The organism is Polynucleobacter sp. MWH-Adler-W8, from assembly GCF_001889925.1.
Lineage (GTDB): Bacteria > Pseudomonadota > Gammaproteobacteria > Burkholderiales > Burkholderiaceae > Polynucleobacter.
The window spans coordinates 1-115343 of record NZ_LZFI01000002.1; the positions used below are offsets into that span (position 1 = coordinate 1).

98 protein-coding genes, 1 tRNA gene, 1 other RNA gene and 2 pseudogenes (1 of these 102 running past the window's edge) are annotated in these 115343 nt (G+C 46.3%); 74 read left to right on the forward strand and 28 right to left on the reverse strand.

Annotation, left to right across the window (positions count from 1 at the left end; translation table 11 throughout):
- Window positions 1-54 precede the first annotated feature (54 nt).
- On the reverse strand, window positions 55-942 hold the full coding sequence (locus tag AOC28_RS00870; RefSeq protein ID WP_072582128.1) for a fumarylacetoacetate hydrolase family protein: 888 nt from the start codon (window positions 940-942) through the stop codon (window positions 55-57).
- 113 nt (window positions 943-1055) lie between these two features.
- On the opposite strand from AOC28_RS00870, the gene AOC28_RS00875 reads away from it, so the two are divergent.
- Genes AOC28_RS00875 through AOC28_RS00885 form a run of 3 tightly spaced genes read left to right on the forward strand, consistent with a single transcriptional unit; the run spans window position 1056 to window position 3658 of the window.
- Window positions 1056-2042 (forward strand): tripartite tricarboxylate transporter substrate binding protein, encoded by a 987-nt coding sequence (locus AOC28_RS00875; RefSeq protein ID WP_072582129.1) that lies wholly within the window; start codon window positions 1056-1058, stop codon window positions 2040-2042.
- A complete protein-coding gene (locus AOC28_RS00880) occupies window positions 2042-2839 on the forward strand; it encodes a class II aldolase/adducin family protein (protein WP_083564194.1) in 798 nt (265 codons plus the stop codon). Before AOC28_RS00875 ends, AOC28_RS00880 begins: the two co-directional genes overlap by 1 nt.
- A gap of 21 nt (window positions 2840-2860) precedes the next feature.
- Window positions 2861-3658: a transporter gene (locus AOC28_RS00885; protein ID WP_072582538.1), complete on the forward strand. Its 798-nt coding sequence runs from the start codon at window positions 2861-2863 to the stop codon at window positions 3656-3658.
- Between the two features lie 11 nt (window positions 3659-3669).
- On the opposite strand, the gene AOC28_RS00890 is transcribed toward AOC28_RS00885, so the two are convergent.
- Window positions 3670-4671 carry a tripartite tricarboxylate transporter substrate binding protein gene (locus AOC28_RS00890; protein ID WP_072582130.1) on the reverse strand — a complete coding sequence of 334 codons (1002 nt, stop codon included), beginning with the start codon at window positions 4669-4671 and terminating at the stop codon, window positions 3670-3672.
- A gap of 106 nt (window positions 4672-4777) precedes the next feature.
- Here AOC28_RS00890 and AOC28_RS00895 point away from each other — a divergent pair, with 106 nt between their 5' ends.
- Genes AOC28_RS00895 through AOC28_RS00905 form a run of 3 tightly spaced genes read left to right on the forward strand, consistent with a single transcriptional unit; the run spans window position 4778 to window position 6858 of the window.
- The gene (locus AOC28_RS00895; protein ID WP_072582131.1) at window positions 4778-5059 is read left to right on the forward strand and encodes a SemiSWEET transporter; all 282 of its coding nucleotides are present in this window, start codon (window positions 4778-4780) and stop codon (window positions 5057-5059) included.
- A 35-nt stretch (window positions 5060-5094) separates the two neighbouring features.
- A complete protein-coding gene (locus AOC28_RS00900) occupies window positions 5095-5787 on the forward strand; it encodes a fumarylacetoacetate hydrolase family protein (RefSeq protein WP_072582132.1) in 693 nt (230 codons plus the stop codon).
- A gap of 21 nt (window positions 5788-5808) precedes the next feature.
- Window positions 5809-6858 carry an alpha/beta hydrolase gene (locus AOC28_RS00905; protein WP_072582133.1) on the forward strand — a complete coding sequence of 350 codons (1050 nt, stop codon included), beginning with the start codon at window positions 5809-5811 and terminating at the stop codon, window positions 6856-6858.
- Window positions 6859-6872: 14 nt separating this feature from the next.
- Here the strand turns inward: AOC28_RS00905 and AOC28_RS00910 are convergent, their stop codons facing one another.
- A complete protein-coding gene (locus tag AOC28_RS00910) occupies window positions 6873-7652 on the reverse strand; it encodes an enoyl-CoA hydratase/isomerase family protein (protein WP_072582134.1) in 780 nt (259 codons plus the stop codon).
- A gap of 87 nt (window positions 7653-7739) precedes the next feature.
- Between AOC28_RS00910 and AOC28_RS11365 the strand changes: the two genes are divergently transcribed.
- The 7 genes from AOC28_RS11365 to AOC28_RS00940 all read left to right on the forward strand — a co-directional run bounded on the left by AOC28_RS11365 (window position 7740) and on the right by AOC28_RS00940 (window position 13492).
- Window positions 7740-7898: a DUF5993 family protein gene (locus AOC28_RS11365; RefSeq protein ID WP_158009030.1), complete on the forward strand. Its 159-nt coding sequence runs from the start codon at window positions 7740-7742 to the stop codon at window positions 7896-7898.
- A 6-nt stretch (window positions 7899-7904) separates the two neighbouring features.
- Window positions 7905-8468, forward strand: a complete 564-nt coding sequence (locus AOC28_RS00915; protein WP_072582539.1) for a disulfide bond formation protein B — start codon at window positions 7905-7907, stop codon at window positions 8466-8468.
- Between the two features lie 34 nt (window positions 8469-8502).
- Window positions 8503-9501: a tripartite tricarboxylate transporter substrate binding protein gene (locus AOC28_RS00920; protein WP_072582135.1), complete on the forward strand. Its 999-nt coding sequence runs from the start codon at window positions 8503-8505 to the stop codon at window positions 9499-9501.
- A gap of 92 nt (window positions 9502-9593) precedes the next feature.
- The gene (locus AOC28_RS00925) at window positions 9594-11414 is read left to right on the forward strand and encodes a hypothetical protein (RefSeq protein WP_237767703.1); all 1821 of its coding nucleotides are present in this window, start codon (window positions 9594-9596) and stop codon (window positions 11412-11414) included.
- Between the two features lie 11 nt (window positions 11415-11425).
- Window positions 11426-11782: a YcfL family protein gene (locus tag AOC28_RS00930; protein ID WP_072582136.1), complete on the forward strand. Its 357-nt coding sequence runs from the start codon at window positions 11426-11428 to the stop codon at window positions 11780-11782.
- 46 nt (window positions 11783-11828) lie between these two features.
- Window positions 11829-12419, forward strand: a complete 591-nt coding sequence (gene lpoB, locus AOC28_RS00935; RefSeq protein ID WP_072582137.1) for a penicillin-binding protein activator LpoB — start codon at window positions 11829-11831, stop codon at window positions 12417-12419.
- A gap of 35 nt (window positions 12420-12454) precedes the next feature.
- Entirely contained in the window at window positions 12455-13492 is a 1038-nt protein-coding gene (locus AOC28_RS00940; protein ID WP_072582138.1) for a hypothetical protein, read from the forward strand.
- A 20-nt stretch (window positions 13493-13512) separates the two neighbouring features.
- Here the strand turns inward: AOC28_RS00940 and AOC28_RS00945 are convergent, their stop codons facing one another.
- The 5 genes from AOC28_RS00945 to trxA form a co-directional block, all read right to left on the reverse strand.
- Window positions 13513-14904, reverse strand: a complete 1392-nt coding sequence (locus tag AOC28_RS00945; RefSeq protein ID WP_072582139.1) for an MATE family efflux transporter — start codon at window positions 14902-14904, stop codon at window positions 13513-13515.
- Window positions 14905-14907: 3 nt separating this feature from the next.
- Complete coding sequence (locus AOC28_RS00950) at window positions 14908-16626, reverse strand: hypothetical protein (RefSeq protein WP_072582140.1); 1719 nt, start codon at window positions 16624-16626, stop codon at window positions 14908-14910.
- Between the two features lie 89 nt (window positions 16627-16715).
- Window positions 16716-17063: a type B 50S ribosomal protein L31 gene (locus AOC28_RS00955; protein ID WP_072582141.1), complete on the reverse strand. Its 348-nt coding sequence runs from the start codon at window positions 17061-17063 to the stop codon at window positions 16716-16718.
- 156 nt (window positions 17064-17219) lie between these two features.
- Entirely contained in the window at window positions 17220-18482 is a 1263-nt protein-coding gene (rho, locus tag AOC28_RS00960) for a transcription termination factor Rho (protein WP_011903147.1), read from the reverse strand.
- Between the two features lie 248 nt (window positions 18483-18730).
- Window positions 18731-19057 carry a thioredoxin TrxA gene (trxA, locus tag AOC28_RS00965; RefSeq protein ID WP_062309025.1) on the reverse strand — a complete coding sequence of 109 codons (327 nt, stop codon included), beginning with the start codon at window positions 19055-19057 and terminating at the stop codon, window positions 18731-18733.
- Window positions 19058-19167: 110 nt separating this feature from the next.
- Between trxA and AOC28_RS00970 the strand changes: the two genes are divergently transcribed.
- Window positions 19168-22134 carry a PD-(D/E)XK nuclease family protein gene (locus AOC28_RS00970; protein ID WP_072582142.1) on the forward strand — a complete coding sequence of 989 codons (2967 nt, stop codon included), beginning with the start codon at window positions 19168-19170 and terminating at the stop codon, window positions 22132-22134.
- Window positions 22131-25667 (forward strand): UvrD-helicase domain-containing protein, encoded by a 3537-nt coding sequence (locus AOC28_RS00975; RefSeq protein WP_237767704.1) that lies wholly within the window; start codon window positions 22131-22133, stop codon window positions 25665-25667. The genes AOC28_RS00970 and AOC28_RS00975 overlap by 4 nt, the downstream gene beginning before the upstream one ends.
- A 4-nt stretch (window positions 25668-25671) precedes the next feature.
- On the opposite strand, the gene AOC28_RS00980 is transcribed toward AOC28_RS00975, so the two are convergent.
- Window positions 25672-26019: a BrnA antitoxin family protein gene (locus tag AOC28_RS00980; protein ID WP_072582144.1), complete on the reverse strand. Its 348-nt coding sequence runs from the start codon at window positions 26017-26019 to the stop codon at window positions 25672-25674.
- The gene (locus tag AOC28_RS00985) at window positions 26000-26272 is read right to left on the reverse strand and encodes a BrnT family toxin (protein WP_072582145.1); all 273 of its coding nucleotides are present in this window, start codon (window positions 26270-26272) and stop codon (window positions 26000-26002) included. Before AOC28_RS00985 ends, AOC28_RS00980 begins: the two co-directional genes overlap by 20 nt.
- 225 nt (window positions 26273-26497) lie before the next feature.
- Between AOC28_RS00985 and AOC28_RS00990 the strand changes: the two genes are divergently transcribed.
- Complete coding sequence (locus AOC28_RS00990; RefSeq protein WP_237767705.1) at window positions 26498-27310, forward strand: tetratricopeptide repeat protein; 813 nt, start codon at window positions 26498-26500, stop codon at window positions 27308-27310.
- A gap of 28 nt (window positions 27311-27338) precedes the next feature.
- Window positions 27339-27842 (forward strand): DUF1993 domain-containing protein, encoded by a 504-nt coding sequence (locus AOC28_RS00995; protein WP_072582147.1) that lies wholly within the window; start codon window positions 27339-27341, stop codon window positions 27840-27842.
- A gap of 207 nt (window positions 27843-28049) precedes the next feature.
- On the opposite strand, the gene AOC28_RS01000 is transcribed toward AOC28_RS00995, so the two are convergent.
- Both AOC28_RS01000 and AOC28_RS01005 read right to left on the reverse strand, forming a co-directional pair.
- Window positions 28050-29012 (reverse strand): tripartite tricarboxylate transporter substrate binding protein, encoded by a 963-nt coding sequence (locus AOC28_RS01000; RefSeq protein ID WP_072582148.1) that lies wholly within the window; start codon window positions 29010-29012, stop codon window positions 28050-28052.
- A complete protein-coding gene (locus tag AOC28_RS01005; RefSeq protein WP_072582149.1) occupies window positions 29009-30076 on the reverse strand; it encodes a tartrate dehydrogenase in 1068 nt (355 codons plus the stop codon). The genes AOC28_RS01000 and AOC28_RS01005 overlap by 4 nt, the downstream gene beginning before the upstream one ends.
- Before the next feature lie 227 nt (window positions 30077-30303).
- On the opposite strand from AOC28_RS01005, the gene umuD reads away from it, so the two are divergent.
- The 3 genes from umuD (at window position 30304) to AOC28_RS11570 (ending at window position 32312) form a co-directional block, all read left to right on the forward strand.
- Window positions 30304-30804, forward strand: coding sequence for a translesion error-prone DNA polymerase V autoproteolytic subunit (gene umuD / locus AOC28_RS01010; protein ID WP_072582150.1), 501 nt, complete (start codon window positions 30304-30306; stop codon window positions 30802-30804).
- Between the two features lies 1 nt (window position 30805).
- Window positions 30806-32116 carry a Y-family DNA polymerase gene (locus AOC28_RS01015; protein WP_072582151.1) on the forward strand — a complete coding sequence of 437 codons (1311 nt, stop codon included), beginning with the start codon at window positions 30806-30808 and terminating at the stop codon, window positions 32114-32116.
- A 64-nt stretch (window positions 32117-32180) separates the two neighbouring features.
- On the forward strand, window positions 32181-32312 hold the full coding sequence (locus tag AOC28_RS11570; RefSeq protein WP_255407106.1) for a hypothetical protein: 132 nt from the start codon (window positions 32181-32183) through the stop codon (window positions 32310-32312).
- Window positions 32313-32376: 64 nt separating this feature from the next.
- On the opposite strand, the gene AOC28_RS01020 is transcribed toward AOC28_RS11570, so the two are convergent.
- From AOC28_RS01020 to AOC28_RS01030, 3 genes are all read right to left on the reverse strand, one after another.
- Complete coding sequence (locus AOC28_RS01020) at window positions 32377-32664, reverse strand: XRE family transcriptional regulator (RefSeq protein ID WP_072582152.1); 288 nt, start codon at window positions 32662-32664, stop codon at window positions 32377-32379.
- Window positions 32661-32840, reverse strand: a complete 180-nt coding sequence (locus tag AOC28_RS11635; RefSeq protein WP_348534713.1) for a type II toxin-antitoxin system RelE/ParE family toxin — start codon at window positions 32838-32840, stop codon at window positions 32661-32663. Before AOC28_RS11635 ends, AOC28_RS01020 begins: the two co-directional genes overlap by 4 nt.
- Before the next feature lie 291 nt (window positions 32841-33131).
- Entirely contained in the window at window positions 33132-33791 is a 660-nt protein-coding gene (locus tag AOC28_RS01030; RefSeq protein WP_072582153.1) for a 3'-5' exonuclease, read from the reverse strand.
- A 185-nt stretch (window positions 33792-33976) separates the two neighbouring features.
- On the opposite strand from AOC28_RS01030, the gene AOC28_RS01035 reads away from it, so the two are divergent.
- Window positions 33977-34966, forward strand: coding sequence for a sulfurtransferase (locus AOC28_RS01035; RefSeq protein WP_143143852.1), 990 nt, complete (start codon window positions 33977-33979; stop codon window positions 34964-34966).
- 287 nt (window positions 34967-35253) lie between these two features.
- Here AOC28_RS01035 and ffs read toward each other — a convergent pair.
- Window positions 35254-35352, reverse strand: an RNA gene (gene ffs / locus AOC28_RS01040) — signal recognition particle sRNA small type.
- 32 nt (window positions 35353-35384) lie between these two features.
- Between ffs and dnaX the strand changes: the two genes are divergently transcribed.
- From dnaX to AOC28_RS01105, 13 genes and pseudogenes are all read left to right on the forward strand, one after another.
- Complete coding sequence (dnaX, locus tag AOC28_RS01045; protein ID WP_072582155.1) at window positions 35385-37055, forward strand: DNA polymerase III subunit gamma/tau; 1671 nt, start codon at window positions 35385-35387, stop codon at window positions 37053-37055.
- Between the two features lie 52 nt (window positions 37056-37107).
- Complete coding sequence (locus AOC28_RS01050; RefSeq protein ID WP_072582156.1) at window positions 37108-37431, forward strand: YbaB/EbfC family nucleoid-associated protein; 324 nt, start codon at window positions 37108-37110, stop codon at window positions 37429-37431.
- 33 nt (window positions 37432-37464) lie between these two features.
- The gene (gene recR / locus AOC28_RS01055; RefSeq protein ID WP_072582157.1) at window positions 37465-38079 is read left to right on the forward strand and encodes a recombination mediator RecR; all 615 of its coding nucleotides are present in this window, start codon (window positions 37465-37467) and stop codon (window positions 38077-38079) included.
- Window positions 38080-38322: 243 nt separating this feature from the next.
- Window positions 38323-39738, forward strand: coding sequence for a carbohydrate porin (locus AOC28_RS01060; RefSeq protein ID WP_072582158.1), 1416 nt, complete (start codon window positions 38323-38325; stop codon window positions 39736-39738).
- A gap of 185 nt (window positions 39739-39923) precedes the next feature.
- Window positions 39924-41441: a TolC family protein gene (locus AOC28_RS01065; RefSeq protein ID WP_072582159.1), complete on the forward strand. Its 1518-nt coding sequence runs from the start codon at window positions 39924-39926 to the stop codon at window positions 41439-41441.
- Window positions 41442-41450: 9 nt separating this feature from the next.
- Window positions 41451-42710 carry an efflux RND transporter periplasmic adaptor subunit gene (locus AOC28_RS01070; RefSeq protein ID WP_083564197.1) on the forward strand — a complete coding sequence of 420 codons (1260 nt, stop codon included), beginning with the start codon at window positions 41451-41453 and terminating at the stop codon, window positions 42708-42710.
- On the forward strand, window positions 42711-45788 hold the full coding sequence (locus AOC28_RS01075) for a CusA/CzcA family heavy metal efflux RND transporter (RefSeq protein ID WP_072582160.1): 3078 nt from the start codon (window positions 42711-42713) through the stop codon (window positions 45786-45788).
- 2 nt (window positions 45789-45790) lie between these two features.
- A complete protein-coding gene (gene surE, locus AOC28_RS01080; protein ID WP_072582161.1) occupies window positions 45791-46576 on the forward strand; it encodes a 5'/3'-nucleotidase SurE in 786 nt (261 codons plus the stop codon).
- Between the two features lie 29 nt (window positions 46577-46605).
- Window positions 46606-47229, forward strand: a pseudogene (locus AOC28_RS01085) (protein-L-isoaspartate(D-aspartate) O-methyltransferase); the annotation flags it as partial.
- 76 nt (window positions 47230-47305) lie between these two features.
- Window positions 47306-48028, forward strand: a complete 723-nt coding sequence (locus AOC28_RS01090) for a peptidoglycan DD-metalloendopeptidase family protein (RefSeq protein ID WP_237767706.1) — start codon at window positions 47306-47308, stop codon at window positions 48026-48028.
- 24 nt (window positions 48029-48052) lie between these two features.
- A complete protein-coding gene (locus AOC28_RS01095) occupies window positions 48053-48874 on the forward strand; it encodes a 3'-5' exonuclease (protein WP_072582164.1) in 822 nt (273 codons plus the stop codon).
- Entirely contained in the window at window positions 48867-50294 is a 1428-nt protein-coding gene (rlmD, locus tag AOC28_RS01100) for a 23S rRNA (uracil(1939)-C(5))-methyltransferase RlmD (RefSeq protein ID WP_072582165.1), read from the forward strand. Before AOC28_RS01095 ends, rlmD begins: the two co-directional genes overlap by 8 nt.
- A 55-nt stretch (window positions 50295-50349) precedes the next feature.
- On the forward strand, window positions 50350-50904 hold the full coding sequence (locus tag AOC28_RS01105; protein ID WP_072582166.1) for an outer membrane beta-barrel protein: 555 nt from the start codon (window positions 50350-50352) through the stop codon (window positions 50902-50904).
- A gap of 356 nt (window positions 50905-51260) precedes the next feature.
- Here AOC28_RS01105 and AOC28_RS01110 read toward each other — a convergent pair whose 3' ends face one another.
- Window positions 51261-51962 carry a Bax inhibitor-1 family protein gene (locus tag AOC28_RS01110; protein ID WP_072582541.1) on the reverse strand — a complete coding sequence of 234 codons (702 nt, stop codon included), beginning with the start codon at window positions 51960-51962 and terminating at the stop codon, window positions 51261-51263.
- 260 nt (window positions 51963-52222) lie between these two features.
- On the opposite strand from AOC28_RS01110, the gene ndk reads away from it, so the two are divergent.
- The 15 genes from ndk to AOC28_RS01185 all read left to right on the forward strand — a co-directional run bounded on the left by ndk (window position 52223) and on the right by AOC28_RS01185 (window position 69292).
- Complete coding sequence (gene ndk / locus AOC28_RS01115) at window positions 52223-52648, forward strand: nucleoside-diphosphate kinase (protein WP_071465494.1); 426 nt, start codon at window positions 52223-52225, stop codon at window positions 52646-52648.
- A gap of 46 nt (window positions 52649-52694) precedes the next feature.
- On the forward strand, window positions 52695-53927 hold the full coding sequence (rlmN, locus tag AOC28_RS01120; protein ID WP_072582167.1) for a 23S rRNA (adenine(2503)-C(2))-methyltransferase RlmN: 1233 nt from the start codon (window positions 52695-52697) through the stop codon (window positions 53925-53927).
- Between the two features lie 28 nt (window positions 53928-53955).
- Window positions 53956-55224 (forward strand): flavodoxin-dependent (E)-4-hydroxy-3-methylbut-2-enyl-diphosphate synthase, encoded by a 1269-nt coding sequence (gene ispG, locus AOC28_RS01125; RefSeq protein ID WP_072582168.1) that lies wholly within the window; start codon window positions 53956-53958, stop codon window positions 55222-55224.
- A gap of 38 nt (window positions 55225-55262) precedes the next feature.
- Complete coding sequence (hisS, locus tag AOC28_RS01130) at window positions 55263-56603, forward strand: histidine--tRNA ligase (protein WP_072582169.1); 1341 nt, start codon at window positions 55263-55265, stop codon at window positions 56601-56603.
- 48 nt (window positions 56604-56651) lie between these two features.
- Window positions 56652-57311, forward strand: coding sequence for a tetratricopeptide repeat protein (locus tag AOC28_RS01135; protein ID WP_072582170.1), 660 nt, complete (start codon window positions 56652-56654; stop codon window positions 57309-57311).
- Entirely contained in the window at window positions 57311-58468 is a 1158-nt protein-coding gene (bamB, locus tag AOC28_RS01140; protein WP_072582171.1) for an outer membrane protein assembly factor BamB, read from the forward strand. The genes AOC28_RS01135 and bamB overlap by 1 nt, the downstream gene beginning before the upstream one ends.
- Window positions 58465-59829 (forward strand): ribosome biogenesis GTPase Der, encoded by a 1365-nt coding sequence (gene der, locus AOC28_RS01145; protein WP_072582172.1) that lies wholly within the window; start codon window positions 58465-58467, stop codon window positions 59827-59829. The genes bamB and der overlap by 4 nt, the downstream gene beginning before the upstream one ends.
- Window positions 59830-60015: 186 nt before the next feature.
- Window positions 60016-60267, forward strand: coding sequence for an RNA chaperone Hfq (hfq, locus tag AOC28_RS01150; RefSeq protein WP_072582173.1), 252 nt, complete (start codon window positions 60016-60018; stop codon window positions 60265-60267).
- Between the two features lie 28 nt (window positions 60268-60295).
- Window positions 60296-61501 (forward strand): GTPase HflX, encoded by a 1206-nt coding sequence (gene hflX, locus AOC28_RS01155; protein WP_083564198.1) that lies wholly within the window; start codon window positions 60296-60298, stop codon window positions 61499-61501.
- Window positions 61491-63002, forward strand: a complete 1512-nt coding sequence (gene hflK, locus AOC28_RS01160) for an FtsH protease activity modulator HflK (protein WP_072582175.1) — start codon at window positions 61491-61493, stop codon at window positions 63000-63002. Before hflX ends, hflK begins: the two co-directional genes overlap by 11 nt.
- Window positions 63002-63871 (forward strand): protease modulator HflC, encoded by an 870-nt coding sequence (hflC, locus tag AOC28_RS01165; protein ID WP_072582176.1) that lies wholly within the window; start codon window positions 63002-63004, stop codon window positions 63869-63871. The genes hflK and hflC overlap by 1 nt, the downstream gene beginning before the upstream one ends.
- 20 nt (window positions 63872-63891) lie before the next feature.
- On the forward strand, window positions 63892-65055 hold the full coding sequence (locus AOC28_RS01170) for an ATP phosphoribosyltransferase regulatory subunit (RefSeq protein ID WP_072582177.1): 1164 nt from the start codon (window positions 63892-63894) through the stop codon (window positions 65053-65055).
- Window positions 65056-65115: 60 nt separating this feature from the next.
- Window positions 65116-66456, forward strand: coding sequence for an adenylosuccinate synthase (locus tag AOC28_RS01175; protein ID WP_072582178.1), 1341 nt, complete (start codon window positions 65116-65118; stop codon window positions 66454-66456).
- A gap of 60 nt (window positions 66457-66516) precedes the next feature.
- Window positions 66517-68733, forward strand: a complete 2217-nt coding sequence (locus AOC28_RS01180) for a malate synthase G (protein ID WP_072582179.1) — start codon at window positions 66517-66519, stop codon at window positions 68731-68733.
- A 70-nt stretch (window positions 68734-68803) separates the two neighbouring features.
- Entirely contained in the window at window positions 68804-69292 is a 489-nt protein-coding gene (locus AOC28_RS01185) for a hypothetical protein (protein WP_072582180.1), read from the forward strand.
- A 93-nt stretch (window positions 69293-69385) separates the two neighbouring features.
- Here the strand turns inward: AOC28_RS01185 and AOC28_RS01190 are convergent, their stop codons facing one another.
- Window positions 69386-69883: a hypothetical protein gene (locus AOC28_RS01190; protein ID WP_237767708.1), complete on the reverse strand. Its 498-nt coding sequence runs from the start codon at window positions 69881-69883 to the stop codon at window positions 69386-69388.
- A gap of 119 nt (window positions 69884-70002) precedes the next feature.
- On the opposite strand from AOC28_RS01190, the gene AOC28_RS01195 reads away from it, so the two are divergent.
- From AOC28_RS01195 to AOC28_RS01210, 4 genes are read left to right on the forward strand one after another with little or no spacing between them, the layout of a single operon-like run.
- Complete coding sequence (locus AOC28_RS01195; RefSeq protein ID WP_072582181.1) at window positions 70003-71223, forward strand: MFS transporter; 1221 nt, start codon at window positions 70003-70005, stop codon at window positions 71221-71223.
- 25 nt (window positions 71224-71248) lie between these two features.
- Window positions 71249-71935, forward strand: coding sequence for a dienelactone hydrolase family protein (locus tag AOC28_RS01200; RefSeq protein ID WP_072582182.1), 687 nt, complete (start codon window positions 71249-71251; stop codon window positions 71933-71935).
- A gap of 5 nt (window positions 71936-71940) precedes the next feature.
- Window positions 71941-72750: a DUF4239 domain-containing protein gene (locus tag AOC28_RS01205; RefSeq protein WP_072582183.1), complete on the forward strand. Its 810-nt coding sequence runs from the start codon at window positions 71941-71943 to the stop codon at window positions 72748-72750.
- 17 nt (window positions 72751-72767) lie between these two features.
- Window positions 72768-73268 carry a hypothetical protein gene (locus tag AOC28_RS01210; protein WP_072582184.1) on the forward strand — a complete coding sequence of 167 codons (501 nt, stop codon included), beginning with the start codon at window positions 72768-72770 and terminating at the stop codon, window positions 73266-73268.
- Here the strand turns inward: AOC28_RS01210 and AOC28_RS01215 are convergent.
- Window positions 73254-74576, reverse strand: a complete 1323-nt coding sequence (locus tag AOC28_RS01215; RefSeq protein ID WP_143143853.1) for an APC family permease — start codon at window positions 74574-74576, stop codon at window positions 73254-73256. The two genes, AOC28_RS01210 and AOC28_RS01215, sit on opposite strands and share 15 nt — an antisense overlap.
- 178 nt (window positions 74577-74754) lie before the next feature.
- On the opposite strand from AOC28_RS01215, the gene AOC28_RS01220 reads away from it, so the two are divergent.
- Complete coding sequence (locus AOC28_RS01220; RefSeq protein WP_072582186.1) at window positions 74755-76455, forward strand: amidohydrolase; 1701 nt, start codon at window positions 74755-74757, stop codon at window positions 76453-76455.
- 116 nt (window positions 76456-76571) lie between these two features.
- On the opposite strand, the gene AOC28_RS01225 is transcribed toward AOC28_RS01220, so the two are convergent.
- Window positions 76572-76658: transfer RNA gene (locus AOC28_RS01225), tRNA-Leu, on the reverse strand.
- A gap of 155 nt (window positions 76659-76813) precedes the next feature.
- Here AOC28_RS01225 and rnr point away from each other — a divergent pair.
- The 5 genes from rnr (at window position 76814) to AOC28_RS01250 (ending at window position 82128) form a co-directional block, all read left to right on the forward strand.
- Window positions 76814-79195 carry a ribonuclease R gene (gene rnr / locus AOC28_RS01230; RefSeq protein WP_072582187.1) on the forward strand — a complete coding sequence of 794 codons (2382 nt, stop codon included), beginning with the start codon at window positions 76814-76816 and terminating at the stop codon, window positions 79193-79195.
- Window positions 79196-79210: 15 nt separating this feature from the next.
- Window positions 79211-79966: a 23S rRNA (guanosine(2251)-2'-O)-methyltransferase RlmB gene (gene rlmB, locus AOC28_RS01235; protein ID WP_072582188.1), complete on the forward strand. Its 756-nt coding sequence runs from the start codon at window positions 79211-79213 to the stop codon at window positions 79964-79966.
- Between the two features lie 15 nt (window positions 79967-79981).
- Window positions 79982-80167, forward strand: coding sequence for a DUF2892 domain-containing protein (locus AOC28_RS01240; protein WP_072582189.1), 186 nt, complete (start codon window positions 79982-79984; stop codon window positions 80165-80167).
- Window positions 80168-80627: 460 nt separating this feature from the next.
- Entirely contained in the window at window positions 80628-81365 is a 738-nt protein-coding gene (locus AOC28_RS01245) for a hypothetical protein (RefSeq protein WP_072582190.1), read from the forward strand.
- 10 nt (window positions 81366-81375) lie between these two features.
- A complete protein-coding gene (locus AOC28_RS01250; RefSeq protein ID WP_072582191.1) occupies window positions 81376-82128 on the forward strand; it encodes a hypothetical protein in 753 nt (250 codons plus the stop codon).
- Window positions 82129-82349: 221 nt separating this feature from the next.
- Here the strand turns inward: AOC28_RS01250 and AOC28_RS01255 are convergent.
- Window positions 82350-83780 (reverse strand): annotated as a pseudogene (locus tag AOC28_RS01255) (IS1182 family transposase).
- A 206-nt stretch (window positions 83781-83986) separates the two neighbouring features.
- Entirely contained in the window at window positions 83987-84964 is a 978-nt protein-coding gene (gene tal / locus AOC28_RS01260; protein ID WP_072582192.1) for a transaldolase, read from the reverse strand.
- A 101-nt stretch (window positions 84965-85065) separates the two neighbouring features.
- Here tal and rpiA point away from each other — a divergent pair, with 101 nt between their 5' ends.
- Window positions 85066-85776 carry a ribose-5-phosphate isomerase RpiA gene (gene rpiA / locus AOC28_RS01265; RefSeq protein ID WP_072582193.1) on the forward strand — a complete coding sequence of 237 codons (711 nt, stop codon included), beginning with the start codon at window positions 85066-85068 and terminating at the stop codon, window positions 85774-85776.
- Window positions 85777-86046: 270 nt separating this feature from the next.
- Here the strand turns inward: rpiA and AOC28_RS01270 are convergent, their stop codons facing one another.
- The gene (locus AOC28_RS01270; protein WP_072582194.1) at window positions 86047-86319 is read right to left on the reverse strand and encodes an oxidative damage protection protein; all 273 of its coding nucleotides are present in this window, start codon (window positions 86317-86319) and stop codon (window positions 86047-86049) included.
- 41 nt (window positions 86320-86360) lie between these two features.
- Window positions 86361-87725: an amino-acid N-acetyltransferase gene (gene argA / locus AOC28_RS01275; RefSeq protein ID WP_072582195.1), complete on the reverse strand. Its 1365-nt coding sequence runs from the start codon at window positions 87723-87725 to the stop codon at window positions 86361-86363.
- 53 nt (window positions 87726-87778) lie between these two features.
- On the opposite strand from argA, the gene hrpA reads away from it, so the two are divergent.
- The 14 genes from hrpA to AOC28_RS01345 all read left to right on the forward strand — a co-directional run bounded on the left by hrpA (window position 87779) and on the right by AOC28_RS01345 (window position 109069).
- Window positions 87779-91801: an ATP-dependent RNA helicase HrpA gene (gene hrpA, locus AOC28_RS01280; protein ID WP_237767709.1), complete on the forward strand. Its 4023-nt coding sequence runs from the start codon at window positions 87779-87781 to the stop codon at window positions 91799-91801.
- A gap of 69 nt (window positions 91802-91870) precedes the next feature.
- Entirely contained in the window at window positions 91871-92908 is a 1038-nt protein-coding gene (locus AOC28_RS01285; protein ID WP_072582196.1) for a cytochrome D1 domain-containing protein, read from the forward strand.
- On the forward strand, window positions 92899-93705 hold the full coding sequence (locus tag AOC28_RS01290; protein ID WP_237767710.1) for a polysaccharide deacetylase family protein: 807 nt from the start codon (window positions 92899-92901) through the stop codon (window positions 93703-93705). Before AOC28_RS01285 ends, AOC28_RS01290 begins: the two co-directional genes overlap by 10 nt.
- A gap of 3 nt (window positions 93706-93708) precedes the next feature.
- Complete coding sequence (locus AOC28_RS01295; RefSeq protein WP_072582197.1) at window positions 93709-94680, forward strand: sterol desaturase family protein; 972 nt, start codon at window positions 93709-93711, stop codon at window positions 94678-94680.
- A gap of 29 nt (window positions 94681-94709) precedes the next feature.
- Window positions 94710-95579, forward strand: a complete 870-nt coding sequence (locus AOC28_RS01300) for an EI24 domain-containing protein (RefSeq protein WP_072582198.1) — start codon at window positions 94710-94712, stop codon at window positions 95577-95579.
- Window positions 95572-96432 carry a molybdopterin-binding protein gene (locus AOC28_RS01305; protein ID WP_072582199.1) on the forward strand — a complete coding sequence of 287 codons (861 nt, stop codon included), beginning with the start codon at window positions 95572-95574 and terminating at the stop codon, window positions 96430-96432. The genes AOC28_RS01300 and AOC28_RS01305 overlap by 8 nt, the downstream gene beginning before the upstream one ends.
- Before the next feature lie 199 nt (window positions 96433-96631).
- Complete coding sequence (gene glnA / locus AOC28_RS01310) at window positions 96632-98047, forward strand: type I glutamate--ammonia ligase (protein WP_072582200.1); 1416 nt, start codon at window positions 96632-96634, stop codon at window positions 98045-98047.
- Between the two features lie 80 nt (window positions 98048-98127).
- A complete protein-coding gene (gene glnL, locus AOC28_RS01315) occupies window positions 98128-99195 on the forward strand; it encodes a nitrogen regulation protein NR(II) (RefSeq protein ID WP_255407110.1) in 1068 nt (355 codons plus the stop codon).
- Window positions 99192-100643 (forward strand): nitrogen regulation protein NR(I), encoded by a 1452-nt coding sequence (gene ntrC / locus AOC28_RS01320; RefSeq protein ID WP_072582202.1) that lies wholly within the window; start codon window positions 99192-99194, stop codon window positions 100641-100643. Before glnL ends, ntrC begins: the two co-directional genes overlap by 4 nt.
- Complete coding sequence (gene xth, locus AOC28_RS01325) at window positions 100636-101484, forward strand: exodeoxyribonuclease III (RefSeq protein WP_072582203.1); 849 nt, start codon at window positions 100636-100638, stop codon at window positions 101482-101484. The genes ntrC and xth overlap by 8 nt, the downstream gene beginning before the upstream one ends.
- 117 nt (window positions 101485-101601) lie before the next feature.
- A complete protein-coding gene (locus AOC28_RS01330) occupies window positions 101602-103281 on the forward strand; it encodes an efflux transporter outer membrane subunit (RefSeq protein ID WP_072582204.1) in 1680 nt (559 codons plus the stop codon).
- Window positions 103278-104531, forward strand: coding sequence for an efflux RND transporter periplasmic adaptor subunit (locus AOC28_RS01335; RefSeq protein ID WP_072582205.1), 1254 nt, complete (start codon window positions 103278-103280; stop codon window positions 104529-104531). The genes AOC28_RS01330 and AOC28_RS01335 overlap by 4 nt, the downstream gene beginning before the upstream one ends.
- Window positions 104532-104533: 2 nt before the next feature.
- Window positions 104534-107662, forward strand: a complete 3129-nt coding sequence (locus tag AOC28_RS01340) for an efflux RND transporter permease subunit (RefSeq protein WP_072582206.1) — start codon at window positions 104534-104536, stop codon at window positions 107660-107662.
- Between the two features lie 87 nt (window positions 107663-107749).
- Entirely contained in the window at window positions 107750-109069 is a 1320-nt protein-coding gene (locus AOC28_RS01345) for a lipase family protein (RefSeq protein WP_072582207.1), read from the forward strand.
- A 70-nt stretch (window positions 109070-109139) separates the two neighbouring features.
- Here the strand turns inward: AOC28_RS01345 and AOC28_RS01350 are convergent, their stop codons facing one another.
- The 4 genes in view from AOC28_RS01350 to AOC28_RS01365 are tightly spaced (at most 52 nt apart) and all read right to left on the reverse strand, a layout consistent with a single transcriptional unit that may run on beyond the window.
- Window positions 109140-111278, reverse strand: coding sequence for a M3 family metallopeptidase (locus AOC28_RS01350; RefSeq protein ID WP_072582208.1), 2139 nt, complete (start codon window positions 111276-111278; stop codon window positions 109140-109142).
- Between the two features lie 52 nt (window positions 111279-111330).
- Window positions 111331-112185 (reverse strand): bifunctional methylenetetrahydrofolate dehydrogenase/methenyltetrahydrofolate cyclohydrolase FolD, encoded by an 855-nt coding sequence (folD, locus tag AOC28_RS01355; protein ID WP_072582209.1) that lies wholly within the window; start codon window positions 112183-112185, stop codon window positions 111331-111333.
- Window positions 112186-112200: 15 nt separating this feature from the next.
- Window positions 112201-112848 (reverse strand): response regulator transcription factor, encoded by a 648-nt coding sequence (locus tag AOC28_RS01360; RefSeq protein WP_072582210.1) that lies wholly within the window; start codon window positions 112846-112848, stop codon window positions 112201-112203.
- 35 nt (window positions 112849-112883) lie between these two features.
- Window positions 112884-115343: the 3' portion of a PAS domain-containing sensor histidine kinase gene (locus tag AOC28_RS01365; protein ID WP_072582211.1), read on the reverse strand. It continues 63 nt past the right edge of the window; the window shows 2460 of its 2523 coding nt (coding positions 64-2523); its start codon lies beyond the right edge, outside the window — the gene reads right to left on this strand; it ends in the stop codon at window positions 112884-112886.

The window sequence follows — 115343 nt, forward strand, 5'->3', positions numbered from 1 at the left end:
TAGGGTGGCTTTTCTTATCAGTGGCTAGAAAGTTTCTTAAACACTTAATCTGCTTTACTCGGCAATAAAAGTATTCTCAAGCTTTCCAATACCACCCATCTCAACGACTACAACATCGCCGTTCACTAAGTACTTAGGAGGTTTAAAGCCGATGCCAACGCCGACTGGAGTTCCGGTAGCGATCAAGTCTCCTGGGTAGAGGGTGATGCCTGCAGAGACCGTAGCGATCATATTGGGGATGTCAAAAATCAGATCTTTAGTATTGGAGTTTTGGCGTAATTCACCATTGACCCAGCACTTGACTGGGATGTTTTCGGCATCGACTTCATCTGCTGTAACGACCCAAGGACCCATAGGGCAGAAGGTATCAAAGCTTTTTCCTAAAAACCATTGCTTATGTCTTTGCTGCCAATCACGCGCAGTCACATCATTGATAGCGGTATAACCCCAGACGTGCTTCATAGCATCTGCTTCGCTAATGCCTTTGCCGCCTTTGCCTATAACAATAGTGAGCTCCGCTTCGTAATCAATGCAGGTGGATACGGCAGTGGGGATGATGACGTTAGTATTGGGTCCGGTTACACACTCGGGCGGCTTCGTGAAAAAGATTGCGTGGCTTGGAATATCCTCACCTGGTTTAGCGCTGCCATCAAATCCGCTGTTGGAAAATTCTTTAGCGTGCTCATGATAATTTTTACCTACGCAGAAAATATTGCGACGCGGTCTAGGTACTGGAGCGAGTAGGCGGATGTCGCTAAACGCATGCGTGGAAGTAGGTTCTGGGAGCTTGCCTGCGAGGTCAGATTTGAGAATGGCAACAATGCCATCTTCACTAACGTCAACGCCTAAATCGAGCTCTTGAACTGTCGTGCCATCAGCAGACACAATTCCAACGCGAGTTTTGGTAGGCTCTTTGGCTAAAACAAATGCGGCATATCTCATGATTACTGTCTCCGGCTGGGGTTTTGTCTACGTTAACCCCTGTTTATTGTGATGAATCTTGTAGTAGGATAAAGAGCATAAATAATAACTAATTTACGTATTTGAGACAAAAAATGAGACAAAAATATTCATTTGCTACTGCCTTAGCCTTTTTATGTGCTTGCTTGGCCTCTCAGGGGGTCATTGCTCAAGCACCAGAAGCCTGGCCTACAAAGCCCATCAGTATGGTTGTGCCATTTCCGCCGGGTGGCGTTGCTGATACTGTCGGTAGACCGGTTGCAGAGGCACTTTCTCGTAGCTTGGGTCAACCGGTGATTGTAGAAAATAAAGCTGGGGCTGGTGGTGGCATTGGCATGGCAGCAGTAGCCAGAGCAAAGCCTGATGGCTACACGATTTTGATGGCCTTATCGTCCATTTCAATTATTCCAGAGGCAGATAAAGTGGTGGGAAGAGAGCAATCTTTTCAACTCAATCAACTTAAGCCGATCGCACGCTTTACAGCGGACCCAACGGTTTTGGTAGTGAGGGCGGACAGCCCATGGAAAGATTACAAATCTTTTGTGGCAGCAATGCGAGCCAATCCCGGTAAATATAATTTTGGATCGTCGGGTAATTACGGCACGATGCATGTACCAATGGAGATGCTCAAGTCTTCAGAAAAGTTCTACATGGTTCATATTCCGTATACAGGTGCAGGACCAGCGATTGTGGGTTTATTGGGCGGCCAAGTAGATGCGATCGCTACTGGACCTTCTTCCATTGTTCAGCAAATTAAGGCGGGCAAAGTACGTGCATTGGCCCATTGGGGTGATGGCAGATTAGCTAGCATGCCCGAGGTACCTAGCTTTAAAGAGATGGGCGTTAAGGTTGAGTTCTCTCAGTGGGCTGGTTTATTTGTGCCCAGCGCAACCCCTGAATACATCACCAATAAGCTCCGTGAGGCTGCTAAACAAGCTGCGAATGATGAGCGGGTACGCACAGTGATCAATGGAGCTGGAAGTCCAATTCAATATATGGATGCGCCTGAATTTAAGACCTACTGGGATAAGGAATCTACTCAGATGGGCGAGGTTGTGAGAAAAATTGGCAAAGTTGAATAATGAAAAAACAATTCCTTTCTTCTTTTCTGATTCTGCTTTTTTCCCAAGCGCATGCCGCAACTGTTCAGGAGCAGAGGGATCAAAATCCAGCAGTGAAAACAGCGATTGAAGAGCTTGTTCTTGCGAATCATATTTTGTATGACCAAAATGCTGTAGATGGCTATGGTCACATTAGTGTTCGTAACCCTGCCAATCCTAATACCTTCTTTCTCGCAAGAAGTGTTGCGCCATCCGTTGTCAAAGTTGAAGACATCATGGAATTTGATATGAATGGCAAAGCTTTAAACGGCGATACACGAGTGGCTTATGGTGAACGCTTTATTCATAGCGGCATTCTGAAAAATCGCCCCGATATTAATTCGGTTATTCACGGTCATGCTGCACCTATCCTGCCATACGGCTTAACAGGCACAACACTCAAGCCCGTCTATCACATGAGTGCCTTTTTGGGTGAGGGTGCACCGGTTTTCGAAATCCGAAATTTTGCTAAGCCGAATCCCGATACGGACATGTTTGTTAGCAATGGAGACTTGGGTGATGCTTTATCCAAAACTATGGGTTTGCAATATTTTGTTTTGATGCGCGGCCACGGATATGCTGCGGGAGCGGACTCCATTAAGAAAGCAGTCTTTAGGACGATATACGCCATTCAGAACGCAAGCATTCAGTCTGAAGCAATCAAGATGGGGCAGGTGCAGTACCTTAGTCCTGGTGAGGCCATCGCTTCGCAGGAAACGATTGAGAAAACCATTGAACGCCCATGGCAGCTATGGAGTGAGCGCGTCAAAAAACCCTAATTCTTGTTAAACTCACGCATCATGCAGATGCTAGCCCGCCCCTTCAAGACAGCACTTATCCAGGGGCTGCTGTTAACTGTATTAACCCTCTCGCCGTCTGTCAGTATGGCGGTCCTGCAGGATGAAATTCAGGTCTACGATGACGAAATTAATGCCAAGGGTGAAGCTAGTCTAGAGGTGCATTTAAACAGTACTCCCCGAGGCATTCAAAATCCCTCCTATCCAGGAGAGGTGATGAATAACAATGGTGTGCGGGTTACTCCAGAGTTTGCTTATGGCTTAGGCCACGATCTAGAGGCTGGCCTATACATCTCTTACGTGAACTATGACAACAAGTTTCAATATGCGGCGACTAAGGTCCGCATGAAATGGCTACCAATACGCGAAGACAAAGGAGATTCTTTCTTTGCAGGTGCAAACCTAGAGTTAGCTAACGTACAACCGCAGTTTGAGGAATCTCGATACAACAGTGAAATGCGTTTCATTGTCGGCAAGCATTTTGATGAGTGGCTTTTCTCATTTAATCCGGTTGTAGATATGCCGCTCTCGCAACCCTACGTAAATCAGTCGCCTTATTTTTCCACGGCAACTCGTTTATCTAGAGAGGTGACACCTGAGTTAGCGCTTGGGGTAGAGTATTACTCCAACCTGAATCAACTTGGTCAGCCCATCAACTACCAAAATACCCAACAATTGGGATTCTTGATGATGTACTACGAAGGCAAACCACTTTCTTTTCAGGCTGGGGTAGGTAAGGGCTTCTCTAACAGCACGGATTCGTTAACGCTTAAAGCGATTTTTTCCATTCCATTAAATTAACGCGATTAGCCTTAATCAGGCTTAATGTTGGCGTCCTTAATAACTTTGCTCCACATAGTCATTTCCCGTGTAATGCGCTTGCTGGAATCTGCTGGGGAAAGATAGTTCACATACACACCTGCTGCCAGCATGCGTTCTTGCACTTCGGGGCGCTGCAAAATAACCTTGATATCTGCGCTGAGTTTATCGATGATTGGCTTAGGAGTTCCTGCAGGAGCCAAAATACCAAACATACTTACAACATCAAAGTTAGGCAGACCTGTAGCTTCGGTGACGGTAGGTACATCCGGCAACTGACTAATGCGTTTAGCGGTTGTCACGGCTAGAGGTCTTAATTGACCTGCTTGAATAAATTGTAGGGCTGCTGGAACTGTTTCAGACATCGTGAGTACTTGACCGCCCACTAGATCAGTCATTGCAGGGCCGCTGCCTTTGTAAGGCACATGCAATAAATCTAAACCAAGTTGATAGCGAAACATTTCCATTGCAAGGCGTTGTGGCGCACCAGCTCCAGATGATGCGAACGTGAGCTTGCCTGGGTTGGCTTTTGCGTAGGCAATGAACTCTTTCATATTCTTTACGGGGACTGAAGGGTTCACTACAAACACCAGAGGTACCACTCCCACCACGTCAACTGGTGTGAAATCTTTTTCGAGGTTGTATCGAATCCTATCTTTATCAAGATTTGCGTTGATAGAGTGTGAAGTGAGAGCCCCCATTAAGAGCGTATAGCCATCAGCAGGGGACTTGGCAACCATATCCGCACCAATATTGCCGCTATCGCCTGCGCGATTATCGGGAACTACCTGCTGGTTTAGTGACTTGGAGAGCTCTTGCGCTATGATGCGACCAATCACATCAGTAGCACCACCTGGTGGGTATGGAATGACTAGCCTAATAGGTTTGTCGGGATAGTTTTTAATAGCAGAGCTATTGGTTTGCGCCAATAGTGGAGTGGTGATCAGGCTACTGCAAAGGAGTAGGCCAAAGCCTCTAATTAGATGTTGTCTCATTTTGTATTTTTAATGGCGGGTTGAGTCACGATTTTCTATTATCTACAGATTAAAAATTCATGCGCTGCGTCAATGAACTGCAAATTTCCCTTATTACAATGAAGAAATGAACCTTGAGTCCCATCAAATCGAGATTATTGGATATTGCGCCGCATTCTTGACTACTATTGCCTTTTTGCCGCAGGCGATACAGTCTTGGCGCACCAAAGACCTATCGGGTATCTCCCTCGGGATGTACTCCTTATTTACTGCGGGGGTGGGTTTGTGGCTGGTTTATGGCCTCATTATTGAAAAGTGGCCCCTCATTTTGGCCAATGCTCTCACCTTTGCCTTGGCGCTCAGCATCTTATTGTTGAAATTGCGTCATACTTCTAAATATCGGAAATAAAGCACTCATTCATTAAAATTCTTCGAAAGGTTTTTATGTCTTCAGCATTTGTGATTGATCCACCTCCAGTGATTTCATTGCCTGTGACTGGCGATACTCGTCGCTTCGCCGTGAATCGTATTTACTGCGTTGGTAGAAACTACGCCGATCATGCACGAGAGATGGGCCATGATCCTGATCGAGAGCCACCATTCTTCTTTATGAAGCCTGCTAATTCAATTGTGACTGATGGCAAAGATATTGCTTACCCAAATTTATCAAAGGATGTTCACCACGAAATTGAAATGGTGGTCGCTATTGGTAAAGGCGGCGCAAATATCACTGCAGAAAAAGCCTTGGAGCATGTCTATGGTTACGGAGTTGGTCTGGATATGACTCGGCGCGATCTTCAAGGTGAGGCAAAGAAGATGGGCCGCCCTTGGGATACCGGCAAAGCATTTGATCAATCTGCCCCTTGCGGTGAGATCACACCAGCCAGTCAGTGCGGTCATCCTGCCAAAGGCGCCGTTAAGCTCTTAGTGAATGGTGAAGTTCGTCAAGAGGGCGATCTCAATCAGTTGATTTGGAATGTGCCTGACACGATTGCTTATTTATCTACCTTATTTACCTTGGAACCAGGTGACTTAATTTTCTCCGGTACGCCAGCAGGTGTTGGCCCAGTTAAAAAAGGGGATGTACTTGAAGGTAGTGTTGCCGGTTTACCAAACTTAAAAACAAAAATTCTTTAAATCAAAAAGAAAGTCGGATTGATGACAAGTTTTCTCAAGAAAGTATTGCTGATTAGTGCAACGTTAGTTGCATCGGTTTTTTTGGTTTCATGTGCTAATACTGAGAAGACCTCATCAACTCCACCTGCCAGTCTTTATGCTGATGCAGCTCCTTTAGATTTGCGAATCAGCAAATGGCCTTACCCGTACCCACTCAAAGAATTTAAAACTTCTTTACAGGGGCAAGCAGCAAGTATGATGTATATGGATGTTGCGGCCTTAGGCAAGCAAAAGGGTGTGGTGGTGTTATTTCATGGCAAGAATTTCTCCAGTGATTATTGGTCCTTCACTATTGCAGGCCTTTCAAAGGCCGGCTATCGTGTGATTGCTCCTGATCAGATTGGCTTCGGAAAGTCTTCTAAGCCAGATGTGGCATACCACTTTGATGATTTAGCTGCCAATACGCAAGACTTACTGAAGTCCCTCAATATTAAGCAGGTTTCAGTCATAGCGAACTCCATGGGCGGCATGGTAGGTATTCGTTTTGCGCGCTTATACCCACAAACTGTCCAAAAGCTAGTATTGGAGAACCCTTTAGGACTTGAGGATTACAGCAAAGACATCCCTCCGCAACAGAATGACGATTTGCTTAAGCTAGAGATGGCTCAGACTGAAGCGAGTTATCGCCGCTTTCTGCAAAGTTATTTTCCAAACTGGCAGCCTGCTTATGAAAAGTTTGTAGAGGTCTATGTGCGCGTGCAAAAAGGTCCAGACTATCCGGCCTATGCAAAGACTTCAGTGCTGACTTACCAAATGATTGCTGAAAAACCAGTGGTCAATGATTTGCCACAATTAAAGATGCCGGTGTTATTGGTGATTGGCCAAAAAGACCGTACAGTATTTGGTCGACGCTTTGCCCCACCAGAGGCAGTGAAGTCCTTGGGCAACTTTCCAGAGTTAGGTAAGAAAGCGCAAGCAGCTATTCCGAATGCAAAGCTAGTGCCAGTTGAAAATGTGGGGCACGTACCTCACGTTGAGGTGCCCGATCAGTTCCTGAAAATCGTGGTGGAGTTTTTAAACTCTAAAAGCTAGTCCAGCAGCCTTACTTATTCCCCATTCCACTGAGGCGAACGACCTTCTAAGAAAGCGTTCACACCCCCTCTAAAGTCCTTGCTGTTATAGGTTTCTCGCATCAGATCTGTGCAGTCTGGAAGATTGCTTTGGAGTAAGCGTGCCAATGTCAGCTTGCTGGCTTTTTGTGTGATGGGAGCAAGGGTCGCTAATTTTTGAGCGAGCGCATTGGTAACAGATTCGATTTCTGCAGGCTCTGCCGTTTGATAGAGGTAGCCTGAAGCTAATAATTCTGGTGCCTTAATAAGTTCCGCAGTCAGAAGCATTTTCTTCACTGTTGGAGTTCCTAGGTGAGCCGCAAGCCAAGATAAATTACTTGGCGATAAGCAATTCCCCAAGGTCTTGGCTACCGGTATACCGAAACGGGCATTCGGCGTCGAGATCCGAAAGTCACAGAAAGTGGCCATCAACAGACCGCTGCCGACTGCTAAACCTTCAATCATGGCAATAGTCGGCATCGGCAGTTGTTGCAGTGAGGAGAAAATATGATCAACAGCAACTTCATATGCTTCATTCTCTTTGAGATCAACAAATTGCTGAATATCACTTCCAGAAACAAATGCTTTATCTCCTGCCCCTCGCAAGATGACCACTCGAATTTCAGGATTATTAGCTAAGGAGTCGCAAATCCTTTTGAGCTCTTCATACATTGGCCAAGTGAGGGCATTACGAGCGGCGGGGTGATTAAAAACAACCCGTGCCATATTCCCATCAATCTGTAGATCTAAGCAGGGAGGGGAGGGGCTGGTAATCATGAGCCCATTCTAAACATAAGCCCTTTCCCAAAGCCCTGAATTTATGGAATTACCCCTACTCTAAGAGTCCTGCGCTAGAATTCCCTTATGTATATGTTTCTACCTTTTCTGACGGCTTTTATCGGACTTGTTTTAGTCTGGTTTGAGAAGCGTCTTGCAGGTTTGACAGTTTTGGCGATTACCGTTGCCATTCTTCTGGTTTGGTTCCGTTTTCATGCAACTGACCATCTCAACATCAGTCTGTAATTGATTGTGAGTAAACATTCTCTACCCTCTCTAGCCGCGCTTGGTAATCAGCTTGCATTGCTAGCCGTTGTAGGCATGCTGTCATATGCCTTTGTAGATCAGCTCTACTTTGGTGAGTTGCCTTGTCCTTTGTGCTTAATGCAGCGCGTTGGATTTGTGATTATTGGTTTTGCTTTGGTGCTCAATATTCGTTGTGGTGCTTATTCATCCCATTACGGATGGGGCATCATTGGCGGCTTGGTTGGTATGATGGTTTCTCTTCGTCAGGTGTTCTTGCATATTCTGCCGGGTGATAAAGGATTTGGAAAAACATTTTTGGAGTTGCATTTTTATACCTGGGCTTATGTTGGCTATATGGGACTATTAATGGGTCTTGCGGTGCTATTAATGCTACCTAACCGTGAAGTTCGCTCTCGCTCATGGTTTGCTAACGCCCTTGTCATTGCATTCGTTCTCTTGGTTTTTGGCAATCTCGTATCTACACTCTTGGAATGCGGTATCGGCCCCTGCGCTGATGACCCAGTGAGGTATGAGGGCTGGTTGTGGCTACGCTCTCGCTTTGGTTTTTAACCTAGACCTTCCGGTCTAGTTCTACATTTTGAGCATGCCATTCTCTAAAGTTCTGAAGAGCTTTCTCTTTATTTCTGTGTTGTGGGTTATTGGCTTTAGTGTTCATGCGCAAAGTACATCCCAGAAAAACAATACCTGGCCAAAACAAGCAATTCGCATCGTTGTAACCTTTACCCCCGGTGGTGCTCCAGATATATTGGCGCGCGTTTTAGCGGAAGATTGGCAGCAAAACTTGGGTGTACCAGTGCTGGTCGAGAATCGCCCAGGCTATGGCGGTAATATTGGCGCTGATCTCGTTGCTAAGAGTGATCCAGATGGCTATACCTTATTAATTGGTACGGTAGGCATTCATGCGATTAATGGTGCGCTGTATGAAAAGATTTCATACGATCCCGCGAAGGATTTCACACCCATTAGCTTTTTAGCAAGCACACCAAATGTATTAATTGTGAATAAGAAATTAGGCGTTAACAATCTTCATGAGTTAATTGAGCTAGCAAAAGCCAAGCCAGACCAATTGACTTTTGGCTCATCAGGCGTTGGCACTTCTTTGCACATGTCAGGTGAATTGTTTAAACAAATAGCAGGTGTTCAAATCCGTCACATTCCTTATAAGGGACGAGCGCAATCTTTACCTGACTTACTCAGTGGTCGCATTTCTATGCTTTTTGACAATCTTTCCTCTTCCTTAGCCTTGATTAAGGCTGGAGAGGTTCAGGCCTTGGGAGTGACTACACTGAAGCGCTCACATGCCGCCCCTGAGATTCCCACTCTAGCTGAGCAAGGTTTGGCCGGTTTTGAGGCTGTATCTTGGTTTTCATTGATGGCACCAGCAAACCTTCCGCCTGATATCCAAAAACGCTTAAATCAAATGGTGCGCCAAACTTTGAGCAATCCCAATGTCAAATCCAAGCTCTTGGCTGGTGGCCTGGACCCCGCTCCAGGTAGCCCAAAAGACCTTTCTAAGTTGATTGCCTCCGAGGCAAGCAAATGGGGCAAGGTAGTACAGCAATCAGGTGCAAAATTAGAGTAATAAACCCCTATTTTCTTGTCAGCCCAAGCCTATTTTTAAGCGTTAAAGGTATGTGGTCTTCATTTTTTCCTCTTTTTCATAAACCCCTCAATTTGCCTAAATTTTCAGCATTAGACATTTCTAAATTCGGCGTGACTTTGACTGTCTGTTTGTTGGTCGGTTGCGCTACGCAGACTCAGCAAATCAAGATGAATGAGTCCAAAGAGCAGTTTAAAAATGGTGATCTGCAAAATACGACGGCGGCCATTCAGGGCGCCTTCAAGGATAAAAATACCCTGTATTACATGGAGCTGGGCGAGGTACAAAGACTGCAAGGTCCCGCTCAGATTCCCAATAGCACCCAAAACCTATTAGCTGCAGATCAATTAGTCAGTCGTTGGGAGGCGACTACCAGCGACAAACTCAGACGCTCTTTTTCAGGAGCAAGTGGTTACGTTTTGTCTGAAGGTTTCAGTAGTGAGTATGACCCTAAACCTTATGAAGTGAGTCTATTAAGCCAAACCATCGCTTTAAACCACATCTCTCAAGGACGCTGGAATGATGCCATGGTGGAAGCCAAAAAGATGGCGCAGCGTGAAAAGGTTATTGAGGAGTTGATACAGAGTAGGGTGGCCGCAGTCTCCAAGGTAGAGCAGGAGCAGCAAAATAATCCCAATACTCAAGGTGCATCTAGTCGTATTGAAAGTATTAGCGGTTACCCAATCAATCTATTGGATGACGAGGAAACCCGTAGCCTTAAGAACTCGTATCAGAATCCTGCAGCGTATTACCTGTCTGGTTTTATTCACGAGTCACAAGGAGAGGCAAGTCTAGCTGCGCCAGGTTATCGCTTGGCAATTGAGTTGCGACCACAAGTCAACTTCTTTAAAACCAGTATTGCTAAGTTGGACTCCAATATTGCCAATCAAGGCAAAAAAGCGTTTGCTGATACCTTGATTATTGTTGATACAGGTTACATGCCCAAAATTATTCCTTATCAAATCAGCCAGTCTTTTAATCTGGGCGGTAACCCAAAGTTGGTTACCTTAACTTTTCCGGTCATCGAAAAATCTACTGAGCGTTTCAGGCCAACCATGGTTCAGTTAGGCGATAAGGTGGCTAATCCAGAGTTGGTTGCCAATATTGATGCTATGGCTCGCAAGAACTTGCGTGATGAGATGCCAGCCTATGTTTTAAGAGCATCCTCTAGAGCCTTAGTCTCTCTAGCCGCGCAATATGCAGCGGATCGAGCCGCCCAGCAAGCGGCTAACAAGCGAAGCCAGAATAATCAGAACAATCAGAACAATGGTAGCGCTGCTCTAATTGGCGCGATTGCAGGAATGATTACGGGATATAGCTTACAAGCAATCAATGTGACTGATGTGCGTCATTGGTCAACTTTGCCCGCGCAAACATACATGGCCAGAATGGGTTTGCCGATTGGACCAACTGTTCTGAAATACACTTTGCCATCTGGCGTAACCGCATCTCAAACGGTTAATTTAGTAGGCGGGTACAACGTGGTTTATATCCGCATGTTTAGAAATAGGGCAGCTGTACTGACCTCGAATGATCCTACTGCGCTTCCTCCCAAAGATCCGGTTGTTAGCACTCCAATAGTCGCATCTCCAGCCGTCATCTCGCCAGTAAGCTCACACCCCGCTCTCCTTGAACCTAAACCATCTGAGGGTGCATTTGCAGGCTTTAAGAAACTATGGGGAGGCTTTCAGGATCCGCAGCCCGAAGAGCCTGCTTCAGCAGCGGTAATAACCACCCCAGTAGCGACACAGGCAACCCCCGTACCTGCGGCGCCTATCTCAAACCCGACCCCCAATTCCACCCCCAACACTATCCCCGCTAGCGGTAATATGGAAGGGGTGAAGCCTTACGAGCCACCCAATCTGTTGAATAGCTTTCAGCAGCTTTTTAATTAGGAAAGACCCAGATGAAAAAATACCTCGCAATCCTGATGACGGCACTTGCTCTTGCCGCATGTAGCTCAACGCCATCCATGAAGGACATGACGGTACGCACGGGTGATACGGATGGCATTCAAATTGCTGATATGCGTAGTTTGATGCGCAATGGCGTATTGACAGCGCAGGTAACCATACAGAATGACAGCAAATCCAATCTCGTGTCTTATCGATTTAAGTGGATTGGTAAAAACGGCATGGCGGTAACAGATGAGGAGCCGTGGAAGCCTGTAACAGTAGGTAAGGGGCAGTCGACCGTTATCATGGGAATCGCCCCAACGCCAGATGCTACTGACTTTCGTTTTGAATTAAATCAATACAAATAAAAATCAATTAACTATTTAATATTTAAAAGATTTAGGCTTATTAAGGATGATCATGAACACTAAAACTATTCGCTTATCTGCTATTGCATTATCAGTAGCAGCGCTTGCTGCATGCTCAGGACCGCAGGTTCGTTACGGCGATGCGAAGGCGGTAGAGACCGTTAATGCAAACTATGGATCAACTGATCTACAGATGATTGCCGAGGCAATGACAAGATCACTGCTCCAGTCTAAGGCTATCTCTGGAAGTAAAGATGCGCCTATTGTGACGCTTGCAGATGTGAAGAATAAGACTTCTGAATATATCGATACGCGTGTAATTACCGATAAGATCCGCACGCAGTTAATGAAGAGCGGTCAAGTGCGATTCGCAGTGAGTGTTTCTGAAATGCAAAATCAGACTGAAGAGCTCAAGCGTCAAAATCAGTCAGGTTTATATAAGAACAGCACGATTGCCAAGACGGGCAATATGCAGGGCGCTCAGTATCGTATCGAAGGATCGATTGCTTCTATTGTCAAAAACACCAAGGATGTGAAAGACGTTTATTACGTATTTAATCTCAACCTCATTAACAACGAATCCGGTTTGCTCGAGTGGGCTGATGAAAAAGAGATTCGTAAGACTGCTACACGCTAATACGCAACTCAACACCATAATGAATTGAGCAACACATGAATAAAATATTATTAGCTTGTGCGGGTATGAGCCTAGTTTTTTTGGCTGGCTGTGCTAGCAAGCCGCCTGCTCTCGTCGAATCTGCGTATATTGGCCAAGTTCCAGCAGACCCACCCAAAAATCCCGTAATCAGTGCTGAGGCCCTAAAGGCCGATTCCAAGTCAATTGCAGTCACTGATATCTACTTTAAGAAAGAAGGAAAAAATTTAACGTTTGTCGAAGAAACTAGGACGACAACAGATAGCAATATTTCTTCTGCGATTGCGCCCAAGACTATTGAGGTGGATGCGGATAAAGCCAATGCATCTGCTATTGCTGGCGGGGCAAATTCATCTGCGTTCCCAGTGAAGTTCACTAATTTGGCCGATCCTACAGCTACTAGTCCAGGTGTAGCCGCAGCGCCTGTAACGGATACGGCAGCTCCAAGTAACAGCTCTTCAAGCGCCAATACTCAAAGTATGAAGAAGTCGGGATATCAGGCCAATAATGAGTATGGAGAATTGCGTTACTTGGCCAACCCCATTCGTGGCCTGTTGATTAAGTCTGGCTATAAAGTGGTTCAAGCCAAGGCTGCCGTAGCCGCCCCTAATCAAGGCGATGAGTACTTTGATATTGTTAAACGGATCAAAGCTGGCGATTTCGGTGATGCAGACTATGTTTTATACGGTGTGTTGGCGGAAGTCTCTAGCACGGATAACGTATCTGATATTCCTGGAACCAAATCTACCTCGCAACAGATGACGCTTGAGGTAACGGTGGACTTTAATATCGTCGACACCAAGACAACGCAAATCGTTGCGTCATTTGTAGCTTCTGGTGAAGGTAAGGACGTCCAAATCGATGGCAGAGACACTGGATATAAACCAAGTAATGCAAAGTTAATGAAGTTGGCTTCATTGGATTTGGCTGAGGATGTACGCAAGCATTTGGCTGATCAAAACTTTATTACTAACAATCCTGGTTCGGCAGGGCAGTTGCGTAACCTCAAAACCCGTTTAAATGACGATGCCTCCACTTTGAAGGTCTATAAGTAAGGGACTCAAAGTAGTTTGCCTTAAACCTGTACCGGCGGATGCGTCTTCTCATAGCGCTCCGCCGTTCTTCTAAAGAGATAGAGCAAAAAGCACGCAGCTAAGCCTAGACTTAAGCTGTTGCCAGCCCAAAAGCCATTGGCGCCCTGTAGGAATGCCGGTGTATTGCCAAATATATTAAAGCCCATGAGGTAGCCGCCACCAAGGCCTACGCCCCAGAGTGAGCCTGCATAAATCACCATCGGTAAAAAAGCAATGCGATAGGCCCGCAGAATAAATGCCGCGGTAACTTGAAGAGCATCAAATACTTGATAGAAGGCAATAAATAAGAAGAGGGGGATAGAGAACATCTTCACCTCTGCTGGTGGATCGTATAAATCCAATAGCTGTATTCTAAAAATCCAAACTGCGATACCAATAATGATGCACAGCGTGGTGGTAAAGAAGACAGATGACCAACCGATCTCTTCGGCACGCTCGGGCTTGTTGGCACCAATAGATTGTGACACTAAGGTCATGGTTGCAATGGAGAGGGATAACGGCACCATGTAGATGACGGTTCCCATGTTGGCTACGATTTGATGTCCCGCTAATGCCGTAGTTCCAAGGCGGGCAATAAAAAGCGACATAAACGTGAAAGAGGTTACTTCAATCAAGTAACTAAATCCAATAGGTGCACCGAGCTTTAATAATGTCCAGATACGATGCCAATCCGGCATGCTAAAGCGGGCAAAGATCTTAAATGGTTTATAAAAGCGATCAAATAAAACGAAGCCTAGAGTCATGAGTAGCCAAGACCAGTTAATGATGACGGTAGCTACAGCGCAGCCTGGTCCGCCCATGCCCTCTATGCCTAAGCCTCCATAAATAAAGAGTAGGTTTAAGGGTAGCTTGAGTCCTAGGCCAATAATTTGTACAACAGTGATGACGGTGGGGCGTGAAACTGCATTGTGTAGGGCCATCAATACGCGCATAGCCATGCTGGCTGGTAAGCCAATTGCTAGGATATTGAGATATAACTTTGCTTTACCTTCAATAACATCATTGACTCGGGAAATAGCTAGCAAGTGATCTGCATTGAGCAAAATGAAGCAGCCCAAAATAGTGAGACCTAAAGCAAGCCAAGCCGCTTGCCGCACTTCTTCGCCGATTTCTCCAAAACGTTTAGCGCCAAAGAGTTGTCCTGCAATTGGTGCTAACGCCGAGATCACTCCGGTGAGGCCTACGTAAATGCTGATAAAGATGGCTGATGCCATTGCCAGCGCCGCTAAATCATCGGCTGAATAACGTGCCGTCATCGCAGTATCGAGCACGCCAAATGCAATCACAGCAAGCTGCCCCACTAATAAAGGTCCGGCTAGTTTTAGTAAAGAGGGGATGTCCTCGCGAAGGCGCGATAGTTTAAAGTGCAGCACGAATTATTCCGGGATAACTTCGTAGAGACGCAGGCGTTCATCGCGGTCAGCAGCGCGACGATCTTCCCAGAGCAGTGTGAGCTTTTTATTATTTAGCTCTGCATATGCCTTTGCTTCGGATTGGCTGTGGGTTAGCATCCATGGGCAATTGGAGTCATCTCGCAAATTGAGCTTGGAGAAGTATTCAAAAGAGGCGAGCTGTGCAGGACCTAGATTGGTCGTGTCTATGCAGCTACCGCCAGCGGGGATTACTTGCGCCAATCGCGCAGAAACCTGACGATAGGTTTTAGCGTAGTTAATAGTTGGCAGCCATAAAGACATCAGCAGTACCCACATCAAAGTAGTCCCTGATGCTGAGATGATGAGGCAGCGCCAGATTTCTTTCGGGGCCCGAGAAGTTCTCCAGCGAACTACTGCCAGCCATACACCCGTAGTAGCAAGAGCAACGATAAAGGCCAAAACATTAAATTGACCAGTAAATCCAGGTAGTAGGCGTGCAATATTGGCGGCCGTAGATTCTGGGTAGCCAGTTACTTTTGCGAGCCAAATAATCCAAATAGCTAGCGCGATCAGCGTAAAGCTAAACATTGCAAACCAATCAATAAAGCTAATGACGCTTCGCTTAAGAACAGGCAGGCTAAATGCGGCAATAATCGAAAGGCTTGGAATCAAAATCATTAAGTCATGTTCATTTGCTTCTAGGCGGAACAAAACATAAATTAAGCTGCCGATGAATAAACTCAAAGGAATGCAAAGATGGGGTGCGCGCCATGCGCCCGATTCTTTAATGCGACCCCAGTGCGCAAGGGAGATGATTGCGAGCGGCCAGACGGGCCACGCGTAAGCCCAGAAGTTCACACTCAAGAAACCGAGTGATTCAATTGATGGAGTAGCGCGCATTTCCGGTACATTGCGCCAGCCTTCTTCAGCGATATGACGCCATTGCGCTGGCAGATCGGCTAGATACCAAATCAGCGGCCAAATCGCAAAACCGATTAAACCTAAAACGGTGCTAGTCAGCGTCCAACGAAAGCGTAACTTCGCATTGCTAGCAATGACTGCAATGATGGTGGAGGTAACAATGATTAAGCTGAGTGTGAGATTGCTTGATAGGGCGACGATGGCAATACCAAGGCCAGTCCAAAAACCACCTTGCCAAGGTTTATCTAAGCCGCGCACTGTGCCATATAGCACGATGCTAATACCCATGAGCTGCGCCATCATTGGTGTTGTTTCATGGGCGCGTTGCGCTAGACCTACGCATGCCAAGAAAATGAGCAGCGCACCATCAGCTAAGGTCATGCCGTAGCTCTTTAAATCAGGCTGACCACCAACCGCTAATGCCATCGGCTGCACTTCACGACGACGACCTAATAAATAGGTGGCATACCAAATTGCTAGTGCAGCAGAGAAGAAGCAGATGGCGGCGTATAAGCGTGCAGCATTAGCGGCGCCAATAAATGGACCAAACCACTCAATGAGGGTGGCGCCCATCCAATAAGGCAAGGGTGCACCAAGAGAGATATCGCGTCCAGCTAAGTGGGGAACCATCCAGTCTAAGGAGTTACCGCGAAATAGTGTCCACATGCCACCAAACCCAATGGCATCCTCATTCTTCCAGGGGTCCCGAAAGAAGAGGCCAGCAAAACCATAAACTAAGGTCAGCGCAAAAATAATAATGCGCGGAATAGATTTAGTGGCAGCGGCAGTAAGTTTGACCATGGGTGAAGTTCAAAATAAAAAAGGCAGCAAACGCTGCCTTAATTATCTCGCAGAGCAGGTATTTAACATACCCCGCGAATAGAAGTGGTTTAAGCCTTCTTCTTAGCTGGCTTTTCAGCAGCTTTAGCTTCTGCAGCAGCAGCTTTTTTCTCAGCTGTTTTAGCAGCACCATCACCGGTAGCTTTAGCAACAGCCTTAGTACCGAATTTCTGACGGAATTTCTCAACACGACCAGCGGTATCCATAATTTTCTGGGTACCAGTGTAGAAAGGGTGTGATTCAGATGAAGTCTCGATCTTGGCTAATGGATATTCATTGCCATCTTCCCACTTGATTGTCTCTCTAGTAGACATAGTGGAGCGAGTCTTGAAGCTGAAGTTATTGGAAACGTCTACAAAGACGATTTCGCGATATTCGGGGTGAATGCCAGGTTTCATGTTGAGTCCTATGAGCGGGGAGCCGTTTGAGCCAAATTGGCTGAAATACTTTCCCAGGTTTTAAAAGCGGTAAAGGCGAAATTATGCCATGAAATCAACAACAAAGCGCTGTTTAGGTGTCCAAAAAGGGCTGAAACAGCCCTCTAGACCCCTAAATTAGCCTCCGCGACGCATTAAGTCGAAGAATTCACCATTATTTTTGGTTGATTTGAGCTTATCTACGATGAAGTTCATCGCCTCGATATCGTCCATATCGGCCAGCAATTTACGCAATACCCAGATCTTCTGGAGGTTCTCAGCTTTAACCAAGAGTTCCTCACGGCGGGTGCCAGACTTATTGAGGTTAATCGATGGGTAAACACGACGCTCAGCCAAACGACGCTCAAGGTGAACTTCCATATTGCCAGTACCTTTGAACTCTTCATAGATGAGGTCATCCATGCGGCTACCAGTTTCAATCAGAGCAGTTGCGATGATGGTTAATGAACCACCTTCTTCAATATTACGGGCGGCACCAAAGAAACGTTTTGGACGTTGTAATGCATTGGCATCCACACCACCAGAGAGTACTTTGCCTGATGAAGGAACAACAGTGTTGTATGCGCGTGCAAGACGAGTAATTGAATCAAGCAAGATGATCACATCCTTACCCATTTCAACTAAGCGCTTGGCTTTTTCAATCACCATCTCGGCAACTTGAACGTGGCGCACTGCCGGCTCATCAAAGGTAGAGGCAACGACTTCACCGCGAACGGAGCGTTGCATCTCAGTAACTTCTTCAGGACGCTCATCAACGAGCAACACAATCAAAATCGCTTCGGGATTATTGGCGGCAATCGCGTGAGCAATGTGCTGCATCATCACAGTCTTACCGGATTTTGGTGAGGCCACAATCAAGCCACGTTGGCCGTAACCAATCGGGGAGATCATGTCGATGATGCGGCCAGTGAGGTTCTCTTCGGCTTTGATATCACGCTCTAAGCTGATCACGCGATTTGGGTGCAATGGGGTTAAGTTCTCGAACATGATGCGGTTCTTGAGGGCTTCTGGAGCCAAACCGTTGATCTTGTCTACCTTTACCAAAGCAAAGTAACGCTCACCATCTTTAGGTGTACGTACTTCACCTTCAACGCTATCACCAGTGTGCAAGTTAAAGCGACGAATCTGCGCAGGGGAGATATAAATATCATCAGGAGAAGCCATGTAAGAGGCTTCAGGGGAGCGCAAGAAGCCAAAGCCGTCGGGCAGTACTTCCAATGTGCCGTCACCGAAAACGGTTTCGCCAGCCTTCGCACGTTTTTTCAGAATGGCAAACATTAATTCTTGTTTGCGCATCCGTTGTGTGTTTTCAATCTCCAAGCTAGCTGCCATTTCAAGCAGAGCGGATACGTGGAGGACTTTGAGTTCAGTTAATTGCATGTGGTTCTCGGGTGTTGATGAATTTGAATTTGGGAATTTGTTTTGGAGTATCGCTGCGCTGATTTAGATCACGCAGAAGTGGAAAAACAGAATTTGGGAATTTGCTAAAAGAAGGGGGAGGTAAATTGCTGAAAATCGGAGCACTGATTAGTGCGTTTGAGTAATACTACACCAAAAAATGCATGTGACAAGCGTTTAAAGCGGTAAAAGCCACAGGCTCAGCTGGTGAACCTGTGGTCTGAGACTATTTACAGATGACTATCAATAAATGCAGTCAACTGGGATTTGGCCAAAGCGCCTACTTTTTGAGCAGCCACGGTGCCATTTTTGAAGAGGATTAGGGTAGGAATGCCGCGAATATTGAACTGGGCAGGTACGCCTTGGTTCTCATCTACGTTCATTTTTGCGATCTGTATCTTATCGCCATACTCGCCAGCGAGCTCTTCCAGGATCGGACCAATCATTTTGCAAGGACCGCACCACTCAGCCCAGAAGTCGAGCAGAACAGGTTTATCGGACTTGAGGACGTCTTGTTCGAAAGAGGCGTCAGTTACATATTTAATGCCGGCACTCATGAAAATTCCTTATTTAGACTTATTTAGCGAGTTATTTAATTATGTCGTTACAACGCTTATATTAGCAATAAGCGAAACATTCTGCTCAAAATAGATAAATTACTCCATTCATGCCCCAGCCTTTCCAAGCCCTTTCTGAGCAAAAGCAGCCACAAGCTTGGGCAATTGCACCCAATAGCCAAGCGCTTACCCAATTGGCAAAAGGCATCTGGGATTCTGCAGTGCAAACCAATCAGCGCCCCCTAGTGGTTCTGAGTACTGCGGGACCATTAATCGGGGTAAGAGCAGCCCTTGAATTAAACCGACCCAAAGATCTTCCAAGCAACATCGCATTCTTGCCTCAAGTCATCAGCTTTACAGATTGGCTGGAAGCTGCGCCAGGCGCATGGAAATTTCCAAAGAAGCAAAGTGATTTAGAGAGGTGGTTGGGGGTCTATGCCACTTTGCGCAAACACAAAGATCTGCAGTCATGGTTTAAAGCCGAAACAGAATCTGGTGCATGGGGTCTAGCGCAAGCAATCGTTGAAGCATGTGACACCTTATCAACTGCAGTGAGTCCACAACTGCAAAAACAGATTCATGAATTCATTCAAAATAATCGGAGTGAGCAAAGTAATCTCGGCGAGATCTGTCTGAGTCAGGCGCAGAATTTGCTCGATAGTACCGTTGCTAAAGTCTACTCAGGAATGGCGCGTAAGGTCGTTGATCAAGAGACCAAGGTCTTGCTCACATTTTGGCGCTACACCGCGAGTGTGAGCGATCCAGCATTTCGTAATCAGTTTGCAATGGCAGCTCATCTCGAAGCTGCTAAGAATGCAAATCCCGCAAGACCTCTGATATGGGTAGAGACTGCTGATCCGACTCCCATCGATCAAGAGATCATCGGAGCTCTGCTGGCCGAGTATGCCCAATATGCTCCTGTGGTAGAGGCCAGGATGAGCTGGGGTGATGTGGGTTTATGGGCAGAGACAATTGGTACTAGTGATGCGCAGGCAGAGGCGCTCAGGAATGTTAGGCAAGCCCATAGCAAGAGTTGGAGCCTGATTGCAGCTAAACGCTTTGAAGAGCTTGCGTGGGCTGCTGCCAAAACAATAGAGCAACATCTGATTGATGGCAAAACTCAGCTGGCACTTGTTGCACAAGATCGCTTGGTGGCTAGAAGGGTGCGTGCACTGCTTTCAAGATTAGGCCCAGCACTTAACATTCGGGATGAAACCGGTTGGAAGTTATCCACTACGCGTGCTGCAGCTGCACTTAATAGTTGGTTAGAACTTATTAAAGCGCCAAAAGATGGGCCCAGTGCAAAAGCCTTGCTTGAGTTTTTGCAGAATCCTTTTTTAGATCTTGGAAAGATTTTGAATCGAGATGCAGAGGTCTGCATCGGACTCATTGCAGAGCTTGAAGATATCCTGGTGGGTAGTAAGGCAGAGTCTGGTTGGAAAACCTTTCACCTAGCCATAGAGGGCGCGCAAGAGAACGCAGCCAAAACATCTAGCGCATTACCCAGTACTGCATTATTTGAGTTATTGCAGTTTGTCAGAGAGCGCCATCATGAGTGGTTAACACTCAAGTTTGATTGCAGTAAAGCGTATGCTCACCTGCAGGCCAATCTCCAAGCGACTGGCATGGATCAGAGTCTTGAAAAAGACTCGGCCGGCAAGCAATTGCTGGAAGTGCTCAAGACATTTGATTTGAGTAAGACGCAATACCAACAAACCTCTATTCGTTTGAGTGAGTGGCTTAGTTTGCTTAAAACAGTTATTGAAGGCGCAAGCTATCAAGAAGCTGGTAAAGAAGCCAAAGCCACACTGAGCATTTTGCCTTTGAGCTCTACACGTATGCGTGACTTTGAAGCAGTGGTTGTTGTGGGTTGCGATGAGCAGCAGTTGCCAGCTTATTCAGAGCCACTATTATTTTTCTCAGACGCGCTTAATCAGCTGTTAAAGACCTCAACGATAGCGATGCAGTTTGTGCAGCAAGCTAGAGATCTTTCGCAATTGCTAGTGTCATGTCCCAGTGTTGATTTGCTCTGGCAAAGCAAAAGTAATAATGGAGAACCGCTCAGACCATCGGCATGGATACAGCGTTTGCAAAATCTAGTTAAGTGGGAAGCCATTCCAGCTCAATTGAAAAAACGTGCTTTTGAACCGAGGCCCATGGAGATGGCGGTTGCGCATTTTGAAGAAGATCTACCAATGCCGCTGTCAATGAGTCCCAGCGCCTATAAGGCTCTGCGAGATTGCCCATATCGTTACTATGTGCGCAGTCTATTAGGCTTACGTAAGAACAAAGAGTTTGATGAAGGCTTTGACGCCTCGTTGGCCGGACAGACATTGCATAAATTGCTCAAGCGCTTCTATCAAGCACTCAAAACTCAAGAACATACTAATCCTGCGCTGAAATCCAATTTAGATCAAAGACGTGCTTGGATGGAACAAGTCTTAAGTGTTTATTCAGAGCAAGAGTTTGCTTCTTTGATTGAGGGTGATGCAAGAGTGATGGGCGCGTTAAGAGATTGGCAAAAACAAATTCCTAGTTTTGTAGATTGGCAGTTGCAACGTGAGTTAGCAGGTTGGCAATATTTCGATGGCGAAGTCAAAGTTGGCTTTGATTTGCCATTTAAGGATGTGGATGGCAATCCTAAGATCATTCGTATTGAGGGGTATGCCGATCGTTATGACATCAATGTAGATAACAACAAGCTTGCCTCAGTGATTGACTATAAAAATCAACGTTTTGAGAGAGTCAAAGTAAGGGCTGAGCATATTCTGGATGATCCACAGCTATTGATCTACGCACGGGCCGCCAATGAAGGTCAAGAAAGCCATAAGCTGACTGGACATCGGGTGCAGCAAGCCGAATGGGTGGCCTTGAAGGCGGATGTTTCTAAGGGTGAGCAAAAAGCACTGCGCAGCCAAGAGGTGGTTGATATGCCGGAAATGATGCAACAGTTTTCCGAGCAAATTACAGAAGACGTAGAGCAGCTTTGGGCTAAAAAGCCCATGCAAGCATTCGCTCCAGAAGGGGTATGCCAATACTGCGAAGCAAGAGGCATTTGCAGGAAGGGGATTTGGTGAGCAATCGAATGAATACGCTTCCAGAAAAGCAACCCTATTCAGAGAGGCTTGCTTGTGATCCACAGCGTTCGGTCATTGTGTCGGCTTGCGCAGGCAGTGGCAAGACTTGGTTATTGGTGGCCCGGATGGTGCGGCTGTTGCTCGATGATGTGAAGCCACAAGAGATACTCGCACTCACGTTTACACGCAAAGCGGCACAAGAAATGCGTGACCGCCTATATGGATTGCTTGAACAATTTTCAAAAAGTGACGATGTCTCTTTGATGAAAGAGTTAACCGCTCGGGGTATAGAAAAAGAGCAGGCCGAAAAATATCTGCCCAAGGCTAAAGCACTTTATGAGCAGGTGCTGGCAAACCCACAACCAATTGTGATTGATACCTTTCATGGTTGGTTTGGCAGGTTGCTGGGCGTAGCCCCAGTATCAATGGGCATTCAACCAGGGTTTAAGTTGCGTGAAGATGCTAAGCGACTGCAAGAGGAGTGTCTTGATGATTGGTGGGGTGGTCTCAGTCCAGAATTGAAAGCGCATTACGACGTTTTATTGGGCTATTTAGGTTCACACGAGACGCAAAAACTTTTAATGGGTAAAGGTAGCCTCTTTAAACAAAGGGGTGCATGGACTTTCTTTGCGAAGCAATGCGATCAAGCGGGTATCACTCCAATAGAGCGCCTAAAGCAATCTCTGCATAAACTCAATATGCCAAACCCATTACTGGCTACTTGGAATGCGCCCAATGCATTAGCTGACCTCGAGTTTTTGGAGTATTGCTTTAAAAATAGCAGTACCAATGATCAAAAGCTATTGCCTAATTTAATGCCGGCCCTAGCCTGTAAAAAGGGTGGCGGCAACGTGATGGATGTTGCCAAGAGTTTGCAAGATGTCTTTTTGACGAAAAGCCCTGTGAAGTACCGCAGCGGTAACGATACGATTTTGAATGTTTTGGAAACCTTCTTAAATAATGAAGGTAAAGCAGAACGCATAAGTGATTACATTGCTATCAAGCAAAACTGGGGCCACACCTTTGAGGAATATCTCCTCTGGCAGGCAGAGCAGGAAGTCTTTTCGATTAATGAAGCCTGGTTTGCCTTGAATCAATCCATGATGGCGCACGCTAATGCCCAAAAAGAGAATATGCGCGTACGTGATTTTGATGATTTAGAGATTGGTGTTAGCTTATTGATGGGGGAGCCTGAGCACGCAGCCTACCTTCAATCGCGCCTTGATGCAAAGTACAAACAAATTTTGGTCGATGAGTTCCAAGATACCAACCCATTACAGTGGCAAATTTTGCGAGCTTGGTTAGCGGGCTATAGCGAAGGTGATGAGCGGCCAAAAGTCTTTATCGTAGGCGATCCAAAGCAATCAATTTATCGCTTTCGCCGTGCCGATCCTCGATTATTTGTAAGTGCAGCGCAGTTTTTATATCAACGTCATGATGCTGCTTACATTGAGCAGGATAAAACGCGCCGTAACGCCCCCGAAATCAATAGCGCTGTTAATAGAATCTTTCAGGGTGAGCAAGTACCCCCTGACTATCCGTATTCAGAGCAGCAAACACTGTGGTCCACCCCAGATGAGAGTAAGCCTGCCGACGCTTATGCTGGGCAAGGTGAGATTTACTTGCTGCCATTGATTGCCTATGCAGAGCAGACCCAGGAGTTGCGAGAGGGCAGTGCATTTGATGGAGCGATTGCTGATTCAAGTGAAACAGTTGGAGTAATTCAGCGTCAGCATGAGGGTGAGTTGGTTGCGAGCCTGATTAAAGAAGTTATTGCTACACGCAAGGTCGCTGATAAAGAAGGTGCTAAGGAAATTTGGCGTGAGGCTAGAGCAAGCGATTTTCTATTGCTAGTAAAACGTCGTAAATATTTGCCTCAGTACGAAAGAGCGCTACGTGATGTGAAGCTCGCCTATGAGAGCCCGCGCTTAGGCGGCTTGCTCAACACTCTTGAGGTCGATGATCTGATTGCCTTGCTTACTGTACTTGTGACGCCGCGTCACGATTTACCGCTAGCCCAGGTTCTCAGAAGTCCTATATTTGGTTTTACAGAAAAACAAATGCAGCAACTAGCGGTGGCGATGACTTCTGGTCAATATCGTTCTTGGTGGGATGGGCTACAAGATAGTAAAGACGCAAAAATACAAGGTGCTGCGCGTTATCTCCAGCATTGGCGGCTTTTAGGGGAGCGCTTACCAGTGCATGACCTACTTGATCGTATTTATCAAGAGGGTGATGTACGCCTCAAATATGCAGCAGTCTGTCAGGATCTCGATCGCCCACAGATATTAGCCAACTTGGATGCATTCTTGGAGGTGGCCCTTAATCAAGATGGCGGCCAGTATCCAAGCCTGAGCCGTTTTATTCAGGAAATGAATACTAAACGCCGCAGTGATGATGATGAAACACCCGACGAAGGTGATGTCGATGCGGCTAGTGATGACAACTTGGTTGAAGTAGATGAAGAGAGCGAGATGTCAGAGGAGGATCGCCATAAGCGCGTGCGCCTGATGACAATTCATGGCGCTAAAGGACTAGAATCGCCATTTGTCATTATTCTTGATGCGAATAATACTGACACTAATGTCGACTACAGCGGTGTCTTAATTGATTGGGCACCTCAAGAAGAGGGTCCATCCCATTTATCCCTGTTTACTTCTAAAACATTAACTACCCCCCGCGCCAAAATCAATGAGGCCGAGAAGCAAATCGGTGAAAAAGAAAACTGGAACCTGCTTTACGTCGCTATGACTCGTGCACGTCAAGGTCTATGGATTAGCGGTGATGCCCAAAAGCCTACCACCAATAATCCCAGTGGCTTGGATAAAGCTTCTTGGTATGGCAAGGCGAGCAAAGCTGAGTTGTCTGTGTATCAGGTAGGTGAGCAAGTAGTGGCTAAGGGGGAGTTTGAGGCCATCAAACCTGTGCAAGAAAACGCAGTTGAGGATTTTGTCTTGGACTGGGACTCTGCGCAAGAAAGTTATGCGCAAATGCTGTCTGACATCGAGAGCGGTGTGACGGTTGAAGTATTTGCCGGTGAAGATGAGAAAGTAGGCAATCCCGATCCAGAAATCCTAGAAGAGGGCACAAACTTCCATAAGCTGCTCGAGTTCCTCACCCCAGATTCCAGTAATGAAATAAAGCCGCCTATGCCAAGCGAGCAAGAGCTTATGAATTGGTTGGGCGTAGATCAAGAGCATGCGAAAACATTACTCTCTCGCACCAAAACAGTCTTAGATGCTCCAGAGCTCAAGCGCTACCTGACATCGGGTGAATGGCTACAAGCTTGGAATGAGCTCGATATCGCTAGTGAAGATGGTAAGAGCTATCGCATGGATCGCTTGGTGGAGCTTGCCGACCATCTGGCCATCATCGATTACAAGCTGACTATCCCAGAAGTGGGTAGCGAGAAATATGAAAAGTATCGCAAGCAATTACAGGGCTACCAAGCTGAACTTACGCGCATCAGAAAAGACAAGCCAAACAAGGCTTATTTGATTTCATCAAAAGGCGAGATGGTAGAAGTGAAGTAGGGTGTTAAGCAGCTACCTTGAATTTATTGGCGATCAAGGTCCCCTTGTTTAACTTCTTTTCAACCATCAAGATGGATTTAGATTCTCTTTTTACTTCGCCAAGCACTTGGTTGATAAATGTTTGCCAACCTTCACCTTTGGATTTATAAAAATCTAAAACATCCTTATCAATCCTTAGGGTAACTTGTTCTTTAATCCCGCTACCCACAGGTCTTCCCCTGCCGCGAACGACTCTGTGTTTAATCGCATACCACTCTTCTTCCGTGATAGACGGGTTATCGGGGTCAGATAAGGCGGCCTTAGTAATTGCGGCATCCTCTTCGGCACTCAGTCTAATTAGCTTCTTCTTCATAGATTTTCATCTCACGGTTATTTGCTTTTCTTAAACTAATAATTCTCATCGCTATTTTTGACTCTACATAAATCACGCAATACAGGCGTTCATTCATTAACACCAAAGCAATCCGTCTTTCTTCACCGCAATTCTTTCTTTCATCGATCCAGCTAAAGGCTGTATCCCAATCAAGTATCTTTGCATCTGAGAGCGGAAGGCCATGTTTTACAAGGTTTGAGTCATTTTTTACCGAATCATAGGTGAATTTCATCGGAAATATTGTAGTTACGTTAAATCATAACATCAATGAATTAATATAACTACAAAAATTATGGGAATTTCAATCTAAAGAAGAGGGTAGCAAGGGGTGTGAAGGGGGTGGTCATGCCCTTGAATTTCCCGTAAAAGCCCCCATATAGATCATGAATAGCAAAAATGTCTAAACTGGCGATAATGAAATTCCCAGCAAAACATTTCACGAGGAGTCATGATGAAAATGGGTAATTTACTCAAGTTGTTTGTTGGTCTATTCGCAAGCGCGCTATTACTAACGAGTCATCTTGCTTTTGCAGAAGCTACTTTGCCCGAGGTCTATCAAGCAATTGAATCTGGGCAATTGGCAAAAGCGGATGCCATGATGCAAGAGGTCTTGAAAAATCATCCTAATAGCGGCAAGGCACATTACATGGCTTCTGAGCTTTACCTCAAAGAAGGTAAGTTAGATGCTGCAAGAAGCGCTTTTGTACAAGCAGAAAATCTGGCACCAGGTTTACCATTTGCTCAACCTGATTCTGTACAAAGGCTCCAAGCGCAATTACGTGCAGGTACAGCACCAGGCAACGTTAATACTAATGCGGGTGCAAGCTCCATCTTTACTAGCCCAGTTTTTTGGATCTTGATTGCCATCTTGGTTGCGGGCGTAATCTTCTTTATGAGGAAGCGCCAGCAGCCAGTGGAGGTTTATAACGCGCCGACTGCAAATGGACCATATCCAGGGGTACCAGGAGCGCCTGGCACCTATCCGCCTAGTTACCCAGGCGCACCAGCATCTGGCATGGGCGGTGGTTTAATGGGCAGCTTAGCGACTGGTGCAGCACTCGGTGCTGGTATGGTTGCTGGTGAAGCTTTGGCAAGTCATTTAATGGGCGGTAATCAACGCCCAAATCCAAACCTCAATAACGACTTTAACCAAGTAGGCGGTCAAGCACCAGATGCTGCCAACTTTGGCGTCAATGATGCAAGCTCTTGGGATGATGGTGGTTCGAGCTCTTGGGATGATGGCGGTGGTGATTTTATGAGCGACGTGTAAGAATAACTAAGAAGGTGGAGAGAGCACTATGGCAATTTCAATGTATCAAGCATCAATTCCGCAACTCACAAAGATGCTCACCAATCTTTCGAATATCCTCAAAAAGGGTGAAGCATTTGCGAGTGCTAAGGGTCTCGATAGCAAAGCATTGGTGGAAGGCCGTCTTGCCCCAGATATGTTTCCACTATCCAAGCAAGTTCAAATTGCTTGTGATCAAGTGAAAAATGGCATGGCGCGTCTGGCCGGTGTTGAGCCACTGAAATTTGAAGATAACGAAACTACTTTTGACCAGCTACAAGACCGTATCGCTAAAACCATTGCTTTTGCCAATAGTCTCAAGCCAGAGCAGGTTGATGGCACTGAAGCAAAAGAAATTAAGTTCTCAATTAAAGAGTGGAACTTTGAGTTTGTTGGCGAGCAATATCTGCTGACCTGGATCATCCCTAATTTTTATTTCCATATCACTACGGCTTATGACATCCTGCGCCATAACGGGGTAGAGGTTGGTAAGTCCGATTACCTAGGTGGCTAAATAGTCCTTACAATATAGTCATGGAATATTTTTCACAAATCGTTGAGACAGTAAACCCTTGGCTCTTCCGAGCCAGTGTTTACCTATCCAATGCTTTTCTAGACGATCCGGCAATTCTCGCTTTTGCTTTTTGCTAGAGCGGAAAGCAAGCATCCAATAAAAAACCACCGAACATGCGGTGGTTTTTTATTTAAGAAAGTTAAAGCCTTACTTAATCATCCCTGCATTCTTGGCATCATCCATGGCTTGAGCCGTTTTCTCTTTCATGAATGCCGGCATCTTTGCCAATGGAATATCCACAATCACAAAGCCAGCATCTTCCAATTTCTTTTTAGTCTCGGGATCGGCATTGAGCTGTGCGAAGTAGTCAGACATCTTTTGCTGCAATACCAGCGGGGTTGCTTTGGGCACGGCAACGCCACGATAGGCGCCGTCTACCCAGCTCAATCCCAGTTCTTTAAAGGTTGGCACGTCTGGTAGAGTGGGATTACGTTTCTCGGTAGCGATTGCCAGTGTGCGCACCTTACCTTTTTGCTGAATAGCCAAAGGTAGATAACCCATCGCGCCATCAACGTGCATCCCAATCAAGGCGGTAATCAAATCACCCGTACCTTTAAAGGGAACGTAAGTAATTTTGACGCCAGCCAGTTTATTGAGGCGCTCGACTGCCATGTGGTTGGCTGAGAACTGTGCAGATCCAGCAAGCGTCATCTTGCCAGGATCTTTTTTGGCGGCCGCAATAAATTCTTGATAGGTCTTGTAGGGACTATCTGCAGACACCATCAAAGCATCAGGGGTGAAGTGGTAGTAGTAGATCGCATTAATATCTTCGGTCTTGTACTGAATCCCCTCCTGTAGCGGCTGCAAGATAGTGTGGGGGATATTCACGCCCACTACCGTTGTACCGTCAGCGGGATAGGTATTCATAGTGCTCCATACCAATGCGCCACCAGCACCAGCGCGGTTCATAACCACCATCGGCTGCTTGAATTTCTTAGCTGAGATGTCGGCTTGATAGCGCGCTACTAAATCAGACTCGCCAGCAGCAGGGAAGGGGATGATGTACTGAATGGTTCTATCGGGGAAAGGTTGAGCATGCGCGCCAGATAGCAAGCCAAGTGAGACTAGGCCAATACTCAGCAATCTACTTAGTAATTTAAATAGCTTCATTTAGAAATCTCCTCAATGACTGCATTAGTAACATCACTCATCATGGCCGTGCCGCCTAAATCACGAGTATGTAACTTTGGATTGGCTGTCACTTTTTCAATGGCTGCCATTAACTTTGCACCGAGCGCTTTTTCACCCAGGAAGTCGAGCATCATCACTGCTGACCAGAAGGTGCCAATTGGATTGGCAAGACCTTTGCCCATAATGTCAAAAGCAGAACCATGAATCGGCTCAAACATGGATGGATAGCGACGCTCTGGATCCAGATTGGCAGTTGGTGCAATACCTAGGCTACCGGCTAATGCAGCTGCCAAATCACTGAGTACGTCTGCATGTAAGTTAGTAGCAACGATGGTGTCTAAAGATTCGGGGCGATTGACCATGCGCGCAGTAGCGGCATCAACCAACTCTTTGTCCCAAGTGACATCCGGAAAATCTTTAGCAACGATGGTGGCGATCTCGTCCCACATCACCATGCCATGGCGCTGCGCATTAGATTTAGTGATGACGGTGAGGTGTTTGCGAGGGCGTGACTGCGCTAACTTAAAGGCGAAGCGCTGTACGCGTTCTACTCCAACGCGAGTCATGATGCTCATATCTGAAGCTACTTCGATGGGGTGACCCTGGTGTGCTCGGCCACCTACACCAGAGTATTCGCCTTCAGAGTTCTCGCGCACGATCACCCAATCCAGCTGATCTGGTTTGCAATTACGTAGTGGCGTTTCAATGCCAGGAAGAATGCGCGTAGGGCGTACGTTTGCGTATTGATCAAAGCCCTGACAAATTTTGAGACGCAAGCCCCACAAAGTAATGTGATCTGGAATCTTAGGGTCGCCAGCTGAGCCGAACAAAATCGCATCTTTAGAGCGCAAAGGTTCGAGACCGTCCTCGGGCATCATGATGCCGTGCTTGCGGTAGTAATCGCCACCCCAATCAAAGTGCTCGAATTGGAAAGCGACTTCAGGATGTTTTTTGCTTAAGGCATTCAATACCTTCTCGCATTCTGGGATGACTTCTTTGCCAATGCCGTCGCCTGGGACGGACGCAATCTGATACGTCTTCATATGTCTCCTACTGTTCTTTTTATATGAGCCACTGGATTACTTGCACAGTAACTTCTAGGATCATTATGCAATTCCTTGGCCCCAATACAACCATGAGACACTCGGGGTTTATGGCTAGAGAAAGAGGGGGAAAAGAGGGGGCGGGAGTGAGTCCATAGCCCCAAAACAACAAAAATAGCCTTATTTTTGCGGTTTTTACATATACTGTATAAACATACAGTATATTAATGACTATGACGCAAGTAATGAACCCCGCAAAAGTAACCCTTAGCCAGGTACCACAAGCCTTAGCAGGCCATTTTGCCACCTATGAGCTCAAGCTCCTAAGCCATCGGATTTCAGCTGGGTTCCCTAGTCCAGCGGCAGATTACGCTGAAGACGGCCTCGATCTGAACCACTACCTCGTCCAAAACAAGCCAGCCACCTTCATGTTCACCGTGAAGGGAGACTCCATGTTGGGCGCGGGGATTTGCGATGGCGACAAGGTCGTTGTTGATAAAGCCCTTAAGCCAAAACATAAAGACATCGTAGTCGCGGTGGTTGATAGCGAGTACACCATCAAGCGCCTTTATCAGTTGCGTGGTCGTATTGAGCTCCAACCAGAGAATCCAAACTATCAAGCCATCACCTTTAATGAAGGCAGTGAGCTACAAATCTGGGGTGTAGTGGTTGGGGTGGTACGTAAGTACAGCAATGCCAGCACCAGATACAACAAAGAGGGCAAGTGAGATGAATACACAAAACACTTCAAATCCACTCTTCGCACTCGTAGATGTAAATAATTTCTATGTTTCTTGCGAGCGCGTATTCCAGCCTAAGTTAGAAGAGGTGCCGATGGTCGTGCTATCCAATAATGATGGCTGCGCTGTAGCACGTAGTGCTGAAGTCAAAGCGCTTGGCGTCAAGATGGGAACACCCTGGTTTCAGATGAAGGACTTGGCCAAGCAGCATGGCGTTCAGGCTTACTCATCTAACTACACCTTGTATGGCGACATGAGTAGTCGTGTGGTGCAAGTGCTCAGAGCATTCACGCCAAACCTAGAGGTTTACAGCATTGACGAGAGCTTCTTGCAAATCGAGACCATCTTAAAACAGTATCAAGACACGATTGAATTAGGTCAAAAGATCAAACAGCAAGTTAAAGACACTACCGGCTTACCAGTCTGTGTAGGCATTGGCGCTAGTAAGACCTTGGCAAAGCTCGCCAATCATTTAGCTAAAAAACATAAGCAGTTTGTTGGTGTGTGCGATGTCAATGCGATGGTTAATGAAGAGCTCTACCAGTGGATGAGCGAGACCGAAGTAGGTGAGGTGTGGGGTGTAGGTAAACAAATCGCCAAGAAACTCAAAGCTCAAAACATTCAGAGTGTATTTGATCTTTTGCAAGCCTCACCACAAGCAATGCGTCAACAGTTTGGCGTAGTGATGGAGCGTCTCTGTTATGAGTTACGTGGTACATCCTGCCTGCAGTTAGAGGAAGTGGCGCCAGCCAAGCAACAAATCATTGCTTCACGCAGTTTTGGAAAGTTGGTTACTAGTCAGGTAGAGCTTGCGGAATCCGTTGCTACCCATGTAGCCCGAGCAGCTGAAAAGCTCAGAACTCAAAACAGTACTGCGGGCGCGCTCACCGTATTTATTCAGACCAATCCGTTTAAGCAAAACGAACCACAGCATCACCAGAGCGTCACTATTCCATTGGCAGACCCAACAGATAACACGCTGACATTAACCAATGCAGCCTTGGTAGGTCTTAAGCAAATCTATCAAGCGAACTTCCGCTACAAGAAGGCCGGGGTCATTCTGAATCTCATTAGTGATAAGCCAACAGCTCAGCAATCCTTGTTTGAGGATATCGAAACTAAAGGCAAATCAGCACACCTCATGAAAGCGGTGGATGAGATCAATACGCGCTTTGGCAATGCATTCATCAGATCTGCAGCCGCAGGAACCAACGGCACTAAAGAAGAGTGGCAGATGAGATCAAACAATCGGTCGCCGAACTATACGACTAAGTGGGATGAGTTACCGGTAGTTAGATAAAGAATTCAGCAACAAAAAAGCACTTAATCAATAACACGTAACAACGCATAAAGAGGAGAAGCAAATGGACTTACTAAACAACTTCAACGGAATTTCTCTCGTAGCCATCATGGTTTTGTCTTACTGCGCCGTATTGAAAAATACTAAGCGTCATGAAAGCGCAACAAAACAAGTCTTTAATCGTAAATATCAGTAAAGAACAAGCAGTAGGCCTGGAAGGGGAATAAGGAAATCACGGATTCCTTATTCCCTTATTCTTTTTAGGCAGCCTTTAGTTCAAGCTTAATTCTCTTTCCCAGGGCAGTCGCTGCACTGGCCAGTGTAATTAATGTGAGGCTGGTGTCGCTTTCATCAAGCAGGCGATTTAAAGCTGCGCGACTGGTATGCATTTTCTTAGCCATAGAGGTCTTGGTGATTTGTTGTTTCTCCATTTCACGCTCAATTTGCCAGGCTATGATACGTTTTACTGCTACGGCAGTTGAGTGTTCGAGCAGGGATTCTTCTTTTAAGAATTCATCAAAATTGCTGCCAATATGCTTTTTCTTCATACCGATCTCCTTAACTGCTTTACTCTAGTTTTTGCTAAATCTAAATCTTGCTTGGGTGTCTTTTGCTGTTTCTTGATAGATCCATGAATCAATATCATGATGTTGTTTTCTAGTACAAAAAGCACTCTCGCAAATACCACCACTAAGTCTGCACCGAATCTCCCAAATTTCGCCATCAATGTGTCTGACAAGAGGCACTCCAAGAGGCATTCCAAGAGGCCAGCCAAATTGAACTGTTTTAATATCTTCACCTATTCGCTTTTTATCCTTGACAGTCTGAAATTGAAGCCAATTTCTAACGGGCTCGTTATTTGTTTCTGTTTTAAAAAACGCACTTCTAGTATGGGGGTCTTCATCCATATAGCGTACCAATAATGATACACATATTACATCAGGAATTACTGAATTTGATGTAGGAAGATTTAGCCTGTCAAATGGGCGGGTAGATGGGGGGTTACTAGGCTTGATTAATTGGCTTCTAAAGCTTTGCGCAGGTAACCAGAAACATTGTCTTGGCCTAGTAACCATTGCTTGTAGTCAGATGGCACTTGGCTAATGAGCTCACCCTTATGTTTGCCATAAGGCATGGTCTTTGGAATTCTGGCTTTCTCAGACATCTCCCATAAAGCATCCAAAGAAACGGGGTGTAACTTATCGATAATCTGAGCAACAATTTTTGAGCAGATCCACACATCGGCTAAGGCGCTATGCGCATTGCGTAGTTGGTCTCTAGCAGTATGGCGTTCAAAGTAATAGAGTAGAGCGCTTTGCGTGTAACTATCTAAATCAGGCCACAGACTGCGTGCAAGTGCCAAAGTGCAAATGCGCTTGACCTCAGGGCTGCCAATCGCAACCCAATCAAAATCAATATTGTGGCCAATCAGATATTTAGTTCCAGCCGGCAATCGAAAGGAGCTGCTTGCGGGGCAATTGACCAATTCCTCATCCATAATGTGATGAGTGGCAAGTGCGCCTAGGCTGATAGGCTTGCCTGGGTTATAACGTTGCACCCAAGGATTACCCACTTCAAATGGATTGAGGGAGGTGACATCGAGTGAGGCCGCTTCAATAATCACTGCATCGTTTTTATCGGTCGCTTCTACATCAAAAATAATGGCTTGGGGCATAGGAGTCTATTGGGATTGAATCGTCCTATTGTGCCTCGAATTAAGTTGCTCAATTGATATTGAATAAAAGACACATACCCAAAACCATATCAATTGCTCGATTTCTATGGAGATCTCCTGTGGGTAGGTGTTGGTTTATCATCAATTTATCACTTATTCACTCATATTTAACCCAAGGAAGTATTGTGAAATCACTACTGGCAATCGTATTGACATCCATTTTTTCCATGGCATTTGCTCAGCAAAAAACAGCCATTATTCAAACAGATCAGATGCAGCAGGCAATTGCTCGCGGTGCGATTATTTGGGATGTACGCGATGAAAAAAGTTACTTAGATGGCCACATCCCAGGTGCAATCAATATTGGTGAGATCGGTAACGTATTGCGTGACCCAAATAAAGAAGACTACATCCCTACAGAACAAATTCAGAAGATTTTTAACGCTGCTGGTTTAGATGTGAATAAAGATGTTGTGGTTTATGGTGCACGCGGCAATCCATATACTTATTTTGGTCTGTACACCATTAATTATTTTGGTGGAAAAGATGCGCAGATTTACCATGATGGTATTGATGGCTGGAAACAAGCTGGTCTGCCAATTCAAAAAGAGCGCCAAACCTTGCCACCAGTATCGGTAGTGCTAGTACCGCAGCCTCAATTGGTTGTTAGTAATGAGGAGATGCTCAAGCTCGCCCAGTCGAAATCCGTGCAACTCATCGATGCCAGAACGCCCGATGAGTTCTCAGGTAAGGATGTGCGTACGATTCGGGGTGGCCACATTCCCAATGCTACCAATATCCCGTTCGAGGACAATTGGCAGGACCCAGCAACTGCGATCAAGCTAGGCAAGAAACAAGTTACTGATAACTCTGGCATGGCGCTAAAAAATCAAACAGATTTAAAAAAACTGTATGCCAATCTCGATCCTGATAAAGAAACCGTGGTCTATTGCCAAAGTGGTGTGCGGGCCTCTGAGACTGCCACAGTGCTTAAGTCTTTGGGCTTTAAGAAGGTCAAAGTGTATGACTCCTCATGGTTGGGTTGGGGCAATAACCTCAAGGCGCCAGTTGCTGATGAGACTTTCCTAAACGTTGGTGCGCTTAATGCAAAGATGACCGCAATGCAAAACAAAATCAATCAGCTAGAAGAGGCTTTAAAAAATAAAAATAACTGATGCAATGTAAATAGAGGCCCAATTCTTGGTGAAGGCAATGCTGCGCCAAGATTGCTCTCTTCTGACGCTTAAATCATCCGCACTCCCTATTCATCTTCATCCAAAACCTCTACGCTGAATCTTTCTACATGGAGGGGATCAGCTTTGCGCGTATCTATTGAGTGCTCCCATAAACAGCTGCAGTTATTCAGAATCTCTCTGGATGCGCGAACTGTTCTGGTTTTGCTGATTATTTGGATAATTTGGGGACTTTTCAGGATTCTGAAGATCTTCTGAATTCCTGGGGGGTGGATGAGCCAAACCCCCGGCACTGGCAGAAATTGGGTTTGGCTGCTTCGTTCCCGACCTGACCAGGTTATCCAACCCACCATGCGGGGAGGCCCATCCAATTCCATTTTAGCTTGTTAGAATGTAAGACATGACAGCATTGGCATTAGCCCGTTCGTGGCGCCCCAAAACCTTCTCTGAATTAGTCGGCCAAGACCATGTGGTTAAGGCCTTAACCCATGCTTTGGATCAGGGTCGCCTGCACCACGCATGGCTCTTTACGGGTACCCGTGGAGTAGGTAAGACCACAATTGCCCGGATTATGGCTAAAGCCCTCAATTGCACGGGGTCTGATGGTTCCGGCAAGATGACTTCAGAGCCTTGCGGAAAATGCCCAGCTTGCATGGAAATCGATGCTGGTCGCTTTGTTGACTATATAGAGATGGATGCTGCAAGTAATCGTGGCGTTGACGATATTGCTGCCCTCCTAGAAAAGGCAGCTTACGCACCCAGCAATGCGCGCTACAAGGTCTACATGATTGACGAGGTGCATATGCTCACCAATCATGCCTTCAATGCCATGCTTAAAACCTTGGAAGAGCCGCCAGAGCACGTCAAATTTATTCTAGCTACTACCGATCCACAAAAGATCCCAGTTACCATTCTGTCTCGTTGCTTGCAGTTCAACCTCAAGCAAATGCCAGTACCGCTCATTGTTGAACATTTAGAAAAAGTGCTCGCTGCTGAGAAGGTGGAGTGCGAAGTCAATGCCTTACGTGTTCTCGCCAAGGCGGCTCAAGGTTCAATGCGTGATGCTTTGTCGCTAACCGATCAGGCCATTGCCTATGCGGCTGGCAGAGTTAGCGAAGAATCCGTACGCGGCATGCTTGGCACATTAGATGATGCTTATCTCATCCGTATTTTAGATTGCTTGATTGCTAAAGATGGTGCAAGCCTTCTTGCAGTCGCAAACGAAATGGGTGAGCGCAGCATGTCTTTCTCATTGGCGTTGCAAGATCTCTCTAGTCTGTTGCAAAAAATTGCAGCAGCCCAAGTCGTTCCAGAATCCGTTTTAGAAGATTGGCCAGAAGCAGGCGAGATTTGTCGCTTGGCAGGCCTGCTCACAAAAGAAGAAGCGCAACTCTTCTATCAAATTACGATTACTAGCCGTCCAGATTTATCGCTGGCACCGGATGAGCAAACTGGCTTTGCCATGACGCTGTTGCGTATGTTGGCGTTTCGTCCAGGCAGCGGTGGAGGAGGTAATTCTTCTCCAGCACCATCATCACCCTCGGCTCCACCAGTCAATACTGCTCGTCCTATAGCGGCCGCTCCTAAAGCGTCTGCACCAGCACCTGCTGCTAGATCATCTGCGCCTGCCACTCCAGCGTCAACACCGTCAGCTACAGCTGCACAAATTTCCCTGGCCAGTCCTGCCGAGCGTCCTGATTGGCATGCCTTGATGCGTCAGTTACCCGTTAAAGGGATGGTGCAGCAGTTAGCATTTCAGACAGAGTTGCAAGATTGGAATGATTCACCTGCTGGGGTGCGTGCAACTATCCTCACACCGATGCCGCAGCTCGCTTCTGACGCTTCTGTTGGTCGCTTGGCTGACGCGCTCACCGCTCACTTTGGCAAGCCCGTCAAGATCGTGATTGAAAAGGGTGAAGTGGAAGGTAAGACAGTAGCTAAGGTGGATGCCCAGATTCATCAAGAGAAAAGAATGAATGCGGAGCAAATGATTGCTGCCGATCCATTTATTCAGCAATTAGAAAAAGAGTTTGGTGCCAAGGTAGTTGGCGGTTCTGTGAAACCTCTTTAATTCAATATCAATATTCATAAATCATAAGTAATACCACTAAGGAAATAAAGCGATGATGAAAGGTGGACTTGCTGGCCTCATGAAACAGGCTCAGCAGATGCAAGAGAAGATGAAGACTGCGCAAGCCGAGTTGGCTGCGTTGGAAGTGACTGGTCAAGCTGCCGGTGGCTTGGTAAAAGTAACCATCTCTGGCAAATACGAACTCAAGCGTGTGCAGATTGATCCAGGCGCCATGGATGATCGTGAGATGTTGGAAGACCTCATCGTGACTGCTTACACAGAAGCATTCAAACAGGTGGAAGCGGCAAGTGCCCAGATGATGTCTGGCGCCACTGCTGGCATGCCAATGCCCCCTGGCTTTAAGTTACCGTTCTAATTCAATTTTGTTAAATACGAACCTGAATATTTAATGGCGCGCATAGAAGCACCTCAAGATGCACTCGGTCGATTGATCGAGGCATTACGCGTTCTGCCTGGGGTAGGCCCCAAGTCAGCGCAGCGCATGGCGTTCTATTTATTGCAGCATGACCGTAATGGTGCGGCAGTACTCGCTCAATCATTGGGTGAGGCAGTTGAAACAGTAGGGCACTGCGCGCGTTGTAATACTTTTTCAGAAACTCAGGTTTGCGGTACTTGTTCCGATGGTCGCCGTGATCCTTCTTTGCTTTGCATAGTAGAAACGCCTGCTGACCAAGTGATGGTGGAGCAGACGCTCAGTTTTAAAGGTAACTACTTTGTATTGATGGGTCGTCTCTCACCACTCGATGGCATGGGTCCAAATGAAATCGGCTTTGATCGATTACTCAATCGCATTGAGACCCCTGATACTGGTGTGTCGATTCGGGAAGTGGTGCTGGCTACGAATTTCACGAGTGAAGGTGAGGCTACTGCTCATTACATTGGCGAGGTACTTAAAGCTAAAGGCATCAAAGTTACGCGTATTGCACGAGGCATCCCAGTAGGAGGAGAGCTTGAGTATGTGGATGCTGGCACCTTAGCTCGCGCCTTAATGGATCGCCGTTAATTCTTCTGATTGCTCCTTGAGTTGTTTTCAGGGCACACCCAAGACTAATGCGAGCCCAATCTATCAGTGATTCTTCCCTGATCTGTCATCTCTAGGACATAAAGACTAGGTAAATTGCCTCTTTTTGGGGATAATTTGGGCTGCGCCGCCCTTGGGCTTCAATCCCAGGCCGTGAGTGCACTGATTTTTCCTTCAATCTGTTGCCATAACCACTAGGTTCAGCAACCTCATCAGAAATCGTGAATGACCCGCAAGCTTTTGCTCATTCTCTTGTTAAGTTTTGTCACTGCTTCTGTGTACGCACAGCGGGCAGGGTCAGGCGCCGACCAAATTGCGAGTTTTGCAGAAGCAATTCAGGGATTGCCAACAGAAGGTGAGATCCTAGGGTTGCCTGTAAACGTACACGGTCAAACTACCTATATTAATCAGCGCTACAACGCATTCAATTCCCCTTATCAGGGGCAAAACAGTTTGCTACCCGATAAGTCGATGAGTTATACCTGGTCGGGGACGCTATTTTTTGGTGCACGTGTCGCCTCTGATACTGATATTTATTTCAATCCTGAAGTAGTTTCTGGGGTGCCTTTTTCTGGATTGACAGGTTTAGGTGGTCCTACCAATGGCGAGGCAACTCGCGCACAAGGTGCACAAGCCCACTTTTATTCTGCTCGCGCATTCTTGCGTCAAACGATTAACCAAGAGGGCGGTAAGGTCGAGTTAGAAAATGATGCCAACCAGATTGGTCAAACAGTCAGCAGCAATCGATTTGTGATTACTGCAGGACAGTTTTCTACATTAGATATTTTTGATGACAGTAGGTACGCTAAAGATCCCCGCGTGCAATTTATGAACTGGGGCAATATGACTTACCTATCTTATGACTACGCAGCCGATGCGCGCGGCTATAGCTGGGGCTTGGCGGGCGAGTGGTATCGTGATAATTGGGTCTTTAGAGCCTCACGCATGCTAGCTCCAAAAGACCCAAACGGGCGCGATCTGAACTGGCAAATTTTTAATTCTTACGGTGATCAGATTGAGGTAGAGCGTCAGCATAGTATTGGCAGCTTACCGGGTAAGGTCAGTGTCCTAGGTTACCGTAATCGCATGGTTATGGCACGATTTACTGACGCTACTAATTATTTGTTGGTGAATAATGCTCAGGGCACTCAAGCTATTGTCAATGTTCGCAATAGCGCTCAAGTCAAAACCGGTATTGGTTTAAATGCTGAACAAGCCTTGACCAAGGACATGGGTATATACATGCGGGCATTCACATCCGATGGCCATACAGAAACTATGGCTTTTGCAGAGGCCGACAGCTCTTTATCTGTTGGTATGGGGATTAATGGTGAGCGCTGGGGTAGGGCCAAAGATACGATAGGCCTATCTGCGATGCTCAATGGCATTTCATCTAATCGAAGAGCCTATTTACAAGCAGGAGGAATTTCCAATTTCATTGGTGACACCCCTTATCCTTACGCAGGTCCAAGTCAGTCTATTAGTTATAAGCCTGAACAAATTAGTGAGGTGTACTACAACGCTTTGGTGATTCAAAATGTCCTCTTGGGTCTCAACTATCAGCACATCATGAACCCAGCCTACAATGCTGCTCGCGGTCCTGTAAATGTTGTGTCTTTTAGGATTCATGCCGAGTTCTAAGAATTTTTAGACTCGATCCATAATTATTATATTTAGAATCAATAACATAGAGAATTTTAATAATTCGACTTTTATCCTTTATCCCCTATAATCCTTAAAACCTCCAGAATCGCGTTTAAATTTGGTCGAAATCTGCATCTGGAGCTATAAAAACAGCATTTTTATTGATTTAGAGGCTGCCGCATTTGTTAATCCTTACACGCAAAATTAGCGCATTCAATGCTGCTCACTGCATCACTTCCTTGGTAGTTGCGACTTTTGCTTGCTCTGTGTTTGCGCAGTCCGCTACCAATGACATCACGCCGGCAAGTGTCAGCGTGCAAACAGGTGATACATCTTTAACTGCGCCTCCCTCAATTAGTGCTCAGCTGAGTGCTAAAGATAAGTCCTCAAAGGCTACGGAACTATTTGCACCAGTTACCAAACAAAATACCCCAAAGATTTATGTCAACAACGCATCAACTGGCTCATCAGAAATGGATTTACGCCAACTTTGGAGTGAGCTCAAACTCAATAATCCCCAGCTTGGCGCATTGCGTGAATCGTATTTATCGGCGAAAGCAACTGTGCCTCAAATTGCAGCACCAGCTAATCCACAGGTTGGTCTAGTGTGGTCCGGTATGCCGGCTAACTCCCCATTTGCATTAGGTGGTGCTAATGCACCATCTCAGCAATACCCCGGTGGAATTAGTAGTAATAACTCGATTTCGATTGCTCAGCCATTTCAGTTTCCAGGTAAAAAGAGTTTAGCTGCTGATATTGCCGATACCAATGCAGAGGCATTGCTGGCTCAATCTGAGGCAGCCTATTTGCAGTTAGGTGCACAGTTATCTACGCTGTATTACAGCGCGCTTGCTGCACAAAAGCAGTTGCAAGTGCTAAAAGAGTCGGTGATTCGTTTGGAGATGATTAAGAATGTTGCGAAGGCTCGCTATGCGAATAATGCTGCTGCTTATGTTGAGTATTTAAATGCTCAAGTTGCTCAAAGTTCTGCAGAAGCAGATCAATTTAATTTAGAGCGCCAGCTACAAGTAGCGTTAAACAACATTAATACTTTAGTGGGGCGCCACTCACGTGAAAAGCTTGTTCTCAAAGGCGATGTCCGCCGTTCGATGAATGCAATGCCAACCTTGATAGAGTTAGAGGATTACGCCGAATCTAGTCACCCAAGTCTAAAAGGATCTGCCCTCCAATTGGAGGCCGCTCGCAAAGGGGTGACCTTGGCGAAGAAGGCCTACTTGCCAGATTTCCAGGTGATTGGTTCTTCCTATACCCCACGCGGACCATTTTCAGCCAATAATGGTGCCTTGTTTTACCAGTTGGAGTTAGACCTCATTATTCCTTTGTACTTTTTTACCAAGGAGAAATACGGGGTGGAACAAGCGATCCGCAATCAAGCTTCTGCTGAGGCAAGCGATATTTCTAATCGTCAACAGATCGTGTTGGCTGTGAACTCAGCTTACGCTTCTTATGAGCAAGCCAGAACTGCGGCAAACTTTCTCAGGGATAGGCAAGTACCTCAGGCTGATGCCGCATACAAGGTCGGATTAACTCAGTATTCCAATAATGGCCAAGGGTTCAATGATTTGTTAACAGCACAAACGCAATTACGCGGCTTGGAAATTCAGCTGGCTCTTGCGGAGAGTAATTTATTGCAAGCGCAAGCTGTTTTATTGGCTACGGCCGGTAAAGAACCTTTTTAAGGAGTTGTTTTGAAGCATAAACTGATTGCCATTTACCAGCGAGCTCTTGCAGAAGCGCATAAGCTAAAAGATCAATTTGTAGCGCGCATTGATGCGAATACAAATAATATCCATCGCTCCTATTGGGCGCTACCACCGGAGACGCGCGCTCGACTGCGTTTAGTGATCATTTGTATTTCAATTTTGATGCTGGGCATTGTGATAGGGCTATTTGTTAATGTGAACCGTCCAGTCAAGCTTGAAAAAAATGATAAGTCATTAAAGGTAGAGTCGTCTGGTGCGATGGAGTTAAAGCTCCCAGGTCTCAATTTAAATCCAGATGTTTATGTATTTACCGAGGCCATTAAATCGGATGTTCCAGTTGAGTTAGCTATGCCTGGTCGTTTGACGTTTAATGCTGAAAAATCGAAAGTGCTCTCGGCTCGAGCTGCTGGACGGGTTGAGCGGATTGACGCCTTTGATGGTGCGCAAGTAAAAGTGGGCTCTCCTGTTTTGGAGATGTATAGCCCAGATTTCATTTCTGCTCAGCAAGAATATCTACTGTCCTCTAAGACTACGAAGATTCTAGAGGGTAATAAAGCGATGGGTGATTTATTGTCGGATTCTCGTATTACACAAGAGGCTGCTGCCAACCGCATTCGTAATTTAGGTGCCGGTGATGGCGACATTCATTTCCTAGAAAAGACTGGTAAAACGCAAACCAACTTAGTGGTGCGATCACCAATTGATGGCGTGGTAGTGAAGCGTGCAGTAGAGCCTGGTGCTTTTGCCAACATTGGCGATGTTTTGGCCACCTTGGCGGATCCGAAGGCCTTATGGTTCTTGGGTAATGTATACGAGCAAGATATTGCCAAGATTCAAAAAGGTCAAACCATTATTTTGCGTACTGAAGCCTATCCAGACAAAGTATTCACTGCTAAAACTAATTTTATTGCGCCCACTATTGATCCTGATACCAGGGCCTTAGTGATTCGTTGTGATGTTGATAATTCCGATGGTTTATTGCGTCCGGATATGTTTGCTTCAGGCAAGCTACAGGTTGGCTCATCGCAGGCTGTCGTTTTGCCACAGACTGCTATTGTGCGGGTTCGCGAGATGCGTTATGTCATTATCAGAACGGCCCCGGATACTTTTAGACGTTTTGTGGTGAAAGGTTTCGATCTTGATGGCAAACAATTTGCGGTGACCGAAGGTGTTGAGCCTGGTATGCAAGTATTAACGGATGGCGCGGTCTTGTTAAATGATCGTTTTGCGAAGCAGGAGGAGTAATTGAGTTTCGCAACGAACTTTCTAAGGAGCGTTTTAGATAAACGTGTTCTCATCCTCTTCGCTTCTTTTGTTTTATTGTGTATGGGCGGATATAGTCTCAAGCAATTGCCTATTCAGCCTTACCCTGGTGTAGCGCCGCTGACGATTCAGGCGATTTCCCAATGGCCAGGGAGAAGTACAACTGAGGTTGAGCAACAAGTCACTATTCCAGTTGAAAATGCCTTAGCTGGCATTCCGGGAGTCAAAGCGTTTCGCTCAGTTTCTCTATTTGGTTTGTCCGTTGTTACGCTCAAGTTTAATGACGATGCTGATCCTTTTAAGGTTCGGCAAATCTTCATTACCAATTTAGGTAATGTGACTTTCCCCCCGGGCGTAAGTTCAAGTGTGAGTCCTGATTCGGATGCTACTGGCGAGATCTTGCGTTACCAAGTTAAGTCTGACTATGCGTCTCCAACCCGACTAAAGACTTTGCAGAACTATGAAATCTATAAAGAGCTCAAACAAACACCGGGAATCGCAGACGTTTCTTCCTTTGGGGGGAAGGTACGGCAGTACAACGTGATTGTTCGCCCAGAGAGCCTGCAATCTAAAAATATTACTGTGGCGCAGCTAATTGATGCCTTAACAAAGGCTAATGACAATACTGGCGGCGGTGTTTTGCCAAGTGGTGAACAGCAGTTTGTTGTACGCGGTGTCGGCTTGCTAAAGAATTTAGATGATATTAGACGCGTGGTGATTGCTGTTAATAATGGCGTGCCCGTTCGTATTGGTGATGTAGCAACGGTAGAAATTGGCAATGCACCACGTTTGGGCTTATTCCAGTTTGACGAAAATCCTGACTCAGTAGAAGGAATCGTCTATTTGCGTCGCGGCGAGAATGCCTCCGAAGTCTTAGCGCGAGTGCGTGAAAAAATTACCACAATCAATGCCCATGTATTGCCTCCGGGCATTGAAGTCAAGCCATTCTATGATCGTCAGGTGCTTTTAGATATTACTGTCGGCACAGTAAAGCATACGATGTTCTTTGGCATCTCTATGGTCTTGATATTGCTGTATATCTTCTTAGGAAATTTTAGGGCCGCTGCAGTAGTTGCAGTTGTCATTCCGCTGGCACTGTGTTTCTCTTTCATCATGATGTACGTGTTTAACGTACCAGCTAATCTAATTTCTTTAGGGGCCATTGACTTTGGCGTGATTGTAGATGCCGCAGTGATCATCACTGAAAACGTTATGCGCCATCTAGAAGATGGCGGAAAACGCTTAAACCAAAGCATTATTTTGGCCACTGCCGAAGTACAAAGGGCCATGGTGTATTCCACCAGCATCATTATTGTTGCTTATTCCCCCTTATTTTTAATGGGTGGAGTTGAGGGAATTATTTTTAAGCCCATGGCCTTCACCATGGGCTTTGCGTTAATTGCCTCGATTATTTTGAGTCTGACATTCTTGCCGGCGGCGATTTCATATTCGTTTGGTGAAAACTTCCACCATGAGCCACCAAAATTTATCACTTGGATGCTCAGTCGCTATAAGCCATTGCTTAGACGTCTCATGGATCATCCTCGGCATGTAATTACAATATCTATTTTGGTGTTGGGGATTACTTTAATAAGCGCTACCCGTTTGGGTACGGCATTTTTGCCTACTCTTGAGGAAAACAATATTTGGTTGCGGGTTGTCTTGCCCAATACAGTAGATTTAGACTATTCCATTAGCATAGCCAATCAGCTGCGAGAAACCTTTACAAGGCAGCCTGAGATAGACCATGTTGCCGCCCAAATTGGGCGCCCTGATGATGGTACTGACTCTACCGGGGTATTTAATCAAGAGTATGGTTTGTATCTGAAATCCCCAGAAGCGATGCCTAAGGGCACCACAAAAGCCGACCTCTTGAAACGTTTACAGGGTGAGCTCAATCGTATTCCTGGAGTTTCCTTTAGCTTCTCTCAATATATTCAAGACAACGTGAATGAGGCTTTGTCGGGTGTCAAGGGTGAGAACTCGGTCAAGATTTTTGGTACTGATCTAAATATACTGAATACCAAAGCTCATGAAGTTATTGATCAGCTTAAAAAAGTACGCGGTATTGAGGACGAAAGTATTTTGAGGGAGCTTGGTCAGCCAACCTTGAATATTCAAATCGATCGTGAGCGAGCGGCGCGATATGGTGTAAATGTCGGAGATGTTCAGACTGTAGTCGCGAATGCCATTGGTGGGGCACCAGTTAGCAATTTCTTGGAGGATGAAAAAACCTTTGGTATTGCGGTGCGTTTAAATGAGTCAAGCCGAAACGATTTACCCGATATTGCTAATTTACTGATTGATACCCCTTCAGGTGCCAGGGTACCTTTGGGTATGGTCGCCAATGTTGAATTAACTGATGGCCCATTCTTTATTTACCGCGAAGCTGGGAAACGCTATATTGCTGTGATTTTTAGTGTGCGTGATCGTGATCTTGGGAGTGCCGTAGAGGATGCTAAATATTTAGTGGAGAAGAATGTGGCATTACCCGCCAATTACTCTATTGCATGGGATGGCCAATTCAATCAAATGAAGGCTGCGCAGCAAAAGCTGATGGTCATTATTCCATTGACGCTCGTTGCCATTTTCTTATTGCTTGTGACTGCTTTAGGTAATTTCCGGGATGCGGTGATTGTATTGATCAACGTTCCGTTCGCTGCGATTGGTGGCATCATTGCCTTGCATCTTGGTGGTGAGACCTTGAGCATTTCTGCCTTGTTTGGATTCTTATCGTTATTTGGTATTGCGATTCAGGATGGCGTGATTTTGATTTCTTATATCAATAAAACTGTTGCGCAAGAGCATGGCGCTATGAAAGATGCGATGGTTGATGGGGCTGCCTTGAGAGTGCGCCCTGTTCTGATGACCGCGATGCTAGCTGGCCTTGGTCTCTTGCCGGCAGCGCTGTCACATGCAATTGGTTCGGAAGCGCAGCGTCCATTGGCCCTTGTGATTGTAGGCGGAATGATCACCACAACTATTTTGACTTTACTAGTATTGCCAGTGATCTACGCAGCAATGAGAGCGCGTGGCAAACACAAACCAGGACTCGTTTAATCATGTCTAAGCAACCCCACATCCTGGTCTCTAATGACGATGGCTATTTAGCTCCTGGCTTGCTAGCTTTAGTAGAGGCGGTACGTCCCTTGGGTCGTATTACCGTGATTGCTCCTGAGCAGAACCATAGCGGTGCCTCGAATTCACTCACATTATCAAGACCATTGTCGATTCATCGTGTTGCAGGTGGCGAGCGTGATGGCTTTTTCTTTGTCGATGGCACACCAACCGATTGTGTGCACGTTGCCATGACAGGATTTTTGGATGAGAAACCTGACCTAGTGATCTCTGGCATCAATCAAGGCGAGAACATGGGTGAAGATACGCTTTACTCAGGCACAGTTGCTGCTGCAGTTGAAGGTGTGATGTTTGGTGTGCCAGGCATTGCTTTCTCGCAAATTGATCGCGGCTGGAATCGCATTGAAGATGCCGCTAAAGCGGCGCATGATGTAGTGGCCCAAATGCTGGTTTCTGCCTTGGCTCGTACTGAGGGTACAGCAACACTACTGAACGTCAACATCCCCAATCGCCCTTATGCTGATTTGTATCGCTGGCGTGTAACGCGCCTCGGTAATCGTCATCACTCTCAACCAGTAGTGGTGCAGGATAGTCCGCGTGGTGAGAAGATCTACTGGATCGGCGCTGCGGGCGATGTCAAAGAGGGTTCAGAGGGTACGGACTTTCATGCGATTGCTGAAGGATGTGTTTCGATCACGCCTATGCAATTGGATTTAACGCACCATGCTCGCTTAGCAGCGATGCGCGCGAATGGTTGGGATCGCGGTTGAAGGCTCCAACCGAACGCTTTGCTGTCTATCGGCAGGCCCTAGCAGCAAAAGTACATGCTGGCGGAGTAAGGCACGGTAAAACATTAGAGGCGATTGCCACCGTCCCACGTCACGCTTTTATGGATGCTGGATTACATGCGCAAGCCTACGAAGATACTGCGCTACCAATTGGTCACGAGCAGACTATCTCTAAGCCATCAGTAGTGGCACGCATGATTGAGTTGCTTCACAAGCCTAAACATAAACTTGGCAAAGTATTGGAGATTGGCACTGGTTGCGGTTACCAAGCGGCAGTGCTCAGTTTATTGGCGGACGAGGTTTATTCCATAGAGCGTATTCGTCCGCTGCATGACATGGCAAGAGCTAAGTTGCGCCCATTTCGCATTAACAATCTTCGCTTGATATACGGCGACGGTATTTTAGGTTTGCCTCAGGCCGCTCCATTTGACGGCATTATTTTGGCTGCTGCTGGCTTGGGTATTCCGGATGCCTTACTTGACCAATTAGCGGTTGGAGGGCGCTTAGTTGCCCCAGTCGCCAAAAATGACAAAGAGCAGCAACTGGTGATGGTTGAAAGAATGAGTTCCCAGCGCTATCAAAGAACTGTACTGGACGGGGTCTTTTTTGTACCCTTACAATCAGGGGTAGTATGAGATTTATGATGAATTCACTAATTCAGACCCCTTTTTGATGCCATCCACTTTATTGAAACTTTTCCTCGCCGCGCTCATGTCCTCATCCTTGATGTTGATGGTTGGATGTTCTACACCTCGCACTAAGCCTGCTAGCGTGACTGATCGCAGCGGTGGTTCAAGTGAGCCTGCGCCCCCTGGTTACTATCGTGTTAAAAAAGGTGACACCTTGGCGCGCATTGCCTTGGATCATGGTCAGGCACCGCGTGATGTAGTTCAATGGAATAAAGCAGTTAACTCTAGCTTTAATCCCAACGTGATAGAAGTCGGCGACTTAATCATGGTTAAAGCACCAGCAGGAACTAAACCTGCAAAAGTGGCTGAGAAAAAACCATCGCCTGAAAAATCAGATTCAGTAGCCTCCACTCCTGAGCCAGCGAAAAACGATGTAGTTGCTGAGCCGGGCATACGTTTATCTTGGCCTGCAAAAGGTAAGGTCACCGGTGAGTTCAGTGAGACAAATAAGGGGATCGATATTGCTGGTAAGGTCGGCGAGCCAGTTCTTGCCGCCTCTGATGGCAAAGTGGTTTACGCAGGGAATAGTTTGCGTGGCTATGGCAATCTCGTGATTATTAAGCACGACAACACCTATCTCACTGCTTATGCCCACAACAGTAAGCTCTTGGTAAAAGAGGGTGATACTGTTCGTAAGGGTCAGAAGATCGCTGAGATGGGCGATACAGACACTACTGCAGCTAAGCTGCATTTCGAGTTACGCGTTAACGGCAAACCAGTTAATCCAACGCCGTACTTGCAGTAATGTTGTTGGTCTAGGGTAGGCGCCATGGCGACCGTTCTTGTATTCGATATTGAAACCATTCCAGATGTCACTGGATTGCGTCGTCTGGAGGATTTTCCAGACTCCATGAGCGATGCCGAGGTTGCTAGCAAAGTGATGGCTGAGCGCGCAGAGAAGACCGGTAGTGAATTTCTACCCTTGTTTCTGCAAAAGATTGTTGCTATCTCTTGTGTGATCCGCAGGACTACTAAAGAAGGTTTGCCACAAATTAAAGTGGGCACTCTAGGCACTCCGCAGGATGATGAGAAGGTGTTAATACAAGCCTTCTTTGATCTCATCGAAAAATATACCCCTCAATTGGTTTCTTGGAATGGCAGCGGGTTTGATTTGCCAGTGCTGCACTATCGCGCCTTAGCCAATCATGTGCAAGCTCCGCGCTACTGGGAGATGGGTGAAAGCCAGGATTCTGATAGCCGAGAATTTAAGTGGAATAACTACATCAGTCGTTATCACATGCGCCATCTCGACATGATGGATCTATTGGCTAAATTTAACGGCCGCGCTAATGCACCATTGGATGGCTTGGCCAAGCTCTGCGGTTTCCCTGGCAAGATGGGTATGGATGGCAGTCAGGTATGGCCTGCCTATCAGGATGGCAAGATTCATGACATCCGCCGTTACTGTGAGACTGATGTGGTCAATACTTATCTCATGTACTGCCGCTTTCAACTGCTGCGTGGCGGCTTTACTCACGCCGAATATCAAGAGGAAATTGATTTCGTGAAAGCTTATTTAGAAAAAGAATCTAAAGAGCCTAATGGCAGTCAATGGCAAGAATATCTGCAAGGTTTTTCTGCGGATGCGTAGAGGGGATAAGCCAGTCAATATAGAGGTGACTGAGCCAATTAAAGTCGAAGCGCTGGATTTGGATGCTCAGGGGATTGCACGCCTAGCCCCCAATGAGGAGGAGGCCGCCCAAGGTCAAAGCGGTAAGGTGATCTTTATTAAAGGCGCACTGCCAACCGAGTTGGTCACTTACACCATCACCAGTAATAAAGCGCGCTTTAGCAAAGCCAAAGTACGTGACATTCTGAAGCCTGCGGTTTTTAGGGCGGAACCTAAGTGCAAAGCCTTTGGTGTGTGTGGTGGCTGCACCATGCAGCATCTAGATATTAGAGCGCAAGTAGCGATGAAGCAGCGTGTGCTTGAGGATGACTTGCAACATATTGCCAAGGTAAAGCCTGAAGAAATTCTCCGCCCGATGGGTGGACCTACTTGGGAATATCGTCACAGAGCACGTCTAAGCGCTGTCAATCGCTCCATTAAAAAGGGTACGGTACTGATTGGTTTTCATGAGGGTAAGAGCGGCTATGTAGCTGACATGCTAGCTTGTGAAATTTTGCCTAAGCACGTATCAGACTTATTGCCGCAGATGCGCAAGTTAGTGATGGGATTATCGATCGTTGACCGTATGCCGCAGATTGAGATTGCGGTTGGTGAGCCGGAAGATGTCTTCTCGGATGATCCCAAGAAATCAAAACCAGTTACTGCTTTAGTGTTTCGGAATCTCAAGCCCTTAACGGCTGAAGATGAGCAACTTCTCCGACAGTTTGCAGATCAGCACCAGGTTTGGATATGGCTCCAGCCTAAGGGGATTGAGACTGTGGCGCCGTTTTATCCTGAGACCGGCAAGCTTTGTTATCGGCTGCCTGAGTTTGAGGTCGAGATGCCATTTAAGCCTGCAGATTTCACACAGGTAAATCATATGATGAATCGTGCCTTAGTCAGTAGGGCGATTCGATTGCTTGAAGTCAAAGAAACAGATCGAGTATTGGATTTGTTTTGCGGTATTGGCAACTTCACATTGCCGCTTGCTAGAAAAGCAAAACAGGTCCTAGGGATCGAGGGTTTAGAGAGTTTGACGACTCGAGCTAAAGCCAATGCAGAGCATAACGGACTCGTTGATAAGGCCAGCTTTATGCAAAGCGATTTATTCCAAGTTACAACAGAAACAATTGCATCGTGGGGCAAAGCAGAGCGTTGGTTAATGGATCCGCCGCGCGAGGGTGCGATGGAGATTTGTAAAGCGCTTGCAGAGTTGCATATTGCGCAAAGTGAATTATTGCCACAACGGATTGTTTACGTATCCTGTAATCCCAAAACTTTGGCGAGGGATGTAGAGATCTTGTGCCATCAGGCAGGCTACACATTAAGTAGTGCGGGCATTATTAATATGTTCCCCCACACCTCCCACGTGGAGTCTATGGCTGTTTTTGATAAAGCCTAGCCTTTTGATATAGTAGCCAGTAATATATAAAAATAAGTATCAAGGGGGTAGTTGCATGAAAAAAATAGCAATTTTGCTATGGGCTCTTTCTGCGCCTATTGCTTATGGTCAATCGCAAAACTTTGAAGGTTTTGGTTTATCTGTGGACTACGCATTAAATTCTATTACTGACGTATCAACACCAGGCGGATCAGAAACCAGTCGAAGCGGAATTCCCAGCATTACTGCTGACGCATACAAGGCTATTAACGATCAATGGCTAGTAGGTGCCTATGGTAGTTATGATTTGGCTACAACGGATACTGCGGGCTCTGATCCTGATGCACAGCACCCCATCGAAGCAGGCGGAAAAGTAGCTTATGCGTTTACTGAAAATTTATTGGGCTATATCAAGCTTGGATGGTCTTGGTCGAAGTACTCATCACCCGGTTACTATCAATGGTTGAATGGACCTAGTTACGGAATTGGTGCCGAATACCTGCTCACCAAGCATCTCTTTACTAGAGTAGAGGTATCGCAACAAAACTATAAAACCATTCAATGGAACGATGGCTCAACCGACAAGGTTAATATCAATTCCTATGGCGTTTCTTTGGGTTGGCGCTTCTAAACTTTCATTCTCGAGTGTTCCTGATGCTTAATAATTGCACCAAAAGGGCGCTAATTTAGTGCATTTAGCCTGATTATGGTGCGGCGCCCTCAAAATCATGTCTTATAGAAGAGTAGATTGAGTTTGTGCAGTGATGTATCTCTGCCCAACTTTTTTACCTTCGGGAGAGCGTCATGAAAGCCTCAGATAGTTTTGCAATCCTATTGATTTTGGTTGCGCTATCCTTTGCTGTGAGCATGTTTGTAGCGACTTAATTATTTAGCTAAACAAACAGACTAAATAGCAGCAGTAAAAAAGGCGCCCGCAGGCGCCTGATGAGAACAACACACTAAAGTTTTAGCGTGTCTTAATTTACCTTAATCTCGATTACCACCAACAATACCCAAGAGGGCAAGTAAGTTGGTGAAGACGTTATACACATCTAAATAAATAGCCAATGTAGCCATGATGTAGTTTGTCTCGCCACCATTGATGACGCGTTGTACATCAACCAAGATAAAGGCTGAGAAGATGGCGATGGCTAACACCATCACAGTCAACATCAAAGCTGGCAATTGCAACCAGATGTTCGCCAATGAGGCAACGATTAGGAGTAACACGCCAACCATAAGCCATTTGCCCATACCAGCAAAGTCACTCTTGCTTACAGTGGCAATGGTTGCCATTGTGGCAAAGATAGCGGCTGTGCCACCAAAGGACAGCATGATGAGGGTCGCGCCATTGCTATAGCTATTAAGCGTGAACCCGATCAAGCGGGACATCATGATGCCCATGAAGAAGGTGAAGCCCAGGAGCAAGAGAACACCAACGCCGGAATCTTTATTCTTCTCAATTGCCCAGAAGAAGCCAAAGGCTACCGCCATGAAGACGATGAAGCCAATAAAGGGGCTGCCAGAGAACAGGCTTAGACCCATAGCAACTCCAAGCCAGGCGCCAATTACAGTTGGAATCATGGAGAGCGCCAAAAGGGCGTAAGTATTACGGAGAACGCGGTTGCGCACCTGGACATTGCTAATTGAACCGGTTTGGCCAAAGCCGTAAGAGTTCAGATCACTCATATTGACCCCTTCTTTTTCATAGTGAATACAAGAGCCCATGAAGGGCTGTTGAGGATAAGTATAGACAAAACACCCTAATTTCAAGCCCCCACAGAAAAGACCTACAAATTAAAGGCTTATGCCCTGTAAATTCAAGGGCTTAGCCCTACGGACATAGGGGTAAATACGGTTAGGCAATGTATAATTCGGGGGTCGCTGGAGTGGGGTGGCTTATTGACCTCACCTGGCAAATACCTTTGAAATCACTATTGGAGTCTTGCATGGCAATTGAACGCACCCTTTCTATTATCAAACCTGATGCTGTCGCTAAAAACGTCATCGGCAAAATCTATGACCGTTTTGAATCCGCTGGTTTGAAGATCATTGCTTCCAGAATGGCGCATTTGTCACAAAATGAAGCTGAGCAGTTCTATGGCGTTCATAAAGACCGTCCTTTCTTCAAAGATTTGGTGAGCTTCATGATTTCTGGTCCTGTGATGATTCAAGTATTGCAAGGCGAAGGTGCTATTGCTAAGAATCGTGACTTGATGGGCGCGACTGATCCGAAGAAGGCAGAAAAAGGCACAATCCGTGCTGACTTTGCTGACAGCATTGATGCAAATGCGGTTCACGGTTCTGATGCTCCTGAAACAGCTGCTGTGGAAGTTGCATTCTTCTTCCCTGGCATGAATGTTTTCAATCGTTAATCCACGATTGCTAACGAACAACCTATTTAATATATAAGTAGGCGCATTGACCTCCCCGCGCGTAAATCTCTTAGATTTTGACGCTGACCAAATGGCAGCGTATGTCGCGGGGTTGAATGAAAAGCCCTTTAGGGCAAAGCAACTCATGCAGTGGATACACCAACGCGGTGTAGCTGACATTAACGACATGAGTGATTTAGCAAAAAGCTTTAGAGCAACTTTGCTAGATAAAGCGGAAGTACTTTCCCTCCCTGTTATCAAAGATGAGCACGCCAATGACGGCACACGCAAGTGGCTATTGGATGTGGGCGCTGGCAATGCGGTAGAGTCTGTATTTATTCCTGAGGATGATCGAGGCACCTTGTGTATCTCTTCTCAGGCGGGCTGCGCAGTCAATTGCCGTTTTTGCTCAACTGGGCACCAAGGTTTTTCACGCAATCTCACTTCCGGTGAAATCATTGGTCAACTCTGGTTTGCTGAACATCTTTTACGCAATGACCCTGAGGCTATTCGTAGAATTGAGAAGTTTCCAACGCCAGGTTGGGAGCACACTGGTCGTGTGATTTCTAATGTGGTAATGATGGGCATGGGCGAGCCCTTGCTCAACTATGACAATGTGGTTTCTGCATTGCGCTTGATGCTGGATGACAGGGCGTACGGTTTATCACGCCGTCGTGTGACAGTTTCTACATCGGGTGTAGTGCCGATGATTGATCGTCTCGCACAAGATTGCCCTGTAGCATTGGCAGTTTCATTACATGCGCCTAATGACGCATTACGCGATCAATTGGTGCCACTCAATCAAAAATATCCTCTACGTGAATTGCTTGATGCGTGCGAACGTTACTTACCATTTGCGCCAAGGGATTTCTTGACCTTTGAATATTGCATGCTCGATGGCGTGAATGACTCCGACATCCAGGCAAAAGAATTAATACGCTTACTTAGAAACATTAAGTGCAAAATTAATCTCATCCCATTTAATCCTTTCCCAGAGTCCGGCCTCAAGCGCTCATCAGCCCAACGCGTCAATGCTTTTGCCGGCATCCTTTTAGATGCGGGCATGGTTGCTACTGTACGGAAGACCCGCGGTGATGACATTGCGGCCGCCTGTGGTCAGTTGGCAGGAGATGTTGTGGATCGCACCCGTGTGCGTGAACGCGCTGTTCACAATGCTGAGATTGAACTCGCCGAGGTTGAGCCGGATGAAGAATTTGATGAAGATACTCATCTGGGGCCAAACGAGCATCTCATTGAGTGGCTCAAAAAGTTAAAGTAAAAAATGAGAACCCAACCCATAGATCCTCATGAGCTCTAATCATTCATTGCCACCACTTCCGCTGGGCCCATCCCCTAAGCGTGCAACGCGTCAAGCATCCATTGCCTGGAAAACCAACATCATTACCGTTGGTGGAGATGCACCAGTGCGTGTGCAGTCAATGACGAATACCGATACTGCAGATGCGGTGGGTACTGCAATTCAGGTAAAGGAATTGGCCCGCGCTGGTTCGGAAATGGTGCGTATCACCGTTAATACTCCAGAGGCTGCTGCTGCAGTTCCCTATATTCGTGAGCAGTTAGACAAGATGGATATTTTGGTACCGTTGATTGGTGACTTCCATTACAACGGCCACACTTTATTAAATGATTTTCCGGAGTGCGCTAAAGCGCTCTCGAAGTACCGCATCAATCCAGGCAATGTGGGTAAGGGCGCCAAGCGCGATCCACAATTTGCACAAATGATTGAAGCCGCTTGCAAATATGACAAGCCTATTCGAATTGGTGTGAACTGGGGCAGCTTAGATCAAGAGCTTCTGGCTTCCATTATGGATAGCAATGCAGCTCTAGAAAATCCAAAGACTGCACAAGAGGTGATGATTGAGGCTTTGATTCAGTCGGCTTTGCAGTCAGCAGAAAAAGCGGTTGAGTTTGGTATGAATCCCGACCAAATTTTGCTTTCTTGCAAAGTCAGTAATGTTCAAGATTTAGTTGCTGTGTATCGTGATCTGTCACGTCGCTCCGACTATCCGCTGCACTTAGGTCTAACTGAAGCAGGCATGGGTAGCAAAGGCATTGTTTCCTCTACTGCAGCAATGGGTATTTTGTTGCAAGAAGGTATTGGCGATACCATTCGTGTTTCATTGACGCCTGATCCAGGCGCTCCTCGTGAAAATGAAGTCATCGTTGCCCAGGAAATATTGCAAACCATGGGCTTGCGTAATTTCACGCCAATGGTGATTGCATGTCCAGGTTGCGGAAGAACAACTAGCACTACCTTCCAAGAGTTGGCAGCGAATATCCAGTCTTATTTGCGTCAACAAATGCCTATTTGGAAGAAAACCCATCCTGGCGTAGAGAATATGAATGTCGCCGTGATGGGCTGTATCGTGAATGGCCCAGGCGAGAGTAAGCATGCCAATATTGGCATTTCATTGCCTGGAACAGGTGAGACCCCTGCGGCACCTGTATTTGTCGATGGAGTTAAAGTCAAAACGTTGCGCGGTGAGAAAATTGCCGAGGAGTTTCAGGTAATTGTTGATGAATACGTGAAGCAAAATTACGCAGCCAAGATTTAAATGGGTTTAAGAAAAGCAAAAGTACAACAATAATAAAAATGACTGATCAGAACAAAGAATTAAAAGTACAAGCAACGCAAGCCAAGGTTCAGAAGATAAATGGCGTGCGCGGTATGAATGATTTACTGCCAGCGGATGCGGCGCAGTGGGCTCATCTTGAGCATGTATTGCGTGATTTAACTCATGCTTACGGCTATGAGTTTTTGCGAACACCTATTGTTGAGGCAACTGCCGTATTCCAGCGTGGCATCGGTGAGGTTACCGATATTGTTGAAAAAGAAATGTATTCGTTCGAGGATCGCTTGAATGGCGAGCAACTCACCTTACGCCCTGAGGGTACTGCCGCATTAGTGCGCTCTGTAATTGAAAATAATTTGTTATACGAAGGGCCTAAGCGTCTTTGGTATACCGGACCGATGTTCCGTCATGAGCGCCCACAGCGTGGTCGCTATCGCCAGTTCCACCAGTTTGGTGTTGAGGCCTTAGGCTTTGCCGGACCTGATATTGATGCTGAAATCATTCTCATGGGTCAGCGTTTATGGGACGAGTTGGGATTGAAGGGCGTTCGTTTAGAAATGAACTCCCTAGGTCAGGCCCCTGAGCGTGCTGAACACCGCGCCGCATTGGTTACTTATTTTGAGAAAAATCAATCGCAGCTCGATGAAGATTCACAGCGTCGCCTGATTACCAATCCTTTGCGTATTTTGGACTCTAAAAATCCAGAGATGCAGGCATTGATTGAGGGCGCACCAAAATTATTGGATTTCTTGGGCGAAGAGTCGCTGAAGCATTTCAATGCGGTACAGGCATTAATTAAAGCAAATAACATCCCTTGCAAAATTAATCCTCGTTTAGTTCGTGGCCTTGATTACTACAACCTCACTGTATTTGAGTGGGTGACTGATGAATTAGGTGCTCAAGGCACTATTGCTGGCGGTGGACGCTATGACCCATTAATTGAGCGTATGGGAGGCAAAGCTGCACCAGCTTGTGGTTGGGCGATGGGTATGGAACGGGTTCTGGAATTAATGAAGGTTTCTGGATCATTGCCAGAAGCTCAGGCTCAATGCGATATTTTTGTATTGCATCAAGGCGGCGAGACTTTGACTGCTGCCATGATCATCGCTGAACGCTTGCGGAGCGCTGGAATCGATACCATCCTGTTCTGTCCTCCTGATGGTCAATCAGCCAGCTTTAAGTCCCAAATGAAGAGGGCTGATGCTAGTGGGGCTGCCTTTGCAGTCATTATTGGACCTGATGAATTAGCCAAGAATGAGGCGCAACTCAAGGACTTGCGCGGTACGGGCGAGCAGAAGTCTGTACCCCTGGATGATGTCTTAGGTGCTGCAATTGATGCCTTGGTAGGCGCCTCCGAATAGAATTAAGCTAATACATACTAATTACCTATTAAATAAGTTTGGATTGACATGCCTTTAGATCTAGAAGAACAAGAACAATTAGACCAATTCAAAGCGTTTTGGCAAAAGTACCGTAACCTTATTACTGGGGTCGTTGCAGTTGCGTTGTTTGCTTATGCTGCTTACAGTGGCTATCAATGGTGGCGCAATAGTCAGGCGCTCGAAGCGTCTAAGCTTTATGAAACGATGGTAGGTGCCATTGCTAAAGGCGATAAAGACCAGACTCTGCGCGCAACAGACGACTTGCAAAAAGATTTTGGCCGTACACCTTACGCAGTAATGTCTAGTTTGATCGCTGCACGAATTGCATCGGATGCAGGCGATAGCGCAAAAGCTTTGGAGTATTTGCGTTGGGCGGCAAAAAATGCATCCAATGATGGTTATCTTGGATTGGCGAAATTACGCCTAGTAACTCTATTGATTGAGCAGGGTAGTGAAAAAGATTTTGCAGAGGCCGATCAAATCTTGAATGAGAAACCGATTGCTGGTTTTGAATCTTTATGGCTTGAGCGTCGTGGTGATTGGTATTTAGCGCAAAAGAAAAATGAGCAAGCTAAAGTAAGCTATCAAGAAGCCTGGAAAAAATTAGACCAAGCAAAAGAATTTCCTGAAGAGGCGCGTCGCCTTCTCAAGGTTAAATTAGATGCTGTTGGAGGAGTTGCTCAGTGATGACTAAAGAAATGAAGCGTTTACCGATGCGCTTAGGCGCCGCCTTGGTATTGGGTGCCGTGGTAATTGCTTTAGCCGCATGCTCTGGTAGCTCCAGAGTAAGGAAACCCGCTGAATTAGTGACCGTTACCAATCAATTTGATTTGCAGCCTGTATGGTCAACTAGCATTGGTTCATCTGAATCCTTTAACTTTCATCCTATTGTTGCTGGCGATGCGGTGTATGCAGCCTCTCATGGTGGGAACTTGGTAAAGATTGATTTAGCAACCGGCAATAAGGTCTGGTCAGTATCCGTTCCTGAGAATTTGTCGGTTGGCCCCGGATCTGATGGCCGTACTACTGTTGCCGTTACTACCAAGGGAGTGGTCTACGCCTATGACGATACTGGTAAGCTGATGTGGAATGTCAGCGTTGGTAGCGAGGTATTAAGTGAGCCGGTGGTAGCCGGTGGCGTTGTCGTAGTACGTGCGCTAGACAATCGCTTCATTGGGCTGGATGCGCTAACGGGCGCTAAAAAATGGACTTATCAGCGTCAACAAGCTGCATTGTCATTGCGTGTTGGCTATGGAATGCTGGCTATTGGCAACGAAGTCATTGTTACTGGTTTCACTGGTGGGCGCTTTGGCATGATTGCTATTGCTAATGGTGGCTTAGTTTGGGAGACGCCCGTTTCTTTTCCTAAGGGCTTCTCAGAGATTGAGCGCTTGAATGATGTCACCGCTAAACCAAGTATGGAAGGCGATATCCTCTGCGCAGTCTCTTATCAAGGACGTATTGGTTGCGGGCAGGCTCGTACAGGCAACCTTTTGTGGTTCAAAGACTATTCAAGTTATACCGGTACCTCACAAAGCACCGACATGGTTTTCTCAGCAAACGAAAAGTCTTACGTCACCGCCTTTGCAACGAAAGATGGCACTCAAGTTTGGGAAAACACCCAGCTGACATTCCGTGATGTTGGTGAGTCGCTTGCGGTGGGCAGAGTGCTGCTCATGGGTGATGCTCAAGGTTATATCCATGCATTTTCACAGGCGAATGGCGAGATGGTTGCGCGTATTCGTCACGACAGTAGTCCAATCTCGGCTGCCCCCATTGCGGTAGGTGGCCTCATCTTGGTTCAATCTCAAGGTGGAAAAATAGCGGCGTACAGTCCAAAATGAATCCAGTCATCACTATCGTCGGCCGTCCTAATGTGGGAAAGTCGACTCTCTTTAATCGCTTAACGCGTTCACGTGATGCATTGGTGGCTGACTTTTCTGGCCTAACCAGAGATCGACACTACGGCAAAGGTCGTATTGGTGAGCGCGCTTTTATTTGCGTAGACACCGGTGGTTTTGAGCCAGTAGCCAAGACCGGCATTGTGGCTGAGATGGCAAAGCAGACCAAGCAAGCCGTTGCTGAATCTGACATTGTGATTTTCTTGGTTGACGGTCGTCTTGGTATGGCTCCACAAGATCGTGTCATCGCTGATTTCTTACGTAAGACTGGTCGACCCGTTATCCTCGCAGTTAATAAAACAGAAGGCATGCAGGCTGGCGTTGTCACAGCCGACTTCCATGAGCTTGGTTTAGGTGAGCCGTTCCCAATTTCTTCAGCACATGGCGATGGCGTGCGTGGCTTGATCGATGACGCATTAGATTCCCTTGGCATTGCAGAGCCAGATGAGGATGAATTGGCTAACGATCCAAATCGTCCAATGAAGATCGCCGTAGTAGGGCGACCTAACGTTGGCAAGTCAACACTGATTAACAAATTAATCGGTGAAGAGCGCGTCATTGCATTTGATATGCCAGGTACCACCCGTGATGCGATCGAAGTTCCCTTTGAGCGCAATGGCAAGCCTTACATCTTGGTTGACACTGCAGGCTTGCGTCGCCGTGGAAAAGTTTTTGAAGCGATTGAAAAGTTTTCTGTTGTTAAAACATTGCAAGCGATTGCTGACTGTAATGTGGTGATCTTGATGTTAGATGCTCAGCAAGATATTTCGGAGCAAGATGCACATATCGCTGGATTTATTGTGGAAGCTGGCCGCGCTTTAGTGGTTGCAGTGAACAAGTGGGATGGTTTGGATGCTTATGTAAAAGAGCGCGCTCGATTAGAGATTGCGCAAAAGCTACGCTTCCTCGATTTTGCAAACGTCCACCCAATCTCCGCTAAAAAGGGTACAGGCCTTAAGGAGCTCTTTAAGGATGTGGATTCTGCATATGCAGCCGCAATGGCAAAACTACCAACCCCACGCTTAACCCGTATTTTGCAAGAGGCGATTGAGCATCAACAGCCTAAACGCGTTGGTATGGGTCGTCCTAAATTGCGTTATGCCCATCAAGGGGGCATGAATCCTCCAATTGTGGTCATTCATGGCACATCCTTGAGTGGGGTGACTGATAGCTACAAGCGATACTTAGAAGGTCGCTTTAGGGATGTCTTTAAATTACGCGGTACGCCTCTGCGTATTCAGATGAATACCGCTAAAAACCCCTACGTAGAAGCGGATAAGGGTAAAAAAGGCAAAAAGCGTTAATTTAAGCTGAGTTTTATCTTTCATTCGAAATGGGCTTGATTTTTTCCAAAATCAGCCCAATATAGAGGGCTGATTGAGTAGTTTGTAATAAATGATTTGTAGTGAAGGTTTGTAGTGAATTGGTATTTAATAAAAAAGCAAGACTCCCAAAAAAAGTAATTAAGCAAAAAATAATTAAGGAGCAGTATGAGTAATAGCAACCCCAACAAAATTCAATTACTTCAGGATCCTTTTCTCAATGCTTTGCGCAAAGAGCATGTTCCTGTTTCGATCTATCTTGTAAACGGTATTAAGTTACAGGGCAATATTGAATCTTTTGATCAATATGTTGTCCTCTTGCGCAATACCGTGACACAGATGGTTTACAAACATGCAATCTCCACGATCGTTCCTGCTCGTGCGATTGATTTCCGTTTAGAAGAAGCTAGCCCTGTATAAAACTGGAGTAGATGCTGCGCGCGCTGTTCTGGTTGGAGTAGATACAGGACGCGAAGACTTTGCAGATAGCATGGCCGAACTCAGCCTTTTAGCTGATAGCGCAGGCTCCATACCTGCAGCCAGCGTTATTGCACGCAAAGGTAGGACGGACCCAGCCTTATTTATCGGCTCCGGTAAAGCCAATGAACTCAAGAGGGTGATGGAGGAGCAGGGCGCAGAGCTGGCCATCTTTAATCATCCCTTATCCCCAACCCAGCAACGCAATTTAGAGCGTCACATTGGCTTTCACGTGATGGATCGTACCGGCTTGATTTTGGATATATTTAGTCAAAGAGCCCAAAGCCATATTGGTAAGACGCAAGTTGAGCTTGCGCAAGTGCGTTATCGCATGTCACGCTTAGTGAGGGCTTGGAGTCACTTAGAGCGTCAACGCGGTGGTATTGGTGTACGTGGCGGCCCTGGTGAAACGCAGATGGAGTTAGATCGTCGGATGCTAGCCACCAAAGCAAAGCGGTTGGAAAATGAGTTGGAAAAACTCCAGCGCCAACAAAGAACCCAAAGAAGGGCTCGAAATCGTAAAGACGTGTTTTCAGTTTCTTTGGTGGGTTACACCAATGCTGGTAAATCCACTTTATTCAATGCCCTCACTAAAGCGGGGACATATGCTGCCGACCAACTATTTGCCACCTTGGATACCACCTCTAGAAAGGTCCATTTGGATGGAGTAGGGTCGATTGTGGTCTCTGATACGGTAGGTTTTATCCGCGATTTGCCTCACCAGTTGGTGGAGGCTTTTAGGGCTACTTTAGATGAAACCATCCATGCCGACCTCATTTTGCATGTCATTGACGCCTGTAGCCCTGTCGCTAGGGAGCAAAAGGCGGAAGTTGAGGCGGTTTTGGAGGAAATTGGGGCGGATGACATCCCCCGTATCGAGATCATGAATAAGATTGACCAGATGCCCCAAACCTTCACCCGTGGGGCTGTTTTAGAGCGAGATAGCCAAGGCTTTCCAAGCCAGGTTTTCCTGTCGGCCAAGACGGGCTTGGGCCTTGATTTACTCCGTTCAGCCTTGGCCGAATGCTCCCAAATGACTGATAGAATAAGGGTCGAGCACAACCGTGCCAAGAAGCAATTGGCCCCGGATGAGTTTTTAGAGCCTTTACCCGAACGACCAGAAACTTCTGAATTTAATCCGATTGCCAAGCGAAGCTATTTTTCAAATGATGCGTAAATTTCTCGACCTGTTTTCGGTCAATGATCCAGGTTGGGGCAATAGCCACAATCCCGGTGGATCCAAAGATGCCAAAGATGGGCAGGGAAATGAACAAGCTCCCAAGGCGGATCCAGAAGCCAATAAACCGGTAGAAACTCAGCCAACGAATCAGCCAACTAAGCCAGATGGCCCGCCAGACTTGGACGAGCTATGGCGCGACTTCAACGACAGAATTGCCGGCATCTTTGGTGGCAAGAAAACACCAGGTACAACGGGCAGCCCTGCTAGTAAGCCAACGAATAAACCAAACAGTACTGATATTCCCCCGCCTTCACAACGCGGAAATGGCGGCAACGGAGGTGGTAATGGCGGTATCAATACACCTAACTTTAATTTCAGTAATCCATTTGGATCGAAGGCGAGCATCCTCATTGCGGGCGCCCTTGTCTTCTTCATATGGGTCTGCAGTAGCTTTTTCATCATTCAAGAGGGGCAGGCTGGCGTTATTCTGACTTTTGGTAAATATGATTACACCGCAAAACCGGGTATTAATTGGCACATGCCTTGGCCGATTCAATCTGAGGAGACTGTCAATCTCTCGGGCGTTCGCTCGGTAGAGGTCGGTCGCCCTGTGTTGATCAAGGCCACCAATCAAAAAGATTCCTCCATGCTCACAGAAGATGAAAACATCATCGATGTGCGTTTTGCTGTGCAATATCGCCTCAAGGATCCTACGGATTATTTATTTAATAATCGTGATCCTGATACTGCAGTTGTGCAAGCGGCAGAAACTGCAGTGCGTGAGATTGTTGCCCGCAGCAAAATGGATACCGTGTTGTATGAGGGGCGCGAAAAGATTGGTATTGATTTAGCCAGCTCAATTCAGAAGATTTTGGATAGCTACAAAACGGGCATATATGTGACCAGTGTGACTGTGCAAAACGTTCAACCACCTGAACAGGTTCAAGCAGCGTTTGACGATGCAGTCAAAGCGGGTCAAGACCAGGAGCGCTTGAAGAGTGAAGGCCAGGCTTACGCTAATGACATTATTCCGCGCGCCAAAGGTACTGCAGCCCGTCTGATTCAGGAGGCTGAGGGCTACAAGGCTCGTGTAGTTGCTACTGCAGAGGGTGATGCCACGCGCTTTAAGCAAATTTTGGTGGAGTACGCAAAGGCGCCACAAGTAACGCGTGATCGCATGTATATCGATAGCATGCGTGAGATGTATAGCAACGTGACCAAAATCTTGGTTGATACCACCAAGAGCAATAGTCTTTTATATCTCCCGCTTGATAAGATCGTTGCACAGGTGAGTGCTGAAAGTGCTCAAGCGGCAAATACACAGACAAATCAGTCTGGTACCAACACTCCAACTGGTAGCGTGACGGTTGGTGGTGCCACTGGAGTAAATACACCAGCCCCAACTTCCAGTGCCACTCCTGCAACCCCAGCTTCAGCTGTGAATAACTCTACCGATAAACGTGATGGTCTCCGTAGTCGTGATCGGGAGTCCAGATAATGAATGCCAATCGTTTAATCGCTGCAGGTATTGGCTTTATTGCGCTGATTTATGTTCTGTCTTCTAGTATTTTTGTCGTTGATCAACGTAAGTTCGCCGTGGTGTTCTCATTTGGACAGATTGTTCGCGTGATTGAGAAGCCGGGCATACAAATAAAGTTCCCAGCGCCATTTGAAAACGTGCGCTTCTTCGATCGCCGCATTTTGACAATCGATAATCCAGAAGCAGAGCGTTTTATTACTGCCGAGAAGAAAAACTTATTAGTAGATTCTTATGTGAAGTGGCGCATTGTTGATCCACGGAAGTTCTTTATTAGTTTTAAGGGTGATGAGCGTCTGGCTGAAGACCGCTTAACCCAGTTGGTTCGATCGGCACTAAATGAAGAGTTCACCAAACGCACTGTGCGTGAATTGATTTCTGATCAGCGTGAAGAGGTGATGCAGGGTATTCGTAAAAAAGTCGCTGATGATGCTGCTGATATCGGTGTAGAGATTGTTGATGTGCGCTTGAAGCGTGTTGATCTCTTAGCGGAAATTAGTGATTCTGTTTATCGCCGTATGGAAGCAGAGCGCAAGCGTGTAGCGAATGAGCTCCGCTCCACTGGTGCTGCAGAGTCCGACAAGATTCGTGCGAATGCAGAGCGTCAACGCGATACGATCTTGGCAGAAGCCTATCGCGATGCCCAAAAGATTAAAGGTACCGGTGATGCTAAAGCGACAGCACTCTATGCGGAAGCATTTGGGCGCGATCCTCAGTTTGCCCAGTTCTATCAAAGCCTAGAGGCCTATAGAAGTTCTTTCAAGGACAAGAAGGACATTATGGTGGTTGAGCCAAATGGCGAGTTCTTCAAGTTCCTGCACAAAAAATAAGAAAGCGAATAGTCCATACCATGAATCGCTGGTTACTTCCTGAAGATATTGCAGACGTTTTGCCTGCGCAGGCTCGCAAAGTGGAGTCATTGCGTCGTGCCATTTTGGATTTGTATCAATCCTATGGCTATGAGTTGGTTGCGCCTCCGATTCTGGAGTTTTTAGATTCCCTATTGACCGGTACTGGTTCCGATCTTAATCTGCAGACCTTTAAATTAGTGGATCAACTCTCTGGTCGTAGTTTAGGCCTGCGTGCTGATATAACCCCTCAAGTAGCCCGTATTGATGCGCACCTCTTAAATCGTGATGGCGTTACTCGCCTTTGCTATGCCGGCTCTGTTGCGCACGCTCGCACACCAGTTGGGAGCTCAGCGCGCGAAGAGTTGCAGTTGGGCGCCGAAATTTATGGTTGTGCGACTTGGGAAGCTGATCTAGAAGCTATTACCTTATTGCTCAAAACGCTTTCAGTTGCGGGTTTAAACAAAGTCTATCTCGATTTGTCGCACGCCGGCATTCTGACGGGCATTTTGGATGGCCAGAACTTAGATAAAGAAACCATTGAGACCTTATATGGATTGTTGCAAAGTAAAGATCGCCCACGCTTAAGTCAGTGGGCGGCGTGTTTACCTGCGCATGTTGCTAAAGCGCTGATGGCCTTGACCGAGTTAAATGGCCCTTGCGCTGAAGTATTGGCAAAGGCTAAGAAAGACTTGCCTAAGCACGTAGCAATTGACCAAGCTTTGGCAGACCTGGAGCGTTTGGTTTTAGCTGCAGCGAAGTTATCTGTCAACTTAGAGCTCAGCATAGATTTGGCGGATCTTCGTGGCTATCAATATCACAGTGGTGTGATGTTCGCAGCTTATGTTGATCAATTGCCTCAGCCCATTGCCAGAGGTGGTCGTTACGATCATGTAGGCCAGGCCTTTGGTCGTCCTCGTCCTGCAACCGGGTTCTCATTAGATCTTTTGACTCTAGCAAACTTGTCACCATTGAATGTGCGTAAGACGGCAATTATTGCTCCTTGGGTTGAGGATGCTGAGTTAAGCAGGGCAATCACCACTTTGAGAAGTCAGGGCGAAGTAGTAATACAGATTCCAGTGGGAGCGGTAGCTCAAGCTGCCGAGTATGAATGTGATCGAGAGCTGGTGAAGCAGGGTAGTTCTTGGGAAGTAAAAAAGAAGTAAAGCAATCAATTTGGCGTTAAGTAGTTAACTTATTTTGTAATTATCTTTTTGGATTTCATTATGTCTTCAAAGCAACAAACCAAAGGTCGTAACGTAGTTGTCATTGGCACCCAGTGGGGTGATGAAGGCAAGGGTAAGGTAGTGGATTGGTTGACTGACCATGCACAAGCAGTGGTTCGCTTTCAAGGTGGACACAACGCTGGCCATACCTTAATCATCGGCGACAAGAAGACCATTCTGCGTTTGATTCCTTCCGGAATCATGCATAAAAACGTGATTTGCTATATCGGTAATGGCGTGGTGCTTTCACCAGAGGCTCTTTTTAAAGAGATCGGTGAGCTCGAGGCTGCTGGTTTAGATGTTCAGTCCCGTCTCAAAATTTCTGAAGCAACCACTTTAATTCTGCCTTATCACGTAGCTATTGACCATGCTCGCGAGAAAAAGCGCGGTGAGGCAAAGATTGGCACAACTGGTCGTGGCATCGGACCTGCGTATGAAGATAAAGTAGCTCGCCGTGCTTTGCGTGTGCAAGACTTGTTCTACCCAGAAAAATTTGCTGAGCAGTTGCGTGAGAACTTGGAATATCACAATTTCATGCTCACGAATTACTATGGTGCTGAGCCAGTCAGCTATGAGAAGACTTTAGCCGAAGCGATGTCTTATGCAGAGCGTCTCAAGCCAATGGTGGTGGATGTATCCAGTGCTTTGTATGCCGCCGAGCAATCTGGTCAAAACTTGTTATTTGAAGGTGCCCAGGGCACATTGCTCGATATCGATCACGGCACCTATCCCTATGTAACCTCCAGTAACTGTGTAGCAGGTAATGCTGCTGCTGGTTCAGGCGTTGGCCCAGACTCCTTGCAATACATTTTAGGTATTACGAAGGCTTACTGCACACGCGTTGGCGCTGGCCCATTCCCGAGTGAACTGTATGACCATGACAATCCAGTAAGACAAGATCCGATTGGCGTGCGTTTGGCTGAAGTGGGTAAAGAATTTGGTTCTGTCACTGGCCGCCCACGTCGTACTGGCTGGCTAGATGCTGCTGCATTGAAGCGCTCGATTCAGATCAACGGCCTATCTGGTCTTTGTATTACTAAGTTAGATGTCCTTGATGGCTTTGAAACCATTCGCTTGTGCGTTGGGTATAACCTTGATGGCAAGAAGTTGGATGTGTTGCCGCGTGGTGCAGAATCAGTTGCCCGTTGCGAGCCAATTTATGAGGATTTCTCGGGCTGGAAGGGTACAACTTTCGGTATTCGCGAGTGGGATAAGTTGCCCGCCGAAGCCCAGAAGTTCCTGCGTCGTATCGAGGAAGTGGCTGGTAAGCCGATTGCAATGGTATCTACAGGCCCAGAGCGTGACGAAACCATTCTCCTCCAGCATCCTTTCCAGGATTAATGGAAAATATTTAATTAACCATATTTATTAACTTTCGCTTTAGAGACAAAGGTTCACAACATGACTGCGCGCACTACTTGCAATAGCCTCCAGGTGGCAACTCCCTTATATCGATTCATCGAAGACAAAGTGCTTCCAGGTACCGGTATTAAGAGTGCCGATTTTTGGAAAGGTTTTGATGAGATCGTTAAAGACCTCACACCAAAAAATGATGCCTTGCTCGCAAAGCGCGACCGCATTCAGTTGGATTTGGACAAATGGCACCAAGCCAATCCAGGCCCAATCAAGGATATGCCTGCGTACCGTAAGTTTTTGAAAGAGATCGACTACTTAGTTGATGTGCCAGGAAAAATTACTGCAACCACCAAGAATGTAGATGATGAGTTGGCTCTGCAAGCGGGTCCTCAATTAGTCGTTCCAGTACTCAATGCGCGTTATGCCTTGAATGCTGCTAATGCACGTTGGGGCTCTTTGTACGATGCCCTCTACGGTACCGATGTTCTCTCAGAAGAAGATGGCGCTACTAAGGCTGGCGCTTACAACCCAATTCGTGGTGCAAAAGTAGTTGCATACGCTCGCAATTTCTTGGATCAGGCTGCGCCTTTGGCTAAGGGCTCACACCGTGATTCAGTTGCTTACTCTGTTGATGGCAATAAGCTGTCCGTTAAATTAAAAGACGGCACTACAACAGGTTTAGCGGACGAGAAGCAATTTGTTGGTTACCAAGGTGAGGCAGCAGCTCCAAGCCCTATCTTGTTGCGTAATAACGGTGTTCATATTGATATTGAAATCAATAAGACCAAAACGATTGGTGCTAGCGATCCTGCTGGCATTAATGATGTTGTGCTTGAGGCTGCACTCTCTACTATTTTGGATTTGGAAGACTCGATTGCTGCCGTTGACGGTGACGACAAGGTTCTTGCTTATGAAAACTGGCTAGGTATCTTAAAAGGCACTTTGGTTGAAGAGGTGAAGAAGGGCGACAAGACGATTACTCGCTCACTAAACCCAGATCGTAAGTACAAGGCCGGTATCGGTGCTGTTGATGCAAAAGATGGCGTGGTAACTTTGCATGGCCGTTCACTCTTGTTCCTTCGTAACGTTGGTCATTTAATGACAAACCCAGCCATCATTACTGGTGAAGGAAAAGAAATCTACGAAGGTATCTTAGATGCAGTAGTGACTGTATTGATTGCTCTATACGACATCAATCGTCCAGCAAGCCAAGCCATTGGTAATACTCGTAAGGGTTCTGTTTATATCGTCAAGCCAAAAATGCACAGCCCAGAAGAAGTGGCTTTTGCAGGCGAGCTCTTTGGGCGTGTTGAGAAATTACTCGGCTTACCAGCAGATACGGTGAAACTGGGCATCATGGATGAAGAGCGTCGTATGAGTGCGAATATCAAAGCAGCTATTGCTGCTGCCGGTGCGCGCGTAGCCTTCATCAATACTGGCTTTCTAGATCGTACTGGTGATGAAATGCACACAGCAATGTATGCGGGTCCAATGATGCGCAAAGGTGATATGAAAACCAGCAAGTGGTTATCCGCTTACGAGCGTCGTAACGTATTTGCAGGATTAGATTGTGGCTTGCGTGGCCGTGCTCAAATTGGTAAAGGTATGTGGGCAATGCCAGACATGATGAAGGCCATGGTTGAGCAGAAGATTGTTCACCCTAAAGCGGGTGCAAATACTGCTTGGGTACCATCACCAACGGCAGCAACCTTACATGCGCTTCACTATCATCAAGTAAACGTAGCTGAACTCCAAAAAGAAATGGAAAAGCTCGATACAGCTGCTGAAGCTGAAGCGTTAATTAACGACTTGTTGACTATTCCAGTGGTTGAGAATGCTAACTGGTCTAAGGAAGAGATTCAGCAAGAATTAGATAACAACTGCCAAGGTATCTTGGGTTATGTGGTTCGCTGGATTGATCAAGGTGTTGGTTGCTCTAAGGTTCCTGATATTCATAACGTAGGCTTGATGGAAGATCGTGCTACCTTACGTATCTCTAGCCAGCACATCGCTAACTGGTTGCTCAATGGTATTGTGACTGCTGATCAGGTCAACGAGAGCTTGCAACGTATGGCTAAAGTGGTTGATGGTCAAAATGCTGGTGATTCTTTGTATCAGCCAATGATGCCTAACTACCAAGATTCATATGCCTATAAAGCGGCGAGTGACCTGATTTTCAAAGGACTTGAGCAGCCTAATGGCTACACAGAACCTTTGTTGCATGCATGGCGCCTAGAGGTAAAGAAGGCACACGCTAAGTAATTTAGCCGACGCTTTAAGTCAAAATGGATTTGCCCATAAAGCAAATCCATTTTTTATTGGGTACAGTCAAATGTTTGGATTTCTAAACCCCTTCTCTAGATCTTCCCAGTTTCCATTTCAATTGAATGATGGTGGCAGGGAGGCGGCTGGCTTTAAAGGCGGCGCAGGAGATTGCGTTGTGAGATCCATTGCGATTGCCGCAAGCCTGCCTTATATGCAGGTCTATGAGGATTTAAGACTGGCAAATGAGAGTTACGCCCAGCTGAAAAATGACCGCCTTGCTAAAAGGCTTAATGTCAAAGGTTCATCTCCTAGGAACGGGAATCATCGCAATGTCTTTCATGACTACATTATTAGTCTGGGTTTTCGATGGGTGCCTACGATGGAAATAGGTGCTGGCTGCAAGGTTCACCTAAGGTTAGGCGAGCTTCCTGCAGGGGTCTTAATTGTGAAGGTCTCAAAGCATCTGACTGCTGTGGTGAATGGGATAATTTACGATACGCATGACCCCTCAAGAGGTGGAAATCGATGTGTTTATGGTTACTATATCAAGCCTTAAGGTGGTTTCTTAACTTCTGAAAAATGCGAATTTTGCGCTTAAAGAGCATAAATTAACCCTAAAAATGACTGTTTTTCGGGTTTTTATTTAAAGTTATTTATAACGTCTTAAATACTTTAGATTCCAAGCCTGTCTGTAGATGCCTGTCATTCCAATCATTGTAGAGGTGGTCCAGGCAATTGAAAAAAGGCCCGAAAAGGCAATAAAGAAGGCCATCGTTTTCCAGCCATAAGGAAGAATGTCGGATATAAAACCCACAGTCGTATAGCAGCTGCCAGCAAACAGAATGGCATTTACCCCGCTAGGGATTAGATCCAACCAAAAGAGCATGGCAGCCCAAATGAAGATCTCGCAAATATGAATCAAGGCAATAATAATGAAGGCTACGTAGAAGTGAAAAAAGATCCGATCATATTGATTGCGATCTAGATTTGCCTTAGTAATGCGCTCAAAACGCATGACCATGTGATTCAAGCCGCTGCCATGGAATATCAATATCAGTATTAAGCCTGTTACCCCAACAAAGAGGTCCATAAAAACAAAGGTAAGCGAGACGGCTGTTGTAGTGGCTGGTAAAACTGGCAAGGCCATAATTTCCATTCAGGAATAGGTTGGTTGGCGATATAGCCATCATCCTACCCCAAAGCAGATCCGTGCGCTAGAGAGGATAATGCTCCCTTGTCCCCTTAATTTGCACTGTTGAGTCTACTTTGAGTTTAGTTCGCACCCCTCAGCAAGAGAGATTCTTTTTGCTTGCCTTGGCTGGCATTCAATTCACGCATATCCTCGATTTTATGATCATGATGCCGCTTGGGCCTCAGTTCATTGCAGCGCTTTCCATTAATACGCATCAATTTGGATTGTTGCTATCCTCCTATACTTTTGCTGCAGCAATTGCTGGCGTATTTGCAACCTACTATATAGATCGCTTTGAGCGCAGACAGCTGTTATTGGGTTTGTATGTCTGCTTCATTATTGCCACCGTGGTGTGTGGCTTTGCGCCAAATTATCATGCGTTATTTATTGCTCGCGCATGCGCTGGTGCCTTTGGCGGAATCTTGGGATCATTAGTGCAAACTATTGTGGCGGATGTCATTCCGTTCGAGCGGAGAGGCAAAGCTTTGGGAACGGTCATGGCCGCTTTCTCGGTTTCAACTGTTGCAGGTGTTCCATTAAGTTTATTTTTGGCAAACCATATCACCTCACTGGGTTGGCGTGCGCCATTTATGTTTATTGGTCTGATATCTACCCTGATTCTTTATCTGGCATATCGCAATATCCCGAAAATTTCTGGCCACTTGCATCACGTTCATGAGGGTAGCCGCTTCCAGCAAATCTACGAAGTCTTTGTTGCCCATCGTCATCTACGCGCCTTTCTGTTTGTGGGGCTAATTATGCTGACTGGATTTACTGTCATTCCTTATATTGCTCTCTATCTCACCGCTAACGTTGGGATCGAAAATTCCTACATTTCCCTGATCTATCTTTGTGGTGGTTTGGCGACTTTGATGAGCTCTAGATTTATTGGACACATGGCGGATAAATATGGCAAGGTCAAAGTATTTCGCATACTAGCCATCATTAGTTTGATACCGATCTTAGTAACAACCAATTTAATACCGGTTCCTTTATGGGTGGTACTTGTTAATCAGACCGCCTTCTTTGTCTTGATTTCTGGTCGAATGATTCCGGCCATGGCTATTGTGAGCCAAATGGTAGAGCCCAAAATTCGTGGAACCTTTATGAGCTTAATTGGCTCAGTTCAGATGTTAGCTTCCGGCATAGCGTCAGTAGTAGCGGGCCTAGTGGTCACAATTACAACTAATGGCAGGATGGAGCATTACAACCTAGTTGGTTATGGGGCTGCCATTTGTGGCTTGCTCACTTTTTGGGTTGTGGGATATATTCATGCTGATGCGAAAAAAGCGTAAGAACTAAAGAACATAAGGAGACCTCATGATTGAATTTAAAAGACCCGATGGACAGGCGGTAAAGGGTTACTTGGCTGAGCCAGTTGATAAAGCAACTGCTCCTGGCGTGGTCGTTATTCAGGAGTGGTGGGGTCTTGATGATGAGGTAAAAGCGGTTGCTGATCTCCTTGCTAAAGCAGGGTATCGTGCATTAGTTCCGGATTTATATCGTGGCAAGTTGGCGATTGAGGCTAATGAAGCTGAGCACCTAATGGGCGACCTGAACTTTGGTGATGCGGCTGGTCAAGATATTCGGGGTGCAGTTCAGTACTTAAAAGCTACTGGTAGCGCAAAGGTAGCAGTAACAGGATTTTGTATGGGCGGTGCGCTGACCATTTTAGCTGCTTGCAATGTGCCGGAGCTCGATGCTTCTATAGTTTGGTACGGCAATCCTCCTTTGGAGTATGTCAATGCGGATGCTATTAGCAAGCCGATGTTAGGCCACTGGGCTATGCATGATGAGTTCTTTCCAATTGCTGGTGTCGACAAGCTAGAGCAAAAGCTAAAACAAGCGGGCGTGGATTATGAATTTCACCGCTACGATACCAAGCATGCCTTTGCAAACCCTAAATCGGATGCGCGGGGATTGGCTCCACTAAAGTACAACGCAGAAGCAGCGCAGTTAGCCTGGGAGCGTACGCTTCATTTTCTACAAAAAAATATTAGTAGCTAGGCCTTATGAATACTCCTTCCAAAGAAAGTCTATTCTTTAACTGGATATACAGAAGAAGTAATATCCAAATTCTGATATTGCTGATTATCTTTTTTGTTACTTTGCTCGATGTGATGCCGCGTGCATTGCAACACATCCCGATCTTTGCGCCCACACAAGATAGCACCCGATTGGGTTTGGGTCTTTTTGGATCCATCATCACGCTTAGCGGATTATTGATTGGTTTTTTACTCAATCAAGCACAAAGCAATTTTCGCGAGGTGCAAACACTGGTGTCTCAAGAGGCTGGACGTATAAATAACTTAGATCGTCTACTCACGCGATTTGGTGATCCATCTATAGCGCCTATACGTGTTGAGCTATTTGACTATATGAACTCGATTGTGAATGACGAGTGGGCTCTATTGCAAAAGGGTGAGGGCAGCTCTAAGACGCACATGTTGTGGCGCGGAATTTCTAGACAATTGATGTCAATTGAACCCCAAACCAATCGTCAAACAGCAATGTATACAGATATCATTAAAAAATCTGAAGAGGTTGCTGAGAGCAGGGAGGCGCGTATCGAACGTGCCAATATCCGTTTACCGGACTTATTTTGGATAGTCATTTTGATCTGTATGTTTGCCTTGATGGGCATTAATACTCTCTTCTTGCCCTCAGATTCATTCTTCTTGGGATTGAAGATCTTGCCTATCACCATGGGTGCGCTGATATCTTTGTTGGTGATAACCGATCAGCCGTTTAAGGGTCAGAATTCAGTACAGCCCGACTCTTTCTATAAAATTATCGAATCTATTAAAACTCGTAAAGAGTAATATTTTCCTGAATCAATATGCACTTATTTTCTGAAAATCTCGCCGTAGAAATTTCTTGCTATTACCGTAATTTAGCTTTGGGGCATGGTGTTGTTCCAAAGGCATTTACTTTGGTAAATAGTGAGGGAGATCAATACCTATTCTTTATTGATGACCTCCCCGTGAAGAGTGACGATGAGCAGAATCAATTTCTTTCGTATATTGTCCAAGCACATGAGGCCGTTTGCTATGCCCGCGGGACCTTGGTCATTGTTGAAAAGAATCAACAATTTATTGAGTTTGCAGTCATTGATCGGGATGATGTGGAGGCGATTGTCTGCTCAGCCCAGCTCACTAGGGATATGGATGATAAGCCGATATCCTTGGGTGAGTTTGATAAGACTTTGGTGAAGAAAGGCTCCATTATCTTTGGCGGCCTTTTTGAGCTGATTCAGCTTTCAGAAGACAAGACTGAAGATTTTGAAAGCCTGTGGGTAGAGATGAAGTCTAAAATCTTGCATCGCTCAATGGGGCTTTAATTTCTTCCTCAGAAATTTACGAGAAGTTGCTTCAATTGCAAAAGATCCGATTAGGGCGATCACTAGAGCAATTGCACTATTTGGCGCAGTCTCGATCATATTGATAAATAGGGTGGTAAACAAACTCAGGTTAATGATGATTGCGGCCCAGAGTGGCCATAGTTTTGCGCCAGTTTGTTTGCGTACTCGAATGTGTCCGTAAGTAATAGCGGCATACACCAATAAAAAGGCAAGACTCGCCATTTTGCCCACAACATCTAGCGGAAATGCCAAGACCAAAGCAATCACTAAGAATGCAGACACGGTTAAGGCACGAAACTCTGTTTTTAAGACCGAGTCACCTAAGGCCTTGGAGACAGAATTCTTGTGCGCCATATCAGCTGCAATATTGGATGCAGCAAAGATGGTAGCGTTGAGTGCGGCTGCGCAGGCCAGAAGGGCGGAGGCACCAATCACAACAAAGCCTGCTTTCCCAGATACGATTTGAGCTGCATCGGCCAATACGTGGCCGTTGTAAGTTGCCATTTGAGCGGGTGAAAGTAGCAGTATCACTGCGGTACTAACTAGTACATAAGCAATCGTTACTAAAATCAGTGCTGAGAACATGGCAAGAGGCAGCTCTTTTTGGGGCTCTCGCATGGCGTTGGAAGAGTTAGTCACAACCCCAAAGCCTTGGTAGTTGATATACAAGATACCGGTAGCAATCGCAATGCTATTGAGAGACCAGCCGGAAAACTGAAATATGCCAACATTGGCTACATGAATGCCTTGAACAGAAAACAGTAGCAGGGCAATTGTGACAAAGCCAATCGCTAGCATTTCTGCCTTGCTAACTATGTTGGTACCCAATAAGTTAATGCCGGTACAAAGAATGACAATAACGGCGCCAACGATCTTTACTTCAAGGGGGTCTAAGTTTCCACCCAGTAAAGTGTTTGCGTATTCTGAGAAGCCGGCAGCATAAAGAGCGGCTGCAATGAGATAGGCAATGTATTGGAATATATTCAGGCCGCCAGAAATGACCCCAGGACCAAAGCTCATCACAGTGAATGTGGCAGCCCCTCCACTACTGGGAAAGGTGGCGCCTAATTTGGCATAAGAGTAGACCGAAAATGAGGCAGCTAAAGCCCCAAGCAAAAAAGCTAGGGGAATATGCGACCCTGCATGAGCACTAGCGGTTCCCAGAAGGGAAAACAACCCAGCACCCATCATGCCGCCGATACCTAGAGCGGTGGCTGAAAAAAGGCTAATGCCTTGGGTTTTCTTGCTCGAGCTTTTAAGTAAAGTCGGATTTGGCTGGCAGGTCAATTTGTATTTTCTGAATGCGTAAAGCTGGGACAAGTTCCCTATATTAAAGGTTGTGGCGAATAAAGGCTATTTGGCATTCCAATAAAGCACTGGGATTGAGATAGTCTGCATAGCCAATTTTCAGTCTTTGCGCTGTTAGAATTCACAAGAAACACCCCCTAAATCCCAAGGTTAAATAATGCGCCATTTAAATCAAATTACCTTTACAGCCATGTGCTTGATTGCACAATCAGCCATCGCAAGTGGAAATGCGGATGCTATTTTCTATGGTGGCGATATTGTCACTATGAATAAAGCCCAACCCACAGCTGAGGCTGTAGCAATTCAGGGTGGAAAAATCATTCAGGTTGGCTCTTTATCCAAAGTGAAGACCCTGCAAGGAAAAGATACCAAGCTCATTAACTTAAATGGTCAAACATTAATGCCTGGTTTGGTTGAGCCTCATGTGCATATTTTTGGTACGGCATTTTCAGAAGAGCTGTGGCAGAACATGTCTAACTTTGAGATGCCGCATGACACCTTGGATAGTTTGGTTGCAAAACTGAAAACGTCTAGCAAGAATGTTAAGGATGGGGAGTGGATTACCGCATTCGGAGTGGATCCATCTAGGACAGAGCCATTCATGTCTGAATTGACGGCCGATATCTTGGATAAGGTATCCACTACAAAGCCAATTTTTGTCATGAACCAAAGTATGCATATTGCTTATGTTAATCACAAGGCTTTGGAGCTTGCGGGTCTAACTGACTCTAGTCCAAATCCAAAGGGTGGCCAGTTGCTAAAAGATAGTAAGGGGCATTTAACAGGAGTGATTTATGAGGTGCCAGCCTTTTATTTGTTTTTAAGCAAGATGCCTGTTCCAAATCAAGAAATGATTGAGCAAGCCGTTCAAAAGGTTGGCCAGAAAATGGTGAGGAAGGGCGTCACTACTTCAGCAGAAATTACTGTTGGGGGATACCTTGGCGTAGATAAAGAATATGCTTTATTAGACTCAATGACCCACAGCGGTAAGCTTCCTGTTCGCGTGCGGGGTTATATGTATGCAGGTGCTTATCCACTGACTAACAATAGCTATAAGCCAGGTCAGGGTGATGACGTCTTTAAGGTTATTGGGGTGAAAATTGTGGCGGATGGCTCAGATCAAGGCTTAACAGGTGCAATGACAAAGCCATATGCATATCCTGCAGGAACCACAAATACCGGTACTCTCAACTTTACTGAGCAAGAGCTCTATGATCTTGCCAAGCCAAGATTTGATCAAGGCTGGCAAATCTCTGTGCATTCCAATGGTGATAAATCGATTGAGCAGACTCTCAATGTTTTTCAGAAGTTGGTTACCAAACCAGGCGATGCTAAAACTAGATTAAGAATTGAGCATTTCACCGTTCCCACTCAGGCACAAATTGCAAAAGCAGCAAAGCTAGGCGTTGTTCCTGGCTTCACTATTGGCCATACAGATTATTGGGGTGAAGCATTTCATGATCATCTGCTTGGACCTGAGAGGGCTAATCGAATTGATGCGAGCGCAAGTTTGATTAAGAACGGTATGCATTTTGCCTACCATAGCGACTCCCCAGTTTCCCCTATTCATCCATTAAAGTATGCCTCGGAAGGTGCTTCACGACTTTGGCAGGTTGCCCCGCAAAAAGTATTAAATGCAGATGAAAAAGTATCTATAAATAATGCTTTAAAGGCGATCACTATTGATGCTGCTTATCAGCTAAAGATGGATGACAAGATTGGCTCAGTAGAAGCGGGCAAGTACGCAGACTTTGCCATCGTGGATAAAAATCCAATGAAAACTGATGCCTATAAGATTAGAGATATTGAAGTAAATGAAACGTGGGTAAATGGTCAGCAGGTATTTAAGAAAAACTAAAGATAGTGAACCCTAGATTTGAAGCCGCCTTCGGGCGGTTTTTCTTTGGACGCTTGGAATCTGAGTCTATTGAAAAAGGGTACTTTAGGCCCCATATAGGACTTTGTAGGTGTATTTGGTGCCCAGGAAGGGACTCGAACCCCCACAACCTTACGATCGCCAGCACCTGAAGCTGGTGCGTCTACCAATTTCGCCACCTGGGCATACCATTATTATAGGGGGATGGGCGTTTTGAGGTCATTTCTACCCCTATTTGGCTTTCCCCCTTCAGACTTGGTGGTTTGATACAGTAGCCTTATTCATAACAAAAATAGATATCAGTAGATATATACAGGGCATGTATTGCCGAAGGAATTAAATGCGTAAAGCAAAAGACTTGATGCCACGTGAGGCTGACCGCTTAGGAACAGTTCAAGGGCATCGAGATGGATTTGGATTTGTCATTCCCGATGATGGTGGCGAAGATATCTTTCTATCTGAAAGAGAAATGTCTCGCGTCATGCACGGCGATAGAGTTAATGTCAGAGTATTAGGAACAGATCGACGTGGTCGCCCAGAAGGGCAGATTGTTGAAGTAGTTCTGCACGCTAATAAAGTAGTGATTGGCCGCCTCTTAAATGAAAACGGTGTTCTGATTGTTGCGCCCGAAGATAAGCGCATAGGTCATGACATTTTGATTCCGCCTAAAGGTCAAGGACAAGCGAAGCTAGGCCAGGTTGTCAGTGTGGAGATTATTGATTACCCAGATAGTTATCGTCAGGCAGTTGGACGTGTAGTTGAAGTATTGGGTGAGATTGACGATCCCGGTATGGAAATCGAAATCGCTGTACGTAAGTATGGCGTCCCCCATGAATTTTCTGCTGCTGCCATGAAAGAGGCTGCAGCATTGCCAGATACAGTCCAGCAATCCGATCTAGAAGGCCGCGTTGATTTACGTGATGTGCCATTGGTCACCATTGACGGTGCTGATGCACGTGACTTTGATGATGCTGTCTATTGTGAGCCGGTCATGTACGGTCAGACTAAGGCTTGGCGTTTAATTGTAGCCATTGCTGACGTATCTCATTACGTCAAACCAGGTCAGCCATTGGATGACGAGGGTTTACTGCGTGCTACTTCAGTCTACTTCCCAAGACGCGTAATCCCAATGCTTCCAGAGAAGATCTCCAATGGTCTTTGCTCTCTCAATCCAGGCGTAGACCGCCTGTGTATGGTGTGTGATTCCGTTGTAGATAACAACGGTATTGTGTTGGCTTACCAGTTTTATCCAGCGGTAATGCACTCAGCGCAGCGCTTTACTTACGACACTGTTTGGGAGATTCTTTCTAATAGTAAGGGTCCAGAGGCAACACGCTTTGCTCAGTTCCGCCCATTGCTGGGCAATCTCTACTCTCTTTATAAGATTCTGTTAGCTGCTCGTGAGAAGCGGGGCGCTATTGAGTTTGAAACAACTGAAACACAAATCATTAGTAATGAGCTTGGCAAGATACTTCGCATTGAACCACGCCTTCGCAATGATGCCCACCGCTTAATTGAAGAGTGCATGTTGACTGCAAACGTTTGTGCAGCTGATTTTATTGAAAAAAATAAGCACCTTAGCCTCTATCGTGTGCATGGTGAGCCATCAGAAGAGAAGTTGGTTACTTTGCGTCAAGTTCTGAGAACTTCAGGTCTGTCATTGGGCGGTGGCGATAAACCTAAGCCACGTGACTACGCTAAATTGATGCGTGAAATTAAAGAGCGACCTGATGCCAATATGCTCCAGTCAGTGGTATTGCGCTCCATGCAACAAGCGATGTACCAGCCCGACAATGAAGGTCACTTTGGCTTGGCTTACCCAGCTTACTCACATTTCACAAGCCCAATCCGCCGTTATCCTGATTTGCTGACGCATCGAGTGATCAAGTCGATCCTCCAGAAAAAACCATATGTACCTGTATTGCCACCTTTGGTGCCGCTCAATTTAACTTTGCCGCGTAAGGGTAAAGGCCGTGAGAATGCAGTCAATGCCAAGAAATCCCAAAGCGATGCCAAGGCCGGAGTCGCTAAAGGCGCTAAGCCACCTAAGGGCGCAAATGCAGCATTGCCAATCTGGGGTCAATTGGGAGTTCATTGCTCATCAAACGAGCGTCGTGCCGATGAGGCATCACGCGATGTAGAGGCTTGGCTCAAGTGTTACTTCATGCGCGATCATCTGGGTCAGGAGTATGCCGGTACAGTCACTGGGGTTGCGAACTTTGGACTGTTTATTCAGTTAGAGAATCTTTTTGTTGAAGGCATGATTCATGTCACTGAGCTTGGTGGAGATTACTTCCAATATGACGAGGCACGCCAAGAATTGCGTGGAGAGCGTACTGGTATTCGCTATCGCTTAGGTGATCGTTTACATGTATTGGTCAGTCGAGTTGACTTAGATGCGCGCAAGATTGAATTTAGTCTTGTCAAATCGGTTGGTGCAGAGCCTGGCGGATCTTCCAATCGCCGTCAATTGCTATTGGCAACGGATACTGGCAGGCCCAATAAAAAAGCAGCCCCTCAAAGAGGTCGTTCTGACAACAAGGTTCCACAAAAGCCAAGTGGCATCAATGTCAATGCAGCTAAATCTGCTGGAACGCTTGGAGCCAACCAGTCTAAGAGTAAAGCCACTCGCAAAAATGGCAAAGCAAAGCCCGGCAGGGCCGTCGGCAAGCCTGCAGGCAGTAAGCCTCCAGTTCGCAGCACTAAAGCACGCCGCAAATAAAGAATAGAAAAGAAAATGAAGCAAATATTAGTAGGTTTTCATGCGGTGCAAGCGCGCTTACGAGTTGATCCAGACAGTTTGAAGTCTGTGTACTTTGACTCCGGTCGTCGTGATAGACGTATGGGGGATTTTTTAAAGCAAGCTGAAGAGATTTTAGGTGAGCGTTTACACGCCGCTGATGCCGAGCGTTTGCATAAGTTGACAGGGCATGATCGCCACCAAGGTGTTGTGGCCTTGGCTGAAAAAATGACTGTGGCACGCACTGTTACTGAAGTTGTTGAAGATGCTGAGAGTGCTCAGAAAAAGCCATTGTTCCTGGTTTTAGATGGCATTACTGATCCCCATAACTTTGGCGCTTGCCTGCGCGTAGCAGATGGCGCTGGCGTAGATGCTGTTGTAGTCCCTAAAGATCGCTCTGCATCGGTTAATGCCACCGTTAGCAAGGTCTCTAGTGGTGCATCAGAAGTGATGCCAGTCATTACGGTGACTAACCTCGTACGTAGTATGAAAGAAATGCAGGAAGCGGGTGTTTGGTTGATTGGTACCGATGACGAAGCCACAAAATCGATCTATGACATTGATCTCACAGGTCCTATTGGAATCGTGATGGGCGCTGAAGGCGAGGGAATGCGTCGCCTCACAAAAGAAACCTGTGATGAGTTAGTCCGCATCCCTATGCAGGGGGTTGTATCCAGCTTGAATGTATCTGTTGCAAGTGGCGTATGCTTATATGAGGCATTAAGACAGCGCCTAGCTAAAGCTGCCAAGTAAAACGAAAGGCTTCTTATGAAATGCAATATCGGACATACTGATCGCGTTCTACGAATGACTGTCGGCATCACGCTGATGGGCTTGGCTGGTTTTGGTATTACTGGTCCATGGGCTTGGATTGGCGTCATTCCCCTCATCACAGGAATGATTGGTAACTGCCCAGCTTATTCAATACTAGGTATTAATACTGCCAAGAAGTAAGTAGTAGTCTTGTTTACTGCCAAAATTGTTACCAAAGCCATCCTGTGGGATGGCTTTTCTTTTAGTGCTGATGGTCGGCTTTCGGCCAAGCTTTAAATCTCAAAACAGCCATTGAGGCACTCATTGACCCTTTATAACCTTCAACAAAATAGGTTGTATCTATTTGGTCATTAAAAGAGTAAGTTGTGGCTAGGTCAAGGCTAACAACTGTTAGGGCGCTTGATTTTCTTAACCCTACGTAACAGTCGTCCTCTCTAGCGAATTAGAGCAGGTCTCACCCCTCCAGAACTAGTTTATTAAATAACTGCTGCTAATGCACTTCATTAGCCAGCGATTCTTCGTGGGCTTCTATTAAACATCCTAGCTGCAGCTATAGCAGGCAAGATGCAATCCTTATTAGTTATGTTAATTAAAGTGTCCAGTTGATGGCCGCTCTATGGGCGTAAGTTGCGCTTAAAAAATGGAGAGATTTATCCGCATATTTTTTTTACTTATTTTGGCCTTATTCATTTCATCTGCATCAGGCCAGACATCCAATGATGTCAACTCTACGGGAGCTAGCGCAACGAACACTTCGGTTGGCGGCGGGCAGTCCAACTTATTGGGTAGCAATATTGGCACCCAACAAAATTCGACTAATGTGACTGGTGGGTATGGCAACGTGAATAGCAATAATCCAGGGACTACCACGGCAAAAGTTTACTCAGTTCCTACTATGTATGCTCCGGGCTTAACAGCTGCCGGTAGCGATGTCTGTCTTGGCTCTGTATCTGCATCCGGATCGATCTTGGGGTTAGGGCTTGCAGGCGGCGGCACTTATGTGGACGACAACTGTGTCTTATTAAAGAATAGTCAGAGGATGGCAGCCTTGGGTTTTGGAAATGCAGCTGTCGTGATGATGCTGCAAAACAAGGATATTGAAAAGGCCATGAGAACTTCAAGCCCATCGGTATTCCTGCAGGTATCCAAAGATAGGCTAGCTAACTTGCAAGCTGAGTTTGATGATGCAAAAGAGATGGGTGAGTCAACCGTTGATCTTGAAGAAAAACTCTTTAAAGCCAATAGGGAAGTGCGCATCATGGCCAGGAGGGTACAAACCTCACCCGGTATGCCGGAGAAGGTGGTCGAAATTATGCCAACAACATCAAACGTTAAAGCCAAAACGGCCAATGACCCTAGAGAAATATTGAATCCTTAAGAAAGTACCAATGAAAAAAATCCTTGTAGCCTCGCTACTTACAATTTCAGCTCTCGCATTTGCAGCGCCACCAACCGCATTTACCTTTGTGGCGCCAGCTTCAGTAGCTGTTGCACCAGCATTAACCAACTTGCTTGGTGTAGTCAATGCATTTAAAGCTGTAGGAACAGCGTTTGCTTTAGCTGATCCCGTAGCAACTGGCTTATTAGATCAAGCTGCCATCAATTTAACGCTTTCTGTTGATATTAAAAATATCGATACCTTAGCCATTAACTCTCCAGTCTATAGCAGCACTACTGGGCAAATTACCTGGGTCAATAACTTTGCAACTTCAGTTGCATCTTCAAATGCTTGGGTTCAAACGGATATTGCTGGCTACGATACGGCTGCTAAAGCATTTCGTGATGCTGGTGGCGCATACGCGGTAACCGCAATCATGACTGGCGGATCTGGTGTAAATAAGCTGCTGTCGGCAATTGATGGCACAACACGAACGGTCAATGGCGCCAGCTATATTCCCGATAGTTCATTCAATACTCTAGTTACAAGTTTTAATACAGACTTAACAGTAACTCAAAAAATAGCTGACCTGGGAACGGCAGCCACTGCTTTAACTGCTATTCAAGCCCAAGGGTCTGCTATGGATATTGCTGGGGCGGTAGCCGTTACCACCTTAAATACTTTGGTTTTACCTGCGGCCGGCAAGAATTCGGCTTCGTACACCACTCTTAATTCACTATTGCTTTACAACGGTTTGCAGTAAACAGTGATTGCTTACCAAGGCCCTGCTTAGGGCCGAGGCTGTGTAAAAACCCAAAATACTTCCATTGATTTAGATTTAAAGCGTGTACACGGGTTTTGGCCTTAAATCAAACGCTTCTGGTTGAGGCAACAATTCTGTTTTGGTAATTTGTGATTTTTTAGTAACGCCTCGTAGAGGCGTTACTCAGGCCTGTTTATTACGGATTGAGTAAGGCTTTCGCCTTATGTCGCCATCGCCTTCATTAGATTGCTGCTACCCATGATGTTCATCACTCGTTTAAGGTTGTAAGCCAGGATATGTAGACTCATTTCTGTACTGACGTGCTCTTTGGTTTTGGTGAGGAAGTGCGTCGCCCCCATCTAGCTCTTGAGTGTGCCAAAAGTATGCTCAATCGTGCAACGCCTAATTTTCATCGCATCAGGCATGGCTTCTAGGTTGTCCTGCATTTGATCTAGCATTGCTTCATGTTCCCAGCGCTTGACTCTTCTGTTTGTTCCGGTAGTGCACTGAGGCTTTAAGGCGCAGGTTCTGCAGCTCGAGCTCCAGTATGCAATCAGATTCTTACCATGCTCCACGGTTTTAAATCGCTCTATTAATACTTACCCTGCAGGGCACTCGTATTCATTTTTATCAGGGTGGTAGATAAACGCATTCTTATCAAACAGGCCGTGAGATCGATTGCTAGACGTTTTACATTTAGGCATGATGGGAGTGACACCCAAGTCCATGCAGTCTTTGAATTGTTCACCACTGTAATAACCCTTGTCCGCCACTACGGTCAGCTGCGTTACTTGCAGCGCTTCTTTGACTTGGTTTGCTATCTTAGCTAGGCTACTGCGATCATGACCGACATTAGTTAACTCATGGGCAACGATGAGATGGTTCTTCGTGTCCACGGCTGCCTGTACGTTATAGCCCACGATACCGCCTCCACGGTGTTGCATCGACCGGGCATTGGGATCACTCATGGAGATCTGTTTATCTGGTGCTGCTTGTACTTTTTCTTCAATAGCTTGTAGCTGTGCCATCTGGGCTTTAAACAAATCGATACGCTCAGCCAACCGAACTTGATGTGGCGTGGACCCTGCAGGTGAGCGCAGATCAGCTGCCTCTAAGTCTTTTAAATACTGCGCAATACTAGCTTCAGCTTCTTGGATACGACGTTTGATCTTGGCCTGGGTGAAGTTCTGATCGGAGCTGTTCACTGCTTTAAATTTACTGCCATCGACTGCCGCCATCGCGTCGGTAAAGAGATTCATCTGACGGCACAGTTCAATAAACTGGGCGCAGACTTTACGGATGGCTTTGCCATTCTCTTTACGGAAGTTCGCAATGGTTTTAAAGTCAGGAGCTAAGCGGGTAATGAGCCACATGAGTTCAACATTACGTAGCGCTTCAGTTTCAAGGCGACGAGTCGATGCAATACGGTTAAGGTATCCATAGACATACAATTTCAACAGCACTGCAGGATGATAGGACGGCCTACCAGTATCAGCAGGAACTACTCCTTCAAAACCTAAACTCTTTAAATCTAATTGATCGACAAACAGATCAATGACGCGCACGGGATTTTCTTCGGTGATGTACTCATCAAGCAGCTCAGGTAATAAAGTACTTTGGGTTCGATCTTGGCCAGTAATGAATCGTTTCATCTTCATGAACATCCGTTAATTAGTGATACTTAATTAACGTTTGAGGCCGATACAGTGTTTACAAAAACAGGGGGATTATTGGGGGTTTTTACACAGCCTCGGTCGAAAGCAGCCATTGCAGAGGTGGTGAAAGCCGTCCTTGCTTTACATAGATGTCTCAGCATCAAGAGGGCCCTGCGTTTAATAAGCTGTAGTTCTAATCTCAATTACTTGGCTAGTAGCGCTTCCAACTTCTCGGTATCCACGCAAAAGTTCCGAATACCTTCAGCCAATTTCTCGGTAGCCATTGCATCATTGTTGAGCTGCAGGCGGAAACTGGATTCATCTAGCTTTAGCGGTGCGATGCCTTCCGCCTCTAATGCTGCTTTGGTATTAGCAGCATCGAGTTTTGCCTCGACTGAGGTATGACTGCTCTGGAGCTCAGCCAATAGCTCTGGACTAATAGTCAAAAGATCGCAACCGGCTAACTCTAATATCTGACTAGTATTTCTGAAGCTGGCACCCATGATTTCAGTGGGGATGCCAAAGTGCTTGTAGTAATGAAAGATTCTCCTCACCGAAGTGACGCCAGGATCATTTGCACCACCATTGGTGCTATCACTCCAGTTATTACTTAGTTTGGCTTTATTCCAATCAGTGATGCGGCCCACAAATGGAGAAATAAGTTTTGCATTGGCTGCACCACATGCAGCCGCCTGCACGAGTGAGAAGAGCAGGGTCATATTGCAATGAATACCTTGCGCCTCTAATTCTTTGGCGGCGGCAATGCCTTCCCATGTTCCTGCTAACTTAATCAAAATCCGTTTACGGTCAATGCCATGAGATTCATATAGTGCAATTAAATGCTTTGCTTTAGCTACAGTACCTTTGGTATCGAAAGAAAGTCTGGCATCAACTTCGGTAGAAACACGTCCCGGAACAATCTTCAGAATCTCTAAACCAAACGCAACCAAGATGTAGTCCACCAAATCGGTCGGGCTCATACCTGGATGCGCTGCCTTGACCGACTGGACCAAATCTTGATAATTGCTTTGTTGAACAGCTTTCAGAATCAGGGATGGGTTGGTAGTCGCATCTTGCGGCTGAAACGCCTGCATGCGCTCAAAATCGCCTGTATCAGCCACAACCGTGGTGAGTTTCTTGAGTTGTTCCAGTTGGCTTGGTGATGAGGGGGCGCTATTCATGGGCTTGCTCGCTGCTCTAAGGTGGTTTTCTTGTAGATATCATATGATAGATGGATTAATTACTCAGTTCCAGTTAAGGCATAAGGGCGTTCAGCGGGCATATGAATCAAGATCAACTAAAGCAAATGGTGGGTGTGGCAGCTAGAGATGAAGTGCTAAAGCTTCCTGCCGGTCAGATTTTGGGTGTTGGCACAGGTTCCACCGCAAATTGCTTTATTGATGCACTTGCGCCGCATAAGGACCATTTCGCCGGAACAGTATCGAGCTCCAATGCAACCACTGAGCGCTTACTGAAACATGGTTTTAAAGTGCTAGACCCAAATGATGTTCAGGGACTACCAGCCTATGTTGATGGTGCGGATGAAATTGATCCGGCAGGACACATGATTAAAGGTGGTGGTGGTGCGCTTACTAGAGAAAAGATTATTGCCTCCATGGCAAAGCAATTTATTTGTATTTGCGATTCATCTAAGCAAGTGCCGGTACTGGGCAATTTTGCATTGCCAGTAGAGATCATTCCGCTTGCGAAAGGTGTTGTTAGTCGTGAGTTAGAAAAATTAGGTGGTCAGGTCAGTCTGCGTCTAGCGAAAAGCACTAGGGCTGATTTGAAGCAAACACCAAGCGAGCCTTTTGTCACCGATAATGGCGGGTGGATCTTGGACGTAGCAGGCCTCAAAATTGTCAACCCTATTCAGATGGAAGCGCAAGTCAATCAAATTGCTGGAGTGATTACTGTTGGGTTGTTTGCTAAAGAAAAAGCCAATATATTGCTAGTCAGTAACGCTGCTGGTGTTGAGCGTATCGCACTCTAATCATTGTTGTAAGTAATAAAAAACCCGACGGGGTATGCCCATCGGGTTTATTTGCCATGGTATGCATGGCGTAGATAATCGGAAGGTAATTAGTTCCGACATCTATAAGTGCACAGATGCACTTATCTTAAGTGGCTTTCGCCAATGTAGCGAGACACCAAAACTGCCTCACCACGACTTCATCCTACGCTCATCGTTGGCAGTGTCAATACCAATTGGCAATATATTTTTCAACAAATCAATTGCTGCAACACTGCACCCGATATTCAATCACTCTGAAGGGGGAACGTAACCTTGGGCCATATCAGCTCCACCCTCAAAGAAGTACTTTTCTACCTGCTTTAGGAGGTACTGGCGTGCGCGGGGGTCTGCCATATTGAGGCGGTTTTCATTAATGAGCATGGTTTGGTGCTTTAACCAAGCTGCCCAAGCTTCCTTAGAGACTTGATTCCAAACCTTTTTACCTAGCTCGCCTGGAAGCGGGGCAAAATCCATTCCCTCAGCTTCTTTATTGAGTTTGATACATTGAACCATGCGTGCCATCTGTAATACCTTTCTAATATTGCTTATGTTTCTGAAGTTGCTTATAAGTCTTTAGTTAAAACCATGGACTTACGGTCCCAGTTATAGATCTGCTTTCTTTCTTCTGGCAGGTCATCTACTGATGCCCGTTTAAAGCCACGCTTTAAGAACCAGTGTTCAGTCCTGGTAGTGAGAACAAATAATTTTTTAATGCCTTCTTGCTTAGCGCGCATTTCAACACGCTTCAATAGGCGTTCACCATCTCCGGATCCTTGAACGTCGGGATCTACCGCGAGACAAGCCAACTCACCAACGCCATTCGGGAATGGGAAGAGGGCGGCGCATCCAAAGAGAACGCGGTCATGCTCAATGACTGAGAAGCGCTGAATATCACGCTCAATCACGTCTTGACCACGTGCTGCCAAGATGCCCTCATCTTCAAGCGGCATCGTCAACTGCAAAATACCGCCTACATCATCTTGATTAGCTTCACGTAAGTTCTCGATATCAGATGAGGCTAGCATCATGCCAATACCATCATGAGTAAAGAGCTCCTCTAGGAGGGCTCCATCCTGATTGCAGGGCAAAAAGTGAACCCGGCTAACGCCTGCCCGTATTGCTCTGCCAGAGATACTGAGCAAACTCTTCATGCCTAGATCCATATCTTTGTTCTGCGCGACATATTCTTGCAGTTGCGGCATGGAGAGTTCGGTAATGAAATCACCCTCAGTATCTTTTAAACCCGCATATGGACTTAAGAAGATCAACTTATCCGCTTTAAGAGCTGCGGCAGTGGATGCAGCTACATCTTCGTATGCCAGATTAAACGCTTGGCCTGTTGGTGAGAAACCTAAAGGAGACAGCAACACAATCTTATTGCTATCAAGAGACTGTCTAATCGAGCTAGAGTCAACTTTGCGTACCAAACCAGTATGGATGTAATCAGTGCCTTCAACAACACCCACAGGCATTGCAGTAATAAAGTTTCCTGAGATCACAGAGATGCGTGAGCCAGCCATTGGAGTGTTTGGTAGGCCACGACTAAATGCTGCCTCAATATCGAGGCGCAATTCACCAGCTGCCTCTTTAACGCACTCTAGTGCAGCTGCATCGGTAATCCGATAGCTGTGCAGGGCGCTCTTGCCAAACTTGCTTTTAATATTCCGGAGCATCAACTGCTCTTCAATCTGTGGGCGGATGCCGTGAACCAAAACAATACGCATACCCATGGCATGGAGCATGGCGATATCTTCAATCAGATTCTCAAGGCCGATTTCTTGGACAAGTTCACCCGCAAAGGCGATCACAAAGGTCTTCTCGCGGAAGCTATGAATGTAGGGCGCAACATCGCGCAACCACCCCACGAAAGGGAAGTTGGAGGTCGTTTCTTCGGCCATTAAGGCCTGGTTCGGTGCATTTGTTGGCATAGTGAGAAAATTATAGGGTGCAAGAGCCTATAAACCAACAAAAACCCAAAGCAATGCCACAGCCTGTGCCTGCTTCCAACACCTTACGTAAGCTAGAAATTCGCTTTCCAGAGGAATTGCCGGTCTCTGGTCAGCGTCAGCTGATCAAGGATGCCCTGCAGAGCCACCAGGTAGTGATTGTGTGCGGTGAGACTGGCTCGGGCAAGACTACCCAGCTTCCGAAGATTTGTTTGGATTTGGGGCGAGGCACGATTAATGGCGGCAAGCTTATTGGCCATACTCAACCTCGCCGGATTGCAGCCACCGCTACGGCTAAGCGTATCGCCCAGGAGCTTGGTTCGCCCATTGGCCAAGATGTGGGCTATCAAGTTCGCTTTGCTGATAAGACTAGCCATACCGCCTCTATCAAACTGATGACCGACGGTATCTTGCTAGCAGAGACTCAGCGAGACCCTCAGTTACGTGCTTATGACACGCTCATCATTGACGAAGCGCATGAACGAAGTCTGAACATTGATTTCTTATTGGGATATCTGCGCCAGCTACTCCCAAAGCGGCCAGATCTCAAGCTGATCATCACCTCGGCAACCATCGATGCCCAGCGTTTTGCCGAACACCTTGCCATGAATGGCAAGGTGGCACCCGTTATTGAAGTCAGCGGTAGATTGTTTCCGGTAGAGCAACGTTATGCACCGCTGGAGCCGGATGCCAAGCCGGATGGCAAAAAAGAATCCAAAACTGCCAAGGAAATCCCAGATGCGGTGACGGAAGAGATCGCCAGTTTATGGCGAGAAGGAGCAGCGGGCGCAGGAGACGTATTGGTCTTCTTGCCAGGCGAGCGTGAGATACGCGATTGCGCAGAAGCCTTACGTAAAGATCATGTCTTGCAGCAACGCTTTCATCCCGAAATTCTGAGTTTATTTGCTCGTCAATCGGTGGCTGAGCAAGAGAGGGTCTTTAGCCCAGGTAATGGGCGGCGCATCATTCTGACAACCAACGTTGCAGAAACCTCGTTAACAGTGCCGAACATTCGGTATGTGATCGATAGCGGCCTGGCGAGGGTCAAACGCTACTCCTATCGCAATAAGGTAGAGCAGTTACAAATTGAACCCATCTCGCAAGCTGCTGCCAATCAAAGAGCAGGGCGTTGCGGTCGTGTATCCGATGGCATCTGCGTGCGTTTATATAGCGAGCAAGATTATCTAGGGCGGCCTAAATTTACTGATCCAGAGATATTGCGTAGCTCGTTAGCTGCAGTGCTGTTGCGCATGAGCTCCTTACGCTTACCCAAGATCCAGCATTTCCCCTTCATTGATAAACCCTTGGGTAGAGCAATTGCGGATGGTGTGCAGCTTTTGGATGAATTAGGTGCAATTGAATTTGATGAATCAGAGCCTGCAGATGGCAAGGATATTAATAACAGCTTCAAGCTCACTGCTATTGGCAAACAATTAGCAGACTTACCCCTTGATCCGCGCATTGGCAGAATGCTCTTAGCTGCTAAAGAGCAGAATGCCCTAAAGGAAGTCACCATCATCGCATCTGCTTTGGCAACTCAAGATCCGCGCGATCGTCCAATGGATCAGGCTGCAGCAGCAGATCAAGCTCATCTACAGTTTGCTGATGAGCGCTCTGAGTTTCTGAGTTTCGTCAAACTCTGGAATTGGTATCAAGATGCTCTACAACACAAACATAGCAATCGACAGCTTGAGAATCTATGCAAGAGTAAATTTCTGTCACCTCGTCGCTTACGTGAATGGCGCGATGTACATGGCCAGTTGCATACGATGCTTGGTGAAAAGGGTTGGAAAGAAAATGCTTTGGCCGCAACGTATGAACAGGTACACCTTTCTTTATTAACTGGCCTGCTCGGATATGTAGCCAAAAAAGAAGAGGACGAGAAATCTCAAGATCGCAATAGCAAAACAGGTGGTTACGTAGGGGCGCGGGGTATTCGTCCATTCATTTGGCCTGGTTCTACTATTGGCAAAAAGGCAGGCGCCTGGATTTTGGCTGGAGAGTTGCAAGAAACGAATCGCATGTATGCCAGAACAATTGCGAAGATTGAGCCGCAATGGGTGGAGCGTGTTGCTGCGCATCGCCTAATCAAATCCCTTAGTGATCCTTTCTGGGATAACCGTCAGGGCGAGGTGATGGCGTTTGAGCGGGGCACTTTGTATGGCTTGCCGATTTATCATGGCCGTAGGGTTCGATATGAACCACACAATCCCGAGGAAACTAGGGAGTTATTTATTGGCCAAGCCCTGGTACAGGAAGAAATGTTTGGGCGCATGGATACGCCTGCACTCCAGCGTGAAACAGAAACCGATGCCAAGAAAAAATATCCTAATGTGTTTGGATTCTTTTGGCATAACCGACGCTTGATTAAAGAAATCGAAGCCTTAGAACATCGCTCTCGTCGACCAGATGTATTGGTAGATGATGATTTGCTATTCGCTTTTTATGAGTCTCGAATACCTAAAGAAGTGCGTAGTCGTGAGAGTCTTAAGGCGTGGTTAACGAAAGATAGAAATACCGAAAAAGGTCTTGATACTCAACTTCGCCTAGAAAAAGCGGACTTGATGCGCCATGAGGCGGCTGGTATCACCGTAGATCGCTATCCAAAGACGATGTTAGTCGGTGGTGCACAGCTGAGTCTCACCTATCACTTCGAGCCTGGCAGCCCGAAGGATGGTGTAACCCTGGTCGTTCCTTTGACGCAACTTAATCAAGTGGATGGCCGTCGTTGCGAATGGCTTGTTCCTGGCATGTGTGAAGAGAAGGTGTTGCTGCTTCTTAAATCATTGCCGCAGAAATTAAGACGCCATTGTGTGCCATTGCCTGATTACGCAAAGTCCTTCCTTGAGCGCAAGTTAGAGGAGAAGCAGTTCGGCGTTGGTGACTTTCTAGATAGTTTGATTGGCGATATTCGCAAAGAGCGTGGCCTAGAAATTAAACGCACAGACTTCAGGCCAGAATCTCTGCCTCTGCACTCTTCGATGAATTTTCGTCTGATTGACGAACATGGACGCCAGCTCGAGGTAGAGCGCAACTTGGCTCGCTTACGTTCAGAGTATGGGCAGACTGCCCGTAATGCCTTCCAGGCCATTGCTCAAGAGACTGCTCAGGTCGAATTGGGAGTGGAGCCACCAAGAGGCGAAAAATCTAAATCTCACGCAACCAACCCTGATGCGACTCGTAAGATCGAACAGGGCGGATACCGCACTTGGGAGTTTGGCGAGTTGCCAGAAACTTTAGAGATTCAGAAGGGAAACAAAACTTTATTTGGTTACCCCGCTCTAGTGGATCGCATCGACTTTTGTGATCTCGAGGTATTTGATGATTTAGAGGAGGCTCGCAAACAGCATGCTTTAGGACTACGTCGCTTATTTGCGCTGAGTAATAAAGATACGCTCAAAGCCCTACAAAAACAATTGCCCGGTATACGTGAGTTGGGTTTGCTATTTATCAATGTGGGATCGGTAGAGGGCTTGATTGATCAGATTCTGAATATTGCCCTTGAGCGTGCTTTTATGACCGAGCAACTTCCAGTGAATGCAGAGCAATTCGCCGAGCGCCTTCAAGCCGGAAAACCAAGATTGGCACTTATTGCCCAAGAGATATCTCGCCACGCATTAAATGCATTGCAAGCCCATGCAGATTTGCAGAAAAAGATTGCTAGTGCAAAAGCAGCTTCGCCAAGTGCTTATGCCGATATACAGGTACAGATGCAGGGATTGATCTTCCCAAAGTTCGTGGCGGAGATACCGTATTCGCAATTGGTGCATGTGCCACGCTACTTAAAAGCAATTGCGATGCGGATTGATAAATTACGATCAAATCCTAGTCGTGATGCCCAATGCCAAAAAGATTGGGAATCGGTTGCTCGTCCGTGGCAAAAACTGATGCAAGGCAACAAGGGGTCTGCCTCTTATGCGATGGCTGAGGATCAGGCTTTAACGGATTTTCGTTGGCAGCTGGAAGAGTTGAGAGTGGCTTTGTATGCTCAAGAGCTTAAAACCCCAACCCCAATGTCCTTAAAGCGGCTCGAAAAGGTTTTAGCAAGCTTGCGCTAGGTCAAATCCAAAGCATATCCACTGGATTTTGAGGCCTATTCAGTCTCCCCAATTGCTTACAATGGAGGGATGTACAAATTTATCAAGATTAGAGGTTTTCGCACAATCGCGACCTCTGCATTATTGGCGCTTTTGTTGGCCAATCAAACTGCTTCTGGGCAAACCACTAGCCCCGTAGCCTCAGCAACTCCTGCAAATCAACCCAAGTTGGCGGTGATTCTGAATTCTGGTTCTGCATCTGTCAGTTTGATCGATATGAACACACGTGAGGTTGTTAAAACAATCCCGGTTGGTAAAGAGCCTCATCACCTCATGATGACCCCTGATCAAAAATCATTATTGATTGCCAATGCTGCAGGTAATGATGTTGTATTGATGAATCCAACTACGGGTGAGCTGACTGGCAAGATTCCGAACATTATTGATCCATACCAAATCGGTTATTCCCCAAACCACAAATGGTTTATAGCCAATGGCAATCGCTTGGATCGAGTGGATATTTATGCTGCCGACAGTGCAAATCTCAAATTAGCTAAGACCGTAAAGCTAGGTAAGACACCCAGTCATATTGCTTTTACATCGGATAGCAAAATTGCATTTATTACTTTGCAAGACTCTAGTGAACTTGCTGCAATAGATCTTGAAACACAAAATGTATTGTGGGTGATTCCTACGGGTAAAGTGCCTGCTGGTTTGTGGATGACGCCTGGAGATCAATACCTTTTAGTTGGCATTACTGGTGAAGACTATGTTCAGGTGATCGACTGGAAAAATCGCAAAGAAGTGAAGCGCATCCCTACAGGTAAGGGTGCTCATAACTTTCGCCCTTTAGGGGATAAGAAGCATGTATTTGTAAGCAACCGTATTGCTTCTACGATCAGCTTGATCAATATGCAAACCTTGGAGAAGGTGGGCGATATCACTGGACTGCCGGCCGGTCCAGACGATATGGAAATTACTCCAGATGGTAAAACAATGTGGGTTACTTTCCGCTTTTCCAAAAAGGTTGGGGTAATAGATATTCCAACAATGAAGTTGGTAACAGTGATTCCAGTTGGTAAGTCACCACATGGTGTGTTTTTCACTCCAAGGGCTGGATGGGAATAATTAATATCATGAAGCGCCTAAGTCCTAACGCATTCATTCGTATCGCAGCCGTGCTGATGCTCGGCTGTTTTTCATTGGGCGCCAATGCTCAAGTCGCAGAATGTAGCAAGAAGGTCTACCTCACCTTCGATACCGGCAATATGTCAGTTGCTGAAAAAGTGGCTGAGATTCTCAAGCGGCAAAACGTAAAGGCTACTTTTTTCTTGGCTAATGAAAAAACTTACCGTGGTGACTTTGCCTTAGATGACTCTTGGAAACCCTTTTGGCAGCAATTGGCAAAGGAAGGCAATCATTTTGGTAGCCATACTTACGACCATGATTACTTTGTAAAGGATGGCCCTAAGGGGCAGGTTTTTGAGAAACAGCAATTTGGTCCAAAGGCAGGAGAAACTGTTCTATATAACGAGGCAGCAATGTGTAAACAGATTCGTCGGGTTGATCAGCGCTTTCAAGAAATGACGAGCCAGCCATTACAGAAAATTTGGCGTGCGCCAGGTGGTAAAACTTCCCCTACCTTGATTCGAATAGGGGATATGTGTGGCTATCAACACATTGGCTGGGCTCCCGCCGGTTTCTTGGGGGATGAGCTGAACTCAGAAAAGCATCCAAACAGCGCTCTGTTAGAAGGGGCGAGCAGAGACCTCAGGGATGGCGATATCACGATGGCTCACTTGGGTATTTGGTCCAGAAAAGATCCATGGGCACCCGCGGTTTTGGAGCAGTTGATTGTTAACCTGAAGGGCCGTGGTTTCTGTTTTGGGCTACTGCCCAAAGATTCTGCAAATCAGTCAAAATAAAGCATGGACCTCACTACCGTCACCTCCATGATTGCGAATGCTTATGCCAGCGTTCAGGAGCTTCTATTCGCTAATGTAGTGGGTCCGATTCTGTACCAATTCGACTTAATGTCTTGGGCTGAGGATGTGTTTGATGGGATCGATTGGTTCTTGTTTGGTTGTGTTCAGCTCTTCTTAATTCTGGTTGTATTAAGAACGTGGGAGCGCCTGGCCCCAGCAGAAAAGCAAGAGCGTTTTTCAAAGTCGAGTAGGGCGGACGTTCTGTACACCTTATTTCATCGTCTGGGAATATTTCATGGCTTGATTTTTATATGCCTATCTGGATTCTTTTTTGAGATTGATTCCATCCTGCATGATTTTCGTTTTGATCGCCTGAATGTAGAGTCCTGGTGGCCAGGCGTGACCTCAGTCCCCGTTGTTAGCTTTTTGATCTATCTCATCATTCTGGACTTTGTAGATTATCTTTACCATCGCGCATCACATGTATTTAATTGGTGGTGGCAGTTACATGCCTTGCATCATAGTCAAACAGTGATGACTGCCTGGTCCGATAATCGCAATAACATTCTCGACGACATCATGCGTGCAACCTTCATGGCTTTCTTCGCGCTATTGTTTGGCGTTTCCCCGGGACAATTCATCACGTTGATTGCGCTAAGCCAATTTATTCAAAGTTGGCAGCATGCCAATATTAAGGTTCACTTAGGGTCCGTTAAATACTTATTGGTTTCCCCAATGTTTCACCGCATGCATCACGCTGTGGGCTATGGGCATGAGGCTATCGGTAAGCCCGGCGTATTAGGCGGTTGTAATTTTGGTATTTTGTTTCCGTGGTGGGATATGTTATTTGGAACGGCCATCTTCACTAAAGAGGTCTATCCTACGGGAGTCAGAAATTTAACTGTTTCAGAAAATATCCTCACTCAACAATGGCAAAGCTTGGTTCGTGCCATTAAAGAATTCAAGCCTAAGTAGACTGCAAGTCTGCAGGCAATAGGAGTTGTATGGTCGGATTACCGCAAGTGTTTAAATCGTTTGGCATGGCATTAGTTGGAACCATGCATCCGCGAATGTTATGGCTGAGCTTCAGGCCATTTTTGATCGTCTCAGTTTTATGGGGTTGCCTCATTTGGCTCACATGGACTCCAGCATTAGAAACATTAAGCATCTTTCTAACAACTTCTGTCTTTACTAGTTGGATACAAGAGGGTTTAGTGTGGGCGGGCTTTGAAAATGCCAGGGCATGGATTGCGCCATTATTTTTTGTCATGCTAATCATCCCTTTGATTACGATTAGCTTGTTAGTCTTTATTGCGTTTTCAACGGTACCCTCGATTGTGAAGATTGCCTCTAGGCAGTCACAATTTCAGGATCTAGAGTGCAAGAAGGGCGGCGGCTTCTTTGGCAGTTTGATTTACAGCCTATGGTCAGCCCTCATTTGTCTTGCATTGGTGATGCTCACCTTGCCTGTGTGGTGGGTTCCTCCGTTGGTGGCCGTCTTGCCTCCATTACTATGGGGCTGGTTAACGATGCGCCTGATGTCGTATGACGTTCTGGCAAAGCATGCCAGCTCGGAAGAGCGCGATCTTCTGCTTCAAAAGTATCGCTGGCCATTGCTCTGTATGGGTATCGCATCAGGGATGTTGGGCGCAGTGCCAACCTTCTTCTGGGCTACCTCCGCATTGGCTTTGGTGTTATTTCCAATAGTGAGTTTTATAGCTCTTTGGATTTATTCTCTGATTTTTGTGTTTGCTGCTTTATGGTTTAGCTATTTCTTATTAGATGCACTCAAGCAATTGAGAGAAGAAGAGTTGGATCAAGCGCTCACAGTGCAATCTCGCGTTGTTGATATGGAACTGCCCTACCATGGTTGATGCAATTAAAAGAGTTGAAATAGAAGTGCCGAGCAAAGCCCAACGTCGCTTTGGGTTAATCGTGATTGGTGATGAGATCTTATCTGGTCGTCGTCAAGATAAGCACATGAGTAAGCTTATCGAGCTGCTCAATGAGCGCGGCCTCAGTCTTGCATGGGCTAAATACGTTGCCGATGATCCCGAGCAAATTACTGCAACACTCAAAGACAGTTTTGCAAGTGGTGATGTTGTGTTTAGTACTGGCGGCATTGGCGCCACGCCAGATGATCACACCCGTCAATGCGCGGCACTTGCTCTGGGTACAAAAACTGAGTTACATCCAACTGCGCAAGAATTAATTGCTGGTCGCATTCAGTCGATGGCAGAAGGTGATCCATTCAAGTCAGATTTAAGCACTCCAGAAAATCAGCATCGCTTCAAGATGGGGGAGTTTCCGATTGGTAGTGAAATTATTCCAAACCCATACAACCAAATTCCAGGGTTTCGGATACAGGAGCATCACTTTGTACCCGGCTTTCCGGTAATGGCTGCGCCGATGATGGCTTGGTGTTTGGATACTTACTACAAGGATCTATTCCATCAAGAAAATTGGGCAGAGCAAAGCTTCATTGTTCCTAAGGGAGTTGAATCTACCTTAACCCCCTTAATGGAGCGCATAGAGGCTAATTTTCCGGGGGTGAAGGTCTTTAGTCTCCCTTCTGTCGGTGACGCCTCTAAGGGGGGTGTTTATGCCCAGCGTCATATTGAGCTGGGGATTAAGGGCAATGCCAACCTTCTAGAAAGCGCTTGGATTGCCTTGAGAACAGGCACCCAAGAGCTGGGTTACGAAATCCACGACATCGGCCAGTCTTAGTTGCACTAAAAAGGTGCAAATAGGGGTATTTAGGCTTGTATGAGGGGTATTTCAGCACTTAAACAGTGCAATAATGAGAGTTCCCATTTGTTTGCTTCAGTAAATTAGATACATCCAGTAGGCGTGTTTGGTGCCTGGAATGAATAAGGGTGTATGCCTTAAGTTTTGATTCCGAATTTAGTTAATAGAGGAGATTTGCATGACGAAGACCGTCGCTGATGTGATGAAGTTGGTTAAAGAGAAAGAATGTACTTTCGTTGATTTCCGCTTTGTGGATACAAAGGGTAAAGAACAACACACGACAGTGCCTATCTCTGCTTTTGACGAAGATAAATTTGAGAGCGGCCATGCATTTGACGGTTCCTCTATCGCTGGTTGGAAAGGTATTGAAGCTTCAGATATGTTGCTCAAGCCAGATCCAACGGCTGCATACATCGATCCATTCTATGAAGAGCCAACTTTGGTTCTCACATGTGACGTTATTGAGCCAGCTGATGGCAAAGGTTATGACCGTGACCCACGTTCTATCGCTAAGCGCGCTGAAGCGTATTTGAAGAGCACCGGCTTAGGTGATGCCGCTTACTTTGGTCCAGAGCCAGAGTTCTTTATTTTTGATGGCGTGCGTTGGGGTGCTGATATGCAGGGTTGCTTCGTGAAGATTGATTCCGAAGAAGCTCCATGGTCATCTGGTGCAGAAATCGAAGGTGGTAACACTGGTCACCGTCCAGGTAAAAAAGGCGGTTACTTCCCAGTTGCTCCTGTAGATACATTTCAAGATATGCGTTCTGAAATGTGCTTGATTCTTGAGTCATTGGGCATTCCAGTTGAAGTTCATCACCATGAAGTTGCTGGCCAAGGCCAAAACGAATTGGGCACTAAGTTCAGCACATTGACTCAACGCGCTGACTGGACTATCTGGCAGAAGTACGTTGTTCAGAACGTCGCGCATGCTTATGGCAAGACAGCAACTTTCATGCCTAAGCCAGTAGTTGGCGATAACGGTTCTGGTATGCACGTACACCAATCCGTTTGGAAGAACGGGGAGAACTTGTTTGCTGGTAACGGTTATGCAGGTTTGTCAGAGTTTGCATTGTTCTACATTGGCGGCATTATCAAGCACGCTAAAGCATTGAATGCAATTACCAACCCAGGTACAAACTCATACAAGCGTTTGGTTCCAGGCTTTGAGGCTCCAGTGAAATTGGCTTACTCAGCACGTAACCGTTCTGCTTCAATCCGTATTCCACACGTTCCAAATCCTAAGGGCCGTCGTATTGAGACTCGTTTCCCAGATCCATTGGCTAACCCATACCTCTGCTTCTCAGCATTGCTGATGGCTGGTTTGGATGGCGTACAGAACAAGATTCATCCAGGCGAAGCTGCGGACAAGAACTTGTATGACTTGCCACCAGAAGAAGATGCAAAGATCCCAACCGTTTGCGCAAGCTTGGAAGAGGCATTGGACGCATTGAAGAAAGATCACGAGTTCTTAACTCGCGGTGGAGTATTTACTGAATCTATGATTGATGCATATATCAATTTGAAGATGGAAGACGTCACACGTTTCCGTATGACTACTCATCCAATCGAATTTGATATGTACTACTCCCTGTAAGCGAAGGAGAGAACTTGAGCGCAGGTCTGTTGCGCAATTCGTTCAAGGGAGCAGCTACGGCTGCTCCTTTTTTTCCGACATTGCTTGATCAGATGCCCAATGCCATCGTGGTATTTGAGGCTGAGAACCAACAATTGGTGTACGTGAACCCGGCTGCCGAGTCAGCCTTGGACCTCTCGCGTAAATCACTTGAGGGTCAATCTGTGCACAACTTATTTGGTGACAACTTAGCATTAAGTGACATGATTTCTGAGGTGAAACAGGGTCATATATTAGCCCAACGCCAAGAAATGGTTTTGCATTCATTGCCGGGTAGCATTCATCAAGATTCCACTCCAGCGCATGTAGTGGTTGCAGCTTTAGAGGATCCCGCACTGATCATGATGGAGTGGTTTCCGATCGATCAACAGTTGCGTAGTGAGCGCGATGAACGCGTGACACAGCAAGTTGAAGCAAATAAACAATTAATGCGTAATTTGGCGCATGAGATTAAAAACCCATTGGGCGGTATTCGTGGGGCAGCGCAGCTATTAGAGTTTGAGTTACCAGACAAAGGCTTGCGCGAGTACACGCAAGTCATCATTAAAGAGTCAGATCGCCTGCAGACTTTGGTTGATCGTCTTTTAGCGCCGCATCGCAAAGCGCATGTGATGGAATCTTTTAATGTGCACGAAGCATTAGAGCGCGTGCGTAGTTTAGTCTTGGCAGAGTTTCCAAAGGGTTTACGAATTATTCGTAACTACGATACAAGTCTGCCCGATGTCTTAGGCGACCGAGAGCAATTGATTCAGGCAACCTTAAATATTGTGCATAACGCTGCACAAGCGCTTTCTGAAGAGATTAGCAGTGGCATTGCACAAATTGAGCTGAAGACCCGCGTGGCACGTTCGGTCACGATTGCAAAGCATCGCTACAAATTAGCGATGGATCTGCATGTGATTGACAACGGCCCTGGCATTCCAGAAGAAATTATTGAGCGCATCTTCTTCCCATTAGTTTCGGGAAGAGAGGGTGGCAGTGGGCTTGGTCTTACCCTAGCGCAAACCTTTGTTCAGCAACACCAGGGGTCTATTGCTTGCAATAGTCGTCCAGGACGCACCGATTTTCATATTCAAATTCCATATCGTAGGCAGGAGAAAGCATCATGAAACCAATTTGGATCGTTGACGATGATCAATCTATTCGTTGGGTCTTAGAAAAAGCTCTAGCGCGTGAAAATATTCCGCACAAGAGTTTCTCTAATCCAAATGACGTTCTGAATGCCCTAGAAAAAGAAGCTCCACAGGTGCTGATCTCCGATATTCGTATGCCGCGTGGCAACGGCTTGGATTTATTGCAGCACGTGAAGGCAAGTCATCCGAATTTACCAGTCATCATCATGACGGCGTATTCTGATTTGGACTCCGCTGTCTCTTCATTTCAAGGTGGTGCATTTGAATATCTCACCAAACCTTTTGATGTCGAAAAGGCGATTGAATTAATTCATCGTGCGGTAGAGCAGGGCATCCGCAATGACTCTGGTGCGAAAGAGTTAACTGCGTGGAGACAAGACGCCACTGAGATTATTGGTCAAGCACCAGCAATGCAGGAAATTTTTCGTGCCATTGGGCGCTTAGCGCAATCTAACGCCACAGTCCTGATTACTGGAGAGTCCGGCACTGGTAAAGAGTTGGTTGCCCACGCCCTGCATAAGCACAGTCCATGCGCCAAAGGGCCATTTGTCTCATTAAGTACTTCGGCTGTGCCAAAGGATTTATTGGAGTCGGAGTTATTTGGTCATGAGCGCGGTGCTTTCCCAGGTGCGCAGACTTTGCGTCGAGGTCGTTTTGAGCAGGCTGACGGCGGTACTCTATTTTTAGGTGAGGTAGGTGACTTACCTTTTGATCTACAAACCCGTTTACTGCGCGTTCTGACTGACGGACATTTTTATCGCATCGGTGGACAAGACCCGATTAAGGCAAATGTTCGGATCATTGCTTCGACACATCAAAATCTAGATGCAAGAGTCACCGCTGGTTTCTTCCGTGAAGACTTGTTGCATCGGTTGAATGTGATTCGTTTGCGCATGCCTTCATTACATGAGCGTAGTGAAGACATTCCAATGTTAGCTAGACATTTCATGTTGAGCTGCGCGAAGTCTTTGGGCGTTGAACCTAAAAAATTGTCAGATGAAGTCTTAAAAGAAATGAGCGCAATGCCATTTCCGGGAAATGTACGTCAATTAGAGAACTTATGCCACTGGTTAACGGTGATGACGTCTGCAAACGTGATTGGCGTAAGTGATCTTCCGGCTGATATTGTTTCAGAAACGAGTGAACAACCCATCGTTATTCACGGCGAGTCTTCGCCAAGCAATCCCGTTGCTGCCAAGGTTGCTGTAGGTGACTGGGAGAATGGTTTAGGACGTCTAGCTGTCAAGATGTTGCAAGATGGCGATAAAGAAGTTTTTGATGCCTTGACCGCACGTTTTGAAAGGGCAGTATTGCAGGCAGCTTTAGAAGTTACTCGTGGCAGAAGAGTAGAGGCTGCCCAGCGTCTAGGTATTGGCCGAAATACGATTACCCGTAAGTTGCAAGAGCTCGGTATTGATGACTGATTCAGTTCGAATAGCTGCGTGGAATGTGAACTCCTTAAAGGTTCGCCTTCCACAAGTGCTTCGTTGGTTGCAAGATCAAGAAAGCAAGAAACAACCGATTGATGCGCTCTGCTTGCAAGAGCTTAAGCTCACGGATGATAAGTACCCCCATAAAGAGCTTGAAGATGCGGGTTACCTCAGTTTAGCTGCTGGTCAAAAGACTTATAACGGCGTTGCGATCATCTTGCGTAAAGCGGCACTCGCACCTATCGCTTCAGATATGGAAACAGCCTTTCTGAAGCCCACTAGAAACATACCCAACTACGAAGATGAGCAGCAGCGCATTCTCGCGGCGACAGTTTGCTTTGCTGGTACGAAACCGATGAGACTGGTATCAGCGTATTTTCCAAATGGGCAATCGCCCGATAGCGAGAAGTTTCAATACAAACTTGGTTGGTTGAAGGCATTAAAAACCTGGTTAACAGAAGAGCTCCAGCAGAATGAACGCTTGGCACTTTTAGGCGACTTTAATATTGCCCCAGCAGATGAAGATGTACATGACCCTAAGGCATGGGAAGGGCAGAACCTGGTTTCACCACCAGAGCGTGATGCATTTCAAGATCTGATCAAGCTTGGGTTTCATGATTCATTCAGAATGTTTGAGCAGGCGCCAAAGACCTTTAGTTGGTGGGATTACCGCATGATGGGTTTCAGAAGAAACGCCGGTATGCGGATTGATCACATCTTGCTGAGCGAAGCACTCAAGGATAAATGTAGTGCCAGCATGGTAGACAAAGAGCCAAGAGCCTGGGAACAGCCTTCAGACCATACTCCAGTGATTGCGCAGATCCAAAAGTCTTAATCCGAAAGCCTAGGGCTTACACTAGCCCGGCATTCTGAATCTTGCTTTATCCTTATGATTAGTATCGATAATTTCCGCTCTTAGATGAAGCAATCAGTTTAAAAATTAAGCGCTTGAATGCCATTACATAGAAACATTATTTCTCATGCACTAATTATTTCTGGCGCCTTGATTCTTGCCGGTTGCACGATGGTGGGCCCAGATTTTGCAAGACCACCTGTTAAGGCGGTAGATCAATATAAATCAACAGCTCAAACAGAATTTACCGAATCTTTAGGTGAAAATTCAAACAAGATTTTGAACCCTGTGGAGTGGTGGCAGGGCTTTAATGATCCGACTCTTAATACTTTGCTAAAGCAAGCTACTGCACAAAACCTCACACTGCAACAAACTGCGCTGCGGATATACCAGCTACAGGCTCAACTTGGGGTGAGTGATGCTGCATTATTACCATCTGCTAATTTAAGCGCTTCGTATTCCAATACCCGTAATAGCGCAATTCAAGAAATTGTTAATGATTCCAATAATTTGGTCTCAAAAAATGTCTTGGTTCAAATGAGTTGGGAGCTCGATTTTTGGGGCAAGAATCGTCGTGGAATTCAAAGTTCTTTGACCTCTTATTTATCTGGGGTTGCAGCCTTCTACTCTGCAGATGTGTCTTTAACTGCGGATGTTGCGAATACTTACATCAATATCCGCAACTATGAAGAGCTGATCATGGTTGCTAAAACTAATTTAGCTTTGCAAAAAGAAAGTTTGCGTATTGCAGGAGCGCGCTTTAAATACGGCGCCACCTCGATGTTAGACCTGAGTCAAGCGCAAGCCCAGTATGAGCAGACGAAGGCCCAGATTCCAGCTTTGATCGCGAATTTAAAGAAAAACCAGCATGCCATGAGTATTTTGCTGGGTGAGCCTCCTGACTACTATGAAAAGACTTATGGAAACACTAAGGGAAGTCTCAAGCCTCCATCTGTGCTTGGAGTTGGTATGCCAAGAGATCTTTTACGTCGCCGTCCAGATGTCCTGCAGGCTGAATTTGATGCTGCATCTAAATCTGCCTTGATTGGTGTAAGTAAGGCGCAACTGTTTCCAACATTTACCTTGGGAGGCATCTTTGGCTTTGCCACATCAAATTACGGAACTTTATCCTCCGCCAATTTATTTAGTTGGGGCAACAGCTCTTCTGGGGTTAACGCCGGACTTTACTTGCCGCTGTTTTATAGGGGTGCAATTGTGGATCAAGTCCGAGTGCAAGATGCTATTTTCCAACAGAGCCTCTTGGCCTACCAAAATCAAGTCTTAAATGCTCAGAAGGAGGTTGAAGATTCGCTCATTACTATCTCGACCACTAAAAGTTCAAAAGAGGATTTAACTCGCGGTGTGGTTGCGGCGCAAAGTGCCGCAGATTTAGCTCTTGAGCGTTATAAGGCGGGGCAGAATGATTACACCACGGTGATCACTGCGCAGCAGAATCTATTAAATATCCAAAACTCCCTAGTCCAAACTTCATCAAACGAACTCATCGGATATGTAGGCGCATTTAAAGCGCTTGGTGGCGGTTGGACTGCGGACATGACTCCTCCTAAGTTGCCTGATCAGATGGTTGCCGATATGACCGACCGAACAGATTGGGGTTCTGTCCTCACTAGGACAGGTGATCCACTAACGGTGAAGGCTAGCAAGTTTTTGGTAGATGCTCCTGATCCATTAAAGCCCACACAAACTACAGTGCCGGCCACTTTAAATACACCTTCAAATACAACGACTCCGCCGACCCAGGGAAGTGCTGCGCCATGAAAGATCTATTAATAAAAGCCAAACTTTTGCTGATGCCCTTGTGGGGCAAACTTTTGACTCTATGGAGCTCACTCCTGGGAAAATGGAATGCATTCCTAGTAAAGCTAAGCGCGGTTGAGATTCCTATTCTCAAGAAGAAACTTTCACCACGGACAATTGGGGTTTCTTTATTCGTTCTCGTTTCTTTGATTGCGCTGATTTGTTTGAAGTCTTGTGGCAAAGAAATTAAGCAGACCCCAATTCCAGTGACAACCGCTCAACCACTGTCTCAGGAGATCCGCAGTTTTGCGACCTTTGATGGTCTGGTGGACCCATACCTCACGGTGAACTTGGATGCACGCGTTAAGGGCTACCTTACTAAGATTGGTTTTGCTGACGGAGCGATGGTGAAGAAGGGCGATCTTCTGTTTGTCATTGAGCAGGACCAATACATACAAGAGGTGAAATTAAAGCAGGCAATTTATACCGAAGCGAAGCTTGAGTATGGTCGTCAGAAATCTTTACTCAAAGAGAATGCAACCTCTCAAGCAGCCGTTGATAAGGCCTTATCGCAATACCAGCAATCGGAGGCTAATTTAACGCTCGCAAAGATTAATTTGGGCTATACCGAAATCAGGGCGCCTTTTGATGGACTGATGGGAAGACACTTATTGGATGTTGGTACCTATTTAGATTCCACTACAAAGGGTGTACAACTCTCTACTATTCAGCAGATCTCACCCATTTATGTGTACTTCTCTATTAATGAGAGGGATTACTTAAAGTTTCAAAAGGGTCAAGATGTAAACGCAGAACGCAAGTCTGAAGTAAATACCTTGCCTATCTATGCTGGTCTTCAAGGTGAAGTTGGATATCCTTTTGAGGGCGTCTTGGATTACGCCGCTAATTTGATTTCCACAGAGACTGGGTCCTTGCAATTGCGGGCAATCTTCAAAAATGAGAAGTACGAGTTAATCCCTGGTTTATATGCTCGAGTTATGGCTCAGTATGGCGCGCCAAGACAGGCTTTGCTGCTACCCAAGACTGCTGTAATGACAGATCAAGTGAGTGACTATGTTTTTGTTTTGGATAATGCCATGCGCGCACAACGTCAAGATATTAGCTTGGGTCAGCGCTTTGAGAAGTATGTCGAGATTAGCAAAGGCTTGACTCCCGACAGTAAGGTGGTCATTAATGGTTTTATTAATCTGAGCATGAATCAAATTGCTAACCCAACACAGGTCACACTTGAGGCAATGCCGGCTCGATAATCATGCTCTCTAAATTTTTTATCGAACGGCCGGTACTGGCCAATGTGATTGCTCTAGTCATGCTATTGATTGGAGCAGTGTCCATTAATAGTTTGCCGATCGCTCAGTACCCAAATATCGTTCCACCCACGATTCAGGTAACAGCACGATATCCAGGTGCAAGCGCCACGCTTGTACAGCAATTAGTAGCGAGTAATATTGAAACTCAAGTGAATGGTGTTGATGGCATGCTCTACATGGAGTCTGCATCCACCAATGACGGAAACTATACCCTCACCGTGACTTTTAAGGTTGGTACGAACCCTGATTTAGCTCAGGTCAATGTACAAAACCGAGTGGCTATTGCACTCCCCTCCTTGCCGCAGGCAGTTCAAAAGCAGGGCGTCACTACTAAGACGCAATCGACTGCCATTCTGCAGTTCGTTACCCTCACTTCATCCAATCCAGATCATGACGGCCTATTTTTAAGTAACCTGGCTAACTTAAAGTTGCAACAGCGCTTAGCGCGATTGCCGGGCGTAGCTGCTGCCAATGTCTTTGGTGTGGGCAATTACAGTATGCGAGTTTGGCTTGACCCAGCCCAACTCAAGATGCGCAATCTGACGCCAAATGATGTCATTGCCGTTATTAATAAGCAAAACGTCTTGCTAACTGCAGGTCAAATTGGTGCCCCGCCCACACCGATAGGTCAAGATTTTCAGTTGACGCTTAATGTCACCAGTGCCATGACAACCCCCGAGCAGTTCGGCAGAATTGTTGTCAAGGCTGGTAACAAGGCTGAAATCACGTACTTGCGTGATATTGCTAGAATAGAAATGGGTAGTCAGAACTACAGTCAATTCTTCAAGATTGATGACAGGCCTGCAGGTGGCATAGCCATTTACCAAATGCCGGGTGCCAATGCGATTGCTACTGCACAAGCGGTTCAGGATGAGATGAAGAGTATTGCCAAGACACTTCCAAAGGAAGTTACTTGGGCTATTCCGTTTGACACCACGATGTTTGTGAAGGCCTCTATTCATGAGGTTTATAAAACGCTTTACGAGGCGGGCATCTTAGTTCTTCTCGTAATCATGATTTTCTTGCAGAACTGGCGTGCCACACTGGTGCCTGCTACAACAGTGCCTGTCACGATTATTGGTGCGTTTGCTTGCATGGCTGCACTTGGCTTCTCTATCAACCTGCTCACCTTGTTTGCGATCGTTTTATGTATCGGTATTGTGGTCGATGATGCGATTGTGGTGGTTGAGGCAGTTTCTAAGAAGGTGGAAGAGGGCGAAGATCCTAAGCAGGGCGCAATTGATGCCATGACTGCTTTGATGGGGCCAATTATTGGCATTACCTTGGTATTAATGGCGGTGTTTGTTCCTGCTTCGTTTATTGCAGGTATTACTGGCCAGATGTATCGGCAGTTTGCTTTGGTGATTGCGGCAACCGCTTTAATTAGCGGCATTAATGCGATTACTTTAAAGCCAACCCAGTCAGCTCAATATCTCAAGCCGATTGACCCTAATAAGGTTAAAAATAAGCTCTATCAAAAATTTGATTTGTATTTCAATCGCCTGGCTACTTGGTATGGCCATAAAATTGAAGGCTTGATGAAAAATCGAGCTAAGGCATCGATGGTTGGTATTGCAATCATTATTGCTTCCCTCATTGGTTTAATGTTTGTGCCCTCTGGCTTTATTCCAAACGAAGACCAGGGCTATTTAGTGGTATCGACCACCTTGCCTGATGCAGCCTCTTTGCAGCGGACTGAAGAGGGTATGAAAAAAGCAGTTGATGTCATTAAGAAGGTTCCTGGTGTTGATACGGTTGTGGTAATCGGCGGCATTAACTTGCTGAACAACAGCAGCTCCCAATCCAATGCGGGCGGCTTATACGTCATTATGAAGAAGTGGGAAGAGCGAGGTAAGGGCCAGAGCCTCAAAGAAATCTATATGAATATGAACGAAGGGCTTAAGCAGGTGCAAGAGCTAAAATCTTTCGTGCTCTTACCGCCAGCTATTCCAGGATTAGGTCTATCGGGCGGTTTTGAGATGAGGTTAATGCTGACGGATGGCAGTAATAATTTTGCTAAGCTCGATGCCGCTACTAAGACCTTCATTAGTGAGGCGCAAAAACATCCAGAGATCATGGCGATTTTTACGCCATTTCAAAACAATGTGCCACAGCTGCAACTGAGCTTCAATGTGGGCAGGGCCGAAACTTTTGGGGTCGATATTGGGGATGCTTATGACGTATTGCAATCCTACTTGGGGTCTTCTTACGTCAATCAATTCTTTAAATACGGCCAAACTTATCAAGTGTATGTTCAGGCCGATGGCAAATATCGCAATGCGATAGATCAGGTGAGCCGTCTCTATGTAAAAAATAGAAGTGGCAATATGGTTCCGTTGGGATCTTTTATTGATGTTAAAGATACCACTGGGCCTGCATTTGCATCCCAGTTCCAGCTTTATCCGTCAGCCGCTGTCTTGGGGGCAGCCAATGATGGTTATAGTTCTGGACAAGCCATGAAAGCCCTGGAAGATGTTGCTAAATCTTTGCCAGATGGCGTCACTTACCAGTGGGCCGGCATGTCCTACCAAGAAAATTTGGTAGGTAATACCGTGATCTTAATCTTTGCGCTATCGATCTTGTTGGTGTACTTAGTGCTCGCAGCGCAATATGAAACATGGGTTGCTCCTCTAGCAGTTCTCACTGCAGTGCCGTTGTCTTTATCGGGTACGGTATTGGCCTTATTGCTTACGGGCCTGTCAAATAACATTTATGTGCAGATTGGCCTCGTGTTAATGATTGCTCTGTCTTGTAAGAACTCCATTTTGATTGTTGAAGTTGCTATTGAGTGTAGGCACAAGGGCATGAGTTTTGTTGATGCTGCACTAGAGGCTTCAAGAGAGCGCTTTAGACCAATCGTCATGACATCGATTGCATTTATCTTGGGTGTTATGCCATTACTTCTGTCTACTGGTGCGGGAGCGGCGGCACGTATCTCCTTAGGCATTACCGTATTTAGCGGCATGATTGCCTCTACCTGTCTTGCAGTGGCATTGGTGCCAGTCTTTTACGTTGAAATCGAAACCTTCTTTGAGCGCCGCGCGAACAAGAAAGCTACCAACAATCAGTAATAAACAACTAAGCAAATAGCATTTATTGGCGCCCACTAGATCTTGGTGTCTAATAATATTTTGGATCCTAACTTACCCATTTAAGCTATGAAAAAAATGACTCGTCTTTTGGTTTTAGCGCTCGGCACAACCCTGAGCATCCTATCTTCCACTGTGTATGCTGATCCGCCTGTCCCTCCTTTTTATGAAGAGGTTATCAAAATGAGTCCTGACGGTAAGCTCGGGCAAATTCTGAAAAAAGAAAAAATCAAGACGTCTGTTAAGGGTGCTCAAGCCTGGAAAATTGCTTATGTCACATCTGATGTTGGCGGACGCAAGCATCTTGCTACTGGTTTGGTGGTTGCCCCAATCGGAACCCCGCCTAAGGAAGGTAGACCTATCATGGCTTGGGGGCATGGGACAACCGGCGCTGCACAAAACTGTGGTCCTTCACAAGTTCTCAATCCAACAGCACCCCTCAATGAATACTTTTTAGTTGGTGGCAATTCTTGGACGGATTACGGCATCCCTAGTATTGAAGAATTTATCAAAGACGGATATGTAGTAGTTGCAACGGATTACCAAGGCCTGGGTGGTGGAGGCGAGCATCAATATGCTTTAGCGGCAACCAATGCCATGGATATGATTGATTCAGCTAGAGCTGCTAGCGCTTTAAAGGAGGCTGGGGCTGGTAAAAAGACGATTATTTATGGTTGGTCGCAGGGCGGTGGCGCTGTCGTTGCTGCGGCAAGCATGCCAGAGTACATTGCCCAAAAGGGAACGATTGCCGATGGTATTGAGCTCGTTGGCGTGGTTGCCTTGGCTCCAGATGACATTGCCATCATGATGCCTAATTCAACTATAGATGATGCAAGTGCACAAAAATCATTAAGTGGAATCGTCCAGATGTTCACTGGAAATGTTTTTGATTTTTCACATATGGCAATGAGCATGTGGGGTGTAAAGGCTGGCAATCCAAATCTAAAACTCACCGATATCTTTACGAGTGACGGCGCTAAGGTGCTTGATGAGGTTATCCGAAACAAATGTATGCATGCTGTGGCGGATACACTGAATTTCAATTACAGCAGTCAATACAAAATATTATTAAAAGATCAATTCACCAATTCTCTTGAATGGACAAAAGCGATGGTCAAGGGCAGCGTGAATCCTGTGAAACCCATTGCGCCCGTAGTAATCTATTGGGGAAATAAAGACACCACAAATCCCCCAATCATGGGTAAGCTCTATCAGGAGCAGATGTGTAAATTAGGAGGCAATGTAAATAGGGTTGAGTTGCCGGGTGATAATTCTCATTTCACAACTCCTGGAGCCTCTGCACCCCTATATCAGGCCTGGATTAAAGATCGACTAGCAGGTAAGCCGGCACCAAATAATTGTCAGCTAGCAGCCCAGCTCCCAAGTTAATTCAGGAGCTTACTAATAAAAAACCCATCTATAGCGATGGGTTTTTTATTTGGAGCTTTAGGTTTCACTCTTATGCTAATCCGCCATGACGCAATAAGGCATCAATGCTTGGCTCTCTACCTCTAAAGGCTTTAAAAGATTCAGCAGCGGCGCGACTGCCACCAACCTCTAAAATCTCTTCACGATAACGAGCACCTGTTTTCTCATCTAAGACGCTGCCAGTGAGTTTTGCTGCTTCCTCAAAAGCTGAGTAGACATCAGCAGATAACACTTCCGCCCACTTATAGCTGTAATAGCCAGCTGCATAACCACCAGCAAAGATGTGACTAAAGGTATTGATCCAACGAGAGATGGCTGGTTGTGGAATAACGTTAAATTGATCAGCAATCGCTCTGGAAAGGTCTAATACTGCGTGACCTTGAGCATTCTTCGCATCAAAGCTCGCATGTAAGCGCCAGTCGGTAAGAGACATCACGATCTGACGCAGAGTCATATAACCATTCTGGAAATTCTTGGCAGCAAGGATCTTTTCAAATAATTCGCGTGGAAGAGGTTTGCCAGTTTCGGCATGTGCAGTCATCTTTTCTAACACCTCCCATTCCCAGCAGAAGTTTTCCATAAACTGGCTCGGTAGCTCTACCGCATCCCACTCAACACCATTGATGCCAGATACGCCTAAGGCGCTTACTTGAGTTAAAAGGTGGTGTAAACCATGGCCACTCTCATGGAAGAGGGTGATGACATCATCATGAGTAATGGTGGGTTGACGCAACACACCATCGACCTTGACTGGCGGCGCAAAGTTGCAAACCAAATAAGCAACAGGCACTTGGATTTCGCCATTAGGTAAAACTCTACGACCACGGGCATCATCCATCCAAGCCCCGCCACGCTTGCCAGGGCGAGCATAGGGATCCAGGTAGAAGTGGGCCACGATATTACCCTTGGCATTTTTCACTGAAAAGGATTGCACATCGGCATGCCAAGTTGGCAAATCTGCCGCTTCAATCTTGACGCCAAACAGAGTCTGAATAACTTGGAAGAGACCATCTAACACTTTAGGGAGAGGAAAGTATTGCTTGAGCTCATTCTCCGAAAAGGAATAGCGTTCTTGCTTCAATCTTTCGGATGCAAAAGCAACATCCCATGGCTCCAATCCATCAGCAATAGATAGCTCGGTCTTGGCAAACTGAGAAAGCTCTTGCCAATCTTTTAATGCAAATGGTTTTGCTTTCTGGGCGAAGTTGGTCAGAAAGGAGTCAACTTCATCAACGCTGCTGGCCATCTTCGGTGCCAAACTCAGTGCGGCATAGTTGTTGAAGCCTAGCATGTGAGCTTCCTCATCGCGCAGTCTTAACTGATCGAGCATGTTCTGAGTATTGTCCCAATCCAGTTTACCTTTGGCATATTGGGGTGCCAGTTCAGAAGCGCGGGTGACATAAGCTTCATACATCAAGCGACGCAGCGCCCGATTCTCTGAGTACTGCATGACTGGGTAGTAAGAGGGGAAGTGCAGAGTAAAGGCCCAGCCCTGGAGACTCTTCTGCTGGGCAGTATCTGCAGCAGCTGCAATAGCGTCCTCAGGCAAACCTACCAAATCAGCTTTATCAGTGATTAGATGAACAAAACCATCGGTAGCATCTAAGACATGGTCTGAAAATGCTTTACCTAAGGTTGCCTGCTCATCCTGAATTTGTGAAAAGCGGGGCTTATCTGCATCACTGAGTTCTGCGCCACCCAGACGAAAATCTCGCAAGGAGTTTTCAATGACTTTCTTTTGAGCTGCGCTGAGTTTTGAAAAGTCAGGCGCTTTGCTGAGTTCTTTAAACTTTTTGTAGAGCTCTAAATTTTGACCAAGGCTTGAGAAGAAAGCGGTGACCTTAGGTAGCATCTCGCCATAGGCAGCGCGCAACTCCGGGGTATCGGCAACGCCATTGAGATGGGATATCACGCCCCAAGACCTACCAAAAAATTCAGTAGCATCTTCTAGTGGTTCAGCGAGGGCATCCCAAGTAGATGGAGTGCTTGGATTGACTGCTACATCCACAGCATCTTGCGCTTGCTTGAGTAAATATTCAATCGCTGGTGCAATGTGCTCAGGCTTGACTTCGGCGTAGGCAGCAATGCCGCGCCCAAAAGTAGTCAGTGGATTATTTTGCAATTCTGCGGGGAGGGTGCTGCTCAGGAAGCTAGATGTGGATGTAGTCATCCCTCTAGCTTAATGGACTGGGAGCAATTTTGCCAAAAGTCCCAGTAATTCCTCAGAGCTTGGCGGCCTTTTCAGCAGCTTCCAAGGTATTCATGAGAAGCATGGTGATGGTCATCGGGCCAACACCACCTGGAACCGGGGTAATCCAACCGGCGATGTATTTAGCCGTATCAAAATCCACGTCGCCACAGAGTTTGCCATCAGGCAGGCGATTAATGCCCACATCAATGACAACTGCACCATTCTTCACCATGTCGCCGGTAATCATTTTGGGTTTACCGGTGGCAACCACCAAAATGTCAGCATCCTTGGTGTGATGTGCCAAGTCACGAGTCTTGCTATTGCAAATGGTGACCGTTGCTCCGGCTTGTAATAGCAGCATCGCCATTGGCTTACCCACGATATTGGAGGCACCAACAATCACAGCGCGAGCACCACGAATAGGGTAATCAATGCTTTCAAGAATCTTCATGCAGCCATAAGGGGTGCAAGGCTTGAATTCTGGTTGACCAACCATCAAGGCGCCAGCATTAGCCACATGAAAGCCATCCACATCTTTTTCTGGAGCAATCGCTTCTAGTACGCGCTCAGAGGCAATGTGCTCTGGTAGCGGGAGTTGCACCAAGATCCCGTGTATTGCAGGATCCGCATTGAGAGTGGCAATACGCGCGAGTAATTCTTCTTCGCCAAGTTCTACAGAATAGCGCTCTAAAACAGAATGAAAGCCAACGTCTTCACAGGCTTTTACTTTGTTGCGAACATATACCGCGCTGGCAGGGTTGTCGCCAACCACGATGACTGCTAAACCAGGTCTGGTGCCTTTGGCGGTGACGATTGCACCACGTGCAGCAATTTCCGTGCGTAGTTTTTTAGAAAGGGCGTTTCCGTCTAATAATTGAGCTGGCATAGAAAACCCCGGTAATTAATTAGGCTGGGGATCAGACAAAGCCAGGCGGAGTAGGTCGGCAACTGTGTTGACGTTGAGCTTTTCCATGATGTTGGCGCGGTGTGCTTCAACAGTCTTAATAGAAATACCGAGGTCATCAGCAATTTGTTTATTCAAACGGCCTGCAACAATGCGCTCTAGAACCTGACGCTCACGACCAGTTAACTTGCTGAGTAAGCTCTGGGTAATTTTGCGTTGGCTGGCTTGTGAATAATCGATGCGCGCTTTAGCAAGCATGCGATCCACTAAACCACAAAGATCATTTTCTTTAAAAGGTTTTTCAATGAAATCCACTGCGCCACGCTTCATCGTGGAGACGGCCATCGATACATCGCCGTGACCAGTAATGAATGCAACTGGCATTGGTAGGTTTTCGCTGGTTAAGCGCTCTTGCAATTCAAGGCCTGACATCCCAGGCATGCGCACATCCAAAATGGCGCAAGAGATGGTTGACTTATCGGTGCTTTGCAAAGACTGTAAGAAACGTTCGGCGCTGGCATGGCACCGTACAACATAACCATTGCTTTCTAAGAGCCAAGTGAGCGAATCTCTTACTGCTTCATCATCATCCACTACGTAAACAACTTCAGCTTGGTTTGGTTTTGCAGTAGCGCTTAAGTTCATAACAGTTCTCGCGAGGTAAAACTTCAAATTCGGTGTTAAACAGTAGCCTTGAATCCAGGGGATTCCAGCGGAAGAAGTATTGTAAAGGTGCAGCCAGCCAGCTTGGTTTGTTCTGAGTCTTGGACGTTGGTAGCCCAAAGCCTGCCATGGTGAGATTCAATAATGGAGCGGCAAATATTGAGCCCCATACCCATTCCATCGGACTTTGTGCTGAAAAACGGCTCAAATATGCGTTCCAGGACGTTTTCCGAGATTCCGCCCCCAGCATCGGTAACCTGGATTCTGAGCATGGCCGGGAAGATGCTGGTGTCTAAATCTGCACTAATCCGAACTGGCGGGGCTGACCAACGGGAGGAAAGGGGGTAAGCCTCGCGGACGCTATCTAAGGCGTTTTTAAGAAGATTGACTACTACCTGCAGGATCAGGACTGGATCCAGGTTAACTACGGGCAGATTTTCGGCAATTTCCGAGCTAATGACTAAGCGATGGCGGTGGGCTTCAATTTCGACCAAGCCAACGGCATCACTAATAATTTCAGTAATGTTTGCAGCTTTGCGCTGAGGTTCGCTGCGTTTTACAAAGCCTCGAATACGTTGAATGATGGTGCCAGCACGATGGGCTTGTTCAGAAGCCTTTTCTAATGCCGGCAAAATATCTTTAGTTAGTGCAGGGTCAAGATGCCCATCCAAACGCTTAGCAACACCCATGCAGTAGTTTGATATGGCTGAAAGAGGTTGGTTTAGTTCATGAGCTAAAGAGGATGCCATTTCACCCATTGTGGTGAGACGACTGGTGAACTGCATACGCTCTTGTTGTTGTAGTGCCAAATCATCTGCTTCTTTACGAGCGGTAATGTCAGTGGCAATCAATAGCTGCGCAAGATGTCCATCTACCCACGGGATATAACGACGTCTAACTTCAAACCATTGATTATTGTCATCGCCTAGCTGAACTTCTTCTGACTCTGACTCTTGATATAAAAATGGCGTTGGAATTCCAGGGGGAGAATCCTCAAGATCTTCTGCAATATCTCGCATCGTCGTGTTGCTGGTATCGCTGCCCGCTAATTGGAAGTGACCTTTAGAGTTGTCACCAAAGCGCTCCCGATAAAAACGATTGGCAAATAGCAGGGCGTTAGTCTCTAGCGAGACCACCGACACAGCGGCATCTAGACCTTCTAGAACGGTAGTGAAGCGATCTTGAGAGGCAGCTAATTCTTCGCGAATCTTTTTAGGTTCGGAAATATCAATTAATGAAGTAACCCAACCAGTCTGCTTGCCTTTTTCATTAATCAGCGGGGCAATAAAGGTGCGGGTCTGTATCAAGGAGCCGTCTTTCTTTAAGATCACTCCTTCGATGCCGACCCTCATGACAACGCTGATGTCGGACTTCATTGCCCGATTCATTTTCTCAACAAGCTCATCTCTTCTGCTATCTGGCCAGAATGGAAAGGGCGGAGTGAGACCTATTAACTCATCTGATGTCCAGCCTGTCATTTCGCAAAATGCTCGATTCACATATGTAATCCGCTTTTGCATATCATGCGCACGAATACCCACAGGGGTGGAGTCTTCCATTGCATTACGAAAGCTGGTTTCTTTGCGCAGGCTTGCTTCAGCCTCTTGGCGTACTTGCATTTGCTTTAGTACAGACCACAAACTCCAAACTACGAATGCGCTTAATCCAATCACGACGCCAATTAACATCCTGAAGGTGAGGTTGGTTGGCGGAGGATAGGTATCTATGCGTAAATTAATGTTGGGGCTTAAGACCCCAATATCTAAGCTTGTCTGATTGCTAAATGCTCTTTTAGGGGTATCTCTATCGGAAGAGATGCCTAAAACTCTTTCATTGTCAGTGAGCAAGGTAAAGCGGTAATGGGATTTGAGGTCGCTTGGTAGAGCATCCAATATTCCTTGAGTCGTATAGAGTGCCGCCAAGAATCCAACAACTTCTCCGCCAACGATATTGGGCACCACTTGCCAAAGAACGATTTTTCTATCCGTGGAGATCGGTGCATCACCCGGTAAATTTAAGGAAACAAACTGGCTAAAAGCTGCTCGACTAGTTACTCGGCTAAGCTCGATAGTTGATGCAAGACTAGAATTAATGAGCTGATCATTTTGAGTTTTGCTAATCCAATCCGATTTGTTACTTTCAGCAGGAGCTGCCCATAGCCGCTGATTTTGATTATTTAGCCAAATGATTTTGACGATCTCATGGTTATTTAAAACAAGATCTTCTGCTTGCTCGCGCGCAATTTGTCTGAGCTTCAATTGATCTTCGCTTGCAGCCATTTCTCGATTAATCGTTGTTAATGCATCAAGGTTGCTGGCGAAACGAGATTGAATACGCTGTTTGGCAAATGACAGCTCTCTAAATAGGGCAGCCTCTTGCTGATTCTTTTCTTGTAAATGCAGCGTTCCCAAAATAATGCCCATGACTGCTGTAAACAGAACAATGGCTAAAAGCGGGGTGTAAACAATCCTAAATCC

Excerpts from the sequence above, each read along its gene's own strand:
- AOC28_RS00870 (WP_072582128.1), bottom strand. The coding sequence starts at position 942 with ATGAGATATGCCGCATTTGTTTTAGCCAAAGAGCCTACCAAAACTCGC.
- AOC28_RS00875 (WP_072582129.1), top strand. The coding sequence starts at position 1,056 with ATGAGACAAAAATATTCATTTGCTACTGCCTTAGCCTTTTTATGTGCT.
- AOC28_RS00880 (WP_083564194.1), top strand. The coding sequence starts at position 2,042 with ATGAAAAAACAATTCCTTTCTTCTTTTCTGATTCTGCTTTTTTCCCAA.
- AOC28_RS00885 (WP_072582538.1), top strand. The coding sequence starts at position 2,861 with ATGCAGATGCTAGCCCGCCCCTTCAAGACAGCACTTATCCAGGGGCTG.
- AOC28_RS00890 (WP_072582130.1), bottom strand. The coding sequence starts at position 4,671 with ATGAGACAACATCTAATTAGAGGCTTTGGCCTACTCCTTTGCAGTAGC.
- AOC28_RS00895 (WP_072582131.1), top strand. The coding sequence starts at position 4,778 with ATGAACCTTGAGTCCCATCAAATCGAGATTATTGGATATTGCGCCGCA.
- AOC28_RS00900 (WP_072582132.1), top strand. The coding sequence starts at position 5,095 with ATGTCTTCAGCATTTGTGATTGATCCACCTCCAGTGATTTCATTGCCT.
- AOC28_RS00905 (WP_072582133.1), top strand. The coding sequence starts at position 5,809 with ATGACAAGTTTTCTCAAGAAAGTATTGCTGATTAGTGCAACGTTAGTT.
- AOC28_RS00910 (WP_072582134.1), bottom strand. The coding sequence starts at position 7,652 with ATGATTACCAGCCCCTCCCCTCCCTGCTTAGATCTACAGATTGATGGG.
- AOC28_RS11365 (WP_158009030.1), top strand. The coding sequence starts at position 7,740 with ATGTATATGTTTCTACCTTTTCTGACGGCTTTTATCGGACTTGTTTTA.
- AOC28_RS00920 (WP_072582135.1), top strand. The coding sequence starts at position 8,503 with ATGCCATTCTCTAAAGTTCTGAAGAGCTTTCTCTTTATTTCTGTGTTG.
- AOC28_RS00930 (WP_072582136.1), top strand. The coding sequence starts at position 11,426 with ATGAAAAAATACCTCGCAATCCTGATGACGGCACTTGCTCTTGCCGCA.
- lpoB (WP_072582137.1), top strand. The coding sequence starts at position 11,829 with ATGATCATGAACACTAAAACTATTCGCTTATCTGCTATTGCATTATCA.
- AOC28_RS00940 (WP_072582138.1), top strand. The coding sequence starts at position 12,455 with ATGAATAAAATATTATTAGCTTGTGCGGGTATGAGCCTAGTTTTTTTG.
- AOC28_RS00950 (WP_072582140.1), bottom strand. The coding sequence starts at position 16,626 with ATGGTCAAACTTACTGCCGCTGCCACTAAATCTATTCCGCGCATTATT.
- AOC28_RS00955 (WP_072582141.1), bottom strand. The coding sequence starts at position 17,063 with ATGAAACCTGGCATTCACCCCGAATATCGCGAAATCGTCTTTGTAGAC.
- rho (WP_011903147.1), bottom strand. The coding sequence starts at position 18,482 with ATGCAATTAACTGAACTCAAAGTCCTCCACGTATCCGCTCTGCTTGAA.
- trxA (WP_062309025.1), bottom strand. The coding sequence starts at position 19,057 with ATGAGTGCCGGCATTAAATATGTAACTGACGCCTCTTTCGAACAAGAC.
- AOC28_RS00970 (WP_072582142.1), top strand. The coding sequence starts at position 19,168 with ATGCCCCAGCCTTTCCAAGCCCTTTCTGAGCAAAAGCAGCCACAAGCT.
- AOC28_RS00980 (WP_072582144.1), bottom strand. The coding sequence starts at position 26,019 with ATGAAGAAGAAGCTAATTAGACTGAGTGCCGAAGAGGATGCCGCAATT.
- AOC28_RS00985 (WP_072582145.1), bottom strand. The coding sequence starts at position 26,272 with ATGAAATTCACCTATGATTCGGTAAAAAATGACTCAAACCTTGTAAAA.
- AOC28_RS00990 (WP_237767705.1), top strand. The coding sequence starts at position 26,498 with ATGGGTAATTTACTCAAGTTGTTTGTTGGTCTATTCGCAAGCGCGCTA.
- AOC28_RS00995 (WP_072582147.1), top strand. The coding sequence starts at position 27,339 with ATGGCAATTTCAATGTATCAAGCATCAATTCCGCAACTCACAAAGATG.
- AOC28_RS01000 (WP_072582148.1), bottom strand. The coding sequence starts at position 29,012 with ATGAAGCTATTTAAATTACTAAGTAGATTGCTGAGTATTGGCCTAGTC.
- AOC28_RS01005 (WP_072582149.1), bottom strand. The coding sequence starts at position 30,076 with ATGAAGACGTATCAGATTGCGTCCGTCCCAGGCGACGGCATTGGCAAA.
- umuD (WP_072582150.1), top strand. The coding sequence starts at position 30,304 with ATGACTATGACGCAAGTAATGAACCCCGCAAAAGTAACCCTTAGCCAG.
- AOC28_RS01015 (WP_072582151.1), top strand. The coding sequence starts at position 30,806 with ATGAATACACAAAACACTTCAAATCCACTCTTCGCACTCGTAGATGTA.
- AOC28_RS11570 (WP_255407106.1), top strand. The coding sequence starts at position 32,181 with ATGGACTTACTAAACAACTTCAACGGAATTTCTCTCGTAGCCATCATG.
- AOC28_RS01020 (WP_072582152.1), bottom strand. The coding sequence starts at position 32,664 with ATGAAGAAAAAGCATATTGGCAGCAATTTTGATGAATTCTTAAAAGAA.
- AOC28_RS11635 (WP_348534713.1), bottom strand. The coding sequence starts at position 32,840 with ATGGCGAAATTTGGGAGATTCGGTGCAGACTTAGTGGTGGTATTTGCG.
- AOC28_RS01030 (WP_072582153.1), bottom strand. The coding sequence starts at position 33,791 with ATGCCCCAAGCCATTATTTTTGATGTAGAAGCGACCGATAAAAACGAT.
- dnaX (WP_072582155.1), top strand. The coding sequence starts at position 35,385 with ATGACAGCATTGGCATTAGCCCGTTCGTGGCGCCCCAAAACCTTCTCT.
- AOC28_RS01050 (WP_072582156.1), top strand. The coding sequence starts at position 37,108 with ATGATGAAAGGTGGACTTGCTGGCCTCATGAAACAGGCTCAGCAGATG.
- recR (WP_072582157.1), top strand. The coding sequence starts at position 37,465 with ATGGCGCGCATAGAAGCACCTCAAGATGCACTCGGTCGATTGATCGAG.
- AOC28_RS01060 (WP_072582158.1), top strand. The coding sequence starts at position 38,323 with ATGACCCGCAAGCTTTTGCTCATTCTCTTGTTAAGTTTTGTCACTGCT.
- surE (WP_072582161.1), top strand. The coding sequence starts at position 45,791 with ATGTCTAAGCAACCCCACATCCTGGTCTCTAATGACGATGGCTATTTA.
- AOC28_RS01090 (WP_237767706.1), top strand. The coding sequence starts at position 47,306 with ATGTCCTCATCCTTGATGTTGATGGTTGGATGTTCTACACCTCGCACT.
- AOC28_RS01095 (WP_072582164.1), top strand. The coding sequence starts at position 48,053 with ATGGCGACCGTTCTTGTATTCGATATTGAAACCATTCCAGATGTCACT.
- rlmD (WP_072582165.1), top strand. The coding sequence starts at position 48,867 with ATGCGTAGAGGGGATAAGCCAGTCAATATAGAGGTGACTGAGCCAATT.
- AOC28_RS01105 (WP_072582166.1), top strand. The coding sequence starts at position 50,350 with ATGAAAAAAATAGCAATTTTGCTATGGGCTCTTTCTGCGCCTATTGCT.
- AOC28_RS01110 (WP_072582541.1), bottom strand. The coding sequence starts at position 51,962 with ATGAGTGATCTGAACTCTTACGGCTTTGGCCAAACCGGTTCAATTAGC.
- ndk (WP_071465494.1), top strand. The coding sequence starts at position 52,223 with ATGGCAATTGAACGCACCCTTTCTATTATCAAACCTGATGCTGTCGCT.
- ispG (WP_072582168.1), top strand. The coding sequence starts at position 53,956 with ATGAGCTCTAATCATTCATTGCCACCACTTCCGCTGGGCCCATCCCCT.
- hisS (WP_072582169.1), top strand. The coding sequence starts at position 55,263 with ATGACTGATCAGAACAAAGAATTAAAAGTACAAGCAACGCAAGCCAAG.
- AOC28_RS01135 (WP_072582170.1), top strand. The coding sequence starts at position 56,652 with ATGCCTTTAGATCTAGAAGAACAAGAACAATTAGACCAATTCAAAGCG.
- bamB (WP_072582171.1), top strand. The coding sequence starts at position 57,311 with ATGACTAAAGAAATGAAGCGTTTACCGATGCGCTTAGGCGCCGCCTTG.
- der (WP_072582172.1), top strand. The coding sequence starts at position 58,465 with ATGAATCCAGTCATCACTATCGTCGGCCGTCCTAATGTGGGAAAGTCG.
- hfq (WP_072582173.1), top strand. The coding sequence starts at position 60,016 with ATGAGTAATAGCAACCCCAACAAAATTCAATTACTTCAGGATCCTTTT.
- hflK (WP_072582175.1), top strand. The coding sequence starts at position 61,491 with ATGATGCGTAAATTTCTCGACCTGTTTTCGGTCAATGATCCAGGTTGG.
- hflC (WP_072582176.1), top strand. The coding sequence starts at position 63,002 with ATGAATGCCAATCGTTTAATCGCTGCAGGTATTGGCTTTATTGCGCTG.
- AOC28_RS01170 (WP_072582177.1), top strand. The coding sequence starts at position 63,892 with ATGAATCGCTGGTTACTTCCTGAAGATATTGCAGACGTTTTGCCTGCG.
- AOC28_RS01175 (WP_072582178.1), top strand. The coding sequence starts at position 65,116 with ATGTCTTCAAAGCAACAAACCAAAGGTCGTAACGTAGTTGTCATTGGC.
- AOC28_RS01180 (WP_072582179.1), top strand. The coding sequence starts at position 66,517 with ATGACTGCGCGCACTACTTGCAATAGCCTCCAGGTGGCAACTCCCTTA.
- AOC28_RS01185 (WP_072582180.1), top strand. The coding sequence starts at position 68,804 with ATGTTTGGATTTCTAAACCCCTTCTCTAGATCTTCCCAGTTTCCATTT.
- AOC28_RS01190 (WP_237767708.1), bottom strand. The coding sequence starts at position 69,883 with ATGGCCTTGCCAGTTTTACCAGCCACTACAACAGCCGTCTCGCTTACC.
- AOC28_RS01200 (WP_072582182.1), top strand. The coding sequence starts at position 71,249 with ATGATTGAATTTAAAAGACCCGATGGACAGGCGGTAAAGGGTTACTTG.
- AOC28_RS01205 (WP_072582183.1), top strand. The coding sequence starts at position 71,941 with ATGAATACTCCTTCCAAAGAAAGTCTATTCTTTAACTGGATATACAGA.
- AOC28_RS01210 (WP_072582184.1), top strand. The coding sequence starts at position 72,768 with ATGCACTTATTTTCTGAAAATCTCGCCGTAGAAATTTCTTGCTATTAC.
- AOC28_RS01220 (WP_072582186.1), top strand. The coding sequence starts at position 74,755 with ATGCGCCATTTAAATCAAATTACCTTTACAGCCATGTGCTTGATTGCA.
- rnr (WP_072582187.1), top strand. The coding sequence starts at position 76,814 with ATGCGTAAAGCAAAAGACTTGATGCCACGTGAGGCTGACCGCTTAGGA.
- rlmB (WP_072582188.1), top strand. The coding sequence starts at position 79,211 with ATGAAGCAAATATTAGTAGGTTTTCATGCGGTGCAAGCGCGCTTACGA.
- AOC28_RS01240 (WP_072582189.1), top strand. The coding sequence starts at position 79,982 with ATGAAATGCAATATCGGACATACTGATCGCGTTCTACGAATGACTGTC.
- AOC28_RS01245 (WP_072582190.1), top strand. The coding sequence starts at position 80,628 with ATGGAGAGATTTATCCGCATATTTTTTTTACTTATTTTGGCCTTATTC.
- AOC28_RS01250 (WP_072582191.1), top strand. The coding sequence starts at position 81,376 with ATGAAAAAAATCCTTGTAGCCTCGCTACTTACAATTTCAGCTCTCGCA.
- tal (WP_072582192.1), bottom strand. The coding sequence starts at position 84,964 with ATGAATAGCGCCCCCTCATCACCAAGCCAACTGGAACAACTCAAGAAA.
- rpiA (WP_072582193.1), top strand. The coding sequence starts at position 85,066 with ATGAATCAAGATCAACTAAAGCAAATGGTGGGTGTGGCAGCTAGAGAT.
- AOC28_RS01270 (WP_072582194.1), bottom strand. The coding sequence starts at position 86,319 with ATGGCACGCATGGTTCAATGTATCAAACTCAATAAAGAAGCTGAGGGA.
- argA (WP_072582195.1), bottom strand. The coding sequence starts at position 87,725 with ATGCCAACAAATGCACCGAACCAGGCCTTAATGGCCGAAGAAACGACC.
- hrpA (WP_237767709.1), top strand. The coding sequence starts at position 87,779 with ATGCCACAGCCTGTGCCTGCTTCCAACACCTTACGTAAGCTAGAAATT.
- AOC28_RS01285 (WP_072582196.1), top strand. The coding sequence starts at position 91,871 with ATGTACAAATTTATCAAGATTAGAGGTTTTCGCACAATCGCGACCTCT.
- AOC28_RS01290 (WP_237767710.1), top strand. The coding sequence starts at position 92,899 with ATGGGAATAATTAATATCATGAAGCGCCTAAGTCCTAACGCATTCATT.
- AOC28_RS01295 (WP_072582197.1), top strand. The coding sequence starts at position 93,709 with ATGGACCTCACTACCGTCACCTCCATGATTGCGAATGCTTATGCCAGC.
- AOC28_RS01300 (WP_072582198.1), top strand. The coding sequence starts at position 94,710 with ATGGTCGGATTACCGCAAGTGTTTAAATCGTTTGGCATGGCATTAGTT.
- AOC28_RS01305 (WP_072582199.1), top strand. The coding sequence starts at position 95,572 with ATGGTTGATGCAATTAAAAGAGTTGAAATAGAAGTGCCGAGCAAAGCC.
- glnA (WP_072582200.1), top strand. The coding sequence starts at position 96,632 with ATGACGAAGACCGTCGCTGATGTGATGAAGTTGGTTAAAGAGAAAGAA.
- ntrC (WP_072582202.1), top strand. The coding sequence starts at position 99,192 with ATGAAACCAATTTGGATCGTTGACGATGATCAATCTATTCGTTGGGTC.
- xth (WP_072582203.1), top strand. The coding sequence starts at position 100,636 with ATGACTGATTCAGTTCGAATAGCTGCGTGGAATGTGAACTCCTTAAAG.
- AOC28_RS01330 (WP_072582204.1), top strand. The coding sequence starts at position 101,602 with ATGCCATTACATAGAAACATTATTTCTCATGCACTAATTATTTCTGGC.
- AOC28_RS01335 (WP_072582205.1), top strand. The coding sequence starts at position 103,278 with ATGAAAGATCTATTAATAAAAGCCAAACTTTTGCTGATGCCCTTGTGG.
- AOC28_RS01340 (WP_072582206.1), top strand. The coding sequence starts at position 104,534 with ATGCTCTCTAAATTTTTTATCGAACGGCCGGTACTGGCCAATGTGATT.
- AOC28_RS01345 (WP_072582207.1), top strand. The coding sequence starts at position 107,750 with ATGAAAAAAATGACTCGTCTTTTGGTTTTAGCGCTCGGCACAACCCTG.
- AOC28_RS01350 (WP_072582208.1), bottom strand. The coding sequence starts at position 111,278 with ATGACTACATCCACATCTAGCTTCCTGAGCAGCACCCTCCCCGCAGAA.
- folD (WP_072582209.1), bottom strand. The coding sequence starts at position 112,185 with ATGCCAGCTCAATTATTAGACGGAAACGCCCTTTCTAAAAAACTACGC.
- AOC28_RS01360 (WP_072582210.1), bottom strand. The coding sequence starts at position 112,848 with ATGAACTTAAGCGCTACTGCAAAACCAAACCAAGCTGAAGTTGTTTAC.